A 115,343-nucleotide genomic window follows, 5' to 3' on the forward strand; every position below is an offset into this window, starting at 1 on the left:
CTAGTTTGATTTCGGCCATTTTTCTTTGCCTGATACAATTGCAGGTCAGTTTGACGCAGAAGTGCCGTTGACATACCGACGCTTTGATTTTCTTTGCAGCAAACCCCAAGGCTAATGCTGACAAAGGGGTAAACTGTGGAACCAGAATGTGGAATTTTTTGTTCAAGAATTTGCAGCCTGATAGTTTCTGCCATATCCATTGCTCCGGCTAACTCGGTGTCGGGGAGCAGACAAACAAATTCTTCACCACCATAGCGGGCCACCAAATCCGCAGGGCGTCGGAGAGTTTCTCGGATAACTTTTGCAATACTCCGTAAACAATCGTCCCCTGCCTGATGCCCATATAAATCATTATATTTTTTGAAAAAATCAACATCAATCATGATCATGCTAAGTGGAGTCTGGTTACGATTTGAGAGTTTCCACTCCAATTCTAACTGTTTATCAAAGTAACGCCGGTTATGTACTTCGGTTAATCCATCTAAATAAACTAGTTGGCGTAATAAGTCGGATTGAGCTTTAAGCAATAAGTGTGTTTTCACTCTAGCCCGAACGGTGTTCCTATTAATAGGTTTACTGATAAAATCTACGGCACCTTCGCTAAAGCAGCGAGTTTCGGTCTCTTCATCAATATGCGCAGTGACAAAGATAACAGGAATATCCTGAGTGTCTGGCGATGCCTTGAGTCTGGCACAAACCTCAAAACCATTCATACCGGGCATTTCAATATCCAGTAGAATCAAGTCTGGATGTTGACTAATACAGACGTCGAGTGCCTGTTTACCACTGGTGGCCATACACACATGATAATCGGAAGAGAATGCTTGATAGAGCATCTGAATATTTATCGGATGATCATCAACAATAAGGATCTTGGGCTTCCCCGTGCCGGGTAGATCTAAGGTCAAATCTTGCGAAAAAGAATGGATTATAGTCATATCTTCTTATCTCTCTGAGTAGGAAGATTAACCATCAAGGCTTGGCATAACTTGATAGCGTTGGCAAAATCTAGTTGGTTTACTGCATCATTAAGAGGAGATAATTGTCCATTAAGTTGCTTAGCAAAAGTCATCATCAATTTATTCATCAGCTCTAACGCAGCCATATCTGAGTTTTGTAATAACAGCATCAAACGATTCAGTTCCAACTCGATAGGTTTAATATCAACTGCCTCTGCCACGACATTACTAGTGTTATCTTTCGATAGCATTGGGATTAGTATCATTATCCCAGATTGTATAACGGATACTTTATTTCGCATCTCACTCAGTAATTGATTAATCGTATCTGCCGTAGGTATAGCGCCCTGGCTAAATAACTTCTCCCCCTGCCCCGCACTCAAAGAAAGGCCAGTGGCCCCCAGCTGTGCGGCAAGGCCTTTGATGGTATGTAGCAGACGAGATGCCGACAGATGGTCACCTTCAGTCAATAATATCTCCAACTGGGTAGGGAAATTAGCCAAATCCTCACTAAGCAGCGATAACATTTTTTGGTACAGCGTAATATCGCCACCTAATCGATTAAGGGCGGTATCAACGTCAATTCCTGCCGTTGCCGCGACATTTTTTAATTCAGCAGATAACAAAACAGGAGTTATATGGCTAATCGTAGCGACAACATCAGTTTGCCCACTGTATTTCCGTATGATGTGTATTAGATTATTCAAGTCAAAGGGTTTACCAATATGGTCATTCATTCCAGCAGCAAGGCAGGCATCACGATCAGAGGCCATCGCATTAGCTGTCATGGCTATAATCGGTAAGTTTTTTAACCCAAGACTTTTTCGAATATATTTCGTCGCATTGTAGCCATCCATGACCGGCATTTGTAAATCCATCAATATCAGATCAAATGAAGACGGATGATGTTCTAATATCTCAATTGCCTCTTTGCCATGATTGGCAATACTGACCTCTGCTCCCTCATCCTCAAGTAACTCACGTGCTATTTGCTGGTTATTCAAGTTATCTTCAACAATTAATAGCCTTACACCAGACAGTCGGTGTAAAGATTCGGTTATTGCCGGTTTCGCAACATCAGGTTGTTTGCGTTCGCTTAATGCATCAATCACTGAATCCAACAACATTGATGCTGTGATCGGCTTAACCAAATAACCATCCAGTAATGCCTGCTCTTCTTCGCTGCGCTGTAATAACATTTCGCGATCATGGGCGGTTATCATGACAATCATAGGGCCGTTATCTACTGGCATCAGTTCACGCACACATTTACTGGTCTGCCAACCATCTAACCCCGGCATTTGCCAGTCAATAAAGAGCGCCCCGTAGGTAATACCACTATCATGCTGCTGTCTCATCAATTGCAATGCATCATTGCCACTGGTTGCGACATCAACGGTCCATTTTAGTGATTCCCCCATCTGTTTGATCAGGTCACAGGCTGTCGGATTATCATCAACAACCAAGACTCGTAAATTATTCAATGCCTGTGCTCTGTTTACCAAAGTGTTTGGTGTTTCATTATTAATAACCAGATTGGTATAAGAAGGTAGCGACAGCGTTATGGTGAAATGAAATAGGCTCCCTTTACCCGGTTCACTTTCTAAGGTGAGCGTCCCGCCCATCAGTGCAACAAAGCGCTGACTTATCACTAGCCCTAAGCCCGTGCCACCAAACCGGCGCGTTGTCGAGGCTTCTGCTTGTGTAAAACCACTAAAAATACTTTCTTGATTCTCTGGTGCAATGCCAATTCCGGTATCGCGCACCCCAAAATGCAACGTAACGTGATGGCTATCCTGTGTGATAACTTTGATGAAAAGCACCACCTCACCAAGTTCGGTGAACTTCAGCGCATTGCCCCCCAGATTGGTTAATATTTGCTGGAGTCGCATGCTATCGCCTTCAACAAACTGGGGTAGTGAAGGGTCAATATCAAATAAGACCTCAACCTTTTTAACCTTCAGATTGCTCGATAAGATAACCGCCAAATCACGCAACATCACATGAATATCAAACGGGATACATTCCAGTTCCATTTTACCGGATTCGATTTTGGAGAAGTCCAGGATATCGTTCAGCAAGCGCAGCAAGGTGCGCGTGGCGGCTTCACTTTTAACCGCATAATCAGCTTGTTTCCTATCAAGACCCGTCCTACGTAGCAATGTCAGCATGCCAAGGATGGCATTCATCGGGGTCCGTAGCTCATGACTCATATTGGCCAAAAATGCAGATTTGGCCTTATTGGCTTCTTCAGCAGCTTCTCTTGCTGTTTTCAGGATATTCTCGGCCTCGCGTTGTTGAGTAATATCCCGATTAATCCCCATCATCAACATTGCTTTGCCACTTTCATCCCGTTCAACCGTTCCAGTTGATTGAATAAAGTGAACTTCATTTCTCACCACAATACGGAAAACCTGACGATAGACACTTTCATTTTCTAACGCTGCTTTTATTGCACTTTTAACGTCGGGAATATCCTCTGGATACAAAAGGCTATACCAATACGCCAACGGGATATCGGCATTGTGTAACTCCTCAGGGATCCCATAGATATTATTCATCCGCTCATCGAAAGAAAGCGTACCTTCTGGAATGTTCCAGGTCCAAATACCTAACTCAGCAACATCCGCCGCTCTGACTAATTGATTTCGAGCAATAATCAGATTGGCTTGCTGATTTTTATTGGTTGTAATATCAACTTGAATAGAAATATATCGCTCAATCTGGCCAGTACTATTGTTAAACGGAGCAATCGTGGTATCGACCCAATATAAAGAGCCATCTTTAGCTTTATTACAGATTTCTCCACGCCACGAGATCCCATTAGCAATGTTATGCCACATCGATTGCCAAAAATCAGTCGAATGTGTATGAGAATCAACTAAGCGGTAAGTCTGCCCTATAAGTTCTTCGCGACTGTAACCACTGATAGTACAAAATGCGTCATTAACATCGGTGATTATCCCATCCCGGTCTGCAGTAGAGATAATACCGTGTAAATTAAGGGTGCTGAGTAAGGCATTATTTTCACGTAAGGCCGCTTCAAGACGTTGATAAGTCGCTTTACGTTCACTGATATCCGACTCAATCGCCATAAAGCCGATAAGTTCACTCTTATCGTTATAACGCGGTTGAATCTCCAGCTCAATCCAATATTCTTGCCCCGATTTAGCGCGATTGACTATTTCACCTTTAAATGGCTCTCCGGCATCTAACGCAATTTTCATCTCACTTGCTACGCCTTGGTCTGTATTACTGCATTGCAGTAATTTCCCCGGCGACTTGCCGAAAACCTCGGCTTGACTGTATCCGGTAATACGTTCAAAGCCCTCGTTAACCCAGACGATATTACGTTTTACATCGGTAATAACGACGGCGTTAGAGGTGTTCTTGGCCACTAAAGCCAGACGTTCAAGATCTGCGGTCATATTCCGCGCCAGCATCTCTGCCCGATTACGTCCACTGATTTGCTGGCGAATAAGTAAAGCCAATGCCGAACTTAGCAAAAGACCAAAAGCAAACACCAACCAAGGTGCATAACGTTCGGTTAGCGCTTCAAACACTGGTGTGCTGCTGATTCGCAGTGTCATTTTTCGGCCAGGTAGTGGCAAGACGCTGGTATTGTGAAATATTCTGGCAGCTATGGCTTCATCATCATGCTCTTCATCCGGTATGAAATTGGCGTATTTACTGCCATCTGCATCGAAGATCATCGTTCTATTAGATAAATCATTGAGACTATCAAACAATTCAACATCCACTCGCCCATTCATAAACTCGGGAATATCACGTAATAGATCAGCAATCACAATGGGTGAATAGAGTAGACCGACCAATGACGCCTGCCGTTCAGCAAGTGTCGTAGGATAGGTACCCGACTTATAAACCGGGACAAAAAGCAATGTACCGGGAGTTTTAACATTAGACTGAACCAGATGAATAGTGCCAGAAAGAGTGGGTTTTCCGCTGTTTATTGCCAACAATGCGGCTTCTCGTCTGACCGACTCAGAGCCAATATCAAGCCCCTCTGCGCCTTGGTTTTTTTCTGCTGGTGCAATGTATTTAATAATATACAAATCATCATGCTGTTTATCCTGAAGTTGCCGCAAAGAAAACGTCGGCGCACCGTCAGCTCGGGTATCAGTAATAAATGCATTTAACTGGCTGCGCGACACCCGTTGAATAAAACCAAATCCCCTCACGCCAGGGAACTCCACCGGCAAATTACGCGAAGCGACATAAGCATTAAATTGCTCGCGGGTTAAATGACTGTTGGTAGCATAAACACCTCTTATCCCATTCAACCCATATATTGGCTGAGAGAAACGTCGCTCAACTTCTCCAGAAACCCTATCAACATTACGTTGAAAATCGATTTTTGCATTGGCTTCAATTTCGTTATAAAGCCACCATGCTCCCGCACCTGAAATAACCAGTCCAATAATGAAAATAACCAGTGGCAGTAAAATATTTTGTTGTAACTTAAATGAAAGCCAAGATGAGGACAATTGCTGCGTATGGGCATTGAATGGAGAAGGATTCATATAATATCTATACCCTTATAATCACTATTGGCTAAAGCATAGGATCACTCTGTAATTTAAGATAGTATTGGCCACAATCAAATCTAGCTTAAGTGTTCTCTGCTAATAATAAACAGTATTAGTTAGGGTTGAATGTAAATTTGTAGTTCATTGTGGCCTAATATCTCACCCTGTTCGTTAATAATGTCACTCATTACATTCATTGGTTGAACGCTACGAGGTATAACTTGCAATTCAATCACCTTTTGACCGCTATCCGCCATTAATTTTATGTTCCGCGATCCTTTAGATAAAATCATACCACTTTGCAATATTTTCCAATGTAATGATGCCTTTTGATAGTTGAACCAACGGTCGTTGATGGCCCATAAATCAATACGCCCTCTCTGCCCCTGCACCCAATTTTCTGTTTTCGGATCTATAGAGGGTAAAACGGGCTGATAAGCTCGCTGCAAAGCAAAATAACCCGGCTTAGGATGGCGGAGATAGTCCACCACGCCCCAGTTAATTGACGGCCAGTTTTCAGTAAACATAAAGTGAAATAATGCAGCAACGGGTTGATAACGTTGGCGTCGATAACTCTCTGCGGCGAGTTGGATTAAACTTGCCTGATACTGTTGGCTGTTCTTGATAAACGTATTGATATTTGGCCCGCGAGTCACTTTAGCTAATTCAAATGTCTCATGAGGTTGAAAGTTATGGTATGCCCAGATACGCCAGCCTTCATCTTGTTTATCCGCCGTTTTGGGCCACAGCTCAGCGTGCGGAATTATCGTTTTTAACGTTACCAGGTCAGGTAAGGCTTGTGCGCCAAACTCGCTGATGATTGAGGTAGTTGCCGGTTTAAGATGATCACTTTTCTGCCCTGAGTACCACCCTTGCCAGTAGTGTTCAGCAGTGGACGAGTAAGCATGAGTGATCCGGCTATGGTCCTGACTGAGCACCTGCGCGACGCTCGCGGTTAACGCCCGGTTGATGTCAGGCCGCCAGTCTGAATAACGATATTGCATCCATGTGGCATCCCAGGGCGGTTCATTGTGCCCAGACCACAATACAATCGCTGGATGGCTGCCAAACTGCTGTGTCATATCCGCGGCCTGCCTGGCAGCCTCTCTGGCAAAAGAGGCTGAATCGTCATATCCCCATTGCAGTGGAAAATCTTGCCAGAGCAGTATCCCCATCTCATCAGCCAGGTCGTACAACGCCCGCCCAGCCACATGGGCATGTACTCGTATGGCGTTGATGTTTGCCTGCTGCATCATGAGTAAGTCATGGCGATAATCTGTCGGTGTCAGGCTTCCCAGCCACGGGCTACCAATATAGTTCGTCCCCCTTATGAATAGTCGCTTGCCATTGATTGACCAACTTTGCTGTTGGGGGTCTATCGCAATTCGCCGTAAGCCAGTGCGAACATGAGTCACATCCATCATGCCTAAACGGTCTGAGAAACTGACCTCCAGCCGATAAAGATTTTGTTTCCCATGACCAGACGGCCACCACAATGCGGGGTTATCAAGCAGAAAATTAGCGGTGAGAGTTTGTGCATTATGCTGACTGGCAACCAATGAAACACTTTTCTCCAGTTGATAAGATTGGTCGATAAAATTATCGGGTATCAGGCGTAGCAACATAACAACGGGGCGGTTGTGGTTAGCACGATAATCCAAACTCACCTTCAGAATCGGATGTGCAAGCCCCCGTGACCAGTCAGGCACGGCCAGTACATTGTCTATAACAGCGCCACGGCTGATATGTGACGTTACCGGAGCCCAGATACCGCCTGAATTAGCATCTTGTCCGTGATCCGACCACGCGCCACCGGGCCGAGTATCATGATGGTTGAACACGCCCTTAATCAGTTGCTTACGAAATGACCAAATTTTGCCCGGAGTCTCGTAAGGGCTATCTACACGCATAGCCAGCACATTATCTATTCGGGCTATATCGGTGATATCGATACTGAACCGCTGAAAATACCCCTTATGTTGCCCCGCTCGTTGACTGTTGAGCCAAATATCCGTTTGATAATCGACGCCATCGAATACCAAGGTCGCCATATCATCGGTATCTAAAACCGGTAATGTAAACCGGGTGCGATACCATAATACGCCTTGATGATCGACGCCCTCACTGTACCAATTAGCGGGCACTTTCAACTGTTGCCACTGGCTGTCATCCAGGGTGTCACTCCAGGCGTCAGAAGCTGGCGGATTGCCATCCCGTATTCGCCACTGACCGGACAAATCTAAAGTGGATGGCAACTGAGCAACAACAACCGACGAGATAAGTTGTAAAAGAAATCCCAAACTTAAAATAGAAGCCCTGCACCAGCAATTAATGTTCATTTCGATGCCGCCTGTCGACGGATGACTCTTTCTTGCGGCAGGCATAATTGTGGTCGTGAAAAAATATCACTCATGCGCACATCCAGATATCCCGCGGTAGAGTCGCTATTAATTAAACTCCCCGCCGCTTTATAGAGCAGCGTTTCCAATACCATAGCGTTTGTCGTCAGACTAATTGTTTTGTTATAGGCACCATTATTTTCATAACGCCCCTCATACCATCCGCGTTGTTCATCATACTGCATCTGAGTCAACTGCATTAATGCATCGGTATAAGGGCTATTCCACAAAACCCATAAGCCAAAAACTACACGGGTTGATACCAACGCCAGGTCAGGATGAAATTGCCCGTCTTCGCTAATCGTATTCCAATGATAACCGTTAGCGAACACCGTATCGTAAACGTGATATGGCGCAACTGAGGTGAAATAATCACTACGTGCCGTCAATATATGTTCTTTTTGCCACCGTATTTCTTGTACCCGATAGATATTATCTATCCGTTTTTTTTGCTGTTTAAATATTGGGGTGCTTTTTAATTCCATTGCAGTAAGTAAATAAGGCAAGCTGACGACAATAGAGGGTACATAGGTTGTTCGAGCATCTCTGATATCAAAATCGATAGGTATGTCATAAATAAACGTGGTGTTATAGGGAAGATTAGCTGATATTCCTACAGGAAAACCCCACAGACCAAACGCACCAGCGGTATATTCGCTATAACCCAAAACGCCTTCGGGTTTGGCTATAAATCTGCCATTAACAGTCGCTGATTTCAGTAACTCACCATGACCATCAATAATCTGACAGAAATTCCATCGTAATAGGACCTTATCCAAATACTCAGCATATTCAGGATAAAAACGCACAACAACTTTCAAACCTATCATTAAGCGGCCGATATCTTGTGCAGACCACCCCAGTGGTTTTGGCTGGTGAGCATAATCAATCATCTGTCCGTTGGCGGTGTTGTAAAGCAGATTTGGCGTTTTTCCCTCCACCAAAGGTAAATGACTTATTGTTGCCAATAATAGTGTGAGGCGCTGATCAAACTCCTGACGATTGATCAACCCTAATTGGGCTGCTGCGGTTAATGTGACAAGTGTGTCGCCGATTTGCCAGAGATTAACAACCGGGTAATTATCCAAAGAATTAACCAACCCAGTACTCACTTGCGTATTATTAACAAAGTAACGCCAAGCTACTTTCGCCCACAATTGTTCATTATCAGATAGCACACCACTACGGGCAGAATAGGCAACAGAGCTGTGAGTAATACTGCTTGCCACAAACATACCGCCCGTAAATGCAGCACCCAGTAGCCCAGCACCAATAACCCAGGCAAAAGCGGCGGACTTCACTGTTTTGCGCATGATGATGTTGCCGCCGGTAATTTAAATAAATTATTACTGCTGCTTTCATCCTGACACTGAGCACACTGGCAGCTCTTACAATCTGGTGCTTTACGTATCGCAATGCCCGTTTGATCACAAAATGCGGCTAAACTCGGTGTTGCATCAATATACGGCCGATTCCTTTTACTGTTATTATCATCAAAAGCATTAATTAACTGCCGTTCCCACAACGAGGGAATATAATCTTTATGGCTAGGATCACCACTGGTGAAACGGAGTATTTTCCCTGCTTTTTTAAATAATAGCGCTTCTAACATGATGCCATTATTATTTGCCGTAAACTCTTTAATTGGCCCTTTACCATTTTCGTAGAGGCCCTCGTTAAAGCCGATATCCTTAACGTTAGCATTTTCTATTGCATCAAATAATCGGTCAGTGTACGGCGAATGCCATAATACCCACATGCCTAGCGCAGCTTTTAATGACACTGCCGCATTTTCAGGGACAAAAAAGCCCTGATCGGTAATTGTGTTCCAGTTATAGCCATCGGAAAAAACCGTGTCATAAACAAAGTAAGGGGCGTGGTCTAACTGATGCTCCGAACGCGCTGTCAGTATTCCCGTTTCACGATAGCGGTTTTCCTGTGCCTGATAGACGCGATTGGCGAAGTCTTTCATCCACGGATGGCTGTAGCTCGCTGCTTTATTAGCCCGATCATTACTGCGATCCCACCCCATCTCAAGGCCATGTAAGATATACGACTCGGTAACTACATAGTTGTGTTGATTCGTTTTGCGTGCATCCCTAGAGTCATAAGGGACTAATACACAATAAATTTTAGCCAAATCATAAGGTTCAGGGCGCGATGCCTGACAGGTAGAAAAACCCCAAAGTTGGAAACCACTGGCGGCGTATTCTTCATAACCCAGTCGCCCTTCCTGTACATACTGAGGCGTGTTATTTTTATCTAATATCGCACCATATAACGTACCGCAATCATCGACAACATGTGAAAAATCCCAACCTAAGACCACGTTATCAATGCTATTGGCATATTCAGGATAACGTTCTTTAATAATTTTCAGCCAAATTAACATACGGCCAGTATCAATAGCTGAAAATCCTATTTCACCGGATTTATTCATATAGTTAACTTTTTCAGCAGTTATGGTGTTGTAAGCTTTATTGGGTAATTGCCCTTGGAATAGTGAAATATTATTCAGTGTCTTTAAAAAAGGTAACATTCGGTGGTCAAACTCTTCCTTATTAATAATACCCAACTCGCGCGCCGACACCAGTGCCGCCAAATAAGATGCACTGTCCCACATTGTGGTCGAAGGATAATTATTAACTGCATTAACAAGCCCAGTTGTAGGTTGTAAATTATGGACAAAATATTGCCAGGCATTAACTGCAACCGCCATCTCTCTGGGCGTTAACTCACCGTGCCGCACAGGGTAGTTTTCAGACGCTAATTTATTGCCAGGTAATTCAGCAAAGGTATTAAAAGACGGTATGGCCAGGAGTATCAAAATCAAGCAGCCAGCCTTAACAATGAGACTTAACCTTATCAAAAATGACTGATTTCCCATCATAAAACCTTCCTACCTTAGTTGTTTATCTGTTGCGCCAACGGATTGCATCACCTGAGTACAGGCAGCACAAAGTAGTTTTCCACCCTTGATAAAAGCCAAACTTTCTAACACCACGCCATTGGTATTGGCATTTAGTGAAGTATTTATTTTATTGTTAACTTCATAAATTCCGCTATACCAACCTTTGTTCGAATCCATCAAGCTATTTAATTGATTCCGTGTCTGTTCACTATAAGGTGTGCGCCATAAGGCATACCAACTAAATGCCGATTTGGTTGATAACTGTCGTAACTGATTGACACGCTCACCTTTGTCCGTAATTACCGCCCAATCTTCATTAGCATAATGGAGTGTGCTATAAATAAAGAAAGGAGCTTGATCCACATGATCCTCACTGACAGAGGTATATATAGCAGTACGCTGAAAACGATTTTCCTGAGCCTTAAAAACCCGCCAGGCTAGTTCTGATGAATAAAGATCAAAACCCAACTCTAAGCCGGTCAAGATATAGGGTTCACTGACGATAAATGTATTTGCCCCCTCTTTTTGCGAGACACGATCATCATCAGGCACCAATATCCCTTCAACTTTAATAAATTGCAGATGTGCAGTGTAATCAAGGGCTAAACTAGCATTAATACCTACTAGTTGCAGGGTCCGTGCCGCATATTGCTCATACCCCATACGCCCTTCCTGATGCAATGAAATGAGCTGAGTTTTATCATCAACTACCGAACCTTGTAATTGATCATCGACCACTAGCGCATCTAATTGCCAGCGTGAAATAACCTTATTGACCTCGACAGCATGCTGGGGATAACTCCAGACCAATATATTTAATGGCACCATCATTCGACTGATATCAATAGCCGACCAGCCTATACCTTTCGTACTGGGCTGATTAATATAATTAACCATAGATAGAGTCTGTGTATTATAGGCTTTATTAGGTAATTTACCTTCAAATAGTGGTAATTTAGCCAATGCACCTAATGCATTACTGATTCGGGTATCAAACTCATCTTGTTGAATAATACCAATTCGTTGCGCTGAAATCAGCGCCATAAAATAACTACTGGTATCCCACATTGTCGACGATGGGAATTTATCCACGGAATTCACTAAACCACTCGGCTGAGTATTATTAATAAAATATTGCCATGCAGCCTTAGCCCAAATTACTTCTTCGGAACTCAATGGTCGAGGAACCGGTGTTAATGGTCTGCCAATACTGGTGGTGATATGGACACGAGAATCTTCCATATCTTGAGAGTTCTTTTCGACATACAACACAATAGAAAATGCGATTAAAATACCGATCACCATCGCCAGATAACTTCTCGCCTTGAGGAGGTTATATTTGAATGACATCAAGCCCCCTCCTGTCCGGTGGATTCAGCATGCTCGGGTTGCCAAAATGCGGCTAAAACCATCGGCATCATGGCTGCAATATTTGCAGCTCCCCAAAAGATATTGATCACAAAACCTGAGGGATATTTTATGTTCCCTACGGCTATCTGAATCGCCCCCCAAATCAACCCCAATAACGTCAGCCCAATAATGGCGAGCTGAGGTTTAACTAAGGATAAAAAATTGCCCTGCTGGCGTTCTTTGGGCGTCACATGAAACTTGATTTTCTCACCTCTTAGTACTGTATCAAGAGCTCGTAGATTCATGGAAAATAAAGCAAGAAAAGACGATTTCCCATCCCACGCTGATATACCCCAGGTGCCAAACATAAATGCTAATTCAGAGACAATCATGAAGGGCAAAAAATGCAAATAAAAAGGAGATGAGTAAGTCGAAACGGGGGGGATCCCCGTAAAAAGATAAATTAATGGGGCAATCAAAAATACCGTATTCCAGATACAGGCAAAATAGGACCAAAAAGTAGTTCCGTACATTAATTTTTGTATTGCACTGAGCTTAATCCTTTTACTAGTGAAAAGTCTGTCATGCAAGGCAATATCCATTGAACCAGCCGCATATTTAAATCTCTGGATCATCCAGGTCAACAAATCCTGCGGTGAAAGCATTTTTGATTCTATTTGCGGGTGCATGACAGATCGCCATTTACGGCCTGGATCACCATGTAAAACGATAGAAGTATAGATATCTTCTGAAACATGAAATTTATATGGCATCAGCTCGGTATCATGCACCACATGAGGTAACATGGCCTTAGCCAAGTCTGCTTTGGTTTCTTTATCAGTTAGGTCGCCCGTATATTGCTCGATCTCATCTTCTATATTATCTACATAGCGACGCAGTGCAGCTTGCATAATAGCTTCACGACGATGAATTGATGCGGCGCCACAACAAAAAGCCGCATTAGCCCAATTACGTCGGCGTAAAATAACATCGTAAAACATTTGCGGATCATTAAAAAAGGGATCATGCCCCACAGTAAGCGGGCCAACCAATTTTTCAATCCCTTTACCAACAAAATAACCTGCTGAACCTAATTTTTTCTTTGCCCATTCAGGTAATCGCTTGCCCTGTGGTAAATCATAAAACCACTGAGGAGTCTGGACCCAGGCAACATCAACATCACGAAAATAACCCAAAGTATGAGTCAATATTGTGGGGAAAACTCGGGTATCTGCATCACAGATAATAATAAAGTCACCGTCCGTCATATCCAGCCCGTGGCGGAGATTACCTGCTTTGTAACCGATATTATTTTCCCGACTTAAGTAATTAACCCCCTCTTCTTTTGCAACAACCTCCATTTCGCTTCGTTTACCATCATCTAATACATGAATGCGATAATCCAAGGAGAAGGGATAAGTTACGGCGAGTGCATCCCGAATCGATAAACGCACTAATTCGACATCTTCATTATAGGTGGCAATAAACAAATCAACTTTTATCTGACGCCTTTCTTGCATCTCTTCCGCGGCTATACAGTCATCGATTGTTTCAGGTACTGGGAGTACAGGAATATCTCTGACTTTCCAGAGGTTGATAGTGAATAAAGCAGAACCAATATAGGCTAGTGTTTCAGCCATTACCAAAGGGATGGAATACCAAAGCGCATCGTAATTCAGTGAATTCATCCAGCGCCAGCGGATATAATTTGCCCCCAAGATAAGCGCTGCAACCGCCAGACTTTGCCATAAAAACTCAGTAGCCCAATGAGTTTTGAGTGGTGATGGTGGTTTCCTGTTTTCAAACGAAGAGAAATAAAAAGCCATTATCACAACCTCAGTCAATCCATGAAGATAAGTGAGATAAATCAGCCCATTTTAAGGGGGAGTTCGAAGAGCATTATTTTATGAATAAACATAATTTTTACGCCTACTCTTCTATTTTCTTTATCAGCGATAGATAATTGATGCCCTCTTCCACTTTATAACTGATGTCATCAACGGCATTAAACATCATCATCAATCCCATCCCATTTTCTGGCCAAGAATCCGGCGCTGACAACTCAGGAATATGAGACAACCCACTTTTATTTTGCAAAAATTTTGTAGGTATAGGCTTTCCTTTATCTTGTAAGGTCACAGCTAGTTGATTATTGCCATAATGCATCACAATAGTAATATCTTGGGTGGCATCATAGTTAACACCATGCTTTACAATATTGATAAATGCTTCATTTAATGCAAGTTCCATAGCATAACTGCTAGATGAATCAATCTTTAAGGGTTGAATAAATTGTAGTAACTTTTCATGTAAAACATTCAGGCTAGACAAGGAAGCAGGCAAACATATTCTCATTAACCAGCCCTGTGAGTCACGCTGGTGATAACTCATATCAACGTATCTTTATGTAGGAATTCATCGAACAAAGATTTCTCTGCCATAATAATATCTTTACGCCGTTTATCATCAATGAGCCAGTTTAAACCCGCCTCAGATAAATCAATGGACATACCGTCTGGTGAGATAACTTTCCCAGCAAAAATCATCTGTTGATGCAAATGCGCAATACCCCCGACCCGGGTATAATCAGCAATAAAACTTTGATCGATAACAGCTCCCTGCTCTAATAAACACCCCGCACCAATAATTGTAGGCCCTTTAATCGTTACGCCAGACTGTATTTCTGTACTACTACCAATATAGACTGGCCCTTCAATATCTAAGGTCGAAAAGTCGGCTTTAACATTAAGTCCACACCAGATTTGAGGTGCAATTTTAATTCCCGGCATGGGATAGTCGGGTAAATCCTGATTAAGGATCATGCGATTTACATGCCAAAAATCTTGTAGAGACCCAATATCAACCCATTGGAAGGGCAAGGCAATACCGTAGAAAGGAACACCTAATTCAGCAAGTTTGGGGAACAACTGACTACCAATGTCGTATTCAACGCCATCAGGAATATAATCGAATATTTCTGGCTCAAAAACATAGATTCCGGTATTGGCATTGTTTGATAATGCATCCTCGGTTTTAGGTTTTTCTTGAAACTTACTAACTCTACCCTGCTCATCAGTAACAACAATACCGTATTTGTTTACCTGATCTGCTGAGACTGGGCGCATCACCAAGGTTGCCACACTTTTTCTGGCTCGATGGAAAGCCAATACCTTATCGAAATCTACATCAATTAATGCATCACCACAGACAACGACAAAAGTTTCATCAAAAAAACCTGAGAAATTTTGGATGTGTTTCATTCCACCCGCTGACCCCAGAACATTGTCAACAAAAGTATTACCCTCCATAATACCTTCGTAGGAGTAACCTATTTCTACTCCCCAGGCATGGCCATCACGAAAATAATTCTCGATGTCCACAGATAGATAGCTGGTATTCACCATTAACTGATTAAAACCATATTTTCTTAAATGCTCAATAATCGATTCCATAATAGGTTTTCGAATCAATGGAATCATTGGCTTTGGCAGTATGGTGGTCAGTGGTCTGGCTCTGGTTCCTTTCCCTGCAGCAAGGATCATGGCTTTCATAAATAGGTATTCCTTACAAATTAAGGTGCTACGGAATGCATCTGCTGTAATGTATCGGGTTGATTAGCACCGATAGTAAATATCCTATCCATCCGGGTTAATTTGAACATTCCGTGGATATTATTATTCAGTGAGCAAATAGCCAGTTCACCTTTCCCATTTAAGGTCTTCAACAACGAAACCAGAGCACCTAAACAACTACTGTCGATGAAATCTACCCGACTAAAATCCAATAAAATATTTTTGGCTCCCTGAGCGATCATTGCTTGTATATCTTCCTTAAATTTCAGGGAAACTGATGCATCGAGTCGCCTGATCAAGGGGGTTATCACCAATACATTGTCAATTGTCTGAGTTTCAAAGTTCATTTTTTCTTCCTTACAATGCTGCTAGGAGAGGGGAATTGTTATTGCGTTCGATCACCAGTAACGAGATATCATCACTAAATACAGAACGCCCATTCTGAATATCACTTTGATGTTCATCTTTTTGTACCGGATGCCAGTATTTCAGTGCCTGCTGTACTTGCCCAAAAACAGTTTGCACACAGTCACGTTGACTTGCGGCCAGTAAGTCTTGTAATCGTCGTTCTCCAAATAGCTCTTGCTCAGGGTTTTCACACTCAACAATGCCATCGGTGAATAAATAGAGCCGATCACCCGAAGCAAGAGTGAATGCAGTGTCCTGATAGTCCATCGAATCAATAAGTCCAACCGGTGCACCACCGTCACCAATAGGGGTAATCTGACCTGAACTACTAACAATAAAGGGGGTCGGATGCCCAGCTTGGCAAAGCACCCCACCCGCTGTTTGAACATCGATAACGCCATAAATAAGAGTGAAATAGCTGGCTATATCATCATTCTCTATACAAAAACGGCGATTAAGTTCGCTCACAACTTTGTGTGGCGGGGTAATTAGATAACCAGAGGGAGTATCTGCCAGTGAAATCAGTAAGTTATCTACCGTGCGCCCATTAAGAAATTGGCGTGCAACTGACAGTGAGAGCATCGCCGCAGCCACGCCATGCCCTGCAACATCAATACTATAAAAACCAATGTGTTGATTTCCCAGTTGGAAAAAACTTAACAAGTCACCCGAAACATACGCGGAGGGTATAAACATCCATTCGGCTTGAAAACCACTCACCATTAGCTTTTCTGCTGGCAAAACACTACGTTGCAATTTTGCCGCAGCCTGCAAGTCATCTTCTATTTGTTGGTAGGCTTGGGACAGTTTCTGATTACGGGCATCGAGGGTTGCCTCTAGCATTAATATCCGTTCACCTGCATGTAATCGGGCGCGTAGCTCACTTTGATTTATCGGCTTTGACAGAAAATCATCGGCGCCCGCATCTAATCCTGCGATCAAATCCTCGACGGATTGCCGCACGGTTATCAATACTAAGTAAATATACCTATCGGAATAATGTTTACGGATAGTAGTACAGAGTTTCAACCCATCCATAACTGGCATTTCCCAGTCACTGATCACCATATTGATGGCATTATTATCAAGGATAGCCAAAGCATCTTGGCCATTTTCTGCTTCAAAAACAGTAAATTGCCAATTTTTTAGTAGATTAACCAGTAAAAAGCGATAACTTGCTGAATCATCAACAACAAGAATAGATGTCACACCAGTAGCGGAAGGATGTGGTTGCATAAGTTACCCAAGAGCTTCGTGTAAACATAATTTATCAAACATCATCGTCGATAGAGGATGCTCAACGTCCCTGAACCTTTCATACCCACAAAAACATTATGCTCACTTAACTATTAATAGCGTAATTAAGCGTAGCACAGATTCTTACACCTCCAATTTATAGGGGTAATATCCAACTGAGATTTATTGTCCCACTACGAAAATTAGCATTTGCATTCTGCCGCCACGGGTAGCGAGTCCCGGTGTAATTGCCATAAAAAAGCGACCAGGACCCCGGAGCGTAGCCAGACGTATAGCCAAAACTATAGGTATAATCATAATTCCAAGGTTGCTGCTGATTCTTGTTAGGGTAATAAAACGCGGACAAACGCAAAAAATAGTGCTGTTGTAAGGTATAGCCACAACTCCCTAAAAAACTGTTCTTATTTTCTTTGATAGTTGATGAAGCGTCAGAGTAATAACGAGGCACATAGCTATAGCCAACTTGACAAATCAGTGAGTCATCTTTGTTAATCAATAATGCAGACTCCACCGTCTTGGGTAAGGTAAATTTATAGCCCAAAGTCCAAGAGCCTTGTTCAAACCGTGTTCTTTGAGCACCTGTCGCAGGGAAGAAACTATTATTATCGTTGTAATTACCATAAACCAAACTAAAAGTACCCGGATGCCAATCGTCATAACCAAAACTATAAACAAAATCGGTACTGTATTTACTGGTATTTTGTAATGGAACCCGAACCGTCATATTGGCAAAAAGATAACTTATTGGGGAATACTGCACACTAAAAAGCCCCCGCTGATTTAGTTTATATACTTCCTCCGAGCTATATTTCCCTGTAGGTACATTAACCATCTTTTTTTTAAGTGGCGAACTATAGGTTAATGCCGTTGAAAATGTGTTCTCATCACCAGAAAAAAGGCGTGACCAAGGGCTGGTAAATAATTTAACAGCTGGTGGACTAGTCGTTTCACTCGCAGTCACCAGCGGGCAGAAAAAGAGTCCACTAAGTAATACCGTGAGTGATTTGTAATGTTTCACTTAAGGTTGTCCTCCCTCCAAATATCCTTGCTGTATCCACGAATAGTCCTGTCGCTGGAAAACTCTCCCATGCCACTTATCGTGTTTAATGCTCGCTTGTGCCAACTGTAAGTATCGCTATAATCGGTCAATGCTTGATATTGTGCGTAACAATAACTATCAAAATCAGCCAAATGGAAATAGTGGTCACCGTGACTCACCAACATATGAAATATCGGTGAAAACAGGTTCTTATCGGCATGAAAAGCACCTGAAATAAGTGAATCAACAGTTTCTTTAAGTTCTGTATTAGATAAATACTCATCATATGATGACCGTCCTTTAGCTCTTTGCTCAGCAATTTGCTCCGCAGATAAACCAAAAACATAGAAATTCTCATGACCCACAGCATCTCTAATTTCAATATTAGCGCCATCTAGCGTTCCGATAGTTAAAGCACCATTCATCGCCAGCTTCATATTGCTGGTACCCGATGCTTCAGTACCCGCAGTAGATATCTGCTCTGATAAGTCAGCGGCTGGAATAATATTTTCCGCTAGCGAGACTTTATAGTCTTCTAAAAAAACCACTTTTAGTTGCTCATTGACTCTAGGATCATTGTTCACTTTAAGAGCAACTTGATTAATCAACTGGATGATCAATTTGGCCATGGCATAACCCGGTGCAGCTTTGCCCGAGAATATATGGACTTTCGGCGAAATAGTTCCTCTTCCATTCAGCATTTTCTGGTAAAGGTTTATCACATAGAGGATGTTGAGTAATTGCCGTTTATACTCATGAATTCGTTTAATCTGACAGTCGAACATAGCTTCGGGATTGATAATTATTCCTTGCTGACGCGTAATTATCTGACTTAATTTTAATTTATTAAATTTTTTAATTTCAGCCAGTTCGGCAATAATGTCACGTTCGTTCGCTAACGATTTAAGTTTAGTCAAAAGAGTCAGGTCGGTAACCCATTCATGGCCTAAGTGACAATCCAGAAAAGTCGATAACCGGGGATTAGCCTGCTGAATCCAGCGACGGGGTGTAACACCGTTGGTTTGATTAGTGAACTTCTCTGGCATTAAATGATAAAAATCGGGTACAAGATTCGATTTAATTAATTCCGAATGAAGTTTAGCCACTCCATTCACTTTGTGACTACCAATAATAGCAAGGTAGGCCATGCGAACTTTCTTTTCAGGCGTCTCTTCAATCAAAGACATTGATGCTAATAAATCTGCACGTTCAGGACGCCATCTATGTATTTCCAGTAAGAAACGGCGGTTGATTTCATAAATAATTTGTAGATGTCGAGGCAGCAACAACTCGAATAAATTAACTGACCACTTCTCTAACGCCTCTGGCATTAAAGTATGATTGGTGTAGGCGCAAACCCGTTGTGTCAAATCCCAAGCGATATCCCAATCAACAGTATGTTCATCTACCAATATTCTCATTAGCTCAACAATAGCTAGGGCCGGGTGGGTATCATTAAGTTGAATGGCTACAAAATCCGGCAACTGGTTAATATCACTGGAAAGTAAGAAGAAATCATGCATGACATCACGTAATGTACAAGCCACCAGAAAATACTCTTGTGTTAAGCGTAATTCCTTCCCTGCCAACACTTCATCGGAGGGATAAAGCACTTTAGAGATATTTTCCGATGCTATTTTTTGATTAACAGCATTCAGATAATCACCATGATTAAAGATATGAATATCAAATGAATCTGAAGCGCAAGCACTATATAAACGCAACGAGTTTACGGTATGATTAATATAACCTGAGACCAGATAGTCGTGAGGCACACCAATAATTATTTTCCAATCCATCCACATTGGATTGTAATTTCCTTGCTGGTCCTCTATTTCGACTATGCGCCCATACAGCGGAATTATCATTGCCTGACTTTGATGTTCTATTAGCCAGGGTGAGTGTGCAGAGTGCCAATCATCAGGCTTCTCTATTTGTTGTCCATCCTGAATTTGTTGGTGAAACAAGCCATATTCGTATTTTATACCGTGACCAGAGCCAGCAATATCCAAGGTTGCCATTGAATCAATGAAACATGCAGCCAGGCGCCCCAACCCCCCATTACCTAATGCTGCATCTTCTTCACTTTTTACAATAACTTCAAAATCTACCCCAAGAGATTCTAATGCGGCTTTAGCTATCTCCATTATCCCTTGATTTATTAAGTTATTCCGCAGAGATTGACCAATTAAAAACTCCATAGAAATATAATAGATACGTTTTTTTCTTGCCTGGTGATGTCGTTCCCGAGTGTTAAAATAATCATCAGTTTGGTTGCGTCGCACGACCAGTGCTAATGCACTAAAAATGTCACTGGATGATGCTGTTGATAGTATCACTCCGAGAGAATATTTCAGTTCATAAAGTATGCTATTACGTAGCTTGCTAATCTGATTCTTATCTGAAGTCGATGGAGTATTTTTCATTTCTAGCCTATTTATAAGATTGAGTCAAAAAAATACAAATCAGTTAGGAATAAATCTCCTACCGACATCATATTTTGCTAATAGCCATAACATCATTAAGGCACAGAGATGAACCAATGTATTTAGCAACCATGCCCGATGCCATAAACCAAAATCAACTACCTGACTAACCAATAAGACCACATACACGTGGATAATAAAAACATACAAAGAATGTTGGCCTAATGTTATTAAAAACCAACCACACATCTTATTTATTGGTTTCCAAAAATAACTTAACACCAAATAACATGTTGTTAGCAGACTAAAATCATTAATAATACGCAGTGGACCTAATGCATTCTTTTCAGCAAAGTTCAGATAGAACCAATTGAAATTTTTCGTATTTATGATATGGAGCATCGTGTTATAGGGCATAAATGGATTGGTATGATTCTGTGCAATAAACATCATTACTAATGTAAATAATACAACAACTGACAAACTCCAGAATCCAGCCTGAGTATGGGCTAAAGAAAGCAACTCTTCTTTGTACCAACCAATCGTCATCCCCAAGACATAAATAAATTGCCAAGCCAAAAATGGAAAAGCAAACTCAAATTCCGCTGATGTAACTCGTATCCCGGTAATATGGTAGATAATATATAATGCCAGAGATAACAGCAGCAATACACCTACCCATCGGCGTTGCAATAAATAGATAAAAATAGGACTGGCCAACAGCAGATAGAAATATAGCCCCAAAATCTGGCTCTGATGAGGCCCGATTTGTAAGTAGAGCACCATGTTAAACCAAGATTCTTTTAGCTGGTCGTAAAGTGGATATAACGTATAACTTACGTTTGAAAAGCGATCGGTAAAATGGGTTACTTCGAAAGTGTTTATGAACGTCAGTTTAGTTAGAAGTAAAATACTAAGGATGATCACTATATTAACCACATATATTTTTGCTGCTCGTCGATATAGTGCATAGCTTATAGTTAGCAGAACTTCTTTTTTTAAACGCTGGCGATTGATTACACCCAACATAAATCCCGAGAGAATAACGAACCCTTCCGCGCCGGTTGTCAGGCCAAAACGCTCCCAAGTAAAGATATTCAATAGCGACATCACTTCAATGTGGGCTACAACCATCATCACCAAAGCAATGCCCCGCAGCAGATCAATCCTTAAATCACGCTTATCTGATGATATATAACGAAACGATTTTACCCAAGAAAGTATTGTCCTACATTTATCTTCAAGTACAGAAAATGCGTGAATCATCCAATCACCCGCAAAAATTACTTGCCAATAAAAAGGGGTAGTATTTATTTATCAGCCTAACCCTATTTCCTTTCGAAAGCATTAACGCCCTTTAACTGTAGAACAATCCGGCAATTATGGTTAATAATGAGAATAATTTATGAGTAATGGGATACGTAAAAAATAACCCCTCAAATGGGTGCCACTTTCGAAGATTTCCCAACACCTTCTTCTTTAAGCTGTCGCACTCACCTTCAGGCTAAGTTATTTGCCGAAGGTGCGGACCAAATTCTACAGTCATGAGAACTATCTTTTAGTTGTATCCAGGAGTCATGTCTTTATTGGCTGCCTGGTAAAAGATACTCAATGGACCCGCTATTTAGTGTATTCATGAATACTGCTCATAGTGCTTATCCTGCTACCTGCCATTATCTCTTTGCATAAATCCGTTAACATGCTTTCACCTCTTAATATTCAGATAGATGATCATGACCAACTCACAGACACGATCGCAACTAGCTGCCGGAAAAACCAGCGGCCTTACACTTGTTTTAATTCTCAGTGCGTTAATGGCTATCACATCCTTATCAACCGATATCTATTTACCTACCATGCCAGTCATAGCAATAGATTTGCAGGGCGATGTGGAATTGACTATACCGGCTTTTGTCTTGCCCAACTGATTTTAGGGTCAATTAGTGACCACTTTAGTCGACGCCTGCCGGCATGATATTGTTCGTTATAGGCTCGGTGGGCTGCGCATTATCGACTGATATTGTGCAAATCATTTTCTGGCGTGTCTTTCAGGCTTTGGGAGTATGCACAGGCCCCATGCTGGCACGGGCAATGATACGCGATCTGTTTAGTCGTACTCGTGCAGCACAGATGCTTTCTACCCTGATGATCATTATGGCTATTGCGCCCATTGCCGGGCCACTGGTCGGCGGACAAATGATTAGCATCACCTCCTGGCACGCCATTTTCTGATTGCTGGCAATTATCGGTGCATTGATGCTGGTTTCTCTATTCTGGCTTGCAGAAACCTTACCTGCAGAAAAACGGGTTAAAGCATCTTTGTCCGGCGCTTTTGGTAACATTCATAAATTCAGCTGCACACAAAAGATAATAATGGTGCTGAATAACTAGATTAATTCACTCCAGTTTAAATTTATAATTAAAAACATTTTTTCATTCTCATCTTATTAAGATTATCAATTACACATCTAACAATGATTCAGTTTTATTTAACTATCACACACTAAACGCATTGAGCATTGCATCCGTAACCTGAAATAAGAATAGATATAAAACTGTGGCTGAGATAATTGCGACGAAAAAATAGCAGCAAGTTACCCACTCAGTTACTATGGTTAACTCAACCGCTATCAATATAAAGATAGCGCCCCAATAAATCCGAAACACCACGCCACCAAAACCATAATAAAAAACATAAAAGCCTGAAAAATAACAAGTAAAAATTAAAAAGCAAACATCTTACATTTACAATAAGTCGCACTGCACTTAATAAATCAATTAAATCAATTAAATCAATTTAGGGAAATTTCCTACAACACCCCTATCGCCCTCCTATATTCGTAATTAGTGGGGTGAGTTATATTGTGCTGATTAAAAGGTCAACATTGTTAATTTAACATTTTAAACAATCCTACTCAGTTCTAAACCAACACCCTTGTGGATAGACCAGATTATCAGGTCTACGCATCTAATCAGAGTAATACTATGAATAAAGTATTTAAAGTCATTTGGAATAGTGCCTTAGGCCGCTATGACGTTGCATCTGAAATCTCTAAATCAGGAAAAAAAGCTAAGTCACTTTGCTCAGGAACTGTCGATACAACTTTAGGTTTAACGACCCCCTCTCGCCTGAGCCAAATTGCCATCACCTTGATGTTCACATTAGGGGCGAGCTCTGCTTTTGCTGCGGATGTAAGTGTTCCCGGATTTACACCTGAAGTTGATTTTACGCAGACGTTTAGTGGGGCCAACAATACTTTATCGGGGAGTTTTAGCAATATTGCCAAAGGTGATGTTGGTTTCAAAAACAGTAAACTGGGTGATATTCCCCCGGGGAACTTCCTCTATGGTGCTGAGAATCTGATCAGTAAAAATATTTTCAATTTAGGGGATATGGTTACTGAAACTTTCCTTGACCCGAAAGGCACTGGCGCATTAATTACTATTAATGTGTATAGCAGTACTGCGATGTCAATTAAACCACTTGCTGATTTTTCGGTACCTGTTTCTTATGCGGTTGGTGAAAATGGCCAGTATGTGAATCGCAACTTATTCCATGTGCAGGATAGCAGTGATCTGACCGTGGCTGTCGGCAGCACGGCCGCAGGTTGGGTTAATGACAGCAATAACTATTTTAACGCCATTCTTAAAGGCAGCCTGAAAAATGAAGCGGCAACAACGACTTCTTCAGGATTCTATGTTGACTCTACGACTTCAGCCCAGAATACAGTCTTAAATTACAACGCCAAAACTGTAGTCAATCTGGGGAGTAACAGCAATAACATTCGTGACAGTGGTACCTCGGTGGCGAATGCTGTACTTGATGACTTTACCGGTGCATTCACCAGCCCGTATTTAGGGGCCCAAAATGTTCAAAACTTTGCTGATTTCCAAAAATACAACAATGATTTAATCGCAGGCATTAAAAGTGGTGCGATTGCACTGGACAGCAATGGCTACCAGGCTGAACTTGCGCGAGCTTATATAACTACTAGCGGCCAGGTTACACCCAAAGTCACCCCGATCTATCTTGATATGGGGATTGATGCCAATGATGCCGTAAATCACCTGGTCGATTCTAGCCGTGTTGCCTTTATTCATGGTGATGGTCAACATGCTATTGTGAATATAGGTGCTGATGCCAATATTCAGGCGTTCAATACGGATATTTCCGTGGTGCGATTGAACGATGGCGCGACCCTGAATAACGCTGGGACATTAGGTTCAGCCGCAGGCACTGTTCGTGGCACCAATATTATTTTCGCCACTGACAGTACAGTAATCAATGAAGCGACTGGGGTTCTGGACGCGGGGACTAACCCTGACATGCTGGATTTCAAACCCATACCGAGTGCCACTTTACCACTGGATGTCGCCAGTGGGAGCCATACTGCAATTTTGGCTAATGGGGCCTCCTCAGTCACTAACAACGGCGTAATTAACACGGCTTCACGTGGGAGCAGTGTTTATACCCGCGTAGCTATCATTGACGGTACCTCAACCTTCGTCAATAACGGCGCTATTAACATTGCTGCAACTATCGATAAATCGCCTCCAACAGGGTATCTGAACGAAGGGGTGAGTGTTCAGAAAGGCTCTACCTTTGAAAATAACGGTACCGTCTATATTGGCCGTCAAGCACAGCGTTCAGCGACTGATATCGTCACTGATCTGGCTATTAAGACCCAGTCTTATGCCGTCAAATTACTGCAAGATACGGTTAATCTGAGCAATATCGCTACCTTTACCAATAGTGCGACCGGTAAAATCGTGATTGGCAGCAAAACTGAAAACTCTACAGCTATTGCTGCACAAGGAGCGAGAACAGTAGTCAATCAAAACGGCACTATTGAGCTCAACGGTGCTGGCGCGGTATCCGGACAAAATGCAGGGCAGAATATCGGTATCTCTTCCAGCGCTAACGCCACGAATATCTTCAATAATGGTGATATCGTTATAAATGGTATCAATACCGTCGGTATCAAAGTACTGACCAACAGTTCAGCCACTAACGCCGGTAACGTTTATGTAAATAACGGGCTTGATGCTGCCACTAAACTGGCGAACTACGGTATTCAGGCGGTTGGTGCGGGCGCGGTGGCTAATCTCTCTGGTGAGGTAAAGCTGGCGGGCGATGGTGCTATTGGGGTGGTTGCTGAAGATAAAGGTACCATTAATGTCTCCGGTACCGGCCAGGTTGAGTTTGTTTCAGGTAAAAAACAGGTGGGCTACCTGATTTACGGTACGGGCTCTAGCGTCAATAACATTGCCACGGGTGATGAAACGGTTTCAACCGAAGGCTCTACACTGTATCGCGTTGATAAGGGTGCCAGCTTTATCGGGACCACAGCCTCAACCATGAATGCCACCGGTAAAGATTCTTCTCTTATTCAAGTCACCGGTGTTGGCAGTACATTTAACTCCGGCGCGTTAGATATGGTCCTGTCTGGCGAGGGCTCTACTGGGGTAAAAGTCGAGGGTGGCGCCAGCGGCACCATCACGGCAGATGCCAGCCTGGAATTGAGCGGTGATGGGGCTACTGCCGGGATCGTCGATGGCAACTACTACGGCCTGGATGGTATTGCCACCGGTGCTACCGGAAAATCTGTCTTAACCAGTTCGGCGGTATTGACCACCGGTAACACCGCGTCTGGTGCCTATGGCTATATCGCCCGTAATGGCGGTGAGCTTATCCACAATGGCTCCATTGATTTTACACAAGCAGGCAGTACTGGCGTGCTGGTAGACGGCGGGATTCTGACCAACCAAAACCTCATCACAGTCAATGGGACTGCGGTCAATATTCAGGGTGCTAACTCTACCGTGAATAACAGCGGTACCGTCAACGCAACCGACGGCACCGCCGCTTATCTGCTGGGTGCGGGGGCGAGCCTGACCTTATCCGGTAACGGTGAAACCAAAGCGGGCGGCACTGCCCATGGTGTACTGCTTGATACCGGTGCCACAGCACTGACCGTGGATGGCGCAACCATCACCATGACGGCGGGCGGCACAGGTAATGCGATTGAAAACAAAGCGGAAATTACCGGCATTCAGTTAAAAAACACCTCGCTGACGGTGGGTAATGGTGCAGGTATTCGTACCGGTGCCTCCCTGGCGGCAACCAACTCTGGCACGATCAATGTCAACGGCAGCGGTACCGGTATTCTGTTTGCCAACACCGGCGACACCATCACCGATAATACGCTGGACATGTCCGACTCGGCCGGTCTGGTGATTAACGTCAATTCAGCCGCGGGCAAAGGGATTGTCACCAACTCCCGTCAGGATCTGAAAACCGGTGCCAGCGTAAACGTCAATGATGCCGCAGGCGGTGCAGCCCTGATTGTCAAAGGCACTACCGGCCGTGTCGAGCAGTCCGGTAACCTGATATCAACATCACTCACCAGCCCGGTGGTGGACATCAATAACGGTTATGTCACCAGCTTCGTCAACAGCGGTACCATTCAAGCCAACAGCGCCACCCAGCAGGCTGTCGTAACCAATACTGGGACGGGTCTGGCATTTACCAACGCCACGGGTGGCACAATTGTTGGCAAGGTGGATCTGTTAGCGGGCAACAACACCGTGACCCTGATGCAAGGCAGTAAAGGTACTGACTTCACCACCGGCAGCGGCGATGATGCCTTCATTCTGAAAGGGCTGACATTAGCCGATACCGGCGTGTTCAGCTCACTGAACGGCGGTACCGGCAGCGATACGCTGACGCTGGACAGTTCGCTGTATACCCTGAGTGATGCTGATGCCATCCAGAATATGGAATACATCAACCTGATCAATAACTCAACGCTGACACTGGACAATGTGCTGCTGGCGCTGGGTGACAGTCAGGATGACAATGCCAACACCGGTTTTAATCTGGGTGACGGCAGTCTGTTGCAGGTTAATAACCTGAATGCCGTGAGCTTTAACAGCAAGTTGAACGGCCTCGGCACGATGGCCGTTAATACCGCCGGTAATGCCTTTGATTTTACGGCCAATGCGGCACAGAACGCCTTTAACGGGGTACTGGCATTAGGCCACGCCACCTTTGAACTGGCGGCGGATAACACGGCAGCATTAGTGAATGCCACCCTGAAACTGGGCGCGGACAGTATCACCACCGTCGGTGACGGTGTGCAAACTATCGGTGGGTTGGCCTTTGACGGCGGTACGGTGAAATTTAACACCGGCACTCCGGGTGAGACGGTGGCGAAAAGCACTATCCATACCACCAAAGAGATGAACCTACTGGGCACCGGGACGGTGGTGGTGGACATCGACAGCGTCGACAACAGCCAGACGCCGGTCAATCCGGTACTGCCCATCATGGAGCAGGATGATGCCAATACCTTGCTGCAACTGGCGGTGAGTGATGTGGCCGTGCAGGGTAATGGCGGCAATCTGGTGCTGAAAGACCAGGATGGCAATGTCATTACCGATGCCACCACGGCCGATATTGCACAAAATGGCACCACGGTTGCCAAAGGCACTTACGATTATCGCCTGAGCAGCGGTACGGGTAACGACGGTTTGTATATCGGTTACGGCCTGACCGAAGTTGAACTGCTGGGCAGCGGTGCAGATGCACTGGCGCTGTATGCCACCAATAAAACCGGTCCTGCGGCGGATTTGAGTGCCAAAGTGACGGGCAGTGGTGAGTTGGCGATTGATACCGGTGCAGGAAATACGGTAACACTGTCCAATCTGGACAATGATTACACCGGTTCTACCGATGTACGCAGCGGCACCTTGCAGATGCTGAATGATAATGTGTTGGGGAATACCTCGCTGTTATCACTGGCAGCAGATACCGCCTTTGACATGAAGGGTCACAGCCAAACCGTGGGCGAACTGAACAGTACTGCGGGCTCAACGGTTGATCTCAATGGTGGCAGCTTAACCTTGAGCCAGGGCGGTGTGTCTGAGGGTGAACTGACCGGCAGGGGCGCGCTGACGATTGCCGCCAATGTGCTGAGCGTTAAGGGTGCCAATACTGGCCTGAGCGCGGTGACCACCATTACCAGTGGCGCACAAGCGTTACTGAACAATGCAGCGGGTCTGGGCGATGGCAATATCGTTAACGCCGGTCTGCTGACACTGAAAGGGGCTGCGGGCCAGTTAGCAAATGCTATCAGTGATGCCGGCAGTGTGGTGCTGGAAGATAGCAGCGACATCACATTGAGCGGTGATAACAGCCTGTTCAGTGGCCTGTTTGCTATCACGAACGGCAGCCAGTTAACTGCTTCTCAGGCAGAACATCTGGGGACGGCGGCGGTCACCAACGACGGCGCATTGGTGCTCAATAGTGCGAGTGACTGGTTGCTGGCCAACAGCATTAGCGGCAGTGGCAGCCTGACTAAAAACGGCACAGGCACCGTATCGTTGACACAATCTGCGGCCTATACCGGCCAGACAGATATCAATGCGGGTGGCCTGATGTTAGGCAGCAGTGCTGACCCCATGACGCTGGCAAGCCAGCAGGTGAATATAGCCAGCGGTGCCTTTATGGGCGGTTTTGGTGGTGTAGCGGGCGCGGTTGATAACCAGGGCGTGCTGTTTGTGGGCAACCCAACGGCACCGGTGGTACCGGCGATGGGACGTCTGGCCCCGGCCAGTAACATCTTTACCGTTGGCACTGACTTAACCAACAGCGGCACGGTATTTATCGGTAACAAAACCAGTGACGGTACGGGCACCACCGGTAACCAATTAGTGGTCAACGGCAACTATATTGGCAACAACGGTCTGCTGCACTTCAACACCGCGCTGGGCGACGACAGCTCTGCCACCGACAGCATGATTGTGAACGGCAACACCAGCGGCACCACTAACGTAAGCGTAGATAATGCGGGCGGTACGGGCGCTAAAACCTTAAACGGTATTGAGCTCATTCAGGTGAATGGTCAATCCGACGGTGAGTTTGTGAACCCTGGCCGTATCGTAGCGGGTGCATATGATTACTCACTCGTACGTGGGGTGGGTTCAAACGCCAGTAACTGGTATTTGACCAGCCTGAGCAATTTGCCGGTTGATCCAGAAAATCCGGTCGACCCGGAAAACCCGGCGGGTCCAGGCGAGGAAACTAAACGTCCTGAAGCCGGCAGCTACACCGCGAACCTGGCCGCAGCCAACACTATGTTTGTGACGCGTCTGCACGATCGTTTGGGCGAAACACAGTATATCGACGCCCTGACTGGCGAGCAGAAAGTGACCAGCATGTGGCTGCGTAACGAAGGCGGACATAACCGTTCACGTGACACCAGTGGTCAGTTGAAAACCCAAAGCAACCGCTATGTGATGCAATTGGGTGGCGATATCGCCCAGTGGAGCAACGATGGTCTGGACCGTTTACACCTGGGTGTGATGGCCGGTTACGGTAATAGCAAAAGCGACACCCACGCGAAATCGGGCTATAAGTCGAGTGGTTCGGTTGATGGTTACACCGCCGGGGTGTACAGCACCTGGTATGCCAACGACGAAGACAAGTCGGGCTTGTATGTTGACGGTTGGGCGCAGTACAGCTGGTTTAACAATAGCGTGCAGGGCGACGGTCTGGCGACGGAAGAGTATAAATCGAAAGGGATCACCGCGTCGGTCGAGAGCGGCTACACCTTTAAAATCGGCGAGAATAAGTCTAAGAACGAAACGTACTTTATCCAGCCGAAAGCCCAAATCACCTGGATGGGTGTGAAGGCTGACGAGCACCGTGAAGCAAACGGTACTCAGGTGAGTGGTCAAGGCGACGGTAATATCCAGACCCGTCTGGGGCTGCGTTCTTATATGAAAGGCCACCACGAAAGTGATAATGGCAAGGATCGCGAGTTCCAACCGTTTGTGGAAGCCAACTGGATCCACAACACCAAAGATTTTGGCACCAATATGAACGCGGTTGAAGTGAAACAAGCTGGCGCGAAGAATATCGGTGAACTGAAAGTGGGTGTTGAGGGGCAATTGAACAAGCAACTGAATGTCTGGGGTAACGTCGGCCAGCAATTGGGCGACAAAGGTTACAGCGATACTGCAGTGATGTTAGGGGTGAAATACAACTTCTAATCGTTATTAGCTCTCATCAATAACGGTGCTTCGGCACCGTTATTGATCTCCGAACAATTTAATAAAATCTTATTCTGAATAACTAAAAATTGCAGAGCAGATCAGAAGCCGCCATCGATATCCGTCACACCAATCAGCTTATGATTGACAAACTCCTTCAGTCCGAGACCAATCAGCTCGCGGCCATAGCCTGAGCGGCGCACACCGCCAAATGGCAGGTCAGCCTTCACCGCAGTCGGATGGTTGATGTAGACCATGCCGGTAGACATTTGAGCTGCAACCTTGCGGCCCCGTTCGATGTCTTGAGTGAACACCGAACCGCCAAGGCCGAAAGGCGAGTCATTCGCAATCTCGATAGCTTCCGCTTCATCTTTGGCTTTAAAGACCAGCGATACCGGGCCAAAGAATTCCCAGTAATACGCCGGGTTATCCTTAGTCAGGCCGGTGAGCAACACCGGCTGCACGAAGGCGCCCTGCGACGGCACCTCAGCACCAATCACGGTCAGGGTCGCGCCGTGGCCGACAGCTTCCTTCACCTGTTTACGCACATCGTCGGCCGCACCCTGTGAGGACAGCGGCGCCAGAGTCGTGGCAGGGTCCAGCGGATCGCCGGCCTTGAGTTGGGCAACGCCAGCTGTGTACTTATCAAGGAAAGCGTCGTAGATAGCCTCGACCACGATAATACGCTTGGACGAGCAGCACACCTGGCCGGCATTCCAGTGGCGGCCAAACACCGCCCACTTAGCGGCCTTGTCCAGATCAGCATCTTCCAACACCACAAAGGCGTCAGCACCACCCAGCTCCATCGTTGACTTCTTCAATGCCTTACCGGCCTGTGCTGCAACCACAGCGCCAGCGTCCTCCGAACCCGTTAGCGCAACACCATGTACACGCGGATCGTTAATGATGGTTTCTAGTTGCTCACGGCTAGCGTAGAGGTTTTTGAATCCGCCTACCGGCATGCCGGCTTCAAGCATTAGCTTCTCAAACACATCGGCGGATTGCGGTACGTTAGACGCATGCTTGAGTATCACGACATTCCCGGCCGCTAACTGCGGCGCGATGATTCGAGCTATCTGGTAGTAAGGAAAATTCCACGGTTCGATAGCCAGGATGATGCCTAGAGGCTCATGCACCAGCCACGCTTCGGTTACCGCAGGGTCTTTAGAATGCAGCTTCTCCGGCGCCAGTTGCTGCTGCGCATTCTCGACGTAGTACTCAAAGATAGCCGCCGACAGTTCGACCTCCGCTTCGGCCTCTCCCAGTAGCTTACCCATCTCCAGTGTCAACAACTTGGCGTATTCGGTATGCTTGGCTCGGAGCAAGTCGGCCGCCTTTTGCAGCACGGCAACACGATCGGCGATTGTAGTATTTTTCCATTGCTTGAATGCCCCATCGCCTTGATCCAGAGCAAGAGCAACATCGGCAGTAGTGGCGTCAGAAAACGTCTTGATCGTTTCGCCGGTGTAGGGATTGGTTGTTGCGTAGGCCATCTTTCGTTCCTTGGTTGCATGCAGGGACCGTTCGCGAACGAACAGCCTATAAAAGAAAGTCCGACTCAGGATCGTCACCGACTAAAACCAGAGCGTTCCCGAGAGAGGAAACGTCATTCGGACGGCAGTGATATCACTCAACAATTAGATGATGAACGTAATGCAAATAAAAACGGCATCGTAGAAGAGTGTATTCGCTCCATGGCGATTCAGACACTTTTATCCGATTAAAATATGTGATTCTCTTAGCGCTATTTATAACTCCAGGTTCAGTCCCTGAGGGAGGAACAACACAAAAGCCTTCGTCGCGCCATAAATTGATATACCGAATTCCGGTGCCAGACCGACGATCGGACCCATTATTCATACTGGAGGTCATCTTGATTTTATGATGCTTGGAGCTCGTTCAAGCTGGCTAAGGTCGCATTCAAGTTCAACATTGGCCTTCGGTATCCAAATGCCCACGGTAAATCCACCCCACGCTTGAATACGAAGTTGTGCGTGACGTCCTCTGAAGGAAACTTTGATAATCGATGGAAAAAATGTCGGATGGAGGGAAAACCAGACAAAGCAGCACTTACAACGCTAAATTGTTCAAATAATAGGCTAACTTGTCGGTAACGCAAGATTACGCTGTCATTAATCCACAATTTATTGATGGGTTTATTCTAATAAAATGTGTCGCCTAACAATAATAACAATAGCCCCCCAAAATCATCATCTAAGCGTCAAAGAGGATTCACTTGCACAAATAGATTATGCATGTCATATATAATAGATGTTGGTCATCATAAATAATTGTTGGGATGGGGAATCAATATGAAATACACCACTTTTGGTCGTAATAGCGGCCTACGGGTTTCCGAACTGGCACTGGGTACCGGTAACTTTGGTACTGCCTGGGGATATGGCTCGGAAAAAGAGGAAGCAAAACAGGTATTTGACCGCTATGCCGAGGCCGGGGGTAATTTCATCGACACCGCAGATACTTACCAATTCGGTCAATCTGAACAGATCGTAGGAGAGTTTATTGCTGCGGAACGTGATCGTTTTGTGGTCGCAACAAAATATACGCTGGGAGCACAACCGGATGCGGGGATTGCTCAAACCGGAAACAGCCGCCGCAATATGATTGCTTCCGTGGAAAGCAGCCTTAAACGGCTTAACACCGACCGCATTGATTTATTGTGGGCCCATTTTGATGACCAGTTAACGCCTCTTGAAGAAATTGTGCGCGCTTTTGACGACCTGACTCGTGCAGGCAAAATACAGTATGCAGGGCTTTCCAATTTCCCGGCATGGCGCATTGCACGGGCAGATACCTTGGCAGAATTACGCGGCTGGTCACGTATTGCCGGTATTCAGGTAGAGTACAGTTTGGTACAGCGAACGGCTGAACGTGAACTACTGCCGATGGCCGAAGCACTCGGCTTAGCAGCCACACTGTGGTCACCTCTGGGGGGAGGATTGCTGACAGGAAAATATCGTCAAAGCGATGAAGGTCGTCTACTTGGTTTTGCGGGCCGATTGGTGCATACCGAGCAAGATACTGCGCTACTCGATGAAGTTATCGCGATAGCACAGGAACACCACGTGCAACCATTACATATTGCTGTTGCCTGGTTGCGCCATAAAGCCGCAAACTCCCCTACCAGCCTAATCCCTATTTTAGGCTCCCGTACCCAAGCCCAACTGGATGACACACTGGCAGCATTAGATGTGATATTGAGTGATGAACAAGTGGCACGTCTTGATAAGGTCAGCGCCATTACTCTGGGAACGCCACACGAACAAATCGCCAACACTCTGGCACGGGCGCAGGGCGGCGATAGTACGCGTATCATCGCCCCCCGACCACCGCGGGCATGAATCAAGGTCTGTATTGATGAGAGGCAACATCTATTGATGTGCTAGCATGGCATACTTTATGATGCTGCCTGTTCAATCAGGAGAAATGTATGGCCCGAGTATCAAAGCAACAGATGGCACTCAATCGCGAGTCAATCGTACAGACCTCTTCACAACTCTTCCGTGCCCGGGGTTTGAATGGTGTCAGCGTCAACGATTTAATGGCTGCGGTCGGATTGACTCATGGCGGGTTCTATGGACACTTTACCTCTAAAGATGAATTGGCGGCTATCGCCAGTCGCAAAGCGCTCGACGATTCCAGCACCCGTTGGCAGCAAATCAGCAGCCAGCCCGAGCATCATAATCTGCGCACGTTAGTCGAACTTTATCTCTCAACCACCCACCGTGACCATGCAGAAGATGGCTGTGCAATTACTGCGCTAGCCAGCGATGTGGCACGTGAGAATGATGAGAATCCGGTGCGAGAGGTTTATCTCAGTGGCGTGAGATCCCTGCTAGACAGATTAATGTCTGTTTCTGATATAGAAAATGAAGAACAACGCAGGCAACACGCGCTGGCACAGCTTGCTATGTTGTCCGGTGCATTAACACTGGCGCGCGCCACCGCCGGGGATAAGTTGTCGGATGAATTTCTTGAAGCAGCCAAAAAAGCCTTATTGACTGAAGAAAAGTAATGTCCCCACGGCCGGATTATCAAGGTGCCAATCATCCTGTGCTAAAAACTTTTCGCCTATAGCTTAAGTGGCTATTTGCCCGCAAACATCCTGTCACTAAGGAAATCGATAAATACCCGTAATTTAGGCGTGATATAACGCCCGGAAGGCCACACCACATGCAAGCTCACTGTGCGCTTTACATAACTATCCAGCAAGCTTCGTAATTTGCCTTCCGCCACTGCCTTTCCCATCGAAAAATCCGGTAAGCAGGCGATGCCCAATCCTCTTAAAGCAAAACACATTCTGGTTTCAATGTTGTTGCATACCATCGAGATTGGGATCCGCAAATCAGACTCATTAGGCAAGGGCCAGGTTTCCAATTTTCCGCTGTTAGGGAAACGATAATGCAGGCAGATATGATTCGCCAGTTCAACAGGGTGCATAGGCTCACCATGCTGCTCCAGATAGGCGGGCGATGCCACCAGTAGCATGGTGGACTGCCCCAACTTACGTGCTGACAAACGGGAATCAGTCAGTTCACCGGTGCGGACGACGGCATCAAATCCCTCTTCGACCACATCAACAATCCGATCACTGAAATCCAGATCTAGCTCAATGTCGGGGTATGCGAGCATAAAATCGGCCAATACGGGTAACAACAATGTGCTCACCAGTGGCAAACTGACCCGCAACCTGCCGCGCGGCTTATCGGTAAGTTGTAACAGCTCAAGCTCTGCGGCCTCTACCTCAGCAAGAATCCGCCGACTACGTTCAAGAAAAAGCGCACCTTCGGAAGTCAGTGCTATGCTGCGAGTGCTGCGGTGAAATAATCTCACGCCTAACCGCCCCTCGAGCCGTGCGATATTCTTACCAACCGCCGAAGCGGAAACACCCAATATACGCCCTGCCATCACAAAACTACGGGTCTCGGCCACTTGAACAAAAACACTCAGACTGCTTAGGCTATCCATCACGGCTCCGATTGCGGACATTTATATCCTCTAATACTGGAAATCTACCCCACTTTTTCCTGATTGCGTAGTTATCTATTGTTAGATGGCCATCTATGGTTAAGTCTTCATTCAGATTAAGGAATTACTATGTCTGCGAGTTCGTTAGTGCCAATACAGCCAGTGCATCTGGCAGCCAGAATTAATACAGTGATTGATCAGGCGCTCACCGAACAGCGCTTGGTGGGTACCGTGGTCATGGTGGCGCTTAACGGCGAGACACATTTCAGCCGGGCAGCAGGATGGGCGGATCGCGAAACCGGACAACCGATGACCTCCAATACCCTGTTTCGTTTGGCATCCATCAGTAAGCCGATCGTTTCTACAGCAGCAATGGTATTAGTCGCACAGGGTAAGCTCGACCTTGATGGCGATATCCGGCGCTGGTTACCTGACTTTCAACCCCGGCTGGCAAATGAGGAATTACCAACCATTACGATACGCCAATTACTCAGCCATACCGCCGGTTTGAGCTATCGCTTTTGTGAAGCTGATGAGGATGGGCCCTATGCTCGCGCGGGGATCTCCGATGGCATGGATCGATCAGCAATCACACTCAACGAGAACTTACGTCGGTTAGCCGATGTGCCACTATATTATGCCCCAGGAACTGCATGGGCTTATTCATTGGCAATTGATGTATTAGGTGCAGTTATCGAGCAAGTTTGTGGTCGGCCATTAGATCAAGCAGTAAGGGCATTGGTCACCGAGCCACTACATATGCAGGACACGGATTTTTTCACCCATGATGTCAGTCGGCTAGCTACGCCTTATGTCAGTGATACACCTGCGCCACACCCCTTGCAGGAAGATGAACTTGTCGCCGCGTTCCCCGATACCATCGGTATTCGATTTTCCCCTGCCCGTGCACTCAATCGCCATGCTTTCCCTTCTGGCGGTGCGGGGATGATAGGCAGTGCCAACGACCTGTTGAGCTTGCTGGAAACGCTACGTCGGGGTGGCTCACCACTGCTTCCAGCGGCTTTAGTCGATGAGATGGGCCGAGACCAAATTCAGGGTCTTATCTTACCTGACTCTCCCGGTTTGGGCTTCGGGTTAGGCTTTTCGGTCTTGCGCGATCCACACGAGGCTGATTCACCTGAGTCCGTTGGTACATGGCGTTGGGGAGGTGCATATGGTCACTCATGGTTTGTTGATAGGATTCAAGGGATATCCGCAGTCGCATTAACTAATACCCTATACGAAGGTATGTCCGGGCAATTTGTCAACGATCTGCGGGACGCCATCTATGGCGTCGGGAAACAATAATGAAAACAGCGCCCTTTCCTCTCTCGGCATTATTGGCTCTCGCGATGACGGGCTTTATTGCCATCATGACCGAGACATTACCAGCTGGATTATTGCCGCAGATCGGCCAAGGGTTGGGGGTTTCACAAGCATTGGCCGGCCAATTGGTGACACTCTATGCTCTGGGTTCGTTACTGGCTGCGATCCCCTTAATTACTTTGACCCGCAGTTGGGGGCGGCGTAAAGCCTTACTCAGCGCCATTGTCGGTTTTTTCATATTCAATACTTTAACCACTATTTCGCCTTGGTTCAGTTTAACCTTACTGGCCCGTTTTATGGCCGGTGCTGCCGCTGGACTGGCATGGGGGCTTATCGCAGGTTACGCACGACGTATGGTACAACCTCATCAACAAGGGCGCGCAATGGCGATCGCCATGACCGGCACCCCTATCGCCCTGGCACTAGGGGTACCATTGGGGGCATGGCTGGGTATGGTGCTCAGTTGGCGCAATGCATTTGCCATTATGTCGGGATTAACTTTGCTGCTGATTGTCTGGGTTATCGTGAAAATACCTGATTATCCAGGGCAATCGGCCAAACAGCAGCAACCGGTGCGCAAAGTGTTCACCACCCCTGGCGTACGCCCCATTTTGTCGGTTATTGTCCTTTGGATGCTGGCACATAATATTCTTTATACCTATATTGCCCCTTTTATCACCCCAGTCGGGTTGGAAAATCAGCTCGATAAAGTGCTGTTGGTATTTGGTGTCAGTGCGCTAGCGGGAACTTGCTTCACCGGATTAGTCGTGGATCGATGGTTACGTGGCGCGGTATTACTGAGTCTTGGTACCTTTATTCTGGCTGCATTGATATTGGCAATCGCCGGGGGATCCCCCTCCGCGATTTATGGCAGCATGTTGCTCTGGGGCCTCAGTTTTGGTGGCGCATCCACACTATTGCAAACCGCGTCGGCGGATGCCGCAGGACAAAATGCCGATGTGGCGCAGTCAATGATTGTGGTGGCTTGGAATTTAGCCATTGCAGGGGGCGGGATCATCGGTGGCCTGTTGTTACAAAGCGCCGGAGCAGTAAGTTTCCCGTGGACAGTGTTGGGGTTATTACTCCTTGGGTTGATTATTGTCTGGCAGGCTCAACAATACGGGTTCAAACCGGGTATTCGTAGTGCAATGCACGTTGAAAAATGCTGAGGTAATACATATAAAGACACCCGCTATTGCGGTGGGTGTTGTAAAATAATATTAATTGGCGTAGATGATTTTATCTGAATAGATAGCTTCAATTGCTTGTTTATGAATATTCTTCTTTTTATCGGTGACAATAATATCAATATCATTGATGTCACTTATTTTCATTAACCCACTTTGGCCAAATTTACTGGTATCACATAAAATAACTTTCTGTCTGCCCATCGCCAACATTTTCTTGGCAATACGCCCTTCATCTAAATTTTTTACCATCACGCCAAAATCACTGTCTATTCCGCCAACTCCGACGAAAGTGAAATCAGTATGAATATCGTTCATTTGTTCAATGGTCTGAATGCCTAAGTTAGCCTTGTAGGTATGATTATATTCACCACCTAATACATGCACGACAGCCATATTATTTTTACTTTTAATTTGATCAGCAATTAATGATGAATTAGTAAAAACAGTAAACTTCACTAATGGTAAGAATGAAGCAAAAATAAGTGTGGTGGTACAAGAGTCAATAAATAAAGTATCGTTTTCAGTCACCAACGATGCAGCATATTGACCAATTAGCATTTTTTCCTGGCGATTTAAATCCATTCGTTGGGCAAAACTGCCCTCTTGTATATTCTGAACTTTTATCGCACCGCCATGGACTTTAGTGACCTCACCGCTCTTTTCTAAATAGGAAAGATCACGGCGGATGGTTTCAGACGTCACACCCAACTCTTCAGAAAGACCAATAACCGAAACCTCACCAAGACTATCCAGCTTTTCTAAAATAAACTGTTTACGTTTGATCTGATTCATAGGAATAGCGGCCCGAAACTGTGCGATACATAGTGTCATTCTACTGAATAATCTTATGAAACAAAAGGCGATTCAATCACACCAGCCAGAGTTGATTAATGGTAAAAGCGACCCTGTGTTGGTTATTATCCTGACTTACCCTATCCACACAAGATTTGACAAAATCACTGGCATTCCCCCATTGCCACACCCACAGCAGAAAACTGAAACATACTGATATCATTCTGCTGATCGCCAATACTGACCATGGCTTGAGCACTGATATTTAAGTGCTGAGATAAATAATGCAATCCTTACCCCTTACTGATGCCATGTTTCATTATTTCATAATAATGATTGCTGGTTTTACTGAGTGAGTAACGTGCCATCAAGATCAAGTGCTAATAACTTATACATACGTTGACTCCAATAAAAAAGGGAGAATATATTATTGCTAATATACTCTCCCTCCTTGCTCACATTATACTATCAGTGGGTAATAAAGCGCGATACCACATCCTTTGCCGCGTTGCAGACAACATTATCAATGGCGGTGCCCACCACCAGAATATTTACACCGGTATCTTTAAATGCTTTGGCATTTTCCAGATTGATCCCCCCTTCTGCTAATGTTGGTACCGAAACCGCACCGACCAACGCCAGAAGCCGCTGTTTGATAGCATCAGGAATATCACCCGCACTGACACCTTCGTAGCTCATGCCAGTCATTAAACCAATCATATCAACACCCAGTGCTTCCATCGTTTTAGCCACTTGCGCAACATCAGCGGGGGTTTCAGCGGCAATACCGAAGGTATGCAAGTCACTCGGATGACCAATATAAGCATCCACCGTCAGACCATATTTATGGGCTAAATCCACCAGTTCCTTTAAATCTTCAAAACTGGACTTATGGGTATGTAAACCATCAGCCCCTGATTGAGCTATCAATAAAATATCTTGTTCTGTCACGGGTGTAGGTACAGTTTCAGTAAAGCCCCCGGCGATGCCGACGGTAATAAAAATATCGTCAGCCACCACATTACGCACCCCCCGCACGGCTTGTGCCATTTGGCCGATGGTTATCTCATGACGAATACGCTCCGCAGCATGCATATTCGTCACGCCATTATGGCCGCGAGCCAGTGCCAACGCCGGGTGATTAGGTTCCAATAATTTAACACCTGAATCGCATACTGCTTTCGCTAAGCGAGCATCATCTCCGGTTATTCCAGTACTGAGAATAGTTTGACCGCCATGTAATGAAATTGCATTTCGTACTTTATCCATAGCGACGGAACGTTTCTTACTCATATCAGCGTTGAACATATTTACCTCTACTTGATTTATATAAAACGGCTTTTTTAATTGTTAACTCTTAGCCCGAGATCCCTGGTGTTGGTGATTCGGGTACTGCTTTTTTAATTGCGACAAACTTGTTGGCTAATAGGGTGATTACACAGGTCAACACCAGTGTTACCGCCATGACTATCGCCATATAAAAAGCGTTATTCGACAAGAATGGGGAGGCGAATGCAGGTACATATGCCACGCCTTTAATATTTAATAATCCCAGCAACATGCCGCCAACGCCGGCGGAGAATATTGCACCAGCAAAGACGACTTTATTAGAAAACATGAACGGGTAAGCAGATTCGACGAACGTCCCAAAACCGAGGTTAATTAACAACCCTGGGGCAGCTACTGCGGCTTCACTTTTCTCGCGCGGAGCAATCACGTTTGCCAGATTAATACCGGCTGCCACCATCACCAGCCCGACCATATCGACCGCGCCGAGGAAGCTGACACCGGACTTTTCCATTTCCAGTAATACCAGTGGCAATATAACTGCGTGATAAACCCCACCCAGAATAGCTGGCCAAATAACCAGACCGGCCAGTAATCCGGCTAAAATCGGGCTAAAAGCCAGAGTGGCTTCGATAGCCAATTTGATATAGTCACCAGCGGCTAATGCCAATGGGCTAAGCAGGTAATACATCACTAAACCGGAGAATAAACCGGACAAACCACCCGCTACGATATTGATGGTGGTCATTGGGAATTGCCATCTCAGACAGAGCCCGAACAGGTAACGCACCATAATACCGGCGCCGATCCCTCCCAAAATACCGCCGATTAAGCCACCTTCTACCGACAGCACCCCGGCGACAACCCCCGCCACAATCGACACTTCATCTAGCTCAGAAACCTGTTTAGCCGCAATAACCGCGACAATAACCGGCAACCCCTTCAACAACAGTTCAAAAATGGCATTGAGTGATTGCAACCCTGGGATATGGCTTAGCGCCAATACAATAGCCATGGCGATAAAACCAGGCAGAGCTGGGATCATGATGCTACGGATATTGATTCTTTTTAGCAGACTCTTGTCACTGCCCGGCATGTTGGCCTCGCTACTGCCCAGCACTGGGGTATATTTTATCTGCCAGTGTTTGCATAGCGAGGCGGTAAAAGAGATAGCCCGTGTGCGGCTATTGGTTCCAGTTGTGCCAGAGGTGGCAATCACATTGGCACCTTTGGAGGTGATAATTGCCATCGAGGTGCCGCCAGTGCCCACAATAGGGATTTTCTTTTCTATCGCCGCCAAAATAGCGTCTTTATTACTGCGATCAGGGTCGGCACTCATGATAATGATGCCATCAATATCACCGGCTCGAATTTGTGCCGCAATGGCCGCATCCGATGATTTTACCGCGTCATTCACCTCGGAGAGTTTCCCCTGGAAGCTAATCCGTGGTTTATCCCCTTCTTCCGCGATTATTGAATAAACGGCGGCGGCGGTGGTCGGCTTTGCCACATCCATCGACTCTTCCGCTGCAATAAATTGCACCGCACTGACACCTAACCCAGCAGAGTGGAGTTGGGTATAGATTTCTTGTAGAAGTCTTTCGGGGTAGGCACCACCGAGATTGAACAGATTTCCCCCGCTGCTTCCGAGTATTGCTACATTTTTCATGTCGGGCCTCAAAAGATAAGAAATATTAGAAAGTGTTATTATGTTTTTAACTGCAATTCACCATCACAGAAATAATAATTCAAAGCAACATTAAACAACATAAAACCATCCATTAACCCCACTAACACAACAGTGATTAATACCAATAATTTAATTAAAAAATCATATAATCAAACCAATATTCCATTAAATTAAGATAATTAGAGATTAAAAATCACAAATTGGCATTTTGTTGTTTTATTTTGTTTTGTTGTTTTCGTGATGAAGGTCAAATTATTGCCATTGGCTATTTCTGGCGAAGAAAGAAATGTGGAGAAAATGATAGAAGATGTGCGAGAGTTAAAATTGTGAGTAGAGGGAAGTATCGCGGGTCGTTAAATAGCACAGTGCCATAACGGTTTTAGGCAAGGGTGATCAGTCGGCCCGTTCCTGCTCATATGAGCAGGCAGGAAAAGGCCGTAGGTATCATGGTGGTTAAGCGTTTATCGCTTTCTTTGAATCCAGAGCGCTATGGATGGCGGCTTCCAATTCGTTGACTTCGAATTTTGCCACATAAGCATCTGCCCCCACTTTGCGGACATGGTCTTCATTGGCACTACCCGATAATGACGAATGGATTATCACCGGAATATTTTTTAAGAACTCATCGCGTTTTATATTCAGCGTCAAGGTAAAACCATCCATCTCCGGCATTTCTAAATCGGTTAACACAAAGGCGATTTTATCCGAGATAGGTACCCCTTCGGCCCGCGCTTCATCGGCCATCTTCTTGATCTTATTCCACGCTTCCAGACCAGTGATATGCATCACGGCAGGGATATTCATCATCTTCAGACCCTGTTCAAGCATCGAACGCGCCACCTTAGAATCTTCAGCCACAATCGCGACTGAGCCTGGCTTAAGTTCAAATGCCTTGGTCTTCTCACTGTCGATTTGAACATTGCGATTAGCAGGAATAATGTCATATAGAATCTGTTCAACATCCAGCACCAGTGCCAATCGGTTGCTCGTAGGATCGTTATCCAAGCGCGCGATACTGGTAATATTGCGGCTCTTAACACCCGCGTCGGCAGCCAGTACCTGGCTCCATTCAAGGCGCACGATATCGTCAACGGATTCCACGGCAAAAGCCTGTGTACTCCGGGCGTACTCAGTCACCAGCAGAATATTTAGTCCAGTTTTTGGCACGCAACCGACGATAGACGGGAGGTCAATCACCGGAATGATTTCTCCGCGAATATTCGCAATACCCATCATCGGAGATGCCATACCCGCGGCTTTGGTCAGCGTAGGCATGGGTACAATTTCGCGCAGTTTGAACACGTTGATACCGAATAACTCGGATCTCTCTTCTTCTTGAGATACCCCCAGTCGGAACAACAAAAGTTCAAATCGGTTTGATGAGGTGAGATTTGTTCTCTCTTCAATCTCTTTTTGAAAATTATCCATACTTTCCCCAATGCAAATAATTGTTGATGTGCAATAACAAGGCGATATCAGCCATTCGGAAAATAAGGAATAACATTCTGCTCAGCGGCAACTAATGCTTCACCCTTTCATTCGGGAACAGGAAAATACAGCACGCACGGTGCCCTCTCGTCCCACGTCTGTCCATTGCCTTTTCTCATTCTCACCATGGTGGAACTTATAGTGTTATCGGCACGTGGGAGAAAATGCTTAATAATTCGACTTAAGAGAAAAACGCGGCACCGAACACTGCCTGACGTCGCCGCTGCACATCACTTAACGACCATCTGCGTCCACTGGGAAATACGATAAAAGTCGCCATGCGCTGGCCCGCAAACGGGCGCAAATGAACTTTAGTGGTCAGGCTGTCGGCCGATAGCGCCATAGCCAACGGCCAGAGGACATTCGCCGATAAAACAGCACACCACGCACTATCCAGTCGAGGAACATGCCCATCCACACGCCAATGACGCCAAATCCTAGCGTCACCCCCAGAATGTAACCGGCGATAATCCGGCAACCCCACATCCCGGCCAGTGCCACCCACATCGTGTAACTGGCATCCTTCGCCCCTTTTAGGCCGGATGGTAACACCCAAGAGGCGGCCCAAATCGGCATAAACAGTGCATTTATCCAGATGAGGTGTTTAACGACAGTAATGACGCCCGGCTCGTTGGTATACAACGAAGCCAAAAAACCTGCGCTGGGGATCGATAATAGCGCGATAAAACACACCCCAACCGTCGATAACCAGAAGATATGCTTGAGTTGGCGGATCGGTTGCAAGATCTGCCCTTTCCCTAACCGCGTGCCGATAATAATCGTCGAGGTATAGCCCAACGCGTTGCCCGGCAAGTTAATCAGCCCAACAATTGAGAATGCGATGAAATTACCGGCGATCACTTCGGTCCCCATCCCCGCCACAAAACGCTGAGTAATCAGCTTACCAATGCTAAACATCACTGATTCAACACTCGCGGGAATACCAATACTCAACACCTCAAACATAATCGCCGAGGTAAACGGCATAAAATATGCTTTGAACGGGATGCGCAGAGTGTGATTGGCACCAAAAATTAGCATTAGCACCACCACCAACGCGCCGATATAGCGAGAAAGCGTGATACCGATACCGGCACCAATAAAGCCTAAGCCCTGCCAGCTAAATAGGCCGTAAATCAATATGCTACTGATAGCAATATTGAGAATGTTCATCATAATATTGATGACCATCGGTAATCGGGTATTACCGGCTCCGCGCAGTGCACCACAACCCACCAAGGTGATGGCCATTGCGGGATAATTCCAGACGGTCAGATGCAGATAGGTCAGCGCCATCGCCTTAACGGAGGGATCGGCTTGACTGGCCATCAGATTAATAATCGTCTCACCGGTAAAATGCACCAGTAACACCAAAAATAATGAGATGAGCACCAGTAGAGAGATCGATTGACGCGCTGCCGTTTGTGCTTGTTTGCGTTTACGCTGACCAAGACTAAATGACACCACAACCGATGTTCCCAGCGCAACAGAGGCAAAAAAAGCCACAATCAACATATTGAAGCTATCCGCCAGCCCCACCGCCGCCATGGCCTCTTTACCCAACCAACTCACCAGCAGTGTGCTAAACACCCCCATCAGCAGCACACAAAGCCCTTCAATAAACAGTGGGATAGCCAGTGGCGTTATCTCACGCCAAAACAGTACCCGATAGGATTTTCGCTTTTTATACCACGCGCTTGCGTGAAAGATTTTCAACTTAACAGTCCCTGGAATCACGTCCATTTGCATACATCAACGCTTTCCACCACTATGGTGAAACATCCCGATGCGCTGATTTACAATGGTGATTACCCGCGTTAAATTTTAACGTTTTGTCCGCGGTAAAAAATCCTTGCAGATCTCATAATAGAACATGCGATAAATTTTAGTGAAACATCATTTCACCAAAGTGGTGATGAAATACTTATGCAATGAAACATACATAAATATGCAAAATGTCTTTGACTAGAATAGGGGTTTTGCGATATCAATGTAGGCATTGAAACCTTTGCCAGACAGACCTAATTCATACAGGATTTAATTGATGACAACTATTCTCAAACACCTTCCTATTAATCAGCGTGTTGGTATTGCTTTTTCTGGTGGCCTGGACACCAGCGCAGCACTGTTATGGATGCAGAAAAAGGGTGCAATTCCTTATGCATATACCGCCAATTTGGGTCAGCCTGACGAAGAAGATTACGATGCAATTCCGCGTAAGGCAATGGAGTATGGCGCAGAGAAAGCCCGTCTGGTTGATTGCCGCAAACAACTGGTTGCTGAGGGTATCGCAGCCATTCAATGTGGTGCATTCCATAACACCACCGCCGGTGTGACCTACTTTAACACCACCCCGCTGGGCCGTGCTGTCACCGGTACCATGCTGGTTGCCGCCATGAAAGAAGATGGTGTCAATATCTGGGGTGATGGTAGTACCTATAAAGGTAACGATATCGAGCGTTTCTATCGTTATGGTTTGTTGACCAATGCTGAGTTGAAAATTTACAAACCGTGGCTGGATACTGATTTCATTGATGAATTGGGCGGCCGTCATGAAATGTCCGAGTTTATGATTCAGTCCGGTTTCGACTATAAAATGTCGACGGAGAAAGCCTATTCCACTGACTCCAATATGCTTGGAGCCACGCACGAAGCCAAAGACTTGGAATTCCTTAATTCCAGCGTCAAAATCGTTAACCCGATTATGGGCGTGAAGTTCTGGGATGAAAACGTGGTAGTGAAAGCGGAAGAAGTCTCTATCCGTTTTGAACGTGGGTATCCGGTTGCTCTAAATGGCGTAGTGTTTGACGACAGTGTTGAGCTGATGATGGAAGCCAACCGTATTGGTGGCCGTCATGGTTTGGGGATGAGCGACCAAATTGAGAACCGTATTATCGAAGCCAAGAGCCGTGGCATTTATGAAGCCCCAGGGATGGCGTTGTTGCATATCGCATATGAGCGTCTGCTGACCGGTATTCATAACGAAGATACTATCGAGCAATATCATGCCAATGGCCGGGTGTTGGGCCGTCTGCTGTATCAAGGCCGTTGGTTTGATCCACAAGCATTGATGCTGCGCGATTCTGCACAACGTTGGGTTGCGAGCGAGATTACCGGAGAAGTGACACTGGAACTGCGTCGTGGCAATGACTATTCGATTCTCAATACTGTATCTGACAATCTGACCTACAAACCAGAGCGACTGACCATGGAGAAAGGGGATTCCGTATTCTCACCTGATGATCGTATCGGTCAGTTGACTATGCGTAATCTGGATATCACCGACACCCGTGAGAAGCTGTTTAACTATGTTGAAACCGGTTTATTGTCCTCTTCAGCAACCACTGGGCTGCCACAAGTTGATAATAACAACTTAGGTGCACGCGGTATTCAGAACAAGAGTAAGTAATTATTCTCTTGAACTAAAATTGACAGTGAGTAGCAATCAGACCAAATATCGGCACTAGATCGCGCTTGCATTACGTTGCTAACAAAGCCCTGCTGGAAAGGCCGCTTACCTGACCAGCACAAAAAACCGCCTACCTGGCGGTTTTTTTGTTTCTATGCCACGCCCCTCAATCAGAGCCATGAATAGTAAAAATATAATATATAATCAATTAGATAGCTGGCGTTCATTCAACTCAGTCGGTTCATGCTTATAGTGAAAAGCAAAGACAAAAACAACCGCCAGTACGACAGTATAAGCAGCAAAAGATAACCAAATACTATTCCAATCTTTTACGCCATCGACCGTAAAGTAATCAACCACATGCCCGCTGCTTATCGCGCCAACATACGCCCCAACGCCGTTTACCATCGTCATAAACAAGCCTTGTGCGCTACCTCTGATATTGTGGTCGACTTCTTTTTCGACATAAATCGCCCCTGAAATATTAAAGAAGTCAAAGGCGCAGCCATAGACCACCATGGATAACAGTAATAGAACAATGCCGCTGGCGGACGGGTCACCATAGGCAAACAAGGTGAAACGCAGAGTCCAGGCAATCATACTGATCATCATCACACGCTTAATACCAAAGCGAGATAAAAAGAAGGGAATGGTCAGAATGAAAAAGACTTCGGCAATTTGCGCCATCGATAACAAAAGCGACGGGTACTGCACCACGAGGCTATCCTGATAAAGTGGATTCTTGGCAAAATCGTGCAGGAATGGGCTGCTAAACGTATGGCTAATCTGTAATGAAGCACCCAGTAACATGGCGAATAAGAAGAAAATAGCCATCTTCTTTTGTTTAAACAAAACAAAAGCATCAAGCCCTAAAAGGTTAACCCATGAGCGATCTTTCTTAGCATTAGAGGTGGGGCAACTGGGTAATGAAAGTGCATACATAGCCAATACCAGCGCCGCACCTGAAGCAATATAGAGTTGAATATTGCTCAATTCAAAACCGGATAAACTGATAGCCCACATGGCAAAAATAAAACCCACCGTGCCAAAAACACGTACCGGCGGGAAATCTTTAATCGTATCCAGCCCGGCCTTTTCCAGACAGATATAAGAAATCGTATTCGCTAATGCAATTGTCGGCATATAAACCATCGCATTAAACAGCATCACTAAGAACATGATCTTAGGATCGGAAACATTGGCCGCAATTAGCAGCGCGACAGCACCCAATAGGTGGCAGCAGGTATAGAGAATATTGGCTTTAATCCAGCGGTCGGCAATAATACCGATAATGCTTGGCATTAAAATACAGGCAATTCCCTTCGCACCATAAACTAGCCCCACCTGCGCACCGGTAAAATGGAGGGTATTCATCATATAGGCACCCAAGGTCACCAGCCAGGCACCCCAGATAAAGAACTGGAGGAAGAACATAACTTTAAGCCGTTTTTTTATTATCATTTTTATTCTCCGTGATACAAAGGTGTCGAGGGAATATGATTTGCTTATTGAGTCTGTAGGGTACTTCCCTCTTCAGCGGTATCCCCTACTGCCTGCGAGCCGCAATGACGCCAATAGGGGACTAACCAAAAGGTTGATAGTGTATTTATCGAACGGCTGATGCTTTGCTTTTCAAAAAAGCTTCAATTAGTTTGGTGAAATTAACCGAGGCCAATTTGGCGCATTTTAAGGTTTGTTCGTGAGACAGAACCACATCAGACAAGCCTTCTGCCAGATTGGTAATTGCCGTTAACGCAATCACTTTTAAGCCGCAATGGGCCGCAGACAAAACCTCTGGCACCACCGACATCCCCACCACATCTCCCCCTATGATTTGCATCATGCGGATTTCGGCTGGCGTCTCAAAGCAAGGACCGGGATAGGAGACAAACACCCCTTCGGTCAGAGGGATATCAAGCTGTTGGGCAATCTTGGCCATCTCGGCACGCAAGCCTTTATCATAGGCATTCGCCAGGCTAAAGAAACGTGGGCCAAAACGATCATCATTAGGCCCAACCAGCGGTGTTCCTGGCATGGTGTTGATGTGATCTTTAAGCATCACCACTGAACCCGGTAATACTTCTGGCCGTAATGAGCCGGCGGCGTTAGTACAGAATAAGAACTCGCATCCCATCAGTTTAAAGGTGCGTACCGGATTGGTCATAATGCTCATGCCTTGCCCTTCATAGAAGTGACCACGGCCTTTCATACACATCACAGCGACACCAAACAGCTCACCGAGAACCAATTCACCCGCATGCCCGTGCACCGAGCTGACCGGGAAGCCGGGAATATCGGCATAACTGAGGGTGGTTTCATTGGTAATTTGTGCCACCAAATCGCCTAAGCCTGAGCCTAAAATAAACGCCGCCTGAGGCTTAAATCCGGGCTTTATTTTCTGAATATACGCGGCAGCCTGAAAGGGTAATTCACTGAAATCAGCATTACTGTTTGAATTTACTGTCGTCATAATAAAACCCCTTAATTATTTTTTATTTATCAAATAAACGGGTCATCCAATAAACCGGCTAAATAATAAATAGGTAGCGAGATAGATATTCCTCTCCATCATATGCAGGGGGTTATGACACAACCAATACTAAAATCCCGCTTATCCATACTGAAAAGGTAATGGTTCATGGTGCATTTCCACGCAATTATCGTCGATCACAAGAGGGTAATAAGTATGCACATGACAACAAAAATAGTTAAAGCACATCTGCAAATGCTGGGGTTTACCGCCCTGCTAGGAGGTTCTTTTATTGCCAGCGCCACCATCAGCAATGCCTTGCCCCCCATGGTTATCACTTGGTTAAGATATGCTATCGCCAGCTTGCTTTTTATGGTGTTACTGGTGAGTCAGAGGTTATTTAAATTACCTAAATTGCGCGATTTAGGCCGCTACACGTTAATTAGTTTGCCGCCATTACTCTATTTTGCTTGCATGATATTTTCACTACAGACCACCAGCGCATTAAATTCGAGTGCGTTATATACCACCGTGCCATTAATGAGCCTGATAATGAGCATGCTGTTACTCAAATCGAAATCGACATGGTCAGTGCTGGTGGCCTTATTAATGGGGATTTTAGGCGCGTTGCTTATTATTTTTAAGGGCGATTTATCTCAGCTTTTACATCTGTCGCTTATGCCGTCTGATTATTTATTCCTGTTCGGCTGCTTAGGAATGGCGCTTAATCCCATCGTAGTAAAGAAGTTACATCGTGGCGAACTGGCGTTGGTTCTCACTGGCTGGAGTTTGATCTGTGCCACGCTATTGTTAACCGCAGTCGTCGCCTATCAACTGCCAGAAATCGAATGGCGAAATATTAGCGTTATAACCTGGAGTGGGGTTTTCTATCTTGCAACCTTTGCCACCGCGTTAAGTTTCTTCCTGTTTCAAAAAGCTTGCATTGTGCTCTCTCCGGCCAAAGTATCAGGTTATGTATATCTGATACCGCTGTCGGTTATTGCGACCAATGTGGTGCTAGGACAGGCAATAAATTGGCAGGAGATCGCCGCTGGGGTCACTTTAGTGGTTATTGCGATGGTCATGTTGGTTAAAGCTAAGTGACAGCGGCATTAAAATAACGCAAGCAACCGCTCCAGCGGCCGCGTCATGCTACCGGGATGATAAACGGCAAACAGATCAGCGGAGAGATTGTCTATCAGCGGGATGAATTTAATATTAGGCCATGGGATTTCCTGCATGCTTTCAGGAACCAGAGCGATGCCAAGATTGCTGTTTACAAAAGCCAGTTGGGTCTGTGGTTCATCAAATTGATAAATAGTCAGCGGCTTACAACCTGCGGCGAGGCAACTATTATATAAATTTTTGGAGTAGCCAGAGTTAGCAAAAGTGAGGAATATCAGGTTCTGGCCGGAGAGTTCTTTCAAAGTGAGCATTTTTTTATCTGCCAGCGCGCTCTCATTAGACACCGCAACCGCAACCCGCTGCTTCTCAACGCACTGATAGACCAGCGCCGGGCTTTGCTCTAGGGAAGCACAACGCCAGAAGCCGATATCAAGCTTCTTACTTAATAGCGCTTCATACTGTTTGCTGGGCGGAAACTCATGCAAAGACCACGTGGTGTTAGGGTTAAGCGTTTTAAAAAGTTTGAATTTCTCTAATAATTGGTGCCAAAGCGCCGAACCAATAATGCCTATATTGAGGTGGCTTTGCTCATGGCGGGCAATATAAGACACACGGCTTAATGAGTTTTCTATATTCTCAAAGACTTCTTTCATCTCAGCCTGCATCATCTCACCCGCCAGAGTTAATACCACATTACGGCTGTCCCGGATAAATAAAGGGAAACCCAAAGCATCTTCCAACTCTTTAATTTGCAGGCTTAACGGTGGTTGCGAGATATGAAGGCGTTCAGCGGCTTTTCCAAAGTGCAGTTCTTCTGATACGGCTAAGAAATAGCGGATCATTTTCAAATTGATACGACCGGAAAAAAGAAGCTTCTGCATGCCACTATCCAATTATGTTAATGCGTAACCTAACTTATTTTTTGATAATAACACTATCTGATTATTGAACGACTAAAAACCACCCGAACAATTCAAAACCATTCGAGTTGCAGGTAGATGTAGCCAATCCCCTGCAACTTCAAGGATAAAGGGAACACCCCCTGTAATTTCAAGGACGAAGGCCCCCCAAAGTCATTGGGATTACAAGTAGGCAGCAAGAGAATGAACCCCGATGAGCTTACTCATGTAAGTGATTCGGGTGACAAATCGGTCAGGAACCGATTTGAACGCCGCTTGCGGCGGCCTCAACGAGACGAGGCCCAAGGATGGGCCGAGTAATGAACGTAGCTAACACCCCCTGTAATTTCAAGGACTAAGGCCCCCAAAGTCATTGTGATTACAGGTAGGCAGCAAGAGAATGAACCCCGATGAGCTTACTCATGTAAGTGATTCGGGTGAATGAACGTAGCTAACGCCCCTGTAATTTCAAGGACGAAGGGGGGGTGGGTAATTCAATATTACTTTCAGCCAACAACCCCATATTATTATACATGGCACAGGCTGCATCCACTAAATGCATGGCAATTGCGGCGCCACTGCCCTCACCTAGCCGCATGCCCATTTGCAAGTATGGCTCGAGTTGCAGATGGCTTAGCGCAATGACTGCACCTTTTTCTGCTGATAGATGAGAGGGGATCAAATAGTCACGGACTCCCGGTGCGATACGGCAAGCCGCTAACGCAGAAGCATATGAGAGGAAACCATCCAACACCACTGGTAACCCCGCCGCCGCCGCACCAAGCATCACGCCGGTCATACCTACCAAATCAAAACCACCCACTTTCGCCAACACATCAATACCATCATTGGCATCTGGATGATTGGTTTCGATAGCACGGCGCACTACCGCCACTTTATGATGTAACTGCGCGCTAGGAAAATTCGCCCCAATCCCTACCACCAATTCAGGATCGCTGTCAGTAAACACGCTGACCATCGCCGCTGCTGGCGTAGTATTCGCCATACCCAACTCACCAACGCCAAACACTTTCACGCCTTCAGCCGCCTGCCGTAATGTCAGCAGTGCACTGGCACAAAGTAAATCCTCTGCCTGCTGGCGAGTCATTGCCGCTTCACGGGCGATATTGCCACTGCCACGCGCCACTTTCATATCCACCACACCGGGTAGTGTCTCGCTATCAATACCCACATCGACAATTTTTACTTCAACACCGGCATTAGCCGCTAGCACGCAAACACCTGTTACCCCCTTCACCATGTTTAACGCCTGAACCAGCGTGACCACTCGAGGTGAAATAGCCACGCCTTCATCGTAGACGCCATGATCTGCTGCCATCACAATAATTTGTTTGCGCTCAACCTGATGCCCGTATAACCCCCGCATTCCAGCCAGTTGAACCGCCAGTTGTTCCAGGCGACCTAAGCTACCTGGTGGTTTCAGTAAACCATCCAACCGCACCTGTGCTCGGGCCATCGCCTTGCTATCCAGCGGCGCAATCGTGCGCAGAATCGATGAAAGTGTTTGCATGTACTTAACCTCGTATTGCAGGCTGCCAAACAGCCCGACTGTTAAACGCACGCAGCGTGACAAATCCATCGTGGATCTCTAATACGCTGTATGCCCCCTGATCAAAATGAAAATGCCACATAGCCGCCGCTGGCATGGCCAGCAAACGAGCCAACATCAGGCTTAATACCCCCTGATGAGCAACCAGTAGCCGATTGTTATCACTACTTTGTGGTGAAGTACCCGACGCTAACAGCAGTGGCTGGATAACTTTTTCAACCCGGGCAGAGAACTGAGGGAATGACTCTCCTCCGGTGGGACTTGCCTGTTGCCAATCGGCCACCCATTGTGCCCATGCATCCGGGTCTTCCCGCTGTAAATCATGATGATGGCGCATTTCCCAGTCACCAAAATTCATTTCATTTAGTTGCCCGTCGCTATCGGCACTCACCCGGTGCCCGGCGAGTATGATGTCAGCGGTATGGCGGGCGCGCAGCAACTGGCTGCTGACGCCCTGACTAAAATCCACATCCGCTAACCAATCGGCCACCCATCCGGCCTGCTCCACGCCCTGTGGCGTTAGCGCCAAATCAGTCAGGCCGCAAAAAACGCCACGCAAATTGGCCTCGGTTTGCCCGTGGCGTACCAGAAAAAGTCGCATAGAATGACTCAATATTGAGATTATTCAGGAAATAACGCTGTTATTGCAAAGCAGCTACAACAGCGCCAGCAAAAACACCAACTCACCTATTTCGGCAGCCGCGCCCAACGTATCACCGGTTTGACCGCCTAAACGGCTACGCAGATAGATTGCCAACAACAGCACTACCGCCATGGTAATCACCAGTGCCAACAGCGCAGTCCCTTTCCCCAGTAACAGGGTAAGTATTGCGCCACCCACTAATGTGACGGCAGTTTGCCGGCCGGTAACTTTACCGATGTAAATATTGCCCAAGCCATTGCCTGCGCGGGCATAACGCTGGCGGTACATCAACAACACAATCACCGTACGCCCCGCCACTGAAGCTGCCATTAGTATTGCCAGCATCGGTACATCGCGCAGTGCCAGCTCACTCACCACCAGCACTTTCGCCACCACGATAAAAATCAAGGCTAAACCACCGTTAGTCCCAAGGCGGCTATCACGCATGATCTCCAACATCTGCTCGCGTTTACGAGCGGAAAACACGCCATCGCAGGTATCTGCCAAACCATCAAGGTGGAAAGCGCCAGTGACCAGCGCCAGTGCCAGCACATAACCCAGTGCCGCTAACGGAATGCCACACCAAGGTACCAGTAGGGTAAAGACCAGCGCGCCGATGATACCGACAATCAGCCCGATCAGTGGGAAACCGATAATGCCGCGTTCGTACTGATCCATCGCCAACCCTTGCGTCCAGCGCTCTGGCACCGGAATCCGGGTCATAAACTGCAAGGTGGCGAGAAATAGACGCAGGCTCATTTAATTTTTACCTCAATCCCGGAAACCACCAGAAACACTTGGTCAGCGGCAGCAGCCAGGCGCTGATTGACCCGACCGGCGATATCGCGAAAATGTCGCGCTAAACGATTTTCAGGCACAATGCCCATCCCCAGTTCATTCGTCACCAAATAAATCGGTGCTGAACTTCGGGCACAGGCGGCCAGCAGATCGGTAATTTGTTGCTGAATCCCCACTTCAAGTAACGTGAAATCCATCTGCTCCGGCGGCGTATCACCGGCCTGTTCAAACAGCAGATTAGTGATAAGGGTGGTAATACACTCCAACATCACCGCTTCGCCGGGTTCCACTTGCTGATCCAACAATGCTCCCAGATCCCGATAACCTTCCCAGGTACGCCAGTGTGCCGGGCGACTGGCGCGATGTAACTCAACCCGCGCGGCCATTTCCACATCTGTTACCACTGAGGTGGCAATGTAAAACACCCGCTCAGCCGCCTGTGCCGCCAACCGTTCAGCCAGCGAACTTTTGCCGCTGCGCGCACCTCCGGTAATCAAAATCACTGCGCGCTCTCCTGTCGATGTGTTTTCATTATTTTATAAATACTTTCAATATCAATATTTTGTCGCATATGTGCTGCCAGAATATCAAACTGTTGCTGCTTATGTTCGGCGTAATTCACCGTCACACCGTCAAACGCCGCCAGCCCTTTACGTTGGCGCAAATTGTCCAGCAGTGGGCGAGTGAAGTTGTGGCTGTCAAACAGGCCATGAATATAGCTGCCCAGCACACTGCCATCGGCGTTCACCGCCCCTTCCAACCATTGCTCCACTTGCCCGTTACGCAATGTCAATTGTGCGAAAGGCTTGGCGGCCGTTCCAAGCAGGGATGCACCCATATGAATTTCATAGCCTTCCAGTTGCTGCTCGCCGCAGCTTTCCAGCATCCCCGGCAGGCCCATCAGACAATAGCCACTGACCCGCGTGGTCACTTTGTCCTGTGCAAACTGCGTTTCCACATCCAGCAAACCAAGGCCCGCCATCTGTTCCAGGCCAGACTCCACACCATCAATAATACGTTTTCCCAACATCTGATAACCGCCACAGATACCCAGCACCGGTACCTGATGTTGATGTTGTGCCAATAACGCGGCGGCCAGCCCACTGTGATGCAACCACTGTAAATCGCCCAAGGTATTTTTGCTGCCAGGCAGAATAATCAGATCCGGTTGCCCCAAGGCTGAAGGCTGCGAAACATAGCGCAGGCGCACATCTGGCTGAGCCGCCAACGCATTAAAATCGGTAAAGTTAGCAATGTGTGGCAAGTGAATGACAGCGATATCCAGCGCTTTTTCCACCGCATCCTGATATTTGCCATTTTGTAATGCCACACCATCTTCATCTTCCAAATCAATATCTAGCCACGGCATTACCCCTAATACCGGCACATCCGTCAGCGCTTCAATCTGTTCCAACCCAGGTTTAAGCAGCGCAATGTCACCCCGAAACTTATTGATTATCACCCCTTTGACCCGCGCTTTTTCATGCGGATGCAATAGGGCCAAGGTGCCATAAATAGCCGCAAACACCCCACCGCGATCGATATCAGCCACCAATATCACCGGTGCATCGGCCATTGCCGCCATCCCCATATTGACGATATCGCGGTCACGCAGGTTAATTTCTGCCGGGCTACCCGCCCCTTCCAGCACCATGACGTCATATTCACGGGCTAAACTGTGGTAAACCTCGCTGATTTGTTGCTGCAATTGCGGCTTATATTGATGGTATTCCACCGCATCCATATTGCAGGCAACTTTGCCCATCAGTACCACCTGCGCCTTACGGTCACTGGTGGGTTTGAGTAGTACCGGATTCATGCGCACATCAGGGGTGATGCCTGCGGCTTCTGCCTGAAAAATCTGTGCCCGCCCCATCTCCTCACCCTGTGGCGTAATACCTGAGTTGAGCGCCATATTCTGCGATTTAAACGGAGCACAACGATAGCCATCCTGCATAAAAATACGGCATAGCCCAGCCACCAATACGCTCTTACCTACATCAGATGCGGTACCTTGCACCATCACCGATAAACTCATTACGCCTCCTCGGTTTCACGCTGACGCATCAACGCGAAAAGTTGTTCTTCCGTTTTGCATAACGGTAACCCTAGCTCGCAGTGCATTTTGACCAACCATGGCTGGATAAGCCCGGCAGCGCGCAGTTTATCCTGTTGCAGAAACACCTCGGTCGTTTCACCGGCCATCATTAAGCGACCATGAGATAAGACATACAGATAGTCACAAACCTTGTAGACCAAATCGATATCATGGCTGGAGAGAATAACCCGTTTCCCTTCTGCCACAATGCGTTCAATGATGGTAATCATGTGTTGACGCCCGGCCGGATCCAGCCCTGCGGTCGGCTCATCGAGTAACAGATACTCTGCTTCCATCACCAGTGCACCGGCAATTGCCACCCGCTTTTTCTGACCGTGACTAAGGTGCTGAATAGATTTATGGCGAAAACCCTGCGCATCAACCAGTGTCAGCGCCCGATCCACTCGCGCGGCGATCACCGTTTCCTCCACGCCGAGATTACGCAGGCTGAACGCGATATCACTGTCGATATCGGTATAAAAAATCTGCTGTTCCGGGTCTTGGAATACCGTTGTCACCCGTTGGCGTAGCTCTCGCAGGCTGGCCTTTTTATAACTCAGCGGCTCTCCTTGCCACAGCACAGTCCCGTGTTGGGGTTGCAAAATACCGGTCAGATTCATAAATAAGGTGGATTTGCCACAGCCATTGGCGCCCAAGACACCAGTGACCGCGTGCTGACTGAAATCCAGCGTCAGATCGTGCAATACCTGCTCATCCTGATAGCTGAAACCTAACTGTCTGGTGGCTAACATCAAATCCTGCCTTACAGGTGGAAATCACCCTGATAAAGTTTCATATCCAGCGAGATAACCATCTGTTGATAGCGAATCATCACGCGGGTAAATAGCATACTCACCAACATAGCCAGCGAATGGTAGCCAGTACGCAATGAGATATAACCAAACCGTAGGGACTGCGCATGATGGATAGCAGCAGCCTCTTCAGCCAAAATAAAAATAAAACGCCAGGTCAGCAAAATTTGCTCAGTCAGCAAACGGGGGGCATGGCAGCGTTTAAGTATCTGAATAAGCTGTGGGAATGGCGTATTCAGCACAAACCAGAAAGTCGCGGCCAATGCAGCCAGGCTACGCCACAAGGTCTGATTGGCAGTGGTTAGACCGACTTTATCGATACCGAACCACCAATTACCGATTTGTATACTCCACCACATACTCTCCGGTTGACGAGAAAGGGATAACACAATGGTCACCAGCCCCACCAACAGGAATGACAGCGGAATAGCCAGCCAGCGCAGATAACGGCGCGGGCCAACGCGTAACAAGTAGCAGGTCAGCGCGGCGATAAATATCAGCAATAACGCCTGATAGAGCGGCGGGCTGAGCATCGCCAGCAACAGGAAAACGCCATACAGCACCAGTTTCCCTATTGGGTCAACCTGCCGCCAGCGGCTTTGATAACTTAGTTTATCAATCCCCAGCATGCTCACCGCGTTTCCCCCGGTAGTAACCCAAGATATAGAAAATCACCGCTGCGCCAATGGAACCTTGCAGCGTGAACAACAGACTCTCAATTTCACCACTGGCAGGTTCATATAATGGCTGGAACCAGGGCTCATAGTGCGGTGCCGTTTGCTGGATCAGCGCTTCAGCCTCTCCATCCGAGCCACCGTATTCGCCGCCGTGATTAATAAAAAACGGCATAATAACCAGTGCAATCACCATTGCCAGCAGGATCAGGGTCTTTTTCATGTTAGTGGCTCTCCGCGTGAATTAAGCGCCGTTTGGTCAATTGGTCGTAAATCATGACCGTCAATAACCCTTCAGCAATCGCAATCGGGATCTGGGTAATACAGAACACCCCCATAAACTTGATAACTGAACCGCTGATACCAAATTGTGGATCGGGGAACGCCAAGCCAAGTTGTACTGAGGTGACAAAATAAGTGGTTAAATCCGCTAACATGGCACAGAGGAAAACCCCAACATCGCGGCGTAATCCCGCTTTACAGGCCAATTTCCACACCAAATAACCCACTACCGGCCCGATCACCGCCATCGACATACCGTTAGCACCGAGCGTTGTCAGCCCGCCGTGTGCCAGCAATAGCGCCTGGAACAGCAGTACAATCGCCCCCAGCACCGCCACCACCACCGGCCCAAACAAGATGACTGCCAGCCCTACCCCTGTAGGGTGTGAGCAACTGCCGGTCACCGACGGAATTTTCAGTGCTGAGAGCACGAAAATAAACGCGCCACACAGCGCCAATAACACTTTCTGATTGCTGTCTTCAGCCACAATCTGCTTTAAGCGCACCAATCCCATAAATAGGCATGGCAGAAACAGCACCCACCAAGCCAGCGCCCACATCGGCGGCAAAAAACCTTCCATAATGTGCATGGCAAAAACGTCATTCGGTGCCAGCGTGAGCAAGATTGCCATTGCCACTCCGCTATAAGACAGTTTCTTTAACTCTTTTTCCATTTCCATTAGTTGCTCCAATCACTTTGGGGAGTAATTTAAAATTAATTAACCCTCTATTTAACTAACCTGTTATCCATTAACTCGTTGCTGCTTATTCACTAAAATGGTCGAGAAATAGGGCAATGGCTGGTCAGCGGCGATGCTATCAAGCTGACGCCAGCACACTTCGCCAGGCAATGAGGCTTCCGACATCAACAGCGCATGTGGGAACAGCTCCAACCGTGCCAGCAGCGCCTGGATCCGAGCAAAACGGCCATAGACTTTCATTAGCACCACACAGTCGTGATCCCGCAGTGCGCGCTCCAATTCGGCCTCCGGCGCGGTACAGGACATGATGGCCAGTGACTGCTGCTCCATCGCCAGCGGTAGCGCCGCACGCGAGGCAATGGCGGCAAATGAGGTTACGCCCGGTACAATTTCCAACCAATCAGGCCGCCCGATGCGTTCCAATAAAAACACCCACGTGCTGAATAACATGGCATCGCCGAGGGTGATAAATCCCACCTGACGGCCATTGGCCACTTCAGATTGCAACTGTTGTGCCACCTCATCCCATACCGCTTGCTTCTCACTATCATCAGCGCTCATAGGGAAATGACAGGTGCGGATTTCGGTATGTGGTGAAAGGTATTCGCGCACGATAGAGAGCGCCAGACTGTCGCCACCTTTGCGCCCGGCAGGCGCATACAGCACATCGAGTTTGGCTATCAGCCGTGCTGCGCGTACAGTAATTAAATCACTAGCACCTGGGCCAACACCCAATGCATAAAGTCTGCCGCTCATTACGCTGCCTCCTGCTGTTTTTGTTGTAAGGCTTGGTCCAGATGTTCGACAAACATTTGACGTATCAATGGGTTCTCACCCAATCCTTGTAACCAGGAGTGAGCACAGATACCGGCGGCCTCCAGTTGCGATTGCCATGAGTCCGGCTCATCAGAGGCCATATCGTTGATGGCATGATCACCGGCCACCAACATCAGCGGCATTAAGTGCACTTTACGCACCCCCTGCTGTTGCAGCCGGGTAATGATATGGCTGATTTCTGGATAACTCTCTACCGCGCCCACCAATGCCGGGAAATGCAGCGAGGTCATCAGATGATCCAGACAGGCATAGGCTGAAAAGGCATAATGGCTGGCACCGTGGCCCATAAAGACCACCCGTTCATCAGCGGCCAGCACCGGCATTTGAGCCTGTAACGCCACCAGCAGTTGTTGGTAATCGGCAAAACTGCTTAACAACGGCGTACCCAATACCAGACGATGGAAACAGTCGCTAAAGGTGCGCACTTCATTGGCAATTTTTTCGTATTCATCGCCGTTTATCACATGCAGCGATTGGATGGCGACATCCTGATAGCCCTGTTCAGCCAGGTGTTTTAGCGCCTCCCGTGGGTTGTTGATCAGCAAACCATCGCGTTTGCGCAATTTGCGGATGATCATCTCCGAGGTAAACGCGCGAAAAACATCACGATCGCTGTAAGCTGCCGCCAGTTGCTGCTCGCAAGCATCAATATTCTTTTGGCGGGTTTGTTCATAACTGGTGCCGAAACTGATCACCAACAGTGCTTTTTTCATTTTATTGCCCTCGTTGTTGCTGCCAGTGGATCAGATGTTGGCTAAATTCATCTAATGACGTCACTTGCTGACCGATACCGCCCAATACCACGCTGGCGGGGCGACACACCACAATGCAGGGGATATTCAGTGCCAGACAGGGGGCAACTTTTTCCTGATATCCCCCCTGGGCACCGGACTCTTTAGTGATAACCACATCCGGCTGGCAAAACTCATACAGTGCCTGATTGAAAGACGCGCTGAATGGCCCGCGCAGCGCAATAATGTGGTCAACCCCCAGCCCCAGCGCCTCACATTGGTTCAGCACTTGCGCCGTGGGCAGCACCCGAACCAGTAAGGTTTTACCCACCAGCCCACGTTGATATTCAGCCAACTGCTTGCTGCCAGTCGTGAGTAACACCCGCGGCCCCAGCCGTTTGGCCACCTCACAGGCCGCAGCAACGCTATCGACCTTGTGCAGCAGAGGGTGGCTCAGAACATCAATTTCACTTGGCCGTTGGTAACGGGTCAGCGTGACATTTGACTGTTCGCAGGCCACCACCACATTGTCACTGAGCATGCAGGCATAAGGATGCGAGGCATCAACCACCCACTGGACCTGTCTGGTCGCCAAAAAATCAGCCATCTGCCCTGCATCCATCCGCCCAACCATGACCTCACCGCCAATATCTCCCGCCAGTTGTTTACCGGCATCAGTGGCAACCGACAGGCTATAGCGTTGCTCTGCGGCATCCAGCAATTGGCAAATCAGCCGCGCATCACTGGTACCGCCAAAGACATGAATCGGTGGATAAGGGTGATGGCTCATCACAATGAATAGCCCCGTGGCGTGATCATCAACCCATCACGGCAATAGGTCGCCTGATTACCGACGATCACCAGACTGGTCATATCCACCGGTTCGAAATCCATCTCACCCAGCGTAGTGATCCATTTCTCCTGTTTTTTACGCCCGGCGGCTTTCACTACCCCGACTGGCGTTTCAGGCCGCTTCCACGGCTGCATTAACTCAAACGCGCGGGCCAGATGCCCTTCACGGCCACGGCTGCGTGGGTTATAGAAACAGATAACAAAATCAGCCTGCGCTGCCGCGATAATGCGCTTTTCGATCACCGCCCACGGCGTCATCAAATCACTCAAGCTGATATGACAAAAATCATGCATTAGCGGCGCACCGAGTAACGAGGCAGCAGCAATACTGGCGGTGATCCCCGCCACCAACCGCACCTCCAACTCCAATTTTTGTTGCGTTACCAGCTCCAGCACCAAGCCCGCCATACCATAGATCCCAGCATCACCACTGCTGATAAGCGCCACGTTATGGCCCGCCAGCGCCAGATCAATGGCGGTTTGGCAGCGTTCGATCTCTTTACACATGCCGGTTTTGATCACCTGCTTATCCCCGGTCAAGGGTTTCACCAGATGGGTATAGGTTTTATAACCGACGATAATTTCCGCCTCGCGGATTGCGGCGATAGCTTCCTGCGTCATCATCGATTCACTGCCCGGCCCGATGCCAATTACGGTTAACATTAATGCGATACTCCCAGAGTGATGGTGACACCCTGCTGACGCAGAGTATTGCCAACCAATTTACCGTCGCTCATCAGCCAGGCGACCGGTTGTGAAACGCTGCCGACACCCACCGTTTGGCGGACAAAATCAGAAGCAGGGAAACGTTGCTCATGGCGACTCAGTTCGCCGACACTGAACAGTTCGAACGGTACTCGCCAGCACTGAGCCAATTGATGTAGCGCGGGTTCATCTTTTTTGATAGTGACACTGCCAATAGCCCGCAGCGCCATGAGGTCAAAGTGATTCTCGGCCATTTGCTGTTGTAACAATTCAACCAAGGTTTGCAGCGAGGTGGCCCGGCGGCAACCGATACCCGCGACCACCCGGCGTGGCACCAGTTTGTACACCGGTAACGGTAATGGAGGCAGGCTGTCGCGCAACGTGACACAAACTATCGCATCCAGTTTTGGCAATTGATCCAGCGAATCAACCGCTACAAAACCACGAGTGTCACAGCGTTCACGCTCAGCCAGCAGAGGCGTATCCCACCACAAACCCACTTTTTGTTCGCTGACCAACATTTGATTGACCACTTTGACGGCGTGACGAAAATCCTGCATTTCGCCGTCCAGTTGGGTCGCCAGCGTATCCAATGCCGCCATCTGGTTAACGTCGGTTGCAGTAGTTATCACCGGATCGGCCCCGAGAATGCCCGCCAAATAACGGGTTAAGGTATTGCCGCCCCCCACGTGACCAGACAACAGACTAATGACATGTTGCCCACGCTCATCAATCACCACCACCGCCGGATCACTCATTTTGTCATTCACCAACGGGGCGATAACCCGCACTGTCAGGCCGATAGCCCCGACCACTACCAGTGCCGAATACTGTTTAAATGCCTCACGGATGGTGTCGCCAAAACTGCCATTGAATGGCAGAAAACCCGGTTCCAACAGTTTTTCACTGGTAAAGCAGGTCAGCGGCAAGTGGGTCTGCAAACGCCGCGCCAACCGCACCCCGCCCGGAGTCAGGCAAAATACCGCTATGGATTCAGGCTTGACGATATTCATGGCTAAACCCCGCATCATAGAGTTTGGAATAGTGGTATTCATCGCCGAGGAACGCCCCCACCAAAATCAGTGCAGTTTTATGAATAGCAGCGGCGCGAACCAATTCGGCGATATCAGCCAGCGTACCGCGCACAGTGCGGCTTTCAGCCCATGTCGCTTTGTACACCACCGCAACAGGAGTCGTCGCTGGGTATCCGCCAGCAATCAAACGTTCAGCTACGCGGTCCATCTCTTGCACTGACAAGAAAATCGCCATCGACGTTTGGTGCGCGGCAAACGCCTCCAGTTGCTCCAGCGGCGGCATCGGGGTTCGCCCTTCGATTCGGGTAATAATCAAGCTCTGCGCCACTTCCGGTACGGTGTATTCCACCCCCAGTTGCGCTGCTGCGCCAAGAAAAGCACTGACACCCGGTACCGACACAAAACCAATACCGTGCTCACTCAACACCTCCCCCTGCTCACGGATCGAACCATATAAAGAGAGGTCACCGGTTTGTAATCGCACCACCAACTTGCCAGCCCGCACACCATCAACCATCAGTGTGATGATCTGTTCCAAATTCAAACCCGCGCTATCGTGGCATTGCGCCTCGGGCGAACAATATTCCAGCAGTTCGGTATTGATCAGCGAGCCGGCGTAGATAACCACCTCTGCTTGCTGTAACAACCGGTAGCCTTTCAGGGTGATCAACTCTTTGTCGCCCGGCCCTGCACCGACAAACCAGATTTTTTGTGTATCCCAGGGTTGTAGTACCGCTGTTGATGCAGCATCAGGATGCTCAGACATTGCGCGCCTCCTTGTGGCAGGAAATAAGATAAGTAGGATTATTAGGTTTAAAATAGTGTCCGCTGCCCAAAGGGGTCAGGGTGGAGAGTTGCAACTGCACGCAATCTAACTGGCTGACAGCGCAGTGCTGTAAGTGAGCCAACGCGTCATTAAGGTTGTTGAGCAAAATAAAGGTCAGTACCAAACGGCCATCGGGCTTTAGCGTCATCAGCGCCCAATCAATCAGATCGGTTAAATGCCCGCCGCTGCCACCAATAAAAATGGCATCGGCTGCGGCCGTATTAGGCAAGGGGGCAACGCCTGCAATAATCGCCACATTGTGGCAACCCAGCCGCTGGCGGTTTTCGCTAATCAGTTCCAGTGCCGCTGGGTTGCGCTCAATCGCGGTGACCTGCAAATCGGGGAAGCGCAGTGCCGCCTCCAACGCCACACTGCCCGTCCCGGCGCCCACATCAATCAGGTGGCCATAACAAGGCAACTCCAGCCGTTCCAGTGCCAATGCGCGCACCGCTTCTTTGGTCATCGGGACTTTTTGCCCACGTAAGAACAGATCATCTCTCATTGAGGATCACCACCACATTCATGTCATAACGCGCCGCTACCTGTTGTTGCGACAGACGGTGAATACGTTCATTGGGTTGTGACAGGTTTTCACCGATAATCAAGGTGCGGGACAGACCACGCTGATGTAATGCATCGGCGATGGCACGCGGGCCGATAATACTGTCAGTCACCATCGCCACCTTGTCATGCTGGAAAATCCAGTCAAAATCGGGTACCCGCCCGTGGCTGCTGGTAAGAAAAAGGTCATTCATATCCAGCGCCACTTTGGCACACAGATATTGAATAGCGCTGATGCCGGGCACGATATGTAGCTCGTCAGTGCCGAAGTTCGCCGCCAGCAGTTTGCCAATGCCATACAGCAGAGGATCACCGGAAGCCAATACCACAATGGCGCGAGTTTTGTTGCTATCCAGCCACTCCAGTAACCCCAGCAGATCCGCATCTAACAAGCGGGACTCACGAACATTGCTGCTAAATGTTGCCAGATGGCGCTTCCCGCCCACCAATACCTCAGCCTGGCTGATAGCCCACTGGGCTTCAGGGGTCAGATAGTCGATATCACCTGGGCCGATGCCAACAACCGTAATCATCGCAATGCCTCCACAATTTCATCCAGAGGCCGACTGCTGCCTAACACCTGATTATCGAAAGAGAATAAAATCGCATCGCACTGCGGCGGATTAACGGAGAAACGCATCATTTCAGCAATTCGCTCACAGATACGTTCGGCAATACGGCTGTAGACCGCCTGCCACCCCTGCTCAGCAATCAATTCCATCGCCGCTTCAGTGGTATTGCACTGATTCACTTCAAGCAGTAGCGCATGCGGCGCCCCCATCAGCGCCAGATGGGCAACCAATGTTTCCATACGCCCATCCGCGATATGGCTGTGGGTATGGAAGATACCGGCGGCCACTTTCACTAATTTGCCGGGATGCCCTACCAGCAGCACCTGACGAAAGCCCAGTCGCACGGTTTCCTGCAACATATAGCCGACGAAATTACTCATGGTCACCACCCGCTGGCTGTCGAGGCCCAGATGGTCGCGAACAAAGCGCTCGCCATGATTGCCCGGTACCAGAATGACGCGATCTTCACCCGCCGCGCGCTTCATCTCCAATTCCAATGCCAGCGAGCGTTTCCAGCTCTCTTCCGACATCGGTGTCACAATGCCGGTAGTGCCGATGATGGAAATGCCACCGAGGATCCCCAACCGCCCGTTATAGGTTTTTTTCGCCCGCTCTTGCCCTTCGGGAGCAAAGATCTCTATTTCAGCACCGCGTAACGGGCCGATGACCTCGCGCACTGCTGCCTCGATGGTTTGGCGTGGCGTACGATTAATGGCTGAGCTGCCGACGGGGAGGCCAATACCTTTACGGCTCACTGTCCCGACCCCTTCGCCACCACGCAGAGTAATTTCCGTCTGTTCACGCAGCGTGACGCGAGCAAAAATCAGCATGCCGTGGGTAGCATCAACATCATCACCACCATCTTTGCGGATGGCCGCCGTAGCTTGCTGGCCCTCAATGAGGGGTTGTTCTACATTCAGGCATAACGTGACACCGGAAGGCGTCACAATTGAAATCTGGTCAATCACTTGCTGGCGCAACACCATTAGCGCCGCCACTTTAGCCGCCGCCGTCGCACAAGAACCGGTGGTGTAACCTTTGCGATATTGTTTGCCGTTATGCCAAATGCTGTCTAATTGCTGGTTTTGCAGCATCTGACTGTCATTGACAGTAGCCTCACTCATAGCGCCCCCCGCAACTGATAGAGGATGGCATTGATGATGGCTGCTGCCACATTGCTGCCCCCTTTGCGCCCAAGTGCTGCAATGCATGGCAGGTCACTGGCAACCAAGGCATCTTTGGATTCAGCCGCCCCGACAAACCCCACCGGTACACCAATGACCGCGATCGGTGTGGCGTGGCGTTCCAACAAGCGGAATAACGCAGTCGGGGCATTACCAAAGACAAACAGCTTTTCTCCTGACTCTGCCAGAGCAACATCCACTGCGGCCATCGAGCGAGTAATACCCTGTAGCGGCGCACTCTCCACCACCCGTGGGTCACTGATGTAGCAACGGCATTCGCATCCCATCTGCTTTAACAGCACTTTGTTGATACCGGACATCGCCATCGTAGTATCGGTATAAAGGGTGCAACCCCGGCGGATACCCTCGGCAATATGGGTTAGTACCTGCGGTGAGAAATGCAGAATATCCAGCCAATCAAAATCCGCCGTGGTATGGATAACCCGCTTGATCACCGCTTCTTGCATCTCACTGACAAAGCGAAAGTTCGGGTGCTCATCGGCAATAATGTCACCGATGATGGCAAAACTGTTTTGCTCTATTTCCTGCGGGTTCTTTATATAGTTCATCAGGTTATCCTTGTTAAATGCCGACCAGCAGCAGACGAATCAGGGCAAACAGTAATAGTGCTAATAACGACGCCATCAGCATCAAATGGATAGTGCGCGGGATATCATCCAGCGCCACCTCGCGCCGTTCATCACCGATCCAGGGTTTTTCAACCCGCACGCCAAAGTAATCATTCGGCCCCCCCAGCCGCACGCCCAGCGCACCGGCAACCGTGGCTTCAGACCAGGCACAGTTAGGACTGGCGTGCTGATAACGATCACGCCAGCCGATGCGCAATGCCTGACGGTAATCGGCTCGTAGTAACCACGCGGCTACGCTGAGTAATAACCAGCTCAGACGGGCTGGGATCCAGTTCGCCACATCATCCATCCGTGCCGACACATAACCAATCGCGCGGTATTTTGGCGTTTTGTAACCCACCATCGAATCAAGGGTATTGACTGCTTTGTAAGCCATTGCCAGCGGGGCGCCGCCTAACATCAAAAAGAACAGCGGTGCAATCACGCCATCAACGCTGTTTTCGGCCACTGTCTCTACCACCGCACGGGTGATTTGTGGCTTCTCTAGTTGTGAGGTGTCACGCCCGACAATCCATGACAGCTTCTCGCGGCTTTGTGCCAGCGAACCGTGCTTCAGGGCATCAAATACCAGTAGCGCCGCATCACTCAGGCAACGTCCGGCTAAGAGGGTGTAAATCATCCACACTTGCGCCAACCAGCCGAGCCACGGATTGATGTGTGTCATCAGTGATAAGAACCCCCAACTCAGCAGCCATGTCACGCCGACCACCACCAACCACAGCGCTGCTCCCCCCCACTTCAGTGCCCGTTCGCTGTGACAAACCGCACGGATAGCACGTTGCATGACAGAGATCAGGTTGCCTATCCAGCGCACCGGGTGCGGCCAGTGCGGCGGGTCGCCGAGCCAGCTATCAAGCAAGAAAGCAACAAACCATGCGCTCAGGGTCATAGCACGCTCCGGGCAGCGGTCAGCCAGCCATCAAGCAAACCGGGGCGCTGGGCAAAATGGATATGCAGATAGCTGGCCTGAGTGCGCTGAAGTTGATAGCCACTGTGCCAGCGCTGAATAGCGACACCATCACGCCATTTGCTGCTATCAAATACCGGCGTCAATGGGCTAGTAAAATCGGAATAATGGAATTCATGACCACGCAGAATTTCACCTTGTGCAGCCAATAAGGTGTCACTGCGGGCCTGTGCCTGACAGTAACCAAAGCGAGTCAGCCGTTTCCCCATCCGGCTCTCACCGGCCAAAATGCCAACCATCGGGTGGCGCTGACCACTCTCATCCGTTAAGCCATCACCGAGATACATCAGGCCACCGCATTCGGCATACAGCGGGATCTGTTGGCGATGCGCTTGCTGTAACGCTGCATGCATCGCTGTATTTGCGGCTAAGCGGGCAACGTGAATTTCGGGATAACCTCCCCCGAGATAAATCATCTGGCAATCGGGTAACCGGCGGTCATGAAGTGGGCTGAAACGTTGGATGCGCACGCCTGCCTGCTCTAGCAGGTCAAGGTTATCGGGGTAATAGAAATTGAATGCTTCATCTTCGGCCAAGGCCAGTGTCAGGCCGTTAGCCAGTGTAGACAGAGGTAAGGAAGGCGGGGTGCCGGCAGGCTGTGCCGCACAATGCGTCAGTGCCAGTAATCGGTCGAGATCGATAAAGGCTTCAACCTGCTGTGCCAGCCGTTGCCAGCGGGGCGAGCTGTCGGGCTGATGGGTTCTACCCGCCACGCCCTCACGCTGCTCTTGCACCGGTATCAACCCTAAATGGCGTGATGGCAGCGCGATATCATCCATCACCGGCAAGCGCCCCAGCACGGGAATACCGCAGTAATGCTCGATGGCGTGGCGGATTAGCTGATAATGGTTTTCTGAATTAACACGGTTAACAATCACGCCTGCGATGGTGAGATTTGGGTCAAACTGGCAGAACCCCAGCACGGTAGCCGCAACCGAGGTGGATACCGCCTTGCCATCCACCAGTAAGATAACCGGGCAGCCCAGTTGTTTGGCCATCGCCGCACTACTGCAATAATCGGGATCAGTGCCGTAGCCGTCATACAAGCCCATCACACCTTCGATCACCGCCACATCAGCATGGCGCATGTGCTGGTTATATAACCCATTCAAGGTCGCAGCCGGTAGCATAAAAGCATCGAGGTTACGCGAGGTAACACCACTGACGGCGCTATGCCAGCCGGTATCCAGGTAATCTGGCCCGACCTTAAACGGCTGCACAGATAATCCGCGTGCCATCAGCGCCCGCAGAATACCCAACGTCACGGTTGTTTTACCGCATCCACTGCCGGTACCTGCGATAATAAATGCTTGTTTGCCAGACCGTTGCATAAAAAATCCCGCCATTTCGAGCGGGATATGCAGTGTCAAAAAGGTGCGTCTGCGCAACGTCACCGCAGCGCGCATCTAATGACAACCCACTTCCCACCGAAGGAGTTGAATATATTTTACCGATTTGGCTGGTCTTCTGGCTTAGCGTCATCCTCTCCCGCACCTTCCCAATCCGGTGGATCAGTGGTTTCAGCGGGTTCGTCGGCATCACAGCAGCGGGGGCTGCGGGGGATTGTCACCCCCTTCCCTGTCGTGTATTAAGTGCCAATGCGTACACGACATAACCATTTCAGTAACTTCCCCCTCGTATTGATAGCTACAGTGTTGTTAGCAATTCTCACGCACCTGCATCACTGACCTTAGTCAGCTCCACGGGTTTGTTCGTTTGCTACCTTGCTGCAACGCCAACTACGTTGGGGTATGTATTTATCTAATACAGTAGATTATTTTATTTCTATTTCGTTATAGAATTTATCTCTTTATTTACACAGTTGTAACGTCAACTGATTTATTAAATCCGGTTAACGTTAATATACTCTTTTCCACAAATAAAAAATGGTTAATTTCATTTTTTGGGGATTATTTTTTGGTGTCAACACAGCAAATAATTGCCACTGCATTATTAAAAATAATTTAAAAACAATCAGTTAGAAAGATAACGGCATTTAAGAGCATAACAAAAAATTGTCATTATTTATTTAATATATTAATACCCATCACCGTTCTTAAATATATAAACGTGAGCATAGAGCATGACTAATTGTTATTAGATCAATAACTGTCATTCCATTTCACTGCGTTCAGAAGAAAGTGAACGAAATACCTGCGGTGTCACATTATAGGTCTGGCGGAACACCTTGCAAAAATAGCTGGTTTGGGAAAATCCAAGATTTTTGGCAATACTGGCAATGCTCCAATCACTGTGCTGCAACATCTCTCTGGCATTGGCCATGCGTTGTTGGTTGACCCAGGCATTGAAGCCGATCCCCTGATATTTTTTAAATAATTTACTGAAATAGTAAGGGCTGAGATACACCTTGCCAGCCACTTCTTCCAACCGGAGCTCTTCTGACAAATGCGTGTCTATATAGCGTAGTGCTTTCTTCATTTTGCTGTCATGCGGGTGGACCGGCCGTATTCTGCCCGGCTCTTTACTCCCCATATTGTCATTGATTACAACAAAATTGAGGTGTTTTTTCAGGCAGTTCTCAACAATCAGCTTCAGCAAATCAGCCGAGGCTATTACTCGAGAAAAATCCATTATCGGTACATTATGGAACTCATCCATTAGCGCCGGATTCTGCTGCCAGTTATTATCGACATTCAGAATATCAATAAGGTAAACATCTGCATGCAGCCGGACCTGACCACATAACACAAAGCCCACCAGATGGCCGGCAATCACCAAAGGAATAGAAAAATCAGTTAATCCGGCATGGCAGCGGTAGATGCAGGGCTCATTGGATTTGGACGCTTCAAGGCCACCACAACGATCACTCATCCGACAGCGCAGATGGTTAACCGGATCTTGACGCATTAATTGACAAAATGGGGTGAAATTAAACAGGTCAGAGATTTCCTCACCGTGAATATTCACCACCACCACCGCCAATCCGGTGGCTTGGGCAAAATCCTGGGCGATTTTATTTATGAGCTCTGAGTTAAGAGAACTGGCAGAAATCATGATAAAACCTCTCAGTTAATTTATTGTTATTAAATTTTATTTTATTGTTATAAAGCATCCCTGTAATAAGTAATATGTTAGAACATTGTTATTTAGTCATTCCTATTCACCAGGTTAAAATCTATTTCCCTGAAAAGGTAAAGTAACAATTTACTCTACCAGAGTCATAAACGTCAGGGGACCATTAATGAGCCATTAACCAGAATGGATCACGAAATTTCCTCACCCAGTGTCAGATGAGGAAATCCACGTTGCTTTATAAATTAACTTTCTCATCCTCTAACTTACAGGTATTACAAGGTAGATTTTTGCCAATGAGGAAGCGATAAACTGCGGCCCCGAGGCAAGCACCAATAATCGGCGCCACAATCGGAATAATGAAATAAGGGATATCACGGCCGCCGGTCATTGAGATTTTTCCCCAACCAGCAAAGAAGGTAAATAATTTAGGACCAAAATCACGTGCTGGATTCATGGCAAAACCAGTTAATGGAGCGGTAGAAGCACCAATAACCGCCACCAGAATACCGATCAATAGTGGACCTAATGCACCACGTGGCACACCGTTACCATCATCAGTTAGTGCCATAATCAGCCCCATAAGAATCGAGGTGATAATAATTTCAACAAATGCAGCCTGCCATACGCTGATTGCCGGTGATGGGAAGGTGCTGAAGATACTGGCTAATTGCAGACTTTCCATGCTGCCACGCACCATCTGGTGTGCGGCTTCAAAATCAGTAAATAAATTATGATAGAGCATATAGGCCAGTGCCGCGCCACCAAAAGCACCGGCAACTTGAGCAATGCTGTACGGGATGACTTTCCGTGCAGGGAAACAGGCAAATAGCCATAACGCGATAGTAATGGCCGGGTTGAGGTGAGCACCGGAAATTCCTGCCGTCAGGTAGACCGCCAGTGAAATACCCAGCCCCCACACGATACAGATTTCCCACAAACCAAAACTGGCACCTGCTACTTTCAATGCAGCTAAACAACTAATACCAAAAAACAAAAACAGCCCGGTACCGAGGAATTCCGCAATACACTGCGCTTTTAGTGAGTCGTTCATAGATTTACCCTGCTTGTGATTATTATGATCAATCTATCCAAAATAGATGAAGTAATGCACGGCCCATGACCCAGCCACTATAAAGAGAGCAAAAATGAAAGTGTTGTCGTGATGTGCCATTAATTAAACAAAAAGTAGACCTGCAATAACAAATTATTGTCATTTGCGCAGAAAAGTTAGCGCCAACACCGTGTTAACAGGCACTTTTATGCTTTATTCAGCTATATGACTTTCTTGCCATTTATTCTTTCCGTTATTGTTATCAAGCTCGCACTTTTGTGGCTACTCCCCCCTCAGGTGTATCATTATATTTATGCGTGCGATCACGCGAACTATTAATCGGGCGGGTGCGCAATTAGCAGATTTAATACCTACTGTCACCTAATAAATTGTAATTCTGAATATGCAATAGCCAGTTATTACCACCCAATATCAACGAAATAACGTTTTAAAACATAATATTAAGTTATAGCCATGACAATAATTTGTTATTTCCTCACTAACCATTCCCGTCAGTAAATTCAATACAGCCATTCTTTTTCATTGCTTGTTTGTATATTCGTTCTCAGCACGAACCTGACAACTTTATTTTTAAACTTACCGAATTTATTTTTTTAAATTTACTGAATGGCACCAACACGACAGTTTTTATTTTAGAACCTGAAGCGCGTTTGAAACCGTAATAGCTGCATTTCCAACGCACAAACATCAGGTTCCTGACATCCCCGTCGAGGTATTTATGCAACAAGAAGCACTAGGAATGGTGGAAACCAAAGGGTTGACTGCAGCCATTGAGGCTGCGGACACCATGGTGAAATCGGCCAATGTGACATTAGTCGGCTATGAAAAAATTGGCTCTGGTCTGGTCACCGTCATCGTACGTGGTGATGTGGGCGCAGTTAAAGCAGCCACTGATGCCGGTGCAAGTGCGGCTGCGAAAGTGGGTGAAGTGAAATCGACCCATGTCATCCCACGTCCACACACCGATGTCGAGAAGTTCTTGCCAAAGGGAAATAGCTAATGAAAAGCAATGACCTGGTCGACCAAATCATGGCGCAGGTGATAGCAAAAGTCAGCGAACACGCTCCGGCGTCTTCTAAACAACCCTCCTATAAACAACGAGATACGGCTATGGCTGAGAAGACTTGCAGTTTAACGGAATTTGTTGGTACCGCGATTGGTGACACGGTCGGACTAGTGATCGCCAACGTCGACAGCGCCCTACTGGACGCAATGAAGCTGGAAAAACGCTATCGCTCCATCGGTATTTTGGGCGCACGTACCGGCGCTGGCCCGCACATCATGGCGGCCGATGAAGCTGTCAAAGCCACTAATACTGAAGTGGTCAGTATTGAGTTACCCCGCGATACCAAGGGCGGTGCCGGTCATGGCTCGCTGATCATCTTCGGTGGTGATGATGTTTCTGATGTGAAACGTGCCGTCGAAGTGGCGCTGAAAGAGCTGGATCGGACCTTCGGCGATGTTTACGCCAATGAAGCCGGTCACATTGAATTGCAGTACAGCGCACGTGCCAGCCACGCATTGGAAAAAGCATTTGGCGCGCCATTGGGCCGTTCTTGCGGAGTGATAGTCGGTGCACCGGCGTCGATTGGTGTTTTGATGGCGGATACCGCCGTGAAATCTGCCAACGTTGACGTGGTGGCTTACAGCTCCCCTGCACATGGCACCAGCTTCAGTAACGAAGTGATTCTGGTTATCTCCGGTGATTCTGGCGCAGTTCGTCAGGCAGTGATTTCTGCCCGTGAGATTGGCAAAACGGTATTAGCGACCTTGGGTTCTGAACCGAAAAACGACCGCCCTTCTTATATCTGACGCCACAGTGAGGCTGTTTCATGAAATCGAAAAGATTTGAAGCATTGGCGAAACGCCCGGTTAATCAGGACGGCTTTGTCAAAGAGTGGATCGAGGAAGGCTTTATTGCCATGGAAAGCCCGAATGATCCAAAACCTTCCATCAAGATTGTTAACGGTGTGGTGACCGAATTAGACGGTAAGCCACAAAGCAGTTTCGACCTGATAGACCACTTTATCGCCCGCTACGGTATCAATCTGGCGCATGCGGAAGAAGTGATGAAGATGGACTCCATCAAGTTGGCCAATATGCTGTGTGATCCTAACGTATCGCGCCGCACCATTGTGCCACTCACTACAGCGATGACCCCGGCCAAAATTGTCGAGGTGGTTTCTCATATGAACGTGGTGGAAATGATGATGTCGATGCAGAAAATGCGCGCACGTCGTACCCCATCACAACAGGCTCACGTCACTAACGTTAAAGATAACCCAGTGCAGATTGCCGCCGATGCCGCCGAAGGCGCATACCGTGGCTTCGATGAGCAGGAAACTACTGTGGCCGTGGCCCGTTATGCGCCATTCAATGCCATCGCGCTGTTAGTCGGTTCGCAAGTGGGTCGCCCTGGTGTGCTGACGCAATGTTCGCTGGAAGAAGCCACCGAGTTGAAGCTGGGGATGCTGGGCCATACCTGTTATGCCGAAACCATTTCGGTTTACGGTACTGAGCCGGTATTTACCGACGGTGATGACACGCCGTGGTCCAAAGGCTTCCTCGCCTCGTCCTATGCATCACGCGGTTTGAAAATGCGTTTTACCTCTGGTTCAGGCTCCGAGGTGCAAATGGGTTATGCCGAAGGCAAATCCATGCTGTATCTGGAAGCTCGCTGTATCTATATCACCAAAGCTGCCGGGGTTCAGGGGCTGCAAAATGGTTCAGTCAGTTGTGTCGGTGTGCCATCCGCTGTGCCATCGGGCATCCGGGCCATCCTGGCAGAAAACCTGATTTGCTCTGCACTGGATTTGGAATGCGCCTCCAGTAACGACCAGACCTTTACCCACTCCGATATGCGCCGTACCGCCCGTCTGCTGATGCAGTTCCTGCCGGGTACTGACTTTATCTCCTCTGGTTTTTCTGCGGTACCTAACTACGACAACATGTTCGCCGGTTCCAACGAAGATGCCGAAGACTTTGACGATTACAACGTATTGCAGCGCGACTTGAAAGTTGATGGTGGCTTGCGTCCGGTGCTGGAAGCTGACGTGGTGGCGATTCGTAATAAAGCTGCCCGTGCGCTGCAAGCAGTATTTGCCGGTATGGGCCTGCCACCCATTACTGACGAAGAAGTGATTGCGGCGACATATGCACACGGCTCGAAAGATATGCCGGAACGTAACATCGTTGAAGACATCAAGTTCGCTCAGGAAATCATCAGCAAAAACCGCACCGGTTTGGAAGTGGTAAAAGCATTGGCACAAGGTGGTTTCGAAGATGTAGCGCAAGACATGCTCAACATCCAGAAAGCCAAAATTGCCGGTGACTACCTGCATACCTCGGCGATCATTAAAGGTGACAACCAAGTGCTGTCAGCGGTGAATGACGTCAATGACTACGCGGGTCCAGCTACCGGTTACCGGCTGGAAGGTGCACGTTGGGAAGAGATCAAAAACATTCCAAACGCGCTTGATCCGAATGAGCTTGGTTAAGGGGTTCACGAGATGGTGGATATTAACGAAAAACTGTTACGTCAAATTATCGAAGGCGTATTGCAGGAAATGCAGGGAGACAAAAATACCGTCTCCTTTAAGCAGGATTCCCAACCCGCAGCGGCTACGGCTACTGTTGCTGAAGGAAATTTCCTGACCGAAGTGGGTGAAGCCCGCCCTGGCAGCAATCAGGATGAAGTGATCATTGCCGTCGGCCCGGCATTTGGCCTATCGCAAACGGCTAACATCGTCGGTATCCCGCACAAAAATATTCTGCGCGAACTGATCGCCGGTATTGAAGAAGAAGGCATTAAAGCACGGGTTATCCGCTGCTTTAAATCCTCCGACGTGGCGTTTGTTGCCGTCGAGGGTAACCGCCTGAGTGGTTCCGGTATCTCCATCGGCATTCAATCCAAAGGCACTACGGTGATTCATCAGCAAGGCTTACCGCCGCTCTCCAATCTGGAGTTGTTCCCGCAGGCCCCGCTGTTGACGCTGGAAACTTATCGCCAAATTGGTAAAAACGCCGCGCGTTATGCCAAACGGGAATCACCACAACCGGTTCCTACCCTGAACGACCAAATGGCACGGCCAAAATATCAGGCCAAATCAGCGATTCTGCATATTAAAGAAACCAAATATGTGGTGACCGGCAAGAATCCTCAGGAACTCCGGGTGGCGCTTTAACAAAGGAAAACACAATGAATTCCGAAGCTATTGAATCCATGGTTCGCGATGTGCTGAGCAAGATGAACAGCTTGCAAGGCCAGACACCTGCGGCTGCTTGTGCGGCACCAGCAGCCAGTTCGCGCAATGATGCCAAAGTCTCTGATTATCCGCTGGCAAATAAACACCCTGATTGGGTCAAAACGGCCACTAACAAAACGCTGGATGACCTCACGCTGGCTAACGTTTTGAACGGCAGTGTCACTTCGCAAGATTTGCGGATTACACCGGAAATCCTGCGTATTCAGGCATCTATTGCCCGTGATGCAGGTCGTCCACTGTTGGCAATTAACTTCGAGCGTGCAGCCGAGCTGACGGCAGTACCGGATGACAAGGTGTTGGATATCTATAACGCCCTACGTCCATTCCGCTCCAGCAAAGAGGAGCTGAACGCTATCGCCGACGACCTGGAACAGACCTACAAAGCGACCATCTGTGCGGCATTCGTCCGTGAAGCTGCCGTTTTGTATGTCCAGCGTAAGAAGCTAAAAGGCGACGATTAACGCAGTGATATCAATCAAGGGGAAGCGTGCCGTGGGGGTCGTAGCGGCGTAAGCCGCCGGAGCGCCCCTAGGTACGATAGCCCCGTTGATCACGACATCCAGTTATTAGTCATTTAAGGATCGGATATGGATTACATCGTCGGTGTGGATATTGGTAACTCGTCAACAGAAGTGGCATTAGCACAATGCACAGCTGGTGGTCAGTTGCACTTTATTACCAGTACCCTGACCGAGACGACGGGTATCAAAGGGACTCAACGCAATATTTTCGGCATCAACAAGGCGCTGAATATGTTGGTGGAAAAGGCCGGTATTGCGCTAAGCGATATCAGCCTGATCCGCATTAACGAGGCCACACCGGTGATCGGTGATGTGGCGATGGAGACAATTACCGAAACCATCATCACCGAATCCACCATGATCGGTCATAACCCGAAAACCCCAGGGGGACTGGGATTGGGGGTGGGGCTGACCATTACTATTGACGAGTTGGTTACCCGTGACCCTGCCCAACCTTACATTCTGGTGGTGCCATCAGCGGTGGATTTCGCCGATGTCGCGGCGGTGGTAAATGCCGCCAACGGCGCTGGCTACCGCATCACTGCGGTTATCTTGCAACGGGACGATGGCGTGCTGGTCAGTAATCGGCTGGCGCACCCGCTACCGATCGTTGATGAGGTGCTACATATCGACCGCATCCCGATGGGCATGCTGGCGGCGGTAGAAGTTGCGATGCCGGGTCAGGTGATTGAAACCCTCTCTAACCCCTATGGCATTGCCACCGTATTTGAACTGAGTGCCGAAGAAACCAAAAACATTGTGCCGGTGGCACGAGCGTTGATTGGTACCCGCTCGGCGGTGGTAGTGAAAACTCCTGAAGGGGATGTTAAAGCTCGCTCGATACCGGCCGGTCATCTGGAGTTATTTGCCGACGGCCGCACGGTACGGGTGGATGTGGCGACCGGAAGTGAAGCCATTATGACGGCGGTCAACAGCTTCCGTCATTTGGACAATGTCAGTGGTGAAGCAGGAACCAATATCGGCGGCATGCTCGAACACGTTCGCCAAACCATGGCAGAACTGACCAATAAACCAACCAATGAGATCTTCATTCAAGACTTGCTGGCAGTAGACACTGCCGTGCCGGTCAATGTCACCGGCGGTCTGGCGGGCGAATTCTCGCTTGAACAAGCGGTAGGCATCGCCTCCATGGTGAAGTCTGATCGCCTGCAAATGGCGCATATCGCCAGAGAAATCGAAAAGACACTGAATATTGATGTTCAGGTTGGGGGGGCGGAAGCCGAAGCGGCGATACTCGGCGCGCTGACCACACCAGGGACGCAACGGCCACTCGCCATCCTCGATTTGGGGGCGGGATCTACCGACGCCTCCATCATCAATGCTCAGGGCCAAATCGTCGCCACCCATCTGGCGGGAGCCGGCGATATGGTCACGATGATCATCGCCTCTGAATTAGATTTACAAGACCGCTATCTGGCAGAGGACATCAAAAAGTATCCGTTGGCAAAAGTGGAAAGCTTGTTCCACCTGCGCCATGAAGATGGCAGCGTTCAGTTCTTCCCACAACCGCTGCCACCAGAGGTTTTTGCCCGACTGGTGGTAGTCAAGCCGGAAGGTTTAGTGCCACTGCCGGGGGATTACGCGCTGGAAAAAGTGCGCAATATCCGCCGCTCAGCCAAAGAGCGGGTGTTTGTTACCAATGCGCTTCGCGCCCTGCGTCAAGTCAGCCCGACCGGCAATATCCGCGATATCCCCTTCGTGGTGTTAGTTGGCGGCTCGTCGCTGGACTTTGAAATCCCGCAATTGGTCACCGATGCGCTCTCTCACTACAAATTGGTGGCGGGGCGCGGCAACATTCGCGCCAGCGAGGGGCCGCGTAATGCGGTAGCCACCGGGCTGATTCTGGCCTATCAACGGGAGAATCACGGATGAATTTCACCCATGACGCCCCCGCAATAGTAATCAGTCTGACGACACCGACACCCGAAGCCGTCTGGCATCAGGTGCTGCTGGGTATCGAGGAGGAAGGTATTCCCTGGCGCTGGCAACAAGACGACGACGGCGATGTAGCACAACGCGCCTGGCAGGCCGCCACCCGCTCCCCGTTATTGGTCGGGCTGGCCTGTTCCGGCGACGAAGTGGTCGTGCATTTTCGTAATTTACCGCCCGCCAACCCGCTATTTCGGCAGCGGCGCGGGCAGAACGAGGACCAACTACGGCAGCTTGGCAATAACGCGGCCCGGTTAGTCAAAGGCTTACCATTTAAGTAACCCCATACAAATCTCAGGGCGTTGTCGGTGCAGGCAGTTTGGACTTGGCCAGCGCACAGCCACCGGAGCGTACACCTGGTGTTGTAAAAGCCAAGGTTTGTGAGGATGGCGAGCACTGCCCTGGTTCAAAATGGCAAACAAGATAGCCCTTACTTGATAACAAGGATAAATGAAACATGAATAACGCATTAGGTTTAGTCGAAACCAAAGGTCTGGTCGCTGCTATCGAAGCGGCTGATGCCATGGTCAAATCCGCCAACGTACAACTGGTGGGCTACGAAAAAATCGGCTCCGGTCTGGTCACCGTGATGGTACGTGGCGATGTCGGCGCAGTAAAAGCCGCTGTTGATGCCGGTTCTGCGGCTGCCAGCGCGGTGGGTGAAGTGAAATCCTGCCATGTGATCCCACGCCCACACAGCGATGTAGAAGCCATTTTACCGACCTCTGCCTAAGGGTAAGAAGAGGAGCACAGCGTGAAAACGTCACTGGGTTTACTTGAAGTTAGCGGTCTAGCGCTGGCGATCAGTGCGGCGGATGCGATGGCAAAATCAGCATCTATCAACCTGATAGGTATAGAAAAAACCAATGGTTCTGGCTGGATGTTAATTCGTCTGACCGGTGATGTGGCCTCGGTGCAGGCGGCAATCAGTACTGGTGCCGCCTTTGCCGAACTGCATCACGGATTGGTGTCGCGCGCGGTACTGGCTCGCCCAACAAAAGCTCTGTTGGCCTATTGGCTGACAGAGACTGTCGAGGTCGCGGCCCCCGAAATCGCCGTGGCGATAGAGCCAGTTGTCGCTACAGCCCCCATTAACGAGGAGACGGAAGCCGCAGAGCCTCAGCCCGCTGCGGCGACCGCCACAGATGATGTACCTGAACCTGTCTTTAGTGCTGAAAAAATCAGCACCGAAGAAAGTAGTGTGGAAAGTGAGGCTCTAATCGCTCCCCGGGTGAGCTGTAATCTCTGCCTCGATCCGGCTTGCCGACGCCATAAAGGCGAGCCTCGCTTTCGCTGTATCCACTTGGGTAAACGAGGAAAAGTCTGATGGAAAAAGCGTTACTGGAACCCGTTGTCAATAAGATCCTCGACGAAATGCGTCTTCGTCCGATCCCACTTGGGGTTTCTAACCGACACCTGCATCTTTCGGTGCAGGACTACCAACGGCTGTTCCCGCAGCAGCCGATTACTGAAAAGAAAGCGCTGCTCCAGCCCGGCCAGTACGCCGCCGAACAGACGGTAACGCTGGTCGGGCCGAAAGGCAGCCTGAAAAATGTGCGTATTCTTGGCCCGTTGCGTAGCCACAGCCAGGTGGAGATCTCCCGTACCGATGCACGCACGCTGGGTATCAATGCTCCCCTGCGGATGTCTGGCAATCTGGACGATACCCCAGCCATCACGTTAGTCAGCCCGTTCGCTGAGCTGACGTTACCCCGCGGGGTGATTGTGGCACTGCGCCATATTCATATGTCGCCGCTGGATGCCCTTATCTATCGGGTAAAACACGGTGACCGGGTACAAGTTGCCATTCAGGGCAGTGGCCGTCGCCTGATACTGGATGATGTGGCGATCCGCGTTTCACCCCAAATGAAACTGGAAATGCATATCGATACCGACGAGGCCAATGCGGCGGGTGCCGACGACCCTGCGGCGTTTGCCACGATATTAACGTCATCAGGGACAACGCGGCCATGAATCTGACTCAGGCGCAAACCGAACAACTGGTCAGCCAGATTGTCACGCGGTTAGTTGAGCGCGAACGCCGGGTTCACGCCCTGCTACTGCCTCAATTGCGCGCCGGGCTTGATCCATCGGTATTCGTGCACCATGCCACGCTGCATCTGATGTTGCCAGACCTGGCATTTATCCACCGGCTGGCGCAGTTCGATACCACCTGCCCTGCGGTGGCGGCGCTAAACGAGGCATGGTCATGGGGCATGAAAGTGCATATCAGCTTACATCGCCAACTGCTGGCTGCTCTGCCCTGTGCCGCGCTGCACTCATTGCCGCTCAGTTTCAGCGACAGTCAGGGCGTTGCTATACGGTTACACGTGGGCAAGGTTCTAAGTTATCGCGATATCGCTACTCTCGACTCCGGCTGGCTACTCATTGCAAGCCACACGCTAGTTACACCGCTGGCGCAGGACACCGTGTCAGCCCGTCACATTCAACTGTTAAGGCAGGAGTAAATCATGCAACTGGCCAGAGTGGTAGGTTCCGTAGTCTCAACGCAAAAATCACCCACGTTGATCGGTAGGAAGCTGCTGCTGGTGCGCCGTGTTGCCGGTGATGGCTCACTGCCACCCGACAGCAAAACGCCGGACGAAGTGGCCGTCGATTCCGTCGGTGCCGGTCAGGGCGATTTGGTCTTGCTGTCAGGTGGTTCCAGTGCCAGACGGGTATTTTCCGAGCCGAATGATGCCATCGATTTGGCGATTGTCGCCATCGTCGATGAATGTTCTTACTGATGATTAATGTTCTTACTGATTGAGCGGGGACCTTATGAGCATTTATACCAAAACCGGCGATGCGGGCACCACCGCCCTGTTCACCGGACAACGTGTGAAAAAGAGCCATCCCCGGGTGGAAACTTACGGCACGCTGGATGAACTCAATGCAGCACTGAGCTTGTGTGCCCGCGTGACGCAGGGCGAGGAAAACCGTCAATTACTCGATGCCATACAACATCAGTTGTTTTATTTCAGCGCTGAATTGGCAAGCGAAGGTATCGCCACACCGCCTGCCGGGCGCAAAAGTATTAATGAACCCGAGATCCAAGCGCTGGAGCAAGCCGTAGACCGCTGTATGGCGGGGCTGCCACCGGTACAGGGTTTTATTCTGCCGGGTAGCAGTGAAGCCGGTAGCCGATTGCATTTTGCCCGCACTCTGGCACGGCGCTGTGAACGGCGGCTGATTGAACTGGCTGAACAAGTCCCGGTACGCCCGGTGTTATTGCAATACCTAAACCGTTTATCGGATTGCCTGTATGCACTGGCTCGTGATGAAGACCAGCGCCAACAGTTACAACACACCACGCAAACCGTGGTGGCCCGTTATCTGGCGGCAACAGCACTCCCCCCAGCCACAAGTCAGCCACAAACAGCGGCTTCTCTGGGATTTTCTGATGTTCATCAGTTAGTTAAATTGGCGGTCGATGCCGCTATGAAATTACAAATTGCCGTGGTCATAGCACTGGCTGACCGCCACGGCAACATGATTATGACCTACCGCATGCCCGACACCTTGCTGGTCAGCAGCGAACTGGCACCGAAAAAAGCCTGGACCGCGGTGGCGATGAAAACGGCAACTCACCAACTTAGCGATGCCGTACAACCGGGGGCCGACCTGTTCCAGCTTGAGGCCAGTACCGGTGGCAAAGTAGTGAGCTTTGGTGGTGGCTACCCGCTATGGCGTAACGGCCAATTGGTGGGGGGGTTAGGCATCAGCGGCGGTAGCGTCGAACAAGATATGCACATAGCAGAAGCGGCCATATCGGCTTTACATCTGAGGAATGAATAATGAATACCAATGACCTTGAATCTCTCATTCGCACTATCCTCATTGAGCAACTGACGCCCACACCCGCGTCTGCCTCCAGCGCCATTTTTGCCAGCGTGGATGAAGCTGTCAATGCCGCTCATAACGCATTTTTGCGTTATCAACAAAGCCCGATGAAGACCCGCAGCGCGATTATCCGCGCCCTGCGTGAACAGCTAAAAGCACAGTTGCCTTCACTGTCAGAACGCGGTGCCAGTGAAACCGGCATGGGGAATAAAGAAGATAAGTTGCTGAAAAACAAAGCCGCGTTAGAAAACACCCCAGGTATTGAAGATTTGTCTACCACGGCGCTGACCGGCGATGGCGGCATGGTGTTATTCGAATACTCGCCTTTTGGCGTGATAGGTTCGGTTGCCCCTAGCACTAACCCAACCGAAACCATTATTAATAACAGCATCAGTATGTTAGCTGCCGGTAATGCCATCTATTTTAGCCCACACCCAGGCGCTAAATCGGTATCACTGGATTTAATCGCCCAAATTGAAGAAATCATCTTCAACAGTTGCGGCATTCGCAATCTGGTGGTGACCGTGAAAGAGCCAAGCTTTGAAGCCACTCAGCAGATGATGGCGCACGACAAAATCGCCTTGCTGGCTATCACTGGCGGGCCTGCCATTGTGGCAATGGGCATGAAGAGCGGCAAAAAAGTGATTGGGGCGGGGGCCGGTAACCCACCTTGTCTGGTGGATGAAACGGCTGAATTGGTAAAAGCGGCGCAGGATATCGTGGCAGGAGCCTCATTCGATAATAACCTGCCCTGTATCGCTGAAAAGAGCCTGATCGTGGTGGAAAGTGTTGCCGATCGGTTGTTGCAACAGATGCAAGCCTTCGATGCGTTACTTATCAGTAATCCGCAAGAGGTCGACAGCCTGCGCAAAGCCTGCCTGACCCCTCAAGGCCACGCCAATAAGAATCTGGTGGGTAAAAGCCCGCTTGAACTGCTGAAAGCGGCGGGCATCGCTTGTCCGGCCAAAGCACCGCGCTTGCTGCTGGTTGAAGTGGCTGGTGACGATCCGCTGGTCACTACCGAACAACTGATGCCGCTGTTACCGGTGGTCCGGGTAAAGGATTTTGATGCCGGCCTGACGCTGGCACTGCAAGTGGAAGGTGGCCTGCACCATACCGCCACCATGCACTCACAAAATGTCTCACGCCTGAATCTGGCCGCCCGACTGTTACAAACCTCTATTTTTGTTAAAAACGGCCCGTCCTATGCTGGGATAGGCGTCGGCGGTGAAGGCTTTACCACCTTTACCATCGCCACCCCGACCGGCGAAGGCACCACCTCGGCTCGCACCTTTGCGCGCCAGCGTCGCTGTGTGCTGACTAACGGTTTTTCCATTCGCTGAGCGAGGACGTATGAAGACTTTTTTCCTGCAAACACGTATCTACAGCGGGGAAGGCAGCCTTAAAGTGCTGCAACGCTTCCATCAGCGCAAAATCTGGATTGTCTGCGATGGTTTTCTGGCCACCTCGCCGTTGCTGGATCGCTTGAAACAAGTGCTGGCAGAGGATAACCAAATCAGTCTGTTCAGCGACATTACGCCAGACCCGAACATTAACACCGTGGTTAAGGGCATTGAGCAGATGCATGCCTTGCGCCCCGATGTGGTGATTGGTTTTGGTGGTGGCTCCGCGCTAGATGCGGCGAAAGCCATTGTCTGGTTTAGTCGTAAACAGGGGATAGAGATCGAGACCTGTATTGCTATCCCAACCACCAGCGGCACGGGTTCAGAAGTGACCAGTGCCTGTGTAATCAGCGACCCGGAAAAGAGTATTAAATACCCCCTGTTTGACGATGAGATTTACCCGGACATCGCCATTCTGGACCCAGCTCTGGTGGTTACCGTACCGCCAGTTATCACCGCCAATACCGGGTTGGATGTGTTGACTCACGCGTTGGAAGCCTATGTTTCACCACGTGCCAGTGACTTTACTGATGCGCTGGCAGAAAAAGCGGTGCAGTTGGTGTTCCGCCATCTGCCCACCGCTTGCCGCAAAGGCGATTGCCTAATTACCCGAGGCAAGATGCACAATGCTTCCACGCTGGCTGGCATGGCATTCAGCCAGGCTGGTCTGGGCATCAATCATGCTATCGCACACCAGTTGGGGGGGCAATTTCATATCGCGCACGGTTTGGCGAATGCCTTGCTATTGGTGCCGGTGATTCGCTTTAACGCGCTTGATGCGCGGGCATGTAAACGCTATGCGCGATTGGCAAAACTGTGCCATTTCAGTGCAGAAAATAGCGATGAGCGCAGTGCAGTTAACCAATTGGTCCATCAGATTGAACAACTCAAACGCCAATGCGGATTACCTCAGCCGCTGGCCGCGATGAAAATCAATGAGGGCCAGTTAGAGCAACGTATTCCCGACATAATTACCGCCGCACTTGCCGATGTGACACTGCGCACTAACCCGCGTGCGGCTGACGGCAATGATATCCGTGGGATTATCGAGGCGCTTTATGAGTGACCTACACAGTGCGGATACCTGCTTGCTACCCGCCTACGGTGAACTGGCTGATTGTGATGCCGTGACTATTCAGCAACGGGTTCAGCACGCGGGTGTGGTCGGTGCCGGAGGTGCGGGTTTCCCAACGGCGGTGAAGCTACAAGCGCAGGCCGAGATTTTTCTGGTCAATGCGGCTGAGTGCGAGCCAATGCTGAAAGTGGATCAGCAGTTGATGCCGCGCCAGGCAGCCCGACTGGTGCGCGGTGTGCTGTATGGCATGAAAGCCACCGGCGCACGCGAAGGCATCATCGCCTTGAAAGCCAAATATAGTGAGGCGATTGCCGCACTAACCCCCTTGCTACCATCACAAATCCGGCTGCACATTCTGCCCGATGTCTATCCCGCCGGTGATGAGGTTATCACTATCTGGCTGGCAACCGGTCGCCGGGTGCCACCTGCCGCGCTGCCGGTCAGCATCGGTGTGGTGGTGAACAACGTGCAAACGCTACTCAATGTGGCGCGGGCGGTGGAACAGCAATGGCCGGTGACTCGCCGCACCCTGACCGTAAATGGTGCGGTGGCGAAACCCTTAACCCTGACGGTACCGCTGGGTACCCCGCTGCGCGAGGTTCTGGCGCTGGCAGGAGGGGCTACCATCAACAATCCGGCCTATATCAATGGCGGGCCGATGATGGGCCATGCCCTGCATGACCTTGACCAACCGGTAACCAAAACTACCGGCGGCCTGTTGGTACTGCCCGCGGATCACTTACTGATTACCCGCCGCGCCCGCAGCGACCAGGATGTGTTAGCCATTGCTCGTGCCGTATGTGAGCAGTGCCGCATGTGTACCGAGTTATGCCCGCGTCACTTGATTGGCCATGAGCTACCCCCGCATCTGCTGGTGCGCGCGATAACCTATCAACAAGTTGCCACACCAGACATTTTACTCAGCGCTCTGACCTGCTCGGAATGCGGGCTGTGTGAAAGCTACGCCTGCCCGGTAGATATCTCACCGATGCGCATAAACCGCCTGCTGAAAACGCAGTTGCGGGCGCAAGGTGCCCGCTATCAAGGGGCGCTACGTGAGGCCGATCCGATGGCTAATTACCGTATGGTACCGATATCACGGCTGATTGCCCGTCTGGATCTCACCGACTGGTATCAGGCCGCGCCATTCAGCGAACAAGGCTACCGACCACAACAGGTGGTATTGCCATTGCGCCAGCATATCGGGGCTGCCGCCGAACCCGTGGTCACGGTCGGCGAACGGGTCGATCACGGTCAACTTATTGGCCAAATTCCGAATAACGCGTTAGGCGCACCGGTGCATGCCAGTATCAGCGGCACGGTCACGGCCATCAGCGCAAATGCCATCACCATTAAACGGGCTGATGTTTATTAAAAGGAAGGGCTATGTCACAAGCCATTGGAATTGTTGAATTAAGCAGTATCGCCAAGGGCATGGAGGTCTGCGACTTGATGCTGAAAAGCGCTAACGTCAGCCTATTGGTGAGCAAAACTCTGTGCCCCGGTAAATATCTGTTGATGGTCGGTGGCGATATCGGTGCCGTCACCCAGTCGGTACAAAACGGAGAGCGGCACAGCGGGCATCTGCTGGTCGATAGCATCGTCCTGCCCAACCTTCATCCATCCGTATTGCCGGCGATCAGCGGCCTGAATACGGTGGAAAATCGTCAAGCGGCGGGTGTGGTGGAAACCTGGAGTGTGGCGGCCTGTATTACTGCCGCCGACCGTGCGGTTAAAGCGGCCAATGTCACGCTGGTGCGCATCCATATGGCGTTTGGCATCGGCGGCAAATGTTATCAAGTGCTCAGCGGCGATATTGCTGATGTACAAACTGCCGTGGACGTTGCCAGCCAGTGTGCCGGTGAGAAGGGATTATTGGTTTACAGCTCAGTGATCCCACGGCCCCATGAGGCGCTATGGCGTCAGTTAGTTCAGGAGGCATGATGGAAAAGAGCAGCACCCCCGAGCGCGTAATTCAGGAATATGTTCCCGGTAAACAGATAACCCTGGCACATCTGATAGCCAATCCTAATAAGGCACTTTACAAAAAACTGGGGCTGAATGATGTCAGTAGCGCCATTGGCATCCTGACCATTACCCCTAGCGAAGCCTCGATTATTGCCAGTGATATCGCCACCAAATCCGGTGCGGTTGAGATTGGTTTTATCGACCGTTTCACCGGTGCGGTGGTGTTTACCGGTGATGTGTCAGCGGTAGAATATGCGCTGAAACAGGTGATCCACACCCTCGGCGACATGATGAAATTTACCGCCTGCCCGATGACCCGGACCTGATGCCATGCAACGCATCATGTTGATTGGCCCTAGCCAGTGCGGCAAAACCTCGCTTATCCAGCGTTTGCAGGGTGAGGCGCTTAATTACCAGAAAACCCAAGCCATTATCTGGCAGGACAATGCCATTGATACTCCCGGTGAATACCTGGAAAACCGCTGTTTATACAGTGCGTTACTGGCAAGCGCCTGTGAAGCGGATGTGGTGGGGCTGGTACAAAATGCGGATGCGACCCAAAGCTGGTTTGCCCCGATGTTGGCGCAGGTTTTCAACCAGCCGGTAATTGGCATTATCAGTAAAGCCGACACCGTTAACCAGCCAGACCAATTGCGTTGGGCTGCTGACAGCCTCACGCAGGCGGGGGCGCAACACCTATTTGTGACCTCAGCGCTGAGCGGTGAGGGATTAACCGACCTTATTACTTATTTGAATCATTCTGGAGAGTCGCATGCCCGGTAAGATTATGGCGATTAACGCCGGCAGTTCTTCGTTGAAGTTTCAGTTGTTTTCTTTACCTGATGAAAAAGTGATCTGTCAGGGATTAATTGAACGTATCGGTATGGATGATGCGATATTTAACCTCCGCGCCACAGATGTGAAATGGCGCGAGATTCTGCCTATCGCCGATTGCCGCCAAGGTGCTGAACACCTACTTCACGCGCTGATTGAACACAATATTATTGATTCACTGGATGAAATTACCGGTGTCGGCCATCGTGTCGCGCACGGTGGTGAAGCATTCGCCGATTCGGTCGTGATAACCCCCGAGGTGCTGGATAAGATAGAACAGCTTGGCGCACTGGCCCCCCTGCATAATCCGGTTAATGCGCTCGGTATCCGGGTGTTCCAACATGCCCTACCCCATGCCAGCGCGGTGGCGGTATTTGATACTGCATTCCACCAAACACTGAGCCAGACGGCCTATTTGTATCCATTACCGTGGCGCTACTATGAGGAGCTGGGTATTCGCCGTTATGGTTTCCATGGCACCAGTCATAAATATGTCAGTGCCGTTTGCGCCGAACGAATGGGGCGCCCCTTGGAAGAACTGCGCATTGTCTCCTGCCATCTTGGCAACGGCTCCAGCATTTGTGCTATCGGCAACGGCCGGTCGGTGAATACCTCGATGGGCTTCACCCCACAGGCCGGTATCATGATGGGCACCCGGAGCGGTGATATTGACCCCTCCATCCTGCCATTTATTCAGCAAGTAGAAGGAAAAAATGCCAGTGAAATTAACCATTTAATTAACAACCAATCCGGTTTGCTGGGCGTATCCGGCATCTCACATGACTATCGCGATGTCGAACAAGCCGCCGCCAACGGCAACCCGCGCGCCAAAGTAGCGCTCGACCTCTTTGCCGAACGTATCCGCGCGGTGATTGGCAGCTATATCGTGCAACTGGGCGGAATTGATGCACTGATATTTACCGGCGGTATCGGTGAAAATGCCCGCACAGCCCGCCAGCAAATCTGCCGTGGTTTAGCCTTTCTCGGTATCGAGTTGGACGAAGAGAAAAATATCAACAATCAGCCGTTTATCCAACATGACTCTGCGCCGGTACAGATTGCTATCGTCAATACCAATGAAGAATTAATGATTGCCCGTGATGTCATTCGCGTGGCCCTGAATCTGCCGGTACAACCGGCCCTCGCCGCACAATAAGAGGCAATATGGAAAGTGGGAAAGTTTGGTTGGTAGGCGCTGGGCCAGGGGATGCCGCGCTGATTACGGTGAAGGGATTACATGTTATTCGTCGCGCTGACGCGTTGGTCTATGACCGTTTGGTGTGTGCTGAGTTACTGGCAGAAGCCCCTGATGGTTGTGAAATGATCAACGTGGGCAAAAACCCCAACCACCATTTGGTGCCACAAACAGAAATCAATCAAATTCTGGTTGATTGCGCCCAACGTGGGCTAAATGTGGTGCGACTCAAAGGTGGTGATCCTTATGTCTTTGGCCGTGGCGGTGAAGAGGCTGAAACACTGGCGTTGGCTGGTATTCCGTTTGAGGTAGTTCCAGGGATAAGCTCCGCCATTGGCGGGTTGGCTTATGCCGGTATTCCGGTAACACATCGTGATTATGCCTCAGGCTTTCATGTGATAACCGGCCATTTGCGCCAAGGCAATGAGCCACAGGACTGGGCAACATTAGCCAAGCTGGAAGGTACGCTGATTATCCTGATGGGAATGACACAACTGACGACCATTTGCCAGCAATTGGTCGCCGGGGGGAAAGCCCCCACCACCCCTGCCGCCGTGGTGATGTACGCCAGCCACCAGCAGCAGCAAGTTGCCAGCGGCACACTGCTTACATTAGCCGATCAGGTTGCCGCGCAGGGTTTATCGGCACCGGCGCTGATTGTTATTGGCGACGTGGTTCGCCTACGAGATGTGCTCGCCTTCACGCCGGAGCTATTGTCGCTAAACGCCATTCCCTCGCTGATATACCCAAAGTCATTGGCGTTGTAGGTAGGCAGCAAGTAAACGCATCCCGATGAGCTTATTCATATAGGGTCAACGACAAGTAAGTGATTCGGGTGCGTGAGTGTAGCGAACAACCCTACAGCATCAAGGACGAAGGGTATGGTACTCTAAACGCACAAGCTATATAGGGGAATAGAGTAGCAATGAGTGAGCATGGTGGGAATGTGCTGGAAATGGCACTGAAAATCGGCACAGATGCAGCCAATATCGTTGACTTCAGTGCCAATATTAATCCGCTGGGCATGCCGGAATCCTTGAAAACGGCGATTATCGAACAATTGGCCCGTGCCGAACACTATCCTGATGTTGAGTATCGCCAATTACATGCAGCGCTGGCCCGTGCTCACCACTGCCTGCCAGAGAATATTATGGCAGGCAATGGTGCCACTGAGCTGATTTACGCAGTGGTGCAGCATCTGCAACCCCGCACTGCGGTACTGTTGACTCCGGGCTTTGCTGAATACCGCCGCGCCCTGCAACGGGTCGGCTGCCAGATTCATGATTATCAGATGAGTGAGTCAGACGGCTATCAGCCCGATGAACGTCTACTGGCGCTATTAGCCCAACAGCGCCCAGACTGCCTATTTCTGGCGACACCCAATAACCCGACCGGCCTGATGCCTGATGCCAAATTGCTGCAAGCCATTGTGCAGTGTTGCCATCAGTACCATATTGCTTTAATTATCGATGAAGCTTTTATCGATTTCTTGCCAGATGCGCCGGGGCTTACCCCTCAATTAGCGGATTTCCCACACTTATACTTGTTACGCTCACTGACCAAGTTCTTTGCCATTCCAGGGTTGCGCCTCGGTTATCTGCTCAGTGGCGATCTGGCGGCGCTGGCGCAAATGAAACAGCAACGCGAGCCTTGGACTATCAATGCTTTTGCCGCACTGGCGGGTGAGATTATTCTCGATGACCAACCTTATATTCAAGCCACACATCAATGGCTGGCGCAGCAGCGACCTTGGTTATATCAGCATTTAGCCGCCCTGCCAGCGTTGCAGGTGTGGCAAGGGTGCGCCAATTACATTTTCCTGCGCTGCCTTAAACCTGAACTTAATCTGCAACACGCGCTATTAAAGCACCATATTCTGATCCGCCATTGTGCTAATTACCCCGGTCTAACCCGCGACCACTATCGTGTAGCCATTAAAAGCGCGGCAGATAACCAACGGCTGATCAGTGCCTTACAGCAGGTCTTTGGTCATGGCTGAAGCCCGTTGCCCGGCCTCTTGTGGTGAACTGATTCAGGGTTGGATACTGGGGGGGGAGAAGCTTATCTCCTGCCCGGTCAACTGGTTTAGTACGGTTTCGGTGACCGATGGCGTACCGGGCAAGAATGAACGCCCACGCATGCGCCAGATGTTGGCGGCGGTACTAGCCTATTTTGGCCAACCTGCACAGATGGCTAATGGCCTGCACATCAGTTTTGATTCCACCATTCCGGTAGCAAAAGGACTTGCCAGCAGTACCGCCGATATCGCCGCCACCGCACTGGCAACCGCCCGCCATCTCGGTGAAACACTCAATGAAGCCGCACTGGCAGCACTGTGCGTCAGGCTGGAACCCACTGACAGCACCCTATTTCAACAACTGACACTGTTTGACCACCAAACTGCCGCAACACAAATCTCTTATAACTGGCAGCCAGTGGTAGATATTTTGTTACTGGAAAGCCCACAGATTCTCAAAACCGAGGATTACCACCGCCGTGATCGTCAACCGGCGCTGTTAGCCAGTGCCACCTCACTGGAACGGGCATGGCAACTGTTTATCCAAGCCGCCGAGCGCCGCGATTGTTCACTGCTGGGTCAGGCCACCACATTGAGTGCGCAAGCCAGCCAGCGTTTACTGGTAAAACCTGACTTTAGCGCCCTGCTGAGGCTAGTGGAGGAGTTGGATTTATACGGGTTGAACGTAGCCCACAGTGGCAGTGTGGTTGGATTATTGCTTGACCGTCAACGGCATGACGTGGAGCAGGTGTTCTGGCAATTGCAGCAGCGCAATATCAATCGCCACTACCCCCGCCAACACCTGTTAACCATGGTGCCTGGGGGCGTGCGTTAGCCCGTCATTCAGCATCAGGCCATGATAGCGAAAAATTAAGAATCATCTGAACCAGAATATCCATGTAAACCTCACTGTTATTAACCTGCCGCTTACCATTTTTATGTAATTCTGTTTGTCTTGCCCCTCAAAATCATGACTTCAGTCACAAACAGGGAATGCAGCTATTTTGTCCATGTAAATAGCATTCATGTATATGGGGGAAACGGCTATCAAGGTATTAGATCCCACCAGCAGGAAATGTAGTGAAGATGTAAAATCTGTTTCCTGTTAAATCTTCATTTTTTTAAAAACATAAATAAAATTCATGTAATACAGCATGCTGATTATTGCACCAATACCTTAAATAACAATTACCTCAACCTACATGAGTTCCGGGAGCCTTAAATGAAAAAATTGAGTGTGAAAACCCTGTTGGCAGCCAGTCTGTTCAGCATGATGGTGTGCTCGGGCAGTGCACTGGCGCAGGAAGTCGAAGTGGTTAATATCTCAAAAATCGCCGGTATGCCGTGGTTTAACCGCATGGGCGAAGGTGTGGATCGCGCCGGTAAAGATCTGGCTATCAAAGCCTATCAAATCGGCCCTTCCAGTACCGATGCCCCGCAACAGGTTAAAATTATCGAAGACTTAATCGCGAAAAAAGTTAGTGCTATCAGTATTGTGCCCAACGATGCCGATGTACTGGAACCGGTATTCAAGAAAGCCCGTGAGGCCGGTATTGTGGTGTTAACCAACGAATCTCCAGGGCAACCCAGCGCCAACTGGGATATCGAAATCATCGATAACGCCAAATTTGCCGCAGATAACGTAGAAGAGATGGCAAAAGCCATGGGTGGTAAAGGTGGCTATGTGATTTATGTCGGCAGCCTGACGGTACCACAGCATAACCTGTGGGCCGATCTGTTTGTTAAATATCAGAAAGAGCACTACCCCGATATGTTTGAGGTGACCAGCCGCATGCCTGTTGCCGAGAGTATTGATGATTCACGCCGTACCACGCTCGATTTAATGAAAGCGCACAGTGACCTGAAAGGTATTGTCGCCTTCGGTTCGCAAGGTCCGATCGGTGCTGGCCGTGCCGTGAAAGAGAAACGTGCGAAAAACAACGTCCATGTGTTCGGTATGATGATCCCTTCACAGGCTGCATCCTTGATTAAAAGCGGTGATATCGCAATGGGCGTGACCTATGACCCAGGTTCTGCCGGTTATGCACTGACCGCAGTGGCGGATAAAGTGCTGAAAGGTGAAAAAATTGAGTCAGGTATGGAAATTCCTGGCGTGGGTAAAGCTGAAGTTGACCAAGATAAGCATCTGATCCAGTTCCACAATGTATTACGGGTAACCAAAGACAACGTGGATTCGCTGTATTGATTCACTAAGTTATTGCGGAGCCGGACGCCCTGTCTGGTTCCGCAATTAATTAATTAAGAATCAAAAGGACACAGGATATATGCAGCCATTTATTACCCTGGAAAATGTTAGTAAGACCTTTTATGGCGTCAAAGCGCTAAATAAAGTGGCTATGACCCTGTTACCCGGTGAAGTACATTGTCTTGCAGGGCAAAACGGGTGTGGCAAATCCACCCTGATCAAGATTATTTCCGGTGTCTATCAGCCCGATGCTGATGCCACGATTACCATTGATGGCAAAACTTACTCAAGCCTGACCCCGATTGAATCCGTTCGCTTAGGGATTCAGGTAATTTATCAGGATTTGTCGTTATTCCCGAACCTGACGGTGGCTGAGAATATCGCCATGAACCATTATCACCATCACCTGTGGGTGGACAAACGCCAGATGCGCGCCACGGCTGAGCAGGTGATCAGCAGCATTGATGCGCATCTCAATCTGGATGAACTGGTTGAGAATTTGCCCATCGCCCAGAAGCAACTGGTGGCTATTTGCCGTGCCTTGGCACAGGATGCCCGGTTGATTGTGATGGATGAGCCTACCGCCTCCCTCACCCGACAAGAAGTTAATGGCTTGCTGCGGGTGGTACATGAACTGAAATCACGTAATATCTGCGTAGTCTTTGTCAGCCACCGATTAAGTGAAGTGTTGGAGATTTCAGACCGCATCACGGTGCTAAAGGATGGTGATTGGGTTGGCACTTACCCGGCCACCGAAGTGGACAACCAGCGACTGGCGTGGCTGATGACCGGCATGAAATTTGATTTTCAGGTGCTACCGCCCTACAGTGCCGCCCACCCGCCGGTGCTGGCCGTGGAGGAGCTTTGCCGTAGTAATGAATATCACAACATCTCATTGACGCTGCATCCGGGGGAAATTGTCTCGTTGGTGGGCCTGCTCGGTTCTGGCCGCACTGAACTGTGTCTTAGTTTATTCGGTTTGACCTCGCCGGAGTCAGGCACCATCCGAATTAACGATAAACCGATGTATTTCAGCAGTAATCGTGATGCTATTGCGGCGGGGGTCGGTTATGTGTCAGAAGACCGAATGAGCACCGGGCTGATTATGGAACAATCCATTCGTGACAATATCAGTGCCACTGTTCTGCATCGCCTGAAAAACGTGTTCCATCTGATGCGTAGTGAGCGGGTCGATACGCTGGTCGAGGATATGGTGAAACACCTGTCGATCAAAATCGGCAACAGCGACCTTCCAGTCAATACGCTGTCTGGCGGCAATGCGCAGCGCATTGCTATCGCTAAATGGCTGGCAACCGATCCGCAAATTTTGATCCTTGACTCCCCCACCGTAGGTGTGGATATCGCTAACAAAGCCGGTATCTATAATATTATCAATGCATTGGCAGCTCGCGGTATCGCAGTGTTAATGGTCTGCGATGAAATTGATGAAGCTTATTTCAATAGCCACCGTATTTTAGTCATGCGGGCCGGGCGACTGGTACAAGAGTTTTTACCGGGTAACAGTAGCGAAGCAGCCATTGCGGAGGTAGTAAATGGCTAACCCCCATGCAGTTAATAAATCTGCGGTAGGTAAAACAGGTTTATTCAATAAAGAACAACTAAAACGCCATGAAGTGATGCTGGCATTCACTATTTTGCTTATTTCGACTTATCTTGCGTTCACCAGCCCGGATTTTCTGACCCTTGCCAATATTTATGATCTGATAAATAACTATGCCATGTTAACCATTTTGGCCTGTGGCTTATTTATCGTATTGATTTCTGGCGGTATTGATATTTCATTCCCGGCGATGACCATTATTTCGCAATATGTCATGGTGACATTAATTGTGAAGTTTGGTGGCAACTTCCCGGTAGCTTTTGCGCTGGCTGGTGGTATCGGCCTACTTTTGGGCTTGGTTAATGCCCTGCTGGTTAACCGCTTACGCGTACCGTCGATCATTATCACCATTTCCACACTGAATATTTTCTATGGCTTACTGTTGTATCTCAGCCGTGGTGTTTGGCTGTATAGCTACCCTGAATGGTTTGAACACGGGCCAATGCTGTTCGCCTTTACCGCTGCCGATGGTTATGACTACGGCCTGTCGCTCCCTATTCTAACGCTGCTAATTACCATTATTGTTACCGCTCTACTGATGACCCGCACCAGTATTGGCAGGCAAATCTATGCCTTAGGGGGCAATCAGGAAGCGGCGTCACGCATGGGGTTCAGTATTCTCAAACTGCAACTGTTCGTGTATGGCTATATGGGCTTTTTGTCCGGCATCGCCGGCGTAGTACAGTCTTATACCGTATTAACCGTAGCGCCTGATTCATTACTGGGCTATGAGCTTACAGTGCTGGCAGCCGTGGTGCTCGGCGGTACCAGTATTGTGGGTGGCCGTGGAACACTTACCGGTACCTTGCTGGGGGTGATTTTGCTGGCAATATTACAAAATGGTTTGAATTTACTGAGTATTTCGTCGTACTGGCATACCGTGGTTATCGGGCTGGTAATTGTCATCAGTATCAGTGTGACGGCCTGGGGCCAACGCCATAAGGTAGGGATATAACCATGTCGAAAACAACGCAACGTGATCATACCGAACGCTGGCTGGTTGCCCTGCTGGTGCTGGTCGGCGTAGGATTCAGCCTATTTATTCCACGGGTATTTTGGTCGGCGGCTAACTTCCAATCCATCGCTTCGCAAATCCCTGTCGCGGGGGTATTAACTCTGGCAATGGCGATTACTATGCTGACCGGTGGGATTAACTTATCGATTATTGCTACCGCGAATGCCAGTGCCCTGGTGATGGCATGGGTTTGTACCCATCTTGCGCCAACCTTTAGTTCAATGATGTTGATGTTACTGGCGGGTGCCTCGGTGGCATTGGTTGTGGGGCTTATCAACGGGATACTTATCTCGGTGGTACGAGTATCCCCTATTCTGGCCACTCTGGGCATCATGACGTTGCTCAAAGGCGTGAATGTACTTATCTCCAAAGGTTCGGCTATCTCAAACTTCCCGAACTATGTACTGGCACTGGATCGCAGCAACTTTCTCGGTGTGCCAGTGCCACTTTATCTGTTCGTCGCGGTAGCACTGACCATCTGGCTGATTCTGGCTAAAACGCCATTGGGCCGCCAAATCTATTTGTCCGGTTCTAATGAGAAAGCCACCTTCTTCTCTGGGATTAACACGCGCCGCACACTGGTTTGGGTGTATGTAATTTCATCTTTACTGTGTGCGGTAGCGGCCTTATTAATGATGTCAAAACTGAACTCAGCCAAAGCATCCTACGGTGAGTCGCTGTTACTTATCACAATTTTGGCAACCGTACTGGGTGGGGTAAATCCCGATGGTGGATTTGGCAAAGTTTTCGGCATTGTACTGGCGCTGTTCCTGCTGCAAATGCTGGAAAGCGGGCTGAATATCATGGGTGTCAGTAGTTATATCACTATGGCGCTGTGGGGCTCGTTACTGCTGGCGTTTATCTTTGTCAAAGGTGCGAAAATCCCAGCGTTTAGTTTCTTGCGGCAGAACAAACCGTCAAGTTAGGGCCATTTTAGCCAAAAGAAAAGGCTGGCAATTGATGCCAGCCTTTCTCTTAATAGCGTTAAAATAAGCTATTAAACCGTGGTGAAGTTACTTAACTTCGCCCATCGCTTTCAGTTTTTTCGACAATTCACGACGTTCTTTAGACAGATCGGCATTTTTGATGGTGTAATCATCAACACGATCTTCATAAGCAGTACGCATGTCCGCGATAATGGCCTGAATTTCTTCAATACTCATCCCTGGCTTGATGTAATCACTCAGGTTATCGAGCAACAGAACGCGTTTTTGGTTATCACGGATTTTCTTTTCGTTATCAACGATTTCACGCTGCAACTTGTTTTTGCGACGAAACATACGCACAAACTCCAAAACGTCCTGGAAAGTCGGCTTAATTGCATTATCCATTTTTACACCTTCACTTAAGTTTTACACAAATTCAATTGCTGGTGACCAGGCTACCTGCACCATACCGCTTTGTCGTACCTGGTGACAAGATTCATTGGCTTATCTTACCTGCTTTACCCGCCAGACAGAAATTTCATCTGCCTTTAGCGGCGAGAGATCACCTGCGCAACGTCATATTAATCAGATCGTCGAGTTCCTCAAGCTGTTTGGTTAGCTCCATACTCAGCCAAACATAGCCATAAATGGGCGTTTCTACCTGCTGCCCCTGCGTTACCGCCAGCATCAATGATTTCAGTTCGGCCGCAATTTCACTTAACTCGGCGGCAACCTCTCGCTCACGTGCTGGTGAGCCATCACGCAAACTGTCACTCAACGTATTCAGAGTGCGAATAGTCATCAGTTGGGTGCTGCGTAACCCTTTAGCATTAAGCATAATAAAATGGCTTTCACGTGACGACCAGTAAGCATCCACCAGCAATTCCAGTGTGCATATTAAATTCCGGCTCAATGTTTGGATGGCTTCAAAAACATCTTTATTAATATGGGATTCTTTACTGGCAGGAGCAATAAAAGTGCGCATTTTAACCGACTGACTCAGGACGGTTTTCAATTTAGGTTCTAATCGTGGGCGTTCGACCACATTCGGTGACAGGTAAGCGGCATAGACCTGGCTGATAGCACGCAGATTATCGCTCATCTGCATGCGCCAATGCGTAAAGGCGCGTTGTGGGTAAACACTGGTAAAGACTAACGCCAGCAGGGAGCCAAAAATAACATCGCCACTACGCCACAGTGCGGTATTCATATCACCCGGCGCAGATCCACAAACTACCGCCAGCGTGATACCAATCAAGAGTGCCATATAGGGCCGTTTACCCAACGTCAAATAGCCGCACAGAAACATGATAACCCCGCACCAGACCAGCATGAACGTCAGCGAATAGGATTCAAGATAGAGGGCAATCAGGCCAGATATCGCGCCAAACACCGTGCCGCCAATACGTTGCATCGCTCGGGATAACACATTTCCCCAGTAAGATATCGGCCCCATAACCACGACCAGCGTGATCAACGGCCAGGTGCCTTCTGGGATGGCCAATAAGCGAATAATCAGGAAAGTTAAGATAAATGCCAGCGTAATTCGCAAAGCATGCGTAAGGCGATAGTGACTATAAATCAAGTTATCCAGTGGCGAGATTTTTTTATTCAAGCGCACAATATACCTACGTCCAATAAAACACTAAAACCTAAGAGTAGCGAATAATCAGTGACGAGACATAAACGGGAAAAGTTATTCCCCGCAGTCTGTCGTCACGCGGGGAGAGATGCTTACTTAAAATCAACCGCCATTTGTTGCTGGATAGTTATTCCATAGCTGGACTCCACACAACAGGCAATATAATCGGTGAAGCGTGGTGATCTTGCCATACCCAAACTGAGCAGGCGTTCATTACTGAACCGCACATTTAACACGGCAAAAGAGCCATATAAACGCATGGCTTTCAACATTAAGCGCTCATTGCAGGGGCCGAAAATGCTTTTTAGTTGGTTACGCATCTGCACCAAAGCACCGTAGTCTACCTGGCAATAATCTGTACCCATCGGTTTTTGCCGTGCCGCCGAGGACATGGCTTGATCAATTTCGGCAAAACTGACGCTGTCTTTTTCTCCGGCAGAAATATGATAAATATTTTCGGTCAAGTGGGGATGGAACAAAATACACAACAGAGCATCCGCACAATAATCGACCGGGATAACGTCGATATAGTCATCCAATGAGCACATAAACTTACGCAGCATTAATGCCATGCGAAATACCCAGAAAATACTGCTAGAGGGCTGACACCCCAAACGGGTATGCCCAACGACAATCGATGGCCGGGCTAATACCAGCGGTAAATTCGGGCATTGCTCTGCCAACAATCGCTCAATAGCTGATTTGGACTTGGTATATTCCACTAAATGCGCATCATCTTGCGCTGATAATACTTGCTCGCTAACCACCGTTCCGGCATCTGGTGTGCACGACATGGCGGTACCCACGTGGATAAAGCGCTGTAAACCCACTACATTTGCCATTCTTTTGCCAAATGCCAGAGTGCCGTCTACATTTACTTTCCAGATTAAGGGATTATTACCAAATGACGCGACAGCAGCACAGTTAATAACATGGGTCACATCATCAATACGTGGGTCATTAATAAAGCTATCCGGCTCTGCCAAATCGCCTAATAAAATATGGTTGATATTTATTTTATTCAGCCGCTGACTGGGGAGATAAAATTTCGCCAGATTTTCACGGATACGGTTTAGCCCCTGTTCCGGCGTAGTCGCCCGTACTAATAATAAATAATTAAAATCGGCGTCTGCCAACAATAACTTTTCAAGCACTGCCCCGCCCAGAAACCCTGTTGCGCCGGTTAGCAGAAGTTTTTTCACCATGAGTCCTACCGTGTCATTTAGTAGGCGAATTGTATGAATAGCTGAGTAAACGGTAGGTAAATACTAATTAGATCGACATGTTTCTGGCAAAACATAAGTATGTCGAAATAAATCCTGACGTCTCGGCGCACCTGAAATGATATTCTAACACTAACGTTATTGGTCACTGCGGCTTACCACCAAAACGGTGGCCCATCACTAAAGAATGACCATAGTAAAAAGGGTTAAACCGAATAATGTCAGATAAAAATAAGCAACCTACTTTCTACATTCACGATTACGAGACCTTTGGTCAGCGTCCGGCATTGGACCGGCCGGCCCAGTTTGCCGGGGTGCGCACCGATTTGGATTTCAATATTATCGAAGAGCCATTGGTCATTTACTGTGCTCCCGCCGATGACTATCTGCCACAGCCAGAGGCTGTGATGATAACCGGTATCACGCCACAGCATGCCTTAGCCAATGGCGTGAATGAGGCGGAATTTGCCCGCCAAATCCATCAGGCTTTCAATGTGCCGGGCACTTGTATCCTCGGTTACAACAATATTCGTTTTGATGATGAAGTCAGTCGCAATATTTTCTACCGCAATTTTTACGATCCCTATGCCTATAGCTGGCAAGGAGGGAATTCCCGCTGGGATCTGTTAGATGTGATGCGGGCGTGTTATGCCCTGCGCCCAGAAGGTATTGTCTGGCCGGAAAATGAAGATGGCCTGCCGAGTTTCAAGCTTGAGCATCTGACCAAAGCCAATGGTGTTGAGCATTTGCATGCCCATGATGCGATGTCAGATGTGCATGCCACCATCGCGATGGCGAAATTGGTCAAACAGGCGCAACCCCGTCTATTCGACTATTTATATCAACACCGCAGTAAGCATAAAATAAACGCACTGATTGATATCGCGGAGATGACGCCGTTGGTTCATGTCTCCGGCATGTTTGGCGCGGCACGAGGCAATACCAGTTGGGTTGCGCCGCTGGCATGGCATCCTGAGAATAAAAATGCGGTGATTATGTGTGACCTGGCCGGTGATATGTCGCCATTGCTGGCGTTGGATAGCGATACACTGCGCGAGCGTCTATATACCCGCCGCGACAAACTCAATGCACAAGATGCAGCGGTGCCACTGAAACTGGTGCACATCAATAAATGCCCGGTACTGGCTCCCGCTAAAACTTTATTACCGGAAAATGCTGATCGTTTGGGCATTGATCGCCAACATTGCCTGCAAAATTTGCAATTATTGCGGCAAAATCCGCAAGTACGTGAAAAAGTGGTGGCACTGTTCGCCGAAGCCGAACCTTTTGCGGTATCCGATGATGTCGATGCACAACTGTATAATGGCTTCTTCAGCGATGCCGACCGCGCCACCATGAAGATCATTTTACAAACTGAACCGCAAAACCTGCCCGCACTGGATTTGACCTTTCAAGATCCACGGCTGGAAGCGCTATTTTTCCGCTTTCGCGCCCGTAATTACCCCAATACGCTGACTGACAGTGAGCAACAGCGTTGGCTGGAACATCGCCGCGAAGCCCTCAATCCTGAAAGAGTGCAGGACTACGTGCTGCAACTGGAACAATTCTATAACCAGTATGAAGATGATAAAGAGAAGCTGGCACTGCTGAAAGCACTGTTTGAGTATGCCAGAGGCTTAGTGAGCTAGGGCTGTGGCAGCAAATTATCCAATAAAAAACGGAGCCATCAGGCTCCGTTTTAGTCAGCAATTGCGCAATATCAAATGCGATTACTGTGCCAGTTCGCCATTAAACTGAGGCAAAGCCTGACGGAAAGCACGAGTTTTCCAGACCATATAAGCCAGGCCAATCGCGCCCCACACCAGTCCCAGTGTCATTGAACTGCTTTCCAGATTCATCCACAGCACCCCCACCGTTCCTGCACCAATCATTGGCAGAATCAGGTAGCTGAAATGATCCTTAAACGTTTTGTTACGGCGTTCACGGATATAGAACTGTGAAATCACTGACAGGTTCACGAAGGTAAAGGCCACCAGCGCACCGAAGTTAATCAATGCGGTCGCCGTCACCAGATCAAAGGAAATAGCAGACAATGCCACGCCACCAACCAACAGTACGTTGATTGCCGGAGTCCGCCATTTCGGGTGTACGTAACCAAATATTTTTTCTGGGAATACCCCATCGCGGCCCATCACATACAGCAGACGCGAAACGCCAGCATGTGCCGCCATCCCTGATGCCAATACCGTGACACAGGAGAAGCACAAGATAACTGACTGGAAGAATTTGCCAGCAACAAACAGCATAATTTCCGGCTGTGACGCATCAGGATCAGTGAAGCGCGAAATATCCGGGAAATAGAGCTGTAAGAAATAAGACACCACAATAAAGATCACGCCGCCAATCAATGCCGTCAAGAAAATCGCTTTCGGGATCACTTTACCGGCATTGGGAGTTTCTTCAGACAATGAACTGATGCCGTCGAAACCCAGGAATGAGAAGCACAGTATCGTGGCCCCAGTTATCATCGGCACCAAATGGGCATTTTCAGAATAGAACGGGCGTGGGCTTACCAATGTGCCCGCACCTTCGCCCTGATAAACACCATGAATCAATAGCCCCATAAAGACCACCATGATAGCCACCTGAACCACAACAATAACCGAGTTCAAGTTTGCCACCACGTTGATGCCACGCAGGTTAAACAGCGTCATCAGGCTGACCAGCGCGCCAACAAAAATCCACGATGGCACACCAGGGAAAATCGCTTCGAGGTAAATTTTTGCCAACAGAATATTAATCATCGGCATGAACAGATAGTCCAGCAGTGATGACCAACCCACCATAAAGCCAACATTCGGACTAATGGATTTCTGGGCGTAAGTATACGCCGACCCCGCAGACGGGAAGCGTTTAACCAGTTTGCCATAGCTGATTGCCGTGAACAGCACCGCAATCAACGCAATGGCGTAAGAGGTCGCGACATGACCATCGGTCAAACCGGAAACAATGCCAAAAGTATCGAAAATGGTCATCGGCTGTAAATAAGCCAGACCCATCATCACCACTTGGACCAGTGTCAGTGTTTTTCTGAGTTGGACGCGGTTGTTGGTACCCGTTTGGTTAGTACCGACTGCAACAGTAGCGTTATGCGTCATGATTCAGCCTCCCCATACCTTTAACCCGATTCGCAAGTGTAGCGCACAGGTTAGAGGTGACGGGGAAACTTCGTATCTGCCTGGGATACGTAAGTGGGGAAATAAGAGCGGAGTAACGGGTATTTGCCATACCTGCTGCGCCATAATCGCTGCATGTGCAGCGCATACCGGTGGGCACCGGTGCCAGTGTGAATAATTGCCCCATCTTTCTTTCCTCATAACGGCGATTTCAGTATGTGAATAATCGCTCGCGGACCTGTTTATCTATCCGGATCGTTGTCCGGCCTCTTGATTTGTGAAAACATGAATGCAAAAAAATAACCGACGCGTTTAAACGTCGGTTATTGCATGGCGCGTATTCTGCCCTAAGTTGAGAGCAAAAAACAAGATGTTAAAGCACTTGAAACAATATTCTTATGACAGTTTGATCTAAACGGCTATTCCCGCGTGCTATCAGCGCTGAGCGGCCATTTCTACTCGCTCAATTGCCGCCCACAGTTTGTCTGAATTCAATGCAATAGGCAGATAATGAATTGATTCACTCGGCTTCAGAATTCGACCAATCACCCGCTCAATAGCATCACGATCATTAATATCAACATCCAGCGCCGCTAAATGGGTTGGCAAACCTAACTTTTTAAACGCCACAATCAATGACTGTAATGCCTCATCCTGCTCCAGCAGGGCTGTCTGGACCAAAATCCCATAGGCCACTTTGGTGCCATGCAGAAAATGTTCGGTTTGGGGCAACAGAGTCAGGCCATTGTGCACTGCATGTGCCGCCGCCACCCGGGTATAACGCTCCCCCAACCCACCGACCATGCCGCCCCCGGCAATAATCGCATCCACCACATCCAGAAAGTCCTGTGTCAGTTCAACTTGCTTAACCGCTCGTAACGCGGCTTCACTTTGCTTTAGCAGCACATTACGAATATCCAACGCAGCCTGTAATCCGAGGCGAACGGTGAGAGATAAAGTTTCCGGCTGTGGGCTAAGTACCACGGCTTCGTACCATTTTGCCAAGGTATCGCCAATACCTGCCAGCAGATATTCCACCGGTGCTTGCAAAATGATGCGCGGTTCAACTAAGACTAAGTGATTAGCATCTTTGAAAATTTCAAAATTCAGTGCCTGCCCGGCGTCGCTATACCAGACGGAGAGTGGCGTCCAGGCGGCGCAGGTTGCGGCGATAGTCGGGATAGCGACCAGTGGCAACCCCAGCTTACGTGCCACCACTTTCGCGGTATCCAATACTGCCCCACCGCCGATACCGATCACCACCTGGCGATCACTGCCCGCTGTTTTCACCAAATCCGCAACAGTAGACTCACTGCAATGGGTTGAAAACGCAGCACGCACCGCTTGCGGCCCGTGGAACGCAGCGGGCAAGTAATCACTGGCTGCCGCCAAAGCACGCTCACCAAAGATCCACAGTGCCTTATCCAGGGCCGCCGGAGGGTAGAACTCACTCAGTTTGTCGATAGCACCCGGAAAAGAAAAATAGTTGGCCGGACCTACCTGTACCCGGATTGCATTCGTGCTCATCGCGCGTTCCTTTTAAATTACGTTCTTATCGCTGTTTTTCTCATCTTAAGGGGTAAGCTAGCAATGTTTAATAATTTTTTGATATACCTTAACTACTTTAGTTTGTTGCGAATAATAGAAACTGTGTTAAAAAAGAAAGCTATCAGCAGCATTATTGACTGCCTGTTTCTCCGGTTGATTGACCTGAGAAAAATCGTAAGCCTATTTCTGAATAGCAAAAAGGGGTAGGTCGCCAAAATACTTTATAGGGCAGTCACAGAAATTTATGTCCAGCATCAGTTCCTCCCGCCTTGAGATGCGCAATATCTCTATTTCGTTTTCTGGATTCCATGCACTACAACAAGTTGATTTTACACTAGAAGGTGGTTCCACCCATGCACTGGTCGGTGCTAATGGTGCAGGAAAATCAACCTTGATGGCTATTCTTTCCGGCGCTCACAGTCACTATCGTGGTGAGATCTATATTGATGGCCAACAGGTAGATATTCATTCCCCCCGACAAGCTAAGCAACAGGGTATCCATGTGGTTCAGCAAGAGGTTGATGTCGCGCTGATCCCCACCCTGTCTGTGGCGGAAAATATTATGCTGGATACGCTGGCGGAGCAGGGACATCTGTTTAACTGGCCGCAGCTTTACCGTCAGGCAGAAGCGCTACTCGGGCAACTTGATGTTAAATTAAATGTGCGCCAACGTCTGGAATCCTGCACGCTGGCAGAGAAACAACAGGTGTTATTAGCCCGCGCCCTTTCCCACCAATGCCGTTTCCTGATTTTAGATGAACCCACCGCACCACTGGATCAAGAAGAGAGCGCGCGTTTGTTCCGCGTAGTCCGCCGTTTGCAATCGGAAGGCATGGCAATCGTTTTCATTTCACATCGCATCCATGAATTACGCGAAATTTGCGATCAATTAACGGTGTTACGTGATGGGCGGCGTGTCAGCCATGATGCCATGGGTGAGCTAAGCGGCGAGCAGATTGTGGAAAAAATGCTTGGCCATACGCTGGATGATATCTTCCCCCCTCGACGAGCGGCGGTCAGCCGTAAAACACTGCTGGCAGTACGTGGTTTACATGATCAACACAAATTGCGCGATATTTCCCTGACACTGCATGAAGGCGAAATTCTGGGTATTGCCGGGTTAGCCGGTGCGGGGAAAACCGAACTGTGCAAAGCGTTGTTTGGCGCAACACCCAGCCGTGTCGACAGTGGCGAATTACAAGGGAAAGCCTGGAAACCACGCTCGCCCGACCAATCTGTCGCACAAGGATTGGCATTGGTACCGGAAGAGCGGCGCAAAGAAGGTATTTTTATCCACGAAGGGATTGCGATGAATCTCAGTGTGGCGGCCGATGACAGTTTTTCCCGCTGGAGTATTTTTAGCCGCCGTCAGGAGCTAAATTGGGCCAAAGAGTTAATTCAGCGTCTTGGGATACGTACCTCTTCACCGCAACAGAAACTCGCGCGCCTATCGGGAGGCAATCAGCAGAAAGTGGCGATCGGCAAGTGGTTGCGCGGTGATGCGCAGGTACTGATTTTTGATGAACCGACTAAAGGTGTCGACATCAAAGCCAAGCAAGACCTGTTCACTCTGATTGACGCTTTAGCCCAGAGTGGGAAAGGCATTATTTATGCATCCGGTGAATTCTCAGAATTGGTCGGTTTATGCTCTCGCATCTGTGTGTTGTGGGATGGGCGTATTGTCGCCGAACTGAACGCCGCCGATGTTGATGAAGAGACATTATTACTATTCTCTACTGGAGGAACCCCTCAGTGAACAAAGAAATCCCCCTAGCCGACGCACAACCATGGCGTCATCAGCTCTTTGATTTTCTCTACAAATGGGGGATGTTACTCACCGTTGTGGCGCTAATCGCGTTATTTGGCTTGGCATCGGATAACTTCCTCGATCCAAACAATATTATCAATATTTTGCGCTCTATCGCCATCGTGACGGTGATTGCCATTGGAGTGTCGATTTCGCTGTCGATTGGTGGTTTTGATCTGTCGGTGGGTTCCACCGCTTCGTTGGCCAATGCCATCGTGGTATCGCTATTTGTCTGGTACGGTTTTGGTACCACTGGCGCCATTATTTTAACGCTACTGATTTGTACCTTAGTCGGCCTGTTTAACGCGTTTCTGATCGTGGTACTGAAGATCCCTGACATGCTGGCCACCCTTGCCAGTCTATTTGTGATTCAGGGCGTGGCGATGACTTACAGTTATGGCGGGTCTATCACGCAAAATATGTTGCTACCCAGCGGCGATATGGCGGAAGGCGTCATTCCTGAGATGTTTTCAGCGCTGGGCCAAGTGCCGGTAATTGTGCTGATTATGCTGGCGGTGACAATTGTAGTGCAGTTGTATCTGTCGCTAACCAAGCATGGCCGGCGCATGTATGCAATTGGGGGCAATCCAGAAGCGGCTCGATTAGCGGGTATCCGTACCGTGCGTTATCGGGTGCTGGCCTATGTGCTCTCTTCCCTGTTAGCGGCACTGGGTGGCATTCTGCTGGCATCACGTATCGGCTCGTCGCAGGTGAACGCCGGGGGGGGCTACCTAATGGATGCCGTGGCAGCAGCGTATATCGGTTTCTCTTTGGCCGGTTCTGGCAAGCCTAATGCTTTTGGCACCTTAATTGGCGCGGTGATCTTAGGTGTATTACAAAACGGCCTGGTGATGCTGTCAGTACCTTATTATGCCATGGATATCATCAAAGGGCTGGTATTGGCAATGGCGCTGGCGCTGACCTATATCCATCAAAAGCGGTGATAGGGCGAGTGAAAGGGTGAGCCGCGCCTAGGGGCCCTCTTATATTTGATGTTTATTTCGAATGTTTTATCGACTCATACATTCAAGGCGTAGCGAACTAAGTCAGACTGAGTGCGTACAGCGCGCAGTACCCGGAGCATACACGCAGTATGTGGGGAGTACGAGCACTGCACAATCTCAGTATGACAACGCGCAGTAGCCGATAAGATAATTAATTCAAAGGCATTCGATTTGGGTCTGGATATTGATACTCAAACCCCAGCTCGCTACAAATTTTGCTGCCATCAATCTCACGTGGTGCTTCCTCAATATCCTCGGCAGCAAACTCCGGTGGCGTCAATTGTAATGCTCGCGCGCACTCAGGATAGAAATCACGCTTGGCGGGATGGTGTGGTGCACACAAATTATAAATATGGCCGCCCCTTGGCAGCTTAAGCAACAACTCGATGGCTGAAATAACATCTTCCTGATGCACCAGATTAACCCCCAATGAGCCGCCTTTCACACCGCATTTCCCTGCCAGAAAACGGCCAGGATGGCGATCGGTGCCCACTAGCCCGGCAAGGCGCAAGATATCCACCGAGGTATTGGGTAACTTATGCAACCAAAGCTCTAGCTCCATCAGCGTTTTACCGGCAGTGGTCACCGGTTGTAGCGGTGAACTCTCTTTGATTCGGCCACGGGTTTCGCCATACACCGAGGTAGAACTGGTAAAAATAATGCGCGGCATACCGAAAGCCAATGCGCTATCGACCACCATCTGTACCGCCTGAAGATATTGTTCCCCACGTTCGGCGGTGCGGCTGGCAGGTAAGGTAATGACCAAAGCATCAGCGGTCATCAGTTGCTCCAGATCGTCTGGAGAGCAAATCAGTTCTGGTGTCAGTTGCAATTGAAAACAATCAACTCCGCTCATTCTGGCGGCATCGACACCATCTGACGTAGTCTTACTGCCAACCACTTGTATTCCACGACGGATTAATGATTGCGCCAATGGCATCCCCAGCCAGCCCAACCCAATAATGGCTACTTTCTTCATTTCAATTGCTCTCCACGGATTCATACCGATAACCTATACCCTAAATAATTCGAGTTGCAGGAAGGCGGCTAATACACATGCAGCTTGAAGTATGACGGGTGTATACCGATAACACACGTAATACGCATAAGTTACGCCAACTACTGTTACCTAACAATTACTCTCTATTATGGGCCTCTTTCTATAAATCGGTGTAATGACGCTGGGTAAATATTTCATGCTTATACTGACATAAAACAAAGTGATAATGACTAAGTAGAAAACCATTACTGGTTGATAAGCCGCACCCTTCCAGGGTGAAATAAATGCATCAGGCGAAAAAAAGGTTGCGCGCTACCGAGCAGATGGTTTAGGTTGATTGACAGAAGTTATGCCACGTATGGCTATATGTATACATCAAGGCTATTTTGATTTGCTCAAAACCGCCCAAACAGAGAAATTATTATGAACTGCGTTCAATTTAATCACCATCATCACCATCATCCTGACTAGTCTTGCAGGCCGATGTGTGCTGGAAGACGGTTAACGAATCTTCCAGGTGGCGGTAGAACGCAATAGAGAAAGCCCTCGGAAGATTATCTTCCGAGGGCTTTTTTGTTGCTCATCATTTTATATGATTAATTAATAGATTGAGGATTTACCATGCTGGATAAAACACGTTTACGCATTGCGATGCAGAAATCAGGCCGCCTGAGTGATGATTGCCATGAATTGTTATCGCGCTGCGGGATTAAAATCAATTTGCAACAACAGCGCCTGATCGCTTTTGCAGAAAATATGCCAATCGATATCCTGCGAGTACGTGATGACGATATCCCAGGACTGGTGATGGATGGGGTGGTTGATCTGGGGATTATTGGCGAAAACGTGCTGGAAGAAGAGTTACTGAGCCGCCGTGCTCAAGGCGAAGATCCCCGTTACTTCACATTACGCCGCCTGGATTTCGGTGGCTGTCGCCTCTCACTGGCAGCATCACTGGATACCGAGTATACCGGCCCGCAATGTCTGCAAAATAAGCGCATCGCCACCTCTTACCCGCACATCTTAAAGCAATACTTAGACAAACAAGGGGTTACCTTTAAATCCTGTTTATTGAACGGTTCTGTTGAAGTAGCACCACGTGCCGGTTTGGCGGATGTTATCTGTGATTTGGTGTCAACCGGTGCCACGCTGGAAGCCAACGGCCTGCGCGAAGTTGAAGTCATTTACCGCTCCAAAGCGTGCCTGATTCAGCGTGATGGCGAAATGCCAGCCGATAAGCAACAACTGATTGATCGCCTGATGACCCGTATTCAAGGTGTGATTCAAGCACGTGAATCCAAATACATCATGATGCATGCACCTAGTGAACGTTTGGACGAAATCATTACGCTGCTACCCGGTGCCGAGCGCCCTACTATTCTGCCATTGGCCGGTGATAAGAGCCGTGTCGCCATGCACATGGTCAGTAGCGAGACGCTGTTCTGGGAAACAATGGAAAAGCTGAAAGCGTTAGGTGCCAGCTCCATTCTGGTATTACCGATTGAAAAAATGATGGAGTAACTGATGCAGCCGACGAATTTCAATACCCTAATCGACTGGCAGCAATGCAGTGAAGAGCAGCAAAAGGCGCTGCTTAGCCGCCCGGCAATTAATGCCTCTGACAGAATCACCGCAACCGTCAGCGAAATCCTTGATCGGGTGAAAGCCGAGGGTGACAGTGCCTTGCGTGATTTCAGCCAACGCTTTGATACGGTGCAGGTTGCCGATATCCGCATCAGTAGCGATGAGATAGCTGCCGCTGCCGGGCGCTTGAATGACGACATTAAACAAGCCATGGCGCAAGCGGTACGTAATATTGAAACCTTCCACAACGCGCAGAAAATGCCAGTGGTAGATGTTGAAACTCAGCCGGGCGTGCGCTGCCAGCAAATCACCCGCCCGATTGCCTCCGTCGGCTTGTATATTCCCGGTGGTTCCGCCCCGCTGCTGTCTACCGTACTCATGCTCGGTACCCCAGCACGCATTGCCGGTTGCCAGCGGGTCATTTTATGTTCCCCGCCGCCGATTGCCGATGAAATACTGTATGCCGCGCAACTGTGTGGGATTAAAGAAGTGTTCCAGATTGGTGGAGCACAAGCGATTGCGGCCATGGCATTCGGTAGCGAATCAATACCGAAAGTGAACAAGATTTTTGGCCCCGGCAACGCGTATGTCACTGAAGCGAAGCGTCAGGTAAGCCAACGTTTGGATGGTGCTGCAATTGACATGCCGGCTGGCCCGTCAGAAGTGTTGGTTATTGCCGACAGTGGTGCTACACCGGCGTTTATTGCCTCTGATTTGCTGTCTCAAGCGGAGCACGGGCCGGATTCACAAGTAGTATTACTGACCCCGGATGCCGCCATTGCCCAAGCAGTCGCTGTTGAGGTAGAGCAGCAACTTAAATTGTTATCGCGCGCTGATATCGCTCGTCAGGCCCTGGAAAGCAGCCGCTTGATCGTCACCAAAGATTTGCAACAATGTATTGATATCAGTAACCAATACGGCCCAGAACACTTAATTTTGCAAATCCGTCAGCCGGAAGACATTATCGATCAGATTGATAATGCCGGTTCAGTCTTTATGGGTGACTGGTCGCCGGAATCTGCGGGTGATTATGCCTCCGGCACCAACCACGTGTTACCGACTTATGGTTATACCTCAACTTATTCCAGTTTGGGTCTGGCCGATTTTGTTAAGCGAATGACAGTACAGCAATTAACACCACAGGGCTTGCTGGGTCTGGCTTCGACTATCGAAATTTTAGCGCAAGCCGAACAACTCACCGCCCACAAAAACGCCGTTACCCTACGTGTTGCGGCCTTGACAGCCGCCCAAGAGGAGCAAGCATGAGCCAATCTACCAACGTCACCGATTTGGCCCGTGCCAACGTCCGTGCCCTGACCCCTTATATGTCTGCCCGCCGTTTGGGCGGTAATGGCGATGTATGGCTTAATGCCAACGAATACCCGCTAGCAACCGAATACCAACTTACGACACAAAACTTCAATCGCTATCCAGAATGTCAGCCGAAACAGGTGATTGAGCGTTATGCCGCCTATGCCGGTTTAGAAACTGATCAAGTGTTAGTCAGCCGTGGTGCCGATGAAGGTATTGAGCTGCTGATCCGTGCATTCTGTGAACCAGGTAAGGATGCGATACTCTTCTGCCCGCCAACCTATGGTATGTACGCCGTTAGCGCCGAAACCTTTGGTGTGGAACTGCGTACCGTGCAAACCACCACGGACTGGCAGTTAGATCTACCAGCAATTAAAGAAAACCTGGATCGAGTGAAATTGATCTATGTTTGCAGCCCAAATAACCCAACTGGCAATTTAATCAACCCAGCCTCTCTGCGTGAAGTGCTGGAACTGGCGCAAGGTCGCGCTATCGTGGCTATCGATGAAGCCTATATCGAGTTCTGCCCACAGGCCTCGGTCAGCGGTTGGCTAAAAGATTATCCGAATTTAGTCATTTTGCGCACCTTATCGAAAGCTTTTGCATTGGCCGGTTTACGTTGTGGCTTTACCTTGGCCAACAGCGATATTATCCAATTGTTGCTTAAAGTGATCGCGCCCTATCCGTTGTCTACACCGGTGGCCGATATTGCTGCACAAGCGCTCAGCCCACAAGGTCTTGAGCAAATGCGCCAGCGGGTAAACGAAGTACGAACTAACCGTGCATGGTTACAAAGCGCGCTGCAAGACTGTGCCTGTGTTGAGCAGGTATTTACCAGTGAAAGTAACTATTTACTGGCCCGGTTTACCGCCTCCAGCAGCGTGTTCAAAACACTGTGGGATCAAGGCATCATTCTGCGTGACCAAAATAAGCAACCGGGGTTATCCAACTGCCTGCGCATTACGGTAGGCACCCGTCAGGAATGTGAGCGAGTGATTGCCGCCCTTGCTCCCCTGCCCGGTATTGATAGCCCCAATAGCACTAATACCTCCAGCCTCCGTAAGGAAACGATATGAGCCAGAAATTTCTTTTTATTGACAGAGACGGCACCTTGATTGCCGAGCCACCGGAAGACTTTCAGGTTGACCGGCTGGACAAACTGGCGCTGGAGCCAGAAGTGATCCCGGCCTTGCTGGCACTGCAAAAAGCGGATTATCGTTTGGTGATGATCACCAATCAAGATGGCTTAGGTACCCACAGTTTCCCACAGGAAACGTTTGATCCTCCCCATAACCTGATGATGCAAATATTTAGCTCGCAGGGCGTCAATTTCGAGCAAGTGCTAATTTGCCCGCATCTGCCTGCGGATAATTGTACTTGCCGTAAGCCGAAAACCGCGTTGGTAGAAAGTTATCTGGCTGAAGGCGTGATGAACAGTGCCAATAGCTATGTTATCGGCGATCGCGAAACTGACCTGCAATTGGCTCACAATATGGGCATCAGCGGCTTGCGTTATCAGCGTGATGGTTTGAACTGGTCGCAGATTGCCAAGCAGCTAACCCAGCGAGACCGTCATGCCTATGTTAACCGTGTCACCAAAGAGACGGCCATTGACGTAAATGTGTGGCTCGATCGCGAAGGGGGCAGCAAGATCAAAACCGGCGTGGGCTTCTTCGACCATATGCTGGATCAAATCGCCACTCACGGCGGTTTCCGTATGGATATTCAGGTCAGCGGTGATCTCTACATTGATGACCACCACACCGTAGAAGATACGGCACTGGCACTGGGCGAAGCGATTAACAACGCGCTCGGTGACAAACGCGGTATCGGCCGTTTTGGTTTTGTCTTACCAATGGACGAGTGCCTGGCGCGCTGCGCGCTGGATATTTCTGGCCGCCCGCATCTGGAATACAAAGCGGAATTTAACTACCAGCGCGTGGGTGACCTGAGCACTGAGATGGTTGAGCACTTCTTCCGCTCCCTCTCTTATGCCATGGCCTGTACCCTGCACTTGAAAACCAAAGGCCGTAACGATCACCACCGGGTCGAGAGCCTGTTTAAAGTGTTTGGTCGTACTTTACGTCAGGCGATCCGTGTTGAGGGCAATACCCTGCCAAGTTCCAAAGGAGTGCTGTAATGAATGTGGTGATTCTGGATACGGGGTGCGCCAACCTCTCCTCTGTCACCTATGCGGTGCAGCGTTTGGGGTACGCGCCAGTTATCAGCCGTGACCCTGAGATTGTACTGCGTGCAGATAAGCTTTTCCTGCCAGGTGTCGGTACTGCCCATGCGGCAATGGATCAGTTAAAAGAACGCGAACTTATCGAACTGATTAAGAGCTGTACTCAACCGGTATTGGGTATCTGCCTGGGAATGCAGTTGCTGGCGACCAGCAGCGAGGAGAGTGGCGGTATTGAAACTCTCGGTATTATTGATACGCCGGTAAAACAGATGATGGATTTTGGTTTACCGCTGCCACACATGGGCTGGAATCAGATTACCCCACAGGCGGGTAATCATCTGTTTCGTGGGATCCCGGATGGGACCTATTTCTACTTTGTGCACGGATATGCAATGCCAATATGCCCAGATACCATCGCCCAGGTCAATTACGGCGAGCCATTTACCGCCGCAGTAGAAAAAGACAACTTCTTTGGCGTGCAGTTTCATCCGGAGCGTTCCGGTGCGGCTGGGGCCCAATTGCTGAAAAACTTTCTGGAGATGTGAGCACCATGATTATTCCCGCTTTGGATTTGATCGAAGGCAAGGTAGTGCGTTTGCATCAAGGCGATTACGGCCAGCAGCGTGATTACGGTAATCACCCACTGCCCCGCTTACAGGATTATCAGCAGCAAGGCGCTCAGGTGTTACATCTGGTCGATCTTACCGGGGCCAAAGATCCGGCAGCCCGTCAGATCCCCTTGCTGCGCGAGTTACTGGCCGGTGTAGATGTCCCGGTGCAGGTGGGCGGCGGCATCCGTAACGAACAAGATGTGGTCGCACTGCTGGAAGCCGGTGCAACACGGGTTGTCGTGGGTTCAACAGCCGTTAAGCAGCCAGAAATGGTGCAACAGTGGTTTGAGCGCTATGGCGCTGAAGCCATCGTATTAGCGCTGGATGTCCGAATTAATGAGGCGGGCCGCAAACAGGTGGCTATCAGCGGTTGGCAGGAAAACTCAGATGCTACGCTGGAACAAATCGTCGAGCAATACCTGCCGTTTGGCCTAAAACATGTGTTGTGTACTGATATTTCCCGCGATGGCACCCTGAGTGGTTCCAATGTAGAACTGTATCAGGAAGTGTGCCAGCGCTACCCACAAGTGGCATTCCAGGCTTCCGGTGGTATCGGTTGTCTGGATGATATTGCCCGCCTGCGTGGCAGTGGTGTGCAAGGTGTGATTGTGGGCCGCGCGCTATTGGACGGCAAGTTTAACGTGAAGGAGGCGATCGCATGCTGGCAAAACGTATAATCCCTTGTCTGGATGTGAAAGACGGCCAAGTGGTCAAAGGCGTCCAGTTCCGTAATCACGAAATCATCGGCGACATCGTGCCACTGGCGCAGCGTTATGCACAAGAAGGTGCCGACGAGCTGGTGTTTTACGATATTACTGCGTCATCTGACGGCCGTGTGGTCGATAAAAGCTGGGTATCGCGGGTCGCAGAAGTGATTGATATTCCTTTCTGCGTGGCGGGTGGGATTAAAAGCGTTGAAGATGCAGGTCAGATCCTGACCTTCGGTGCCGATAAAATCTCTATCAACTCACCGGCGCTGGCAGATCCGACCTTAATTACCCGTTTGGCCGACCGCTATGGCGTACAATGCATTGTCGTCGGTATTGATACTTGGTATGACGCGGAAAGTGACAGTTATCAGGTTTATCAATTTACTGGCGATGAAAAACGGACCAAAGCCACCACCTGGCAGACCGAGGATTGGATCAAAGAGGTCCAGTTACGTGGAGCCGGTGAGATTGTGCTGAATATGATGAACCAAGATGGTGTGCGCAACGGCTACGATTTACGTCAGTTGAAACAGATGCGGGCCATC

The 115,343-nt window shown here is 48.8% G+C and carries 101 protein-coding genes, 4 pseudogenes, 1 riboswitch and 1 other annotated feature (2 of these 107 cut by a window edge); of the genes and pseudogenes, 47 read left to right on the forward strand and 58 right to left on the reverse strand.

Features of this window, described 5'->3' with window-relative positions; translation table 11 throughout:
- From V1953_RS13265 to opgC, 14 genes are all read right to left on the reverse strand, one after another.
- Positions 1–938: the 5' portion of a diguanylate cyclase gene (locus tag V1953_RS13265; RefSeq protein WP_083159230.1), read on the reverse strand. It extends 31 nt beyond the left edge of the window; only the first 938 of its 969 coding nucleotides appear in the window; its start codon is at positions 936–938; the stop codon falls past the left edge of the window.
- Positions 935–5,503, reverse strand: a complete 4,569-nt coding sequence (locus V1953_RS13270) for a CHASE domain-containing protein (RefSeq protein WP_442851033.1) — start codon at positions 5,501–5,503, stop codon at positions 935–937. The genes V1953_RS13265 and V1953_RS13270 overlap by 4 nt, the downstream gene beginning before the upstream one ends.
- A 122-nt stretch (positions 5,504–5,625) precedes the next feature.
- Positions 5,626–7,848 carry a glycoside hydrolase family 2 protein gene (locus V1953_RS13275; RefSeq protein ID WP_442851034.1) on the reverse strand — a complete coding sequence of 741 codons (2,223 nt, stop codon included), beginning with the start codon at positions 7,846–7,848 and terminating at the stop codon, positions 5,626–5,628.
- A complete protein-coding gene (locus V1953_RS13280; RefSeq protein WP_372568947.1) occupies positions 7,845–9,221 on the reverse strand; it encodes a DUF3131 domain-containing protein in 1,377 nt (458 codons plus the stop codon). Before V1953_RS13280 ends, V1953_RS13275 begins: the two co-directional genes overlap by 4 nt.
- Complete coding sequence (locus V1953_RS13285) at positions 9,206–10,795, reverse strand: DUF3131 domain-containing protein (protein WP_442821444.1); 1,590 nt, start codon at positions 10,793–10,795, stop codon at positions 9,206–9,208. Before V1953_RS13285 ends, V1953_RS13280 begins: the two co-directional genes overlap by 16 nt.
- Positions 10,796–10,807: 12 nt before the next feature.
- Positions 10,808–12,169 (reverse strand): DUF3131 domain-containing protein, encoded by a 1,362-nt coding sequence (locus V1953_RS13290; protein WP_442847936.1) that lies wholly within the window; start codon positions 12,167–12,169, stop codon positions 10,808–10,810.
- Positions 12,169–13,995 carry a glycosyltransferase gene (locus tag V1953_RS13295; protein ID WP_442851035.1) on the reverse strand — a complete coding sequence of 609 codons (1,827 nt, stop codon included), beginning with the start codon at positions 13,993–13,995 and terminating at the stop codon, positions 12,169–12,171. The genes V1953_RS13290 and V1953_RS13295 overlap by 1 nt, the downstream gene beginning before the upstream one ends.
- A gap of 103 nt (positions 13,996–14,098) precedes the next feature.
- Complete coding sequence (locus V1953_RS13300; protein ID WP_227746543.1) at positions 14,099–14,560, reverse strand: ATP-binding protein; 462 nt, start codon at positions 14,558–14,560, stop codon at positions 14,099–14,101.
- Positions 14,557–15,720 (reverse strand): sugar phosphate nucleotidyltransferase, encoded by a 1,164-nt coding sequence (locus V1953_RS13305; protein WP_372568945.1) that lies wholly within the window; start codon positions 15,718–15,720, stop codon positions 14,557–14,559. The genes V1953_RS13300 and V1953_RS13305 overlap by 4 nt, the downstream gene beginning before the upstream one ends.
- Positions 15,721–15,740: 20 nt before the next feature.
- Positions 15,741–16,088, reverse strand: a complete 348-nt coding sequence (locus V1953_RS13310; RefSeq protein ID WP_083159236.1) for an STAS domain-containing protein — start codon at positions 16,086–16,088, stop codon at positions 15,741–15,743.
- A 10-nt stretch (positions 16,089–16,098) separates the two neighbouring features.
- Positions 16,099–17,385, reverse strand: coding sequence for a PP2C family protein-serine/threonine phosphatase (locus V1953_RS13315; RefSeq protein WP_083159237.1), 1,287 nt, complete (start codon positions 17,383–17,385; stop codon positions 16,099–16,101).
- Between the two features lie 157 nt (positions 17,386–17,542).
- Complete coding sequence (locus V1953_RS13320; RefSeq protein WP_442851327.1) at positions 17,543–18,367, reverse strand: hypothetical protein; 825 nt, start codon at positions 18,365–18,367, stop codon at positions 17,543–17,545.
- Positions 18,368–18,420: 53 nt separating this feature from the next.
- Positions 18,421–20,871 carry a glycogen/starch/alpha-glucan phosphorylase gene (locus tag V1953_RS13325; RefSeq protein ID WP_083159238.1) on the reverse strand — a complete coding sequence of 817 codons (2,451 nt, stop codon included), beginning with the start codon at positions 20,869–20,871 and terminating at the stop codon, positions 18,421–18,423.
- 39 nt (positions 20,872–20,910) lie between these two features.
- Positions 20,911–22,137, reverse strand: coding sequence for an OpgC domain-containing protein (gene opgC / locus V1953_RS13330; RefSeq protein WP_420073911.1), 1,227 nt, complete (start codon positions 22,135–22,137; stop codon positions 20,911–20,913).
- 467 nt (positions 22,138–22,604) lie between these two features.
- Between opgC and V1953_RS13335 the strand changes: the two are divergent.
- Together V1953_RS13335 and V1953_RS13340 are read left to right on the forward strand one after the other, a co-directional pair.
- A pseudogene (locus V1953_RS13335) lies at positions 22,605–23,217 on the forward strand (MFS transporter); the annotation flags it as partial.
- A gap of 639 nt (positions 23,218–23,856) precedes the next feature.
- A complete protein-coding gene (locus tag V1953_RS13340) occupies positions 23,857–30,927 on the forward strand; it encodes an autotransporter outer membrane beta-barrel domain-containing protein (protein ID WP_442851036.1) in 7,071 nt (2,356 codons plus the stop codon).
- A gap of 101 nt (positions 30,928–31,028) precedes the next feature.
- Here the strand turns inward: V1953_RS13340 and V1953_RS13345 are convergent, their stop codons facing one another.
- A complete protein-coding gene (locus V1953_RS13345; protein WP_442847941.1) occupies positions 31,029–32,420 on the reverse strand; it encodes an NAD-dependent succinate-semialdehyde dehydrogenase in 1,392 nt (463 codons plus the stop codon).
- Between the two features lie 18 nt (positions 32,421–32,438).
- Between V1953_RS13345 and V1953_RS13350 the strand changes: the two genes are divergently transcribed.
- A complete protein-coding gene (locus V1953_RS13350; protein WP_127891203.1) occupies positions 32,439–32,651 on the forward strand; it encodes a hypothetical protein in 213 nt (70 codons plus the stop codon).
- Positions 32,652–32,678: 27 nt separating this feature from the next.
- On the opposite strand, the pseudogene V1953_RS13355 reads toward V1953_RS13350, so the two are convergent.
- Both V1953_RS13355 and V1953_RS13360 read right to left on the reverse strand, forming a co-directional pair.
- Positions 32,679–32,771 (reverse strand): annotated as a pseudogene (locus V1953_RS13355) (SDR family NAD(P)-dependent oxidoreductase); the annotation flags it as partial.
- Positions 32,772–32,795: 24 nt separating this feature from the next.
- Positions 32,796–32,978 (reverse strand): annotated as a pseudogene (locus V1953_RS13360) (pYEATS domain-containing protein); the annotation flags it as partial.
- Between the two features lie 261 nt (positions 32,979–33,239).
- On the opposite strand from V1953_RS13360, the gene V1953_RS13365 reads away from it, so the two are divergent.
- Complete coding sequence (locus V1953_RS13365) at positions 33,240–34,289, forward strand: aldo/keto reductase (protein WP_083159242.1); 1,050 nt, start codon at positions 33,240–33,242, stop codon at positions 34,287–34,289.
- Positions 34,290–34,378: 89 nt separating this feature from the next.
- On the forward strand, positions 34,379–34,963 hold the full coding sequence (locus tag V1953_RS13370) for a TetR/AcrR family transcriptional regulator (protein ID WP_442847942.1): 585 nt from the start codon (positions 34,379–34,381) through the stop codon (positions 34,961–34,963).
- A 71-nt stretch (positions 34,964–35,034) separates the two neighbouring features.
- Here the strand turns inward: V1953_RS13370 and V1953_RS13375 are convergent, their stop codons facing one another.
- Entirely contained in the window at positions 35,035–35,916 is an 882-nt protein-coding gene (locus tag V1953_RS13375) for a LysR family transcriptional regulator (RefSeq protein WP_083159244.1), read from the reverse strand.
- Positions 35,917–36,045: 129 nt separating this feature from the next.
- Between V1953_RS13375 and V1953_RS13380 the strand changes: the two genes are divergently transcribed.
- Positions 36,046–37,224 carry a serine hydrolase domain-containing protein gene (locus tag V1953_RS13380; RefSeq protein ID WP_083159245.1) on the forward strand — a complete coding sequence of 393 codons (1,179 nt, stop codon included), beginning with the start codon at positions 36,046–36,048 and terminating at the stop codon, positions 37,222–37,224.
- Positions 37,224–38,411 (forward strand): MFS transporter, encoded by a 1,188-nt coding sequence (locus tag V1953_RS13385; protein ID WP_420073658.1) that lies wholly within the window; start codon positions 37,224–37,226, stop codon positions 38,409–38,411. Before V1953_RS13380 ends, V1953_RS13385 begins: the two co-directional genes overlap by 1 nt.
- Before the next feature lie 51 nt (positions 38,412–38,462).
- Here the strand turns inward: V1953_RS13385 and V1953_RS13390 are convergent, their stop codons facing one another.
- The 7 genes and pseudogenes from V1953_RS13390 to V1953_RS13420 form a co-directional block, all read right to left on the reverse strand.
- Entirely contained in the window at positions 38,463–39,224 is a 762-nt protein-coding gene (locus V1953_RS13390) for a DeoR/GlpR family DNA-binding transcription regulator (RefSeq protein ID WP_083163745.1), read from the reverse strand.
- 76 nt (positions 39,225–39,300) lie between these two features.
- Positions 39,301–39,586: pseudogene (locus V1953_RS13395) on the reverse strand (HAD hydrolase family protein); the annotation flags it as partial.
- 106 nt (positions 39,587–39,692) lie between these two features.
- Positions 39,693–40,532 carry a histidine biosynthesis protein gene (locus V1953_RS13400; protein WP_372558512.1) on the reverse strand — a complete coding sequence of 280 codons (840 nt, stop codon included), beginning with the start codon at positions 40,530–40,532 and terminating at the stop codon, positions 39,693–39,695.
- A gap of 49 nt (positions 40,533–40,581) precedes the next feature.
- The gene (locus V1953_RS13405) at positions 40,582–42,180 is read right to left on the reverse strand and encodes a PTS sugar transporter (protein ID WP_083159248.1); all 1,599 of its coding nucleotides are present in this window, start codon (positions 42,178–42,180) and stop codon (positions 40,582–40,584) included.
- A gap of 474 nt (positions 42,181–42,654) precedes the next feature.
- Entirely contained in the window at positions 42,655–43,629 is a 975-nt protein-coding gene (locus tag V1953_RS13410) for a chemotaxis protein (RefSeq protein ID WP_442847946.1), read from the reverse strand.
- A 241-nt stretch (positions 43,630–43,870) separates the two neighbouring features.
- Positions 43,871–44,032, reverse strand: a complete 162-nt coding sequence (locus V1953_RS13415) for a hypothetical protein (protein ID WP_442851037.1) — start codon at positions 44,030–44,032, stop codon at positions 43,871–43,873.
- A complete protein-coding gene (locus V1953_RS13420; RefSeq protein WP_083163747.1) occupies positions 44,008–45,405 on the reverse strand; it encodes an EmmdR/YeeO family multidrug/toxin efflux MATE transporter in 1,398 nt (465 codons plus the stop codon). The genes V1953_RS13415 and V1953_RS13420 overlap by 25 nt, the downstream gene beginning before the upstream one ends.
- A 328-nt stretch (positions 45,406–45,733) precedes the next feature.
- Between V1953_RS13420 and argG the strand changes: the two genes are divergently transcribed.
- Positions 45,734–47,098 (forward strand): argininosuccinate synthase, encoded by a 1,365-nt coding sequence (gene argG / locus V1953_RS13425; protein WP_083159250.1) that lies wholly within the window; start codon positions 45,734–45,736, stop codon positions 47,096–47,098.
- A 204-nt stretch (positions 47,099–47,302) separates the two neighbouring features.
- Here the strand turns inward: argG and V1953_RS13430 are convergent, their stop codons facing one another.
- Both V1953_RS13430 and xapA read right to left on the reverse strand, forming a co-directional pair.
- Positions 47,303–48,559, reverse strand: coding sequence for a nucleoside permease (locus V1953_RS13430; RefSeq protein WP_083159251.1), 1,257 nt, complete (start codon positions 48,557–48,559; stop codon positions 47,303–47,305).
- A gap of 145 nt (positions 48,560–48,704) precedes the next feature.
- Positions 48,705–49,568 carry a xanthosine phosphorylase gene (xapA, locus tag V1953_RS13435; RefSeq protein WP_083159252.1) on the reverse strand — a complete coding sequence of 288 codons (864 nt, stop codon included), beginning with the start codon at positions 49,566–49,568 and terminating at the stop codon, positions 48,705–48,707.
- Positions 49,569–49,823: 255 nt separating this feature from the next.
- Between xapA and V1953_RS13440 the strand changes: the two genes are divergently transcribed.
- Complete coding sequence (locus V1953_RS13440; protein ID WP_372569871.1) at positions 49,824–50,672, forward strand: DMT family transporter; 849 nt, start codon at positions 49,824–49,826, stop codon at positions 50,670–50,672.
- Between the two features lie 8 nt (positions 50,673–50,680).
- Here the strand turns inward: V1953_RS13440 and V1953_RS13445 are convergent, their stop codons facing one another.
- The 24 genes from V1953_RS13445 to pduF all read right to left on the reverse strand — a co-directional run bounded on the left by V1953_RS13445 (position 50,681) and on the right by pduF (position 72,176).
- Positions 50,681–51,574, reverse strand: a complete 894-nt coding sequence (locus V1953_RS13445; protein ID WP_442848811.1) for a LysR family transcriptional regulator — start codon at positions 51,572–51,574, stop codon at positions 50,681–50,683.
- Between the two features lie 469 nt (positions 51,575–52,043).
- The gene (gene cobT / locus V1953_RS13450; RefSeq protein WP_442851038.1) at positions 52,044–53,123 is read right to left on the reverse strand and encodes a nicotinate-nucleotide--dimethylbenzimidazole phosphoribosyltransferase; all 1,080 of its coding nucleotides are present in this window, start codon (positions 53,121–53,123) and stop codon (positions 52,044–52,046) included.
- Positions 53,124–53,127: 4 nt separating this feature from the next.
- A complete protein-coding gene (locus tag V1953_RS13455) occupies positions 53,128–53,763 on the reverse strand; it encodes an adenosylcobalamin/alpha-ribazole phosphatase (RefSeq protein ID WP_083159255.1) in 636 nt (211 codons plus the stop codon).
- Between the two features lie 54 nt (positions 53,764–53,817).
- A complete protein-coding gene (gene cobS / locus V1953_RS13460; protein ID WP_083159256.1) occupies positions 53,818–54,564 on the reverse strand; it encodes an adenosylcobinamide-GDP ribazoletransferase in 747 nt (248 codons plus the stop codon).
- Complete coding sequence (gene cobU, locus V1953_RS13465; RefSeq protein WP_442851039.1) at positions 54,561–55,106, reverse strand: bifunctional adenosylcobinamide kinase/adenosylcobinamide-phosphate guanylyltransferase; 546 nt, start codon at positions 55,104–55,106, stop codon at positions 54,561–54,563. Before cobU ends, cobS begins: the two co-directional genes overlap by 4 nt.
- Entirely contained in the window at positions 55,103–56,641 is a 1,539-nt protein-coding gene (locus V1953_RS13470) for a cobyric acid synthase (RefSeq protein WP_442851040.1), read from the reverse strand. Before V1953_RS13470 ends, cobU begins: the two co-directional genes overlap by 4 nt.
- The gene (locus V1953_RS13475) at positions 56,641–57,453 is read right to left on the reverse strand and encodes an ATP-binding cassette domain-containing protein (RefSeq protein WP_442851041.1); all 813 of its coding nucleotides are present in this window, start codon (positions 57,451–57,453) and stop codon (positions 56,641–56,643) included. The genes V1953_RS13470 and V1953_RS13475 overlap by 1 nt, the downstream gene beginning before the upstream one ends.
- 11 nt (positions 57,454–57,464) lie before the next feature.
- Complete coding sequence (locus V1953_RS13480; RefSeq protein ID WP_032906397.1) at positions 57,465–58,142, reverse strand: energy-coupling factor ABC transporter transmembrane protein; 678 nt, start codon at positions 58,140–58,142, stop codon at positions 57,465–57,467.
- Complete coding sequence (locus tag V1953_RS13485; protein WP_005185363.1) at positions 58,129–58,410, reverse strand: energy-coupling factor ABC transporter substrate-binding protein; 282 nt, start codon at positions 58,408–58,410, stop codon at positions 58,129–58,131. The genes V1953_RS13480 and V1953_RS13485 overlap by 14 nt, the downstream gene beginning before the upstream one ends.
- A gap of 1 nt (position 58,411) precedes the next feature.
- Positions 58,412–59,149: a cobalt ECF transporter S component CbiM gene (gene cbiM, locus V1953_RS13490; protein WP_005185360.1), complete on the reverse strand. Its 738-nt coding sequence runs from the start codon at positions 59,147–59,149 to the stop codon at positions 58,412–58,414.
- Between the two features lie 63 nt (positions 59,150–59,212).
- Positions 59,213–59,926, reverse strand: a complete 714-nt coding sequence (locus V1953_RS13495) for a cobalt-factor II C(20)-methyltransferase (RefSeq protein ID WP_372558502.1) — start codon at positions 59,924–59,926, stop codon at positions 59,213–59,215.
- Positions 59,926–60,720, reverse strand: coding sequence for a sirohydrochlorin cobaltochelatase (gene cbiK, locus V1953_RS13500; protein WP_083159260.1), 795 nt, complete (start codon positions 60,718–60,720; stop codon positions 59,926–59,928). Before cbiK ends, V1953_RS13495 begins: the two co-directional genes overlap by 1 nt.
- A 1-nt stretch (position 60,721) precedes the next feature.
- Entirely contained in the window at positions 60,722–61,528 is an 807-nt protein-coding gene (locus tag V1953_RS13505) for a cobalt-precorrin-6A reductase (RefSeq protein WP_442851042.1), read from the reverse strand.
- Positions 61,528–62,253 carry a precorrin-3B C(17)-methyltransferase gene (locus V1953_RS13510; RefSeq protein WP_442851043.1) on the reverse strand — a complete coding sequence of 242 codons (726 nt, stop codon included), beginning with the start codon at positions 62,251–62,253 and terminating at the stop codon, positions 61,528–61,530. The genes V1953_RS13505 and V1953_RS13510 overlap by 1 nt, the downstream gene beginning before the upstream one ends.
- Positions 62,253–63,308: a cobalt-precorrin 5A hydrolase gene (gene cbiG / locus V1953_RS13515; protein WP_083159261.1), complete on the reverse strand. Its 1,056-nt coding sequence runs from the start codon at positions 63,306–63,308 to the stop codon at positions 62,253–62,255. The genes V1953_RS13510 and cbiG overlap by 1 nt, the downstream gene beginning before the upstream one ends.
- A complete protein-coding gene (locus V1953_RS13520; protein WP_372568933.1) occupies positions 63,289–64,095 on the reverse strand; it encodes a cobalt-precorrin-4 methyltransferase in 807 nt (268 codons plus the stop codon). Before V1953_RS13520 ends, cbiG begins: the two co-directional genes overlap by 20 nt.
- A complete protein-coding gene (locus V1953_RS13525) occupies positions 64,088–64,657 on the reverse strand; it encodes a decarboxylating cobalt-precorrin-6B (C(15))-methyltransferase (protein WP_083159262.1) in 570 nt (189 codons plus the stop codon). The genes V1953_RS13520 and V1953_RS13525 overlap by 8 nt, the downstream gene beginning before the upstream one ends.
- Positions 64,647–65,249: a cobalt-precorrin-7 (C(5))-methyltransferase gene (locus V1953_RS13530; RefSeq protein WP_083159263.1), complete on the reverse strand. Its 603-nt coding sequence runs from the start codon at positions 65,247–65,249 to the stop codon at positions 64,647–64,649. Before V1953_RS13530 ends, V1953_RS13525 begins: the two co-directional genes overlap by 11 nt.
- Positions 65,246–66,412 (reverse strand): cobalt-precorrin-5B (C(1))-methyltransferase CbiD, encoded by a 1,167-nt coding sequence (gene cbiD / locus V1953_RS13535; RefSeq protein WP_083159264.1) that lies wholly within the window; start codon positions 66,410–66,412, stop codon positions 65,246–65,248. The genes V1953_RS13530 and cbiD overlap by 4 nt, the downstream gene beginning before the upstream one ends.
- The gene (locus V1953_RS13540) at positions 66,409–67,041 is read right to left on the reverse strand and encodes a cobalt-precorrin-8 methylmutase (RefSeq protein WP_442851044.1); all 633 of its coding nucleotides are present in this window, start codon (positions 67,039–67,041) and stop codon (positions 66,409–66,411) included. Before V1953_RS13540 ends, cbiD begins: the two co-directional genes overlap by 4 nt.
- A 13-nt stretch (positions 67,042–67,054) precedes the next feature.
- Positions 67,055–68,011 carry an adenosylcobinamide-phosphate synthase CbiB gene (gene cbiB / locus V1953_RS13545; protein WP_420073308.1) on the reverse strand — a complete coding sequence of 319 codons (957 nt, stop codon included), beginning with the start codon at positions 68,009–68,011 and terminating at the stop codon, positions 67,055–67,057.
- Positions 68,008–69,420, reverse strand: coding sequence for a cobyrinate a,c-diamide synthase (locus V1953_RS13550; RefSeq protein ID WP_442851045.1), 1,413 nt, complete (start codon positions 69,418–69,420; stop codon positions 68,008–68,010). Before V1953_RS13550 ends, cbiB begins: the two co-directional genes overlap by 4 nt.
- Before the next feature lie 109 nt (positions 69,421–69,529).
- Positions 69,530–69,724, reverse strand: a riboswitch (cobalamin riboswitch).
- Between the two features lie 477 nt (positions 69,725–70,201).
- A complete protein-coding gene (gene pocR / locus V1953_RS13555) occupies positions 70,202–71,104 on the reverse strand; it encodes a transcriptional regulator PocR (protein WP_083159267.1) in 903 nt (300 codons plus the stop codon).
- Between the two features lie 256 nt (positions 71,105–71,360).
- On the reverse strand, positions 71,361–72,176 hold the full coding sequence (gene pduF, locus V1953_RS13560; protein ID WP_083159268.1) for a propanediol diffusion facilitator PduF: 816 nt from the start codon (positions 72,174–72,176) through the stop codon (positions 71,361–71,363).
- Between the two features lie 739 nt (positions 72,177–72,915).
- Here pduF and pduA point away from each other — a divergent pair.
- The 27 genes from pduA (at position 72,916) to V1953_RS13695 (ending at position 97,036) form a co-directional block, all read left to right on the forward strand.
- Complete coding sequence (pduA, locus tag V1953_RS13565; protein ID WP_032906380.1) at positions 72,916–73,197, forward strand: propanediol utilization microcompartment protein PduA; 282 nt, start codon at positions 72,916–72,918, stop codon at positions 73,195–73,197.
- Positions 73,197–74,009 carry a propanediol utilization microcompartment protein PduB gene (gene pduB / locus V1953_RS13570; RefSeq protein WP_004699354.1) on the forward strand — a complete coding sequence of 271 codons (813 nt, stop codon included), beginning with the start codon at positions 73,197–73,199 and terminating at the stop codon, positions 74,007–74,009. The genes pduA and pduB overlap by 1 nt, the downstream gene beginning before the upstream one ends.
- A gap of 20 nt (positions 74,010–74,029) precedes the next feature.
- Entirely contained in the window at positions 74,030–75,694 is a 1,665-nt protein-coding gene (pduC, locus tag V1953_RS13575) for a propanediol dehydratase large subunit PduC (RefSeq protein ID WP_005185311.1), read from the forward strand.
- A gap of 15 nt (positions 75,695–75,709) precedes the next feature.
- Positions 75,710–76,381 (forward strand): propanediol/glycerol family dehydratase medium subunit, encoded by a 672-nt coding sequence (locus V1953_RS13580; RefSeq protein WP_193784826.1) that lies wholly within the window; start codon positions 75,710–75,712, stop codon positions 76,379–76,381.
- 14 nt (positions 76,382–76,395) lie between these two features.
- Positions 76,396–76,923: a propanediol dehydratase small subunit PduE gene (pduE, locus tag V1953_RS13585; RefSeq protein ID WP_083159270.1), complete on the forward strand. Its 528-nt coding sequence runs from the start codon at positions 76,396–76,398 to the stop codon at positions 76,921–76,923.
- Between the two features lie 126 nt (positions 76,924–77,049).
- On the forward strand, positions 77,050–78,876 hold the full coding sequence (locus V1953_RS13590; protein WP_442851046.1) for a diol dehydratase reactivase subunit alpha: 1,827 nt from the start codon (positions 77,050–77,052) through the stop codon (positions 78,874–78,876).
- On the forward strand, positions 78,873–79,214 hold the full coding sequence (locus V1953_RS13595) for a glycerol dehydratase reactivase beta/small subunit family protein (protein WP_032906379.1): 342 nt from the start codon (positions 78,873–78,875) through the stop codon (positions 79,212–79,214). The genes V1953_RS13590 and V1953_RS13595 overlap by 4 nt, the downstream gene beginning before the upstream one ends.
- Positions 79,215–79,390: 176 nt before the next feature.
- Positions 79,391–79,666, forward strand: coding sequence for a propanediol utilization microcompartment protein PduJ (gene pduJ, locus V1953_RS13600; protein WP_004090424.1), 276 nt, complete (start codon positions 79,391–79,393; stop codon positions 79,664–79,666).
- A 21-nt stretch (positions 79,667–79,687) separates the two neighbouring features.
- Positions 79,688–80,260, forward strand: a complete 573-nt coding sequence (locus V1953_RS13605; RefSeq protein WP_083159272.1) for a BMC domain-containing protein — start codon at positions 79,688–79,690, stop codon at positions 80,258–80,260.
- Complete coding sequence (locus tag V1953_RS13610) at positions 80,260–80,907, forward strand: phosphate propanoyltransferase (protein ID WP_083159273.1); 648 nt, start codon at positions 80,260–80,262, stop codon at positions 80,905–80,907. The genes V1953_RS13605 and V1953_RS13610 overlap by 1 nt, the downstream gene beginning before the upstream one ends.
- Positions 80,904–81,401 carry a microcompartment protein PduM gene (gene pduM / locus V1953_RS13615; RefSeq protein ID WP_442851047.1) on the forward strand — a complete coding sequence of 166 codons (498 nt, stop codon included), beginning with the start codon at positions 80,904–80,906 and terminating at the stop codon, positions 81,399–81,401. Before V1953_RS13610 ends, pduM begins: the two co-directional genes overlap by 4 nt.
- 3 nt (positions 81,402–81,404) lie before the next feature.
- Positions 81,405–81,680, forward strand: a complete 276-nt coding sequence (locus V1953_RS13620) for a EutN/CcmL family microcompartment protein (RefSeq protein WP_005185294.1) — start codon at positions 81,405–81,407, stop codon at positions 81,678–81,680.
- Positions 81,681–81,714: 34 nt separating this feature from the next.
- Positions 81,715–82,731, forward strand: coding sequence for a cob(I)yrinic acid a,c-diamide adenosyltransferase (locus V1953_RS13625; RefSeq protein WP_442821068.1), 1,017 nt, complete (start codon positions 81,715–81,717; stop codon positions 82,729–82,731).
- Positions 82,731–84,119 carry an aldehyde dehydrogenase family protein gene (locus V1953_RS13630; protein WP_083159276.1) on the forward strand — a complete coding sequence of 463 codons (1,389 nt, stop codon included), beginning with the start codon at positions 82,731–82,733 and terminating at the stop codon, positions 84,117–84,119. The genes V1953_RS13625 and V1953_RS13630 overlap by 1 nt, the downstream gene beginning before the upstream one ends.
- A 10-nt stretch (positions 84,120–84,129) precedes the next feature.
- Complete coding sequence (locus tag V1953_RS13635; RefSeq protein WP_083159277.1) at positions 84,130–85,245, forward strand: 1-propanol dehydrogenase PduQ; 1,116 nt, start codon at positions 84,130–84,132, stop codon at positions 85,243–85,245.
- Positions 85,238–86,629, forward strand: a complete 1,392-nt coding sequence (locus V1953_RS13640; RefSeq protein WP_083159278.1) for a 4Fe-4S dicluster domain-containing protein — start codon at positions 85,238–85,240, stop codon at positions 86,627–86,629. Before V1953_RS13635 ends, V1953_RS13640 begins: the two co-directional genes overlap by 8 nt.
- Before the next feature lie 11 nt (positions 86,630–86,640).
- A complete protein-coding gene (locus V1953_RS13645) occupies positions 86,641–87,198 on the forward strand; it encodes a BMC domain-containing protein (RefSeq protein ID WP_005185285.1) in 558 nt (185 codons plus the stop codon).
- Complete coding sequence (pduU, locus tag V1953_RS13650; protein WP_032813079.1) at positions 87,198–87,548, forward strand: propanediol utilization microcompartment protein PduU; 351 nt, start codon at positions 87,198–87,200, stop codon at positions 87,546–87,548. Before V1953_RS13645 ends, pduU begins: the two co-directional genes overlap by 1 nt.
- Positions 87,549–87,552: 4 nt before the next feature.
- Entirely contained in the window at positions 87,553–88,005 is a 453-nt protein-coding gene (locus V1953_RS13655) for a EutP/PduV family microcompartment system protein (RefSeq protein ID WP_083159279.1), read from the forward strand.
- Positions 87,995–89,212: an acetate/propionate family kinase gene (locus tag V1953_RS13660; protein ID WP_442851048.1), complete on the forward strand. Its 1,218-nt coding sequence runs from the start codon at positions 87,995–87,997 to the stop codon at positions 89,210–89,212. Before V1953_RS13655 ends, V1953_RS13660 begins: the two co-directional genes overlap by 11 nt.
- A gap of 8 nt (positions 89,213–89,220) precedes the next feature.
- Positions 89,221–90,018, forward strand: a complete 798-nt coding sequence (gene cobA, locus V1953_RS13665; protein ID WP_083159281.1) for a uroporphyrinogen-III C-methyltransferase — start codon at positions 89,221–89,223, stop codon at positions 90,016–90,018.
- Between the two features lie 158 nt (positions 90,019–90,176).
- Positions 90,177–91,250 (forward strand): threonine-phosphate decarboxylase CobD, encoded by a 1,074-nt coding sequence (cobD, locus tag V1953_RS13670; protein WP_083159282.1) that lies wholly within the window; start codon positions 90,177–90,179, stop codon positions 91,248–91,250.
- Entirely contained in the window at positions 91,243–92,103 is an 861-nt protein-coding gene (locus V1953_RS13675) for a GHMP family kinase ATP-binding protein (RefSeq protein ID WP_442851049.1), read from the forward strand. The genes cobD and V1953_RS13675 overlap by 8 nt, the downstream gene beginning before the upstream one ends.
- A 435-nt stretch (positions 92,104–92,538) precedes the next feature.
- Positions 92,539–93,474, forward strand: a complete 936-nt coding sequence (locus V1953_RS13680) for an autoinducer 2 ABC transporter substrate-binding protein (RefSeq protein WP_227746594.1) — start codon at positions 92,539–92,541, stop codon at positions 93,472–93,474.
- 79 nt (positions 93,475–93,553) lie between these two features.
- Positions 93,554–95,035: a sugar ABC transporter ATP-binding protein gene (locus V1953_RS13685; protein ID WP_193784681.1), complete on the forward strand. Its 1,482-nt coding sequence runs from the start codon at positions 93,554–93,556 to the stop codon at positions 95,033–95,035.
- Positions 95,028–96,050 carry an ABC transporter permease gene (locus V1953_RS13690; protein WP_083159285.1) on the forward strand — a complete coding sequence of 341 codons (1,023 nt, stop codon included), beginning with the start codon at positions 95,028–95,030 and terminating at the stop codon, positions 96,048–96,050. Before V1953_RS13685 ends, V1953_RS13690 begins: the two co-directional genes overlap by 8 nt.
- A 2-nt stretch (positions 96,051–96,052) precedes the next feature.
- Positions 96,053–97,036, forward strand: coding sequence for an ABC transporter permease (locus V1953_RS13695; protein WP_442851050.1), 984 nt, complete (start codon positions 96,053–96,055; stop codon positions 97,034–97,036).
- A gap of 87 nt (positions 97,037–97,123) precedes the next feature.
- On the opposite strand, the gene tmaR is transcribed toward V1953_RS13695, so the two are convergent.
- From tmaR to V1953_RS13710, 3 genes are all read right to left on the reverse strand, one after another.
- Positions 97,124–97,441: a PTS system regulator TmaR gene (tmaR, locus tag V1953_RS13700; protein ID WP_005187773.1), complete on the reverse strand. Its 318-nt coding sequence runs from the start codon at positions 97,439–97,441 to the stop codon at positions 97,124–97,126.
- Positions 97,442–97,598: 157 nt separating this feature from the next.
- Positions 97,599–98,657, reverse strand: coding sequence for an FUSC family protein (locus V1953_RS13705; protein WP_083159287.1), 1,059 nt, complete (start codon positions 98,655–98,657; stop codon positions 97,599–97,601).
- Positions 98,658–98,770: 113 nt separating this feature from the next.
- Positions 98,771–99,880 (reverse strand): SDR family oxidoreductase, encoded by a 1,110-nt coding sequence (locus V1953_RS13710; protein ID WP_083163758.1) that lies wholly within the window; start codon positions 99,878–99,880, stop codon positions 98,771–98,773.
- Between the two features lie 239 nt (positions 99,881–100,119).
- Here V1953_RS13710 and sbcB point away from each other — a divergent pair, with 239 nt between their 5' ends.
- Positions 100,120–101,550 carry an exodeoxyribonuclease I gene (sbcB, locus tag V1953_RS13715; protein ID WP_442851051.1) on the forward strand — a complete coding sequence of 477 codons (1,431 nt, stop codon included), beginning with the start codon at positions 100,120–100,122 and terminating at the stop codon, positions 101,548–101,550.
- 81 nt (positions 101,551–101,631) lie between these two features.
- Here sbcB and V1953_RS13720 read toward each other — a convergent pair whose 3' ends face one another.
- The 3 genes from V1953_RS13720 to V1953_RS13730 form a co-directional block, all read right to left on the reverse strand.
- Positions 101,632–103,020, reverse strand: a complete 1,389-nt coding sequence (locus V1953_RS13720) for an APC family permease (RefSeq protein ID WP_083159326.1) — start codon at positions 103,018–103,020, stop codon at positions 101,632–101,634.
- On the reverse strand, positions 103,010–103,225 hold the full coding sequence (locus tag V1953_RS13725; protein ID WP_032906857.1) for a hypothetical protein: 216 nt from the start codon (positions 103,223–103,225) through the stop codon (positions 103,010–103,012). The genes V1953_RS13720 and V1953_RS13725 overlap by 11 nt, the downstream gene beginning before the upstream one ends.
- Before the next feature lie 248 nt (positions 103,226–103,473).
- Positions 103,474–104,565, reverse strand: coding sequence for an oxidoreductase (locus V1953_RS13730; protein ID WP_372568920.1), 1,092 nt, complete (start codon positions 104,563–104,565; stop codon positions 103,474–103,476).
- Positions 104,566–104,830: 265 nt separating this feature from the next.
- On the opposite strand from V1953_RS13730, the gene V1953_RS13735 reads away from it, so the two are divergent.
- Both V1953_RS13735 and V1953_RS13740 read left to right on the forward strand, forming a co-directional pair.
- A complete protein-coding gene (locus V1953_RS13735; RefSeq protein WP_442847960.1) occupies positions 104,831–106,342 on the forward strand; it encodes a sugar ABC transporter ATP-binding protein in 1,512 nt (503 codons plus the stop codon).
- A complete protein-coding gene (locus tag V1953_RS13740) occupies positions 106,339–107,337 on the forward strand; it encodes an ABC transporter permease (protein WP_050072904.1) in 999 nt (332 codons plus the stop codon). The genes V1953_RS13735 and V1953_RS13740 overlap by 4 nt, the downstream gene beginning before the upstream one ends.
- 211 nt (positions 107,338–107,548) lie before the next feature.
- On the opposite strand, the gene V1953_RS13745 is transcribed toward V1953_RS13740, so the two are convergent.
- The gene (locus tag V1953_RS13745) at positions 107,549–108,376 is read right to left on the reverse strand and encodes an SDR family oxidoreductase (protein ID WP_083159329.1); all 828 of its coding nucleotides are present in this window, start codon (positions 108,374–108,376) and stop codon (positions 107,549–107,551) included.
- Between the two features lie 444 nt (positions 108,377–108,820).
- Here V1953_RS13745 and hisL point away from each other — a divergent pair, with 444 nt between their 5' ends.
- The 8 genes from hisL to hisF all read left to right on the forward strand — a co-directional run.
- On the forward strand, positions 108,821–108,868 hold the full coding sequence (hisL, locus tag V1953_RS13750) for a his operon leader peptide (RefSeq protein ID WP_105877057.1): 48 nt from the start codon (positions 108,821–108,823) through the stop codon (positions 108,866–108,868).
- Positions 108,844–108,974: a sequence feature (His leader region), on the forward strand. It overlaps the preceding gene by 25 nt.
- Before the next feature lie 44 nt (positions 108,975–109,018).
- Positions 109,019–109,918, forward strand: coding sequence for an ATP phosphoribosyltransferase (gene hisG, locus V1953_RS13755; protein WP_004388789.1), 900 nt, complete (start codon positions 109,019–109,021; stop codon positions 109,916–109,918).
- Between the two features lie 3 nt (positions 109,919–109,921).
- Positions 109,922–111,247 carry a histidinol dehydrogenase gene (gene hisD / locus V1953_RS13760; protein WP_372568918.1) on the forward strand — a complete coding sequence of 442 codons (1,326 nt, stop codon included), beginning with the start codon at positions 109,922–109,924 and terminating at the stop codon, positions 111,245–111,247.
- On the forward strand, positions 111,244–112,368 hold the full coding sequence (gene hisC, locus V1953_RS13765) for a histidinol-phosphate transaminase (protein WP_372568917.1): 1,125 nt from the start codon (positions 111,244–111,246) through the stop codon (positions 112,366–112,368). The genes hisD and hisC overlap by 4 nt, the downstream gene beginning before the upstream one ends.
- A complete protein-coding gene (gene hisB, locus V1953_RS13770; protein WP_032906853.1) occupies positions 112,365–113,432 on the forward strand; it encodes a bifunctional histidinol-phosphatase/imidazoleglycerol-phosphate dehydratase HisB in 1,068 nt (355 codons plus the stop codon). The genes hisC and hisB overlap by 4 nt, the downstream gene beginning before the upstream one ends.
- Positions 113,432–114,022 (forward strand): imidazole glycerol phosphate synthase subunit HisH, encoded by a 591-nt coding sequence (gene hisH / locus V1953_RS13775; protein WP_442851052.1) that lies wholly within the window; start codon positions 113,432–113,434, stop codon positions 114,020–114,022. The genes hisB and hisH overlap by 1 nt, the downstream gene beginning before the upstream one ends.
- 5 nt (positions 114,023–114,027) lie before the next feature.
- Positions 114,028–114,765, forward strand: coding sequence for a 1-(5-phosphoribosyl)-5-[(5-phosphoribosylamino)methylideneamino]imidazole-4-carboxamide isomerase (gene hisA, locus V1953_RS13780; protein WP_005187731.1), 738 nt, complete (start codon positions 114,028–114,030; stop codon positions 114,763–114,765).
- Positions 114,747–115,343 carry the 5' portion of an imidazole glycerol phosphate synthase subunit HisF gene (hisF, locus tag V1953_RS13785; protein ID WP_083159333.1) on the forward strand. 180 nt of this gene lie beyond the right edge of the window, so only the first 597 of its 777 coding nucleotides appear in the window; the start codon lies at positions 114,747–114,749; its stop codon lies beyond the right edge, outside the window. Before hisA ends, hisF begins: the two co-directional genes overlap by 19 nt.

The sequence above is a fragment of the Yersinia sp. 2541 StPb PI genome (assembly GCF_052217145.1).
GTDB lineage: Bacteria > Pseudomonadota > Gammaproteobacteria > Enterobacterales > Enterobacteriaceae > Yersinia > Yersinia enterocolitica_E.

Excerpts from the sequence above, each read along its gene's own strand:
- V1953_RS13270 (WP_442851033.1), bottom strand. The coding sequence starts at position 5,503 with ATGAATCCTTCTCCATTCAATGCCCATACGCAGCAATTGTCCTCATCT.
- V1953_RS13275 (WP_442851034.1), bottom strand. The coding sequence starts at position 7,848 with ATGAACATTAATTGCTGGTGCAGGGCTTCTATTTTAAGTTTGGGATTT.
- V1953_RS13280 (WP_372568947.1), bottom strand. The coding sequence starts at position 9,221 with ATGCGCAAAACAGTGAAGTCCGCCGCTTTTGCCTGGGTTATTGGTGCT.
- V1953_RS13285 (WP_442821444.1), bottom strand. The coding sequence starts at position 10,795 with ATGGGAAATCAGTCATTTTTGATAAGGTTAAGTCTCATTGTTAAGGCT.
- V1953_RS13290 (WP_442847936.1), bottom strand. The coding sequence starts at position 12,169 with ATGTCATTCAAATATAACCTCCTCAAGGCGAGAAGTTATCTGGCGATG.
- V1953_RS13295 (WP_442851035.1), bottom strand. The coding sequence starts at position 13,995 with ATGGCTTTTTATTTCTCTTCGTTTGAAAACAGGAAACCACCATCACCA.
- V1953_RS13300 (WP_227746543.1), bottom strand. The coding sequence starts at position 14,560 with ATGAGTTATCACCAGCGTGACTCACAGGGCTGGTTAATGAGAATATGT.
- V1953_RS13305 (WP_372568945.1), bottom strand. The coding sequence starts at position 15,720 with ATGAAAGCCATGATCCTTGCTGCAGGGAAAGGAACCAGAGCCAGACCA.
- V1953_RS13310 (WP_083159236.1), bottom strand. The coding sequence starts at position 16,088 with ATGAACTTTGAAACTCAGACAATTGACAATGTATTGGTGATAACCCCC.
- V1953_RS13315 (WP_083159237.1), bottom strand. The coding sequence starts at position 17,385 with ATGCAACCACATCCTTCCGCTACTGGTGTGACATCTATTCTTGTTGTT.
- V1953_RS13325 (WP_083159238.1), bottom strand. The coding sequence starts at position 20,871 with ATGAAAAATACTCCATCGACTTCAGATAAGAATCAGATTAGCAAGCTA.
- opgC (WP_420073911.1), bottom strand. The coding sequence starts at position 22,137 with ATGATTCACGCATTTTCTGTACTTGAAGATAAATGTAGGACAATACTT.
- V1953_RS13340 (WP_442851036.1), top strand. The coding sequence starts at position 23,857 with ATGAATAAAGTATTTAAAGTCATTTGGAATAGTGCCTTAGGCCGCTAT.
- V1953_RS13345 (WP_442847941.1), bottom strand. The coding sequence starts at position 32,420 with ATGGCCTACGCAACAACCAATCCCTACACCGGCGAAACGATCAAGACG.
- V1953_RS13350 (WP_127891203.1), top strand. The coding sequence starts at position 32,439 with ATGCAGGGACCGTTCGCGAACGAACAGCCTATAAAAGAAAGTCCGACT.
- V1953_RS13365 (WP_083159242.1), top strand. The coding sequence starts at position 33,240 with ATGAAATACACCACTTTTGGTCGTAATAGCGGCCTACGGGTTTCCGAA.
- V1953_RS13370 (WP_442847942.1), top strand. The coding sequence starts at position 34,379 with ATGGCCCGAGTATCAAAGCAACAGATGGCACTCAATCGCGAGTCAATC.
- V1953_RS13375 (WP_083159244.1), bottom strand. The coding sequence starts at position 35,916 with ATGGATAGCCTAAGCAGTCTGAGTGTTTTTGTTCAAGTGGCCGAGACC.
- V1953_RS13380 (WP_083159245.1), top strand. The coding sequence starts at position 36,046 with ATGTCTGCGAGTTCGTTAGTGCCAATACAGCCAGTGCATCTGGCAGCC.
- V1953_RS13385 (WP_420073658.1), top strand. The coding sequence starts at position 37,224 with ATGAAAACAGCGCCCTTTCCTCTCTCGGCATTATTGGCTCTCGCGATG.
- V1953_RS13390 (WP_083163745.1), bottom strand. The coding sequence starts at position 39,224 with ATGAATCAGATCAAACGTAAACAGTTTATTTTAGAAAAGCTGGATAGT.
- V1953_RS13400 (WP_372558512.1), bottom strand. The coding sequence starts at position 40,532 with ATGTTCAACGCTGATATGAGTAAGAAACGTTCCGTCGCTATGGATAAA.
- V1953_RS13405 (WP_083159248.1), bottom strand. The coding sequence starts at position 42,180 with ATGAAAAATGTAGCAATACTCGGAAGCAGCGGGGGAAATCTGTTCAAT.
- V1953_RS13410 (WP_442847946.1), bottom strand. The coding sequence starts at position 43,629 with ATGGATAATTTTCAAAAAGAGATTGAAGAGAGAACAAATCTCACCTCA.
- V1953_RS13415 (WP_442851037.1), bottom strand. The coding sequence starts at position 44,032 with ATGGCGCTATCGGCCGACAGCCTGACCACTAAAGTTCATTTGCGCCCG.
- argG (WP_083159250.1), top strand. The coding sequence starts at position 45,734 with ATGACAACTATTCTCAAACACCTTCCTATTAATCAGCGTGTTGGTATT.
- V1953_RS13430 (WP_083159251.1), bottom strand. The coding sequence starts at position 48,559 with ATGATAATAAAAAAACGGCTTAAAGTTATGTTCTTCCTCCAGTTCTTT.
- xapA (WP_083159252.1), bottom strand. The coding sequence starts at position 49,568 with ATGACGACAGTAAATTCAAACAGTAATGCTGATTTCAGTGAATTACCC.
- V1953_RS13440 (WP_372569871.1), top strand. The coding sequence starts at position 49,824 with ATGCTGGGGTTTACCGCCCTGCTAGGAGGTTCTTTTATTGCCAGCGCC.
- V1953_RS13445 (WP_442848811.1), bottom strand. The coding sequence starts at position 51,574 with ATGCAGAAGCTTCTTTTTTCCGGTCGTATCAATTTGAAAATGATCCGC.
- cobT (WP_442851038.1), bottom strand. The coding sequence starts at position 53,123 with ATGCAAACACTTTCATCGATTCTGCGCACGATTGCGCCGCTGGATAGC.
- V1953_RS13455 (WP_083159255.1), bottom strand. The coding sequence starts at position 53,763 with ATGCGACTTTTTCTGGTACGCCACGGGCAAACCGAGGCCAATTTGCGT.
- cobS (WP_083159256.1), bottom strand. The coding sequence starts at position 54,564 with ATGAGCCTGCGTCTATTTCTCGCCACCTTGCAGTTTATGACCCGGATT.
- V1953_RS13470 (WP_442851040.1), bottom strand. The coding sequence starts at position 56,641 with ATGAGTTTATCGGTGATGGTGCAAGGTACCGCATCTGATGTAGGTAAG.
- V1953_RS13475 (WP_442851041.1), bottom strand. The coding sequence starts at position 57,453 with ATGTTAGCCACCAGACAGTTAGGTTTCAGCTATCAGGATGAGCAGGTA.
- V1953_RS13480 (WP_032906397.1), bottom strand. The coding sequence starts at position 58,142 with ATGCTGGGGATTGATAAACTAAGTTATCAAAGCCGCTGGCGGCAGGTT.
- V1953_RS13485 (WP_005185363.1), bottom strand. The coding sequence starts at position 58,410 with ATGAAAAAGACCCTGATCCTGCTGGCAATGGTGATTGCACTGGTTATT.
- cbiM (WP_005185360.1), bottom strand. The coding sequence starts at position 59,149 with ATGGAAATGGAAAAAGAGTTAAAGAAACTGTCTTATAGCGGAGTGGCA.
- V1953_RS13495 (WP_372558502.1), bottom strand. The coding sequence starts at position 59,926 with ATGAGCGGCAGACTTTATGCATTGGGTGTTGGCCCAGGTGCTAGTGAT.
- cbiK (WP_083159260.1), bottom strand. The coding sequence starts at position 60,720 with ATGAAAAAAGCACTGTTGGTGATCAGTTTCGGCACCAGTTATGAACAA.
- V1953_RS13505 (WP_442851042.1), bottom strand. The coding sequence starts at position 61,528 with ATGAGCCATCACCCTTATCCACCGATTCATGTCTTTGGCGGTACCAGT.
- V1953_RS13510 (WP_442851043.1), bottom strand. The coding sequence starts at position 62,253 with ATGTTAACCGTAATTGGCATCGGGCCGGGCAGTGAATCGATGATGACG.
- cbiG (WP_083159261.1), bottom strand. The coding sequence starts at position 63,308 with ATGAATATCGTCAAGCCTGAATCCATAGCGGTATTTTGCCTGACTCCG.
- V1953_RS13520 (WP_372568933.1), bottom strand. The coding sequence starts at position 64,095 with ATGTCTGAGCATCCTGATGCTGCATCAACAGCGGTACTACAACCCTGG.
- V1953_RS13525 (WP_083159262.1), bottom strand. The coding sequence starts at position 64,657 with ATGAGAGATGATCTGTTCTTACGTGGGCAAAAAGTCCCGATGACCAAA.
- V1953_RS13530 (WP_083159263.1), bottom strand. The coding sequence starts at position 65,249 with ATGATTACGGTTGTTGGCATCGGCCCAGGTGATATCGACTATCTGACC.
- cbiD (WP_083159264.1), bottom strand. The coding sequence starts at position 66,412 with ATGAGTGAGGCTACTGTCAATGACAGTCAGATGCTGCAAAACCAGCAA.
- V1953_RS13540 (WP_442851044.1), bottom strand. The coding sequence starts at position 67,041 with ATGAACTATATAAAGAACCCGCAGGAAATAGAGCAAAACAGTTTTGCC.
- cbiB (WP_420073308.1), bottom strand. The coding sequence starts at position 68,011 with ATGACCCTGAGCGCATGGTTTGTTGCTTTCTTGCTTGATAGCTGGCTC.
- V1953_RS13550 (WP_442851045.1), bottom strand. The coding sequence starts at position 69,420 with ATGCAACGGTCTGGCAAACAAGCATTTATTATCGCAGGTACCGGCAGT.
- pocR (WP_083159267.1), bottom strand. The coding sequence starts at position 71,104 with ATGATTTCTGCCAGTTCTCTTAACTCAGAGCTCATAAATAAAATCGCC.
- pduF (WP_083159268.1), bottom strand. The coding sequence starts at position 72,176 with ATGAACGACTCACTAAAAGCGCAGTGTATTGCGGAATTCCTCGGTACC.
- pduA (WP_032906380.1), top strand. The coding sequence starts at position 72,916 with ATGCAACAAGAAGCACTAGGAATGGTGGAAACCAAAGGGTTGACTGCA.
- pduB (WP_004699354.1), top strand. The coding sequence starts at position 73,197 with ATGAAAAGCAATGACCTGGTCGACCAAATCATGGCGCAGGTGATAGCA.
- pduC (WP_005185311.1), top strand. The coding sequence starts at position 74,030 with ATGAAATCGAAAAGATTTGAAGCATTGGCGAAACGCCCGGTTAATCAG.
- pduE (WP_083159270.1), top strand. The coding sequence starts at position 76,396 with ATGAATTCCGAAGCTATTGAATCCATGGTTCGCGATGTGCTGAGCAAG.
- V1953_RS13590 (WP_442851046.1), top strand. The coding sequence starts at position 77,050 with ATGGATTACATCGTCGGTGTGGATATTGGTAACTCGTCAACAGAAGTG.
- V1953_RS13595 (WP_032906379.1), top strand. The coding sequence starts at position 78,873 with ATGAATTTCACCCATGACGCCCCCGCAATAGTAATCAGTCTGACGACA.
- pduJ (WP_004090424.1), top strand. The coding sequence starts at position 79,391 with ATGAATAACGCATTAGGTTTAGTCGAAACCAAAGGTCTGGTCGCTGCT.
- V1953_RS13610 (WP_083159273.1), top strand. The coding sequence starts at position 80,260 with ATGGAAAAAGCGTTACTGGAACCCGTTGTCAATAAGATCCTCGACGAA.
- pduM (WP_442851047.1), top strand. The coding sequence starts at position 80,904 with ATGAATCTGACTCAGGCGCAAACCGAACAACTGGTCAGCCAGATTGTC.
- V1953_RS13620 (WP_005185294.1), top strand. The coding sequence starts at position 81,405 with ATGCAACTGGCCAGAGTGGTAGGTTCCGTAGTCTCAACGCAAAAATCA.
- V1953_RS13625 (WP_442821068.1), top strand. The coding sequence starts at position 81,715 with ATGAGCATTTATACCAAAACCGGCGATGCGGGCACCACCGCCCTGTTC.
- V1953_RS13630 (WP_083159276.1), top strand. The coding sequence starts at position 82,731 with ATGAATACCAATGACCTTGAATCTCTCATTCGCACTATCCTCATTGAG.
- V1953_RS13635 (WP_083159277.1), top strand. The coding sequence starts at position 84,130 with ATGAAGACTTTTTTCCTGCAAACACGTATCTACAGCGGGGAAGGCAGC.
- V1953_RS13640 (WP_083159278.1), top strand. The coding sequence starts at position 85,238 with ATGAGTGACCTACACAGTGCGGATACCTGCTTGCTACCCGCCTACGGT.
- V1953_RS13645 (WP_005185285.1), top strand. The coding sequence starts at position 86,641 with ATGTCACAAGCCATTGGAATTGTTGAATTAAGCAGTATCGCCAAGGGC.
- pduU (WP_032813079.1), top strand. The coding sequence starts at position 87,198 with ATGGAAAAGAGCAGCACCCCCGAGCGCGTAATTCAGGAATATGTTCCC.
- V1953_RS13655 (WP_083159279.1), top strand. The coding sequence starts at position 87,553 with ATGCAACGCATCATGTTGATTGGCCCTAGCCAGTGCGGCAAAACCTCG.
- V1953_RS13660 (WP_442851048.1), top strand. The coding sequence starts at position 87,995 with ATGCCCGGTAAGATTATGGCGATTAACGCCGGCAGTTCTTCGTTGAAG.
- cobA (WP_083159281.1), top strand. The coding sequence starts at position 89,221 with ATGGAAAGTGGGAAAGTTTGGTTGGTAGGCGCTGGGCCAGGGGATGCC.
- cobD (WP_083159282.1), top strand. The coding sequence starts at position 90,177 with ATGAGTGAGCATGGTGGGAATGTGCTGGAAATGGCACTGAAAATCGGC.
- V1953_RS13675 (WP_442851049.1), top strand. The coding sequence starts at position 91,243 with ATGGCTGAAGCCCGTTGCCCGGCCTCTTGTGGTGAACTGATTCAGGGT.
- V1953_RS13680 (WP_227746594.1), top strand. The coding sequence starts at position 92,539 with ATGATGGTGTGCTCGGGCAGTGCACTGGCGCAGGAAGTCGAAGTGGTT.
- V1953_RS13685 (WP_193784681.1), top strand. The coding sequence starts at position 93,554 with ATGCAGCCATTTATTACCCTGGAAAATGTTAGTAAGACCTTTTATGGC.
- V1953_RS13690 (WP_083159285.1), top strand. The coding sequence starts at position 95,028 with ATGGCTAACCCCCATGCAGTTAATAAATCTGCGGTAGGTAAAACAGGT.
- V1953_RS13695 (WP_442851050.1), top strand. The coding sequence starts at position 96,053 with ATGTCGAAAACAACGCAACGTGATCATACCGAACGCTGGCTGGTTGCC.
- tmaR (WP_005187773.1), bottom strand. The coding sequence starts at position 97,441 with ATGGATAATGCAATTAAGCCGACTTTCCAGGACGTTTTGGAGTTTGTG.
- sbcB (WP_442851051.1), top strand. The coding sequence starts at position 100,120 with ATGTCAGATAAAAATAAGCAACCTACTTTCTACATTCACGATTACGAG.
- V1953_RS13720 (WP_083159326.1), bottom strand. The coding sequence starts at position 103,020 with ATGACGCATAACGCTACTGTTGCAGTCGGTACTAACCAAACGGGTACC.
- V1953_RS13725 (WP_032906857.1), bottom strand. The coding sequence starts at position 103,225 with ATGGGGCAATTATTCACACTGGCACCGGTGCCCACCGGTATGCGCTGC.
- V1953_RS13730 (WP_372568920.1), bottom strand. The coding sequence starts at position 104,565 with ATGAGCACGAATGCAATCCGGGTACAGGTAGGTCCGGCCAACTATTTT.
- V1953_RS13735 (WP_442847960.1), top strand. The coding sequence starts at position 104,831 with ATGTCCAGCATCAGTTCCTCCCGCCTTGAGATGCGCAATATCTCTATT.
- V1953_RS13745 (WP_083159329.1), bottom strand. The coding sequence starts at position 108,376 with ATGAAGAAAGTAGCCATTATTGGGTTGGGCTGGCTGGGGATGCCATTG.
- hisG (WP_004388789.1), top strand. The coding sequence starts at position 109,019 with ATGCTGGATAAAACACGTTTACGCATTGCGATGCAGAAATCAGGCCGC.
- hisD (WP_372568918.1), top strand. The coding sequence starts at position 109,922 with ATGCAGCCGACGAATTTCAATACCCTAATCGACTGGCAGCAATGCAGT.
- hisC (WP_372568917.1), top strand. The coding sequence starts at position 111,244 with ATGAGCCAATCTACCAACGTCACCGATTTGGCCCGTGCCAACGTCCGT.
- hisB (WP_032906853.1), top strand. The coding sequence starts at position 112,365 with ATGAGCCAGAAATTTCTTTTTATTGACAGAGACGGCACCTTGATTGCC.
- hisH (WP_442851052.1), top strand. The coding sequence starts at position 113,432 with ATGAATGTGGTGATTCTGGATACGGGGTGCGCCAACCTCTCCTCTGTC.
- hisA (WP_005187731.1), top strand. The coding sequence starts at position 114,028 with ATGATTATTCCCGCTTTGGATTTGATCGAAGGCAAGGTAGTGCGTTTG.